The organism is Streptomyces sp. NPDC048584 (genome assembly GCF_043199595.1).
GTDB lineage: Bacteria > Actinomycetota > Actinomycetes > Streptomycetales > Streptomycetaceae > Streptomyces > Streptomyces edwardsiae.
In genome coordinates, this window is the sequence record NZ_JBICWF010000004.1 from 171258 (window position 1) to 286600 (window position 115343).

Sequence of the window (115343 nt, forward strand, 5' to 3'; positions counted from 1 at the left end):
CACCTGGCTCTCGGGCCGCGCCTCCATCGCCCAGGTGAAGACCGACATAGAGACGGTGTGCCGGCTGATGGACCTCACAGCCCCGCATCACCACTAGCGAAACTTTCGAAATCCTTCCGTTAACGCTGGCGGCACACCACCCCACCCGCAACACTCGACCCCCCGCCGCGTCACGTCCTGCGTGAACGATTGACCGCTCCCTCCCTGCGCCGTATCGTCACCGCAGAAATTCGGAGCCGAGTCCGAAACTTTCGTTCGACCGTACGGCAGCACTCCCGTCCACCCGTGGCAGCACGGGACCCCACCGGAGAAGGGATGTCATGCGCATGATCAGAAAGCGAACGAGAACGAGAGGCGGGGGCGGCAGCACCCCCGCACGCGGCCGGCTGCGCGCCGCCCTCGGCGCCACCACCACCGCCCTGCTCACCGTCACCGCGCTCGCGGCGCTCCCCCAGACCACCGCCCACGCCGCCGGCACCCTGGGCGCGGCGGCGGCCGAGCAGGGCCGCTACTTCGGTGCCGCCGTCGCCGCGAACCACCTCGGCGAGGCGCAGTACGCCGCCACCCTGGACCGCGAGTTCAACTCGGTGACGCCCGAGAACGAGATGAAGTGGGACGCCGTCGAGCCGAACCGCGGCTCCTTCAGCTTCAGCCGCGCCGACCAGATCGTGGACCACGCCCAGGGCCAGGGCATGAAGGTCCGCGGCCACACCCTGGTCTGGCACTCCCAACTGCCGGGCTGGGTCTCCGGGTTGGGCGCGAGCGACCTCCGGTCGGCGATGAACAACCACATCACCCAGGTCATGACCCACTACAAGGGAGACATCCACTCCTGGGACGTGGTCAACGAGGCGTTCCAGGACGGCGGCAGCGGCGCCCGGCGCAGTTCGCCCTTCCAGGACAGGCTCGGCGACGGCTTCATCGAGGAGGCCTTCCGCACGGCCCGCGCCACCGACCCGGCGGCCAAGCTCTGTTACAACGACTACAACACCGACGGCGTCAACGCGAAGAGCAATGCCGTCTACAACATGGTCAAGGACTTCACGTCCCGCGGTGTGCCCATCGACTGCGTCGGCTTCCAGTCCCACTTCAACCCCAACTCCCCCGTCCCGTCCGACTACCGGGCCAATCTGCAGCGCTTCGCCGACCTCGGCGTCGACGTGCAGATCACCGAGCTGGACATCGAGGGCTCGGGCCAGGCCCAGGCCACCAACTACGGCAATGTCGTACGGGCCTGTCTCGCGGTGTCCCGCTGCACCGGCATCACGGTGTGGGGCATCCCGGACAAGTACTCGTGGCGCTCCAGCGGCACCCCGCTGCTGTTCGACGACGACTACAACAAGAAGCCCGCGTACGACGCGGCCCTGAGCGCCCTCGGCGGCACCCCCGGCGAGGACCCGGAGGAGCCCGGCGAGCCCGGTGAACCGGGCGCCTGCACCGCCACCTACACCACGGCGGAGCAGTGGAGCGGCGGCTACAACGGCAAGGTGACGATCACGGCCGGCAGTACGGCGATCAGCGGCTGGAGCGTGAACCTCACCATCGCCTCCTCCCAGCAGGTCGTCTCCGTGTGGAACGGCTCACCCTCCACGAACGGCGGCGTCATGACCGTCCGCTCCACCTGGAACGGTTCCCTGGCGCCCGGAGCGTCCACCAGCTTCGGCTTCACCGTGAACGGAGGCACCACACCCGCACCGCAGGTCGGCGCCTGCACGGCCTCCTGACCCGCCACCCCCCACCCGGGCCCGCACCCCCGCCCAGGGGTGCGGGCCCGACTTGCACGGGCACCCCCCGGCCCCTTCCCTACGGGCGGGTAGAGTGTCGGCGTCGTCATCACCCGTACGGGGGGAAGCCGGTGCAATTCCGGCGCTGACCCGCAACCGTAAGCCGCCCACCAGGCGGTGAGCCGGACTGCCCCGCACGGTTTGTGACCGGCTCACGTGCCCGGCGGCCCGCCGGCGCACGGGCACCGTCGAGGTATACGGGGCCGAGCCGCCGGGGTGTCCCGCGCTGCCCGGCCTCTTTCAGGGAGAGGCACCCGCCGATCATGAATGTTCGCCGCAGCGCAGCGGTCCTGGCCGCCGTCGTCGCGATCGGCGCCGCCACTCCGGCCGCCGCCGACACGTCCCCGTCCCCGTCACAGGCGCTTCCGTCCGCCCTGTACGGCGACACCGACCCCCAGTACGACGGCGTCTGGCGCCAGTCGCTGGCCCTGCTCGCCCAGCACACGGTGGACGTCGAGCCGTCGAAGGCCGCCGTCGACTGGCTCACCGGCCAGCAGTGCGCCGACGGCTCCTTCGCCCCGTACCGCGCCGACACCGCCGAGGCGTGCGGCGCGAAGACGATGGCCGACACCAACCAGACCGCCGCCGCCGTCCAGGCCCTCGCCGCGCTCGGCGGGCACGACGACGTCACGAAGAAGGCGGTCGGCTGGCTGAAGTCCGTACAGAACAAGGACGGCGGCTGGGGCTACACGGCGGGCGGGGCCAGCGACACCAACTCCACCTCCGTCGTCGTCGGCGCGCTCGCGGCGGCCGGTGACCGGCCCGCCGAGGTGAAGAAGGACGGCAAGTCCCCCTACGACGCCCTGCTGACGCTGGCGCTGCCCTGCGAGGGCGACGGCGCGGGCGCCTTCGCCTTCCAGCCGGACAAGAAGGGCGGCCTCGTCGCCAACGCGGACGCGACGGCGGCGGGCGTGCTCGGCGCGCTGGGCGCGGGCCTGGCCGCCGGGCCCGGCAAGGGCGAGGCGTCGTCCTGCGAGAAGCCCGGCACCCCGGAGCAGGCCGCCGCCAACGGTGCCGCCTACCTCACGGACGCCCTCGCCGAGGACGGCCACCTGACCTCCGCCCTGGCCGGCGCGGAGGACCAGCCCGACTTCGGCAACACCGCCGACGCGGTGGTCGCGCTCGCCGCGCAGGGCTCCGGGGAGCAGGCGGCGAAGTCGCTGTCCTGGCTGGAGAAGAACGCCGCCGACTGGGCGGCGCAGAGCGGCCCCGCCGCCTACGCACAGCTGATCTTCGCGGCCCACGCGACCGGCGCCGACCCGCGCGACTTCGGCGGCACGGACCTGGTGAAGCGGCTCGGCGCGACGGGACCCGCCGCCGGGAAGGCCACGGAGGCGAAGGCGGACGAGCAGAAGGACGAGGAGTCCGACTCCGGTCTCGGTGTCTGGTGGTTCGTCGGTGTCTGCCTGGTCGCCGGTATCGGCATCGGCTTCCTGATCAGCGGCCGCAAGAAGCAGCGGCCGTGATCCGCCGGGCCGCCGTCCTGTTCCTGGCCGCGCTCCTGCCCCTGCTGGCAGGCGCCGGCCCGGCGGGCGCCACCGGCTACCGGTACTGGTCGTTCTGGGAGCAGGACGGTTCGGCCTGGACGTACGCCACCCAGGGCCCGTCCCTCGCCCGCCCGGCCGACGGCGATGTCCACGGCTTCCGCTTCTCCGTGAGCGAGGACTCGTCCGACGCGGCGAAGCCACGCGGCACCGCCGACTTCGCCACGATCTGCGCGAAGACCCCGCCGGCCGACGGCAGCAAACGCGTGGCCCTGGTCATCGACTTCGGTACCCCGCAGGACGCCCCCTCGGGCGAAACCCCACCGCCCTCCCGCACGGCCTGCGCGCAGGTCCCGGAGGACGCCACCACGGCCGACGCCCTGGCCGCGGTGGCCAAACCCCTCCGCTACGACACCAACGCCCTGCTCTGCGCGATAGCGGGCTACCCGAAGAAGGGCTGCGGAGACCAGGTCTCCACGGAGGAGTCCCCGGCTCCCGCGCAGAAGGAGACCGACTCGGGCCCCTCAGTAGGCCTGCTGGCCGGTATCGCCGCAGTGGCCCTGCTGGGAGCCGCCGCCCTCTGGCAGACCCGCCGCCGTGCCTCGTAAGAACGGGCAACCATGCCCGCCCGACCGCGGGCAATCGTGCCTCCCCCAGTGCCTGAAACGGCCTGGGAGGTACCCCCAGAGCGGCACGGGTGGGCGATGGGGGTCCCCCCGCTCGAGCGCAGCCGAGAGTGGGGGAGGCAACCCGCGAACGCCGGGCCGCGCGACACCCCCCGCCCAGCCCCGACAGCGCCGCACCTCCCAACTGCACCCCGGTGCCTGGTGGCTCTGGTCCCTTTCCCTCGGCACCGCGGCCACCCGCACCACCAACCCCCTCCTCCTCACCCTCCTCATCACCGTCTCCGCGTACGTGGTGGCGACCCGCCGCCCCCCGACCCCCTGGTCCCGCTCCTACGGAGCATTCCTCAAACTCGCCCTGGCGGTCATCCTGATCCGCCTGGCCTTCGCGATCGTCCTCGGCTCCCCCATCCCCGGCACGCACACCCTGCTGACCCTCCCCGAACTCCCCCTCCCCCACTGGGCCCAAGGCATCCGCCTGGGCGGGAAGGTCACCGCGGAGGCCCTCACCTTCGCCCTCTACGACGCCCTCCGCCTGGCCACCCTCCTCATCTGCGTAGGCGCGGCCAACGCCCTCGCCAACCCCTCCCGCCTCCTCAAATCCCTGCCCGGCGCCCTGTACGAACTGGGCGTGGCCGTAGTGGTCGCCCTCACCTTCGCCCCCCACCTCATCGCCGACGTCCGCCGCCTGCGCGCCGCCCGCCGTCTGAGAGGCCGCCCGGACAAGGGCGTACGTGGCCTGCTCCAGGTCGGACTCCCCGTCCTGGAGGGCGCGTTGGAACGCTCGGTGTCCCTCGCCGCCGCGATGGACGCGCGGGGATACGGCCGTACCGCCCGGGTACCTCCCGCCATCCGCCGTACGACCGCCGCCCTCACCCTCGGCGGGCTGCTGGGCGTGTGCGCCGGCACCTACGGACTGCTCACCGCCGAGGGCGGCACCTACGGCCTCCCGGTCCTCCTCACCGGAGTGGCCGCCGCCCTCGCCGGCCTCCGGCTGGGCGGCCGCCGCACCCTGCGCACCCGCTACCGCCCGGACCCCTGGGACCTGAGAGCCTGGCTGGTCACCGCCTCCGGAGCGGCCGTGGCCGCCCTCCTCACGCTCGCCGCCTCCCGCGATCCTGCCGCCCTGCACCCCGGTGTGGTCCCGCTGGTCGCCCCCACCCTCCCCCTGTGGCCGGCGGCGGCCGTGCTCATCGGGCTGCTCCCCGCCTTCATCACCCCCGCCCCCGAACCCGGGCGCACGGACACCCGCAAGGAGCCGACGACGTGATCCGCTTCGAGAACGTGTCGGTGACCTACGACGACGCACCCGAACCCGCCGTGCGGGGCGTCGACTTCGAGGTCCCCGAGGGTGAACTGGTGCTGCTCGTCGGCCCGTCCGGCGTGGGCAAGTCGACGGTGCTGGGCGCGGTGAGCGGACTGGTCCCGCACTTCACCGGCGGCACCCTGCGCGGCAGGGTCACCGTCGCCGGCCGTGACACCCGTACCCACAAGCCGCGCGAACTCGCCGATGTCGTGGGGACGGTGGGCCAGGATCCGCTCTCGCACTTCGTGACGGACACGGTGGAGGACGAACTCGCCTACGGCATGGAGTCGTTGGGCGTCCCCCCGGCCGTGATGCGCCGCAGGGTCGAGGAGACCCTCGACCTTCTCGGTCTCTCCGATCTCCGCGACCGCCCCATCGCCACCCTCTCCGGCGGTCAGCGACAGCGCGTCGCGATCGGCTCGGTCCTCACCCCGCACCCCCGGGTCCTGGTCCTGGACGAACCGACCTCCGCACTCGACCCGGCGGCCGCCGAGGAGGTCCTGGCGGTCCTCCAGCGCCTGGTCCACGACCTGGGCACCACCGTCCTCATGGCCGAGCACCGGCTGGAACGCGTCATCCAGTACGCCGACCAGGTCGCCCTCCTCCCCGGCCCCGGCGAGCCGCCGCTCCTCGGCACCCCGGCGGAGGTGATGGCGGTGTCCCCCGTCCACCCCCCGGTGGTGGGCCTGGGCCGCCTCGCCGACTGGTCCCCCCTGCCCCTGACGGTCCGGGACGCCCGCCGCAGGGCGGGCCCGCTGCGCGACCGCCTCGCCGACCGGCAGCCACCCGCCCGGGAACCCGCGCCACCGGCCCCCGCCCCCCGCCGCCTGTTCCCGCGCGGGAAGCCCGCCGCCTCCGCCCATGTCGCCGAGGTCCGCGCCCTCGCGGTCCGCCGGGACCGCGTCCAGGCCCTGCGCCATATCGACCTGACCGTCGGCCCCGGCGAGACGATCGCCCTCATGGGCCGCAACGGCGCCGGGAAGTCGACCCTGCTCAGCACCCTCGTCGGCCTGGTCGCCCCCACCTCCGGCTCGGTCCGTACCGGCGACGCGGTCCCGCACCGCACCCGCCCCCGGGACCTGGTGCGCCGTGTAGGCCTGGTCCCGCAGGAACCGCGCGACCTCCTGTACGCCGACACGGTCGCGGCGGAGTGCGCGGCCGCCGACGAGGACGCGGGCGCCGAGCCGGGCACCTGCCGTGCGCTGCTGTCGGAGCTGCTCCCCTCGGTGGCCGACGACATCCACCCCCGGGATCTGTCCGAGGGCCAGCGCCTGACCCTGGCCCTGGCGGTCGTCCTCACCGCGCGCCCGCCCCTGCTCCTCCTCGACGAGCCGACGCGCGGCCTGGACTACGCGGCGAAGGCCCGTCTGGTGACGATCCTGCGCGGCCTGGCCGCCGAGGGCCACGCGATCGTCATGGCCACGCACGACGTGGAACTGGCGGCGGAGCTCGCCCACCGGGTGGTCCTGATCGCGGAGGGCGAGGTGATCGCGGACGGACCGGCGGCCGAGGTCGTCGTGGCGTCCCCGTCCTTCGCCCCGCAGGTGGCGAAGATCCTCGCCCCGCAGCACTGGCTCACGGTCTCCCAGGTCCGGGAGGCGCTGCGATGACGACGCTCACCACCCGCACCGGCCGCCGGGTCCGTGCCATCCGTCTGGGCCCCCGCTCCTGGCTGGCCCTGACGCTGGTCAGCGCGGTGGGCGTGGCCGGTTTCGGCTGGCCTTTTCTCGCCCCGCCCGACTCCACCCTGAACGCGCACGCCCAGGACGCCCCCTGGCTCTTCGCGGGCCTGCTGGTCCTCCTGGTGGCGGTCGTCGCGGCGACGATCTCGGAGTCGGGTCTGGGCCCGAAGGCGGTGGCGATGCTCGGTGTCCTCGCCGCCACGGGCGCCGCCCTGCGTCCCATCGGCGCGGGGACGGCCGGCCTGGAGCCCATGTTCTTCCTCATGGTGCTCAGCGGCCGGGTGCTCGGACCGGGTTTCGGCTTCGTCCTCGGCTCGGTGACGATGTTCGCGTCCGCCCTGCTCACGGGGGGCGTCGGGCCGTGGCTGCCGTTCCAGATGCTGGCGATGGGCTGGTTCACCATGGGCGCGGGCTTCCTGCCGGGCGCCGACCGTCTGCGGGGCCGCCCCGAGGTCTGGATGCTCGCCCTGTACGGCTTCCTGGCGGCCTTCGCGTACGGCACGGTGATGAACATGGCGGGCTGGCCCTTCATGTCCGCGCTGGCCTCGAACATCTCCTTCTCCGCCGAGGCGTCGCTCCCCGCCAACCTGGCCCGCTTCGTCGCCTACTGCCTGGCGACGTCCCTGGGCTGGGACCTGGGCCGGGCCCTGGTCACGGTCGCCCTCACCCTCACCCTGGGCACCGCCCTCCTCAAGGCCCTCCGTCGCGCCACCCGCAGGGCCGCGTTCGAGGCGCCGGTCACGTTCGAGGACACCCCTGAGTAGTCCCGTACGCACCCCTCGCGACCGCCCCGGTGAGCCGGCCCACATGGCCCGCGTCACATACGACCCGGCACCGTAGCGACGCGCGGGGCCGGGCGGGGCTCCCCGGCCGGCGAATCGACTCCTCTCCGGCCTTCGGTAGTAAAGGGGACCTTTGCGGGACGAACCCGGATTTGTTTCTGTGGAGCAGTCGCCAGGCGCCGACGCCCCTCACGGGGTCGAGGCGCCGACGCATGCCCCCGCCGCACACCGCGGCATCCGGCACGGCGTAGCGCGACCGCCCTGCTGTCGACCGAAAGGCCGCCCGTGTCCGCCGTTTCCTTCCTCCGCACCGCCTCCGCCCCGAAGAAGGCCCTCGCCGGTGCCGCCCTGGCCGCCGCCGCCTGCGGCACCATGATCGCCGCCGCGCCCGCCCAGGCCGCGACCACGACCGGCGCCTCCTCGGCCCAGGCGACCGCGCAGAAGATGATCGGCAACTCGGCCGAGTACCAGTGCTTCTCGAAGATCGTGCAGCACGAGAGCGGCTGGAACCCCAGCGCCACCAACGCCTCCAGCGGCGCCTACGGCCTGGTCCAGGCCCTGCCCGGCTCCAAGATGGCCTCGGCCGGCTCCGACTGGAAGACCAACCCCGCCACCCAGATCAAGTGGGGCCTGGACTACATGAAGGACCGCTACGGCGGCGCCTGCGACGCCTGGTCGTTCTGGCAGGCCAACAACTGGTACTGACCGGCACCGGTTCCCCTGTACCGAAGGCGGCGACCCCACGATCCCCGGGGCCGCCGCCTTCGTCATTGACCGGACGAGCAGGCTTCATTCGCCTTCGACACCGCATCCTCCTCGGATATCGGCACGCCTCGACACCAGCGAATTTGCGCCAGAGCCGCCCGCTGACGCAGCCTCAACTCTTACTGACCCTCCGTTACGTCACCAAGTGAGCAGCATCATGGTTTCGCGTGGATGCGGAGGGGTTCAGTCCGGCTTTGCAGCCCCATTTCGGAGACGATACCCGGCCGACAGAGGCCCTGCTTCCTCCGACCCCGGCCCACTGGTCACTCAGTGCTTTCCCACGAGGTATATGAGGGGGCGGCGTCAAATCATGCAAACCAAGGTGAAACCGCCTGTCCAGGACTACGCATTGACGCCCCTGGATGTGTAACGCGCTTGACTCCGCCGGGTGAACAGCTTTAACTCTGCGCAACTTGTGAAACTTTTGAAACTCCGGGGTAGGGGCTGTGGATTTTGGGGCGGGGGGCACAGTCATGCCCAAACGTCGTCGCGGGAGTCGGGCGTGCCGTGGGGTGTCCGTGATAGGCGCAGTGGTTGCGGCACTGTTGAGTACGGCGTTGGTGCAGCCGTCCGCGGCTCAAGCCGCAGCGTCGACGGCGGACTCCGAAGAGCTGTCGGAGGGGCAGAAGGCCCTCGCGGAGGCTCAGGAGTCCGGTAGTCGGGTCGAGGTGACGGGGCAGCGATCCGAACGCACCACCGTCTTCGCCAATCCGGACGGCTACACCTTCACTTTGCAGGAGTCGTCGGTTCCCGTACGCGTCTCCAAGCCGGGGGGCGGTTGGGAGACGCCGGATGCGACGTTGGAGAAGCGCGCGGACGGTTCGATCTCTCCGAAGGCTGCAGCGCCGCAGATCGTGTTCTCCAGTGGCGGAGGGGAGGATCCGCTGGCGCGGATCGCCAGCCAGGGCCGTTCGATCGAGCTGAGCTGGCCGGGTGGCCTGCCCGAGCCCGAGCTGGACGGCGCGAGCGCTGTGTATGCAGACGTGCTCCCGGATGTGGACTTGAAGGTCACCGCGACGGTGGAGAGCTTTCAGCACGTCCTGGTTGTCAAGACCCCTGAGGCTGCAGCCGACGAGAAGCTGAAGAAGATCACCTTCGGTCTGAAGACGACAGGGCTTGCGGTCCAGGAAGGTGCATCAGGGAGCCTGGCCGCGGTTGACCCGAATGGCCAGACGGTGTTCAAGGCCCCGCCCGCGCGTATGTGGAACTCGGCCGGCAAGACGCTTGCCCAGCCGTCTGCGCCTCAGGTGGCACGCGCGGCGGCGGAAGAGACGACCCTGGCCGACTCTGCCTCGTCCGCCCCGTCGGACTTGGCTGAGTCGGCCTTGTCCGGGTCCGGTGTGGAGCCGGGGCAGGGCGATGAGGTGGCGACGATGGATGTGGAGGTCGGCAAGGAATCCCTGTCGATCCTCCCCGACCCCGAGCTTCTTGCCGAGAGGGATGCTTCGGTGTTTCCGTTGTTCATCGATCCTTCGGTGACGTGGGGTGAGTCGGAGCGGACGCTGCTGCGGTCGGACGGCTATGAGTCCTACGGCTGGGGCAATGGCGACGACGGCTGGGGCAAGGGTGCCGGCAAGTGCGGTACTTGGAGCGGCTACTACTGCGGTCCGGGGTATGTGCAGAAGCTGTACTTCGAGTTCTCGCCTGCGAGTCTGAAGGGCAAGCACGTCCTGGACGCGACGTTCAGAGTTACCGAGCCGTGGGCTTTCCAGTGCGATCCGCGCTGGGTGGACCTGGTCCGCACCAACAACATCTCCTCCTCCACCACTTGGTCCTCGCGTCCGAAGGAATTGGACTGGATGGGCGATCGGCATGTCTCGGCGGGCCGGGGCGACTTGTGCAGCCCAGGACTGCCGGATGCGGCGATCGAGTTCAACGACAACCCGGAGGAGACGAACGAGAACCTCACCCCGACCGTGAAGGACTTCGCGGCGGGCAAGTTCTCCCGGCTCACGCTGGAGATCCGGGCGCACGACGAGTCGGACACCTCAGCATGGAAGCGGTTCAAGAACGATGCCGTCCTCGAGGTCTCCTTCGTGGGTATCCCGGACAAGCCGAGCGGCATCGGGCTCGTGACCGGTTCGGGCACGGTGTGCTCGACCAACGAGTCGAACCCGACGATCGTCTCCGACCCTACGCCGGCGCTGACGGCGACGACGCAGACCAAGGCGGGCGGTGAGGAGGACGCGCAGCTGCGGATCGCCTTCGACGTCGACCGCAAGAACACCGATGGCACGTGGGCGGACACCAACGCAGGGACGGATGACTCGCGGCCCTCGACGGGGTATGCGGGGGACGGGAAGAAGCAGACCATCACCTGGTCCACCCTCACTGAGGGCCCCGTATACCGCTATCGGGCGTGGACGCAGTCGTTCTACAACGGTTACAAGAGTCACCTGTCGAGTCCGTCGAATGGCTCCACCACCGGTTTCTGCTACTTCAAGGTCGACCCGACCGCCCCGAAGGCACCGAAGATCACCGTCGGCAGTCCGTACAAGGAGTGCCTGCCCAACGACTGCCAGGCGCTGGGCGGCCCGGGGCAGAAGGCCACCTTCAGTTTCGCACCTGCCACGGGTGACACCGGTGTCGTGTCGTATCAGTACACGCTGTCAGGTATGACGACGTGGCCGACGGCCAACGGATCGTCGGCCAGCGTGTCAGTGGCGCAGGCGGGCACATACACGCTGTGGGTCCGGGCGAAGGACAACGTCGGCCGCTACGGAGCCTGGAACACGGTCGACTTCCTGGTCGCTGCCGGAGCGGGGCCGATCGCGCGCTACCACTTCAACGAGGCCGATGGCGTTGCGGTTGACGCAGCCACCGACGACGGCAAGGACGACGCGACCCTGAGCGCCGGTGCGAGCCGGCCCAACTACGGGCGACGCGGTCTGATTACCCATGACGCGCAGGGGCAGCTGTTGGCGACTCCGGTCGACGATAAGGGGCTGAAGCTGGATGGTACCGGCGGTTATGCGGCAACCAGTGGTCCCGCAGTGGAGACCCGGTCCTCGTACACCATCTCTGCGTGGGCGCGGGTCACGCCGGGCGCCACGGGCACCAAAACCGTGCTGAGCCAGGACGGCGGTAGCGGCAGCCCGTTCTACGTCTCCTACGGTGCAGACGGGATCAAGGACTGGAGCCTGAGGGTGCTGACCGCTAAGGACGGTGCCTACACCTGGAACAAGGCACGTGCCAAGCAGACCAGCCCCACTGGTGTTTGGACGCATCTGACGGCGAGCTTCGACGCCGACAACAACAAGGTCCGCCTCTACGTCAATGGGGTGTTCCAGTCCGAGGTGGATGCCGGTGTGCCCTGGTCGGCCACGGGCGGCCTGCAGATCGGCAGGGCGAAGTGGAGCGGTAACTACGTCGACTACTTCGATGGTGTGGTGGACGAGGTCACGGTCTGGCAACGCACACTCACGTCGGAGGAGATCGCCAAGGACGCCAAGCTGCTGGTCTCGGAACAGTTCGCCGGGGTGGAACTGATCGCGGACTGGAACCCCACCCGCGGTGTCGACGGCACCACGATCAAGGACACTGTCTCTTCCTACGGTAAGAGCCTCACTCTGGCCGGAGGCGCTGCAGTAATCGACGAGGAGATCGTCCTCGACGGTGTCGATGACGCCGCCACGGCCGCAGGTCCCGTGGTTGACGGCAGCAGCTCATTCACGGTGACCACTGGCGTGACCCTGGACGGAGCGAAGCTGCTGACCAAGGACATCGGCTACATCGGGCAGGTCGCGGGCCAGCGCACCGCGGACGGTTCCGCATGGGGTCTGTGGTTCGAACTCACTGGCAGGAAGACCGTGCTGGACGAGGAGACCATGGAGGAGATCACAGTGCCGGAGGGCAAGTGGCACTTCGGTCGTCTCGAGTCCGACGGTACGTTTTCCTCCGTCACCTCCGAAGAGACCGCGAGCGTGGACAGCGGCGCGCGGCTTACCGGCGTGCACGATTCGGTGGACGGCACGATCAGCCTCTACATCGGCTACAGCCAGAACGGTGACGCCAAGGCGTACACGGCGCAGATCGGCAGTGGTGATTTCGCAGTCGGTAAGGCATACGCGAGCGGTGGCTGGAAGCATTTCCTTCCCGCTCGGATCTCCGATGTGCGCCTGTGGGCTGGCGCGATGGCTAGTGCCGAGCAGGTCGAGGTCACGGTAGGTGACTGACCTGCAGTGAGTGGTTGGCAGCCCTCAGGGCTGCCAACCACCGCGCGGCCGCATTCTCCGGCTGCTTCCGCAACTTGATTGATCTTCCAATTCTCGTGAATCGGATGGGTACGAAACTCATGGCATTTGGCATAGGCACCTCAAAAAGAGGTGCGGGGGGTGCGCGGCGGTGGGGGCGACGCCTCGTCGTGCCCACGGTGGCGTTGGCGCTGCTGGCCCCAGTCGGTCAGCTGCCGGTCGCGGTGGCCGGCGAGCAGGGACTGGGGCGCCCTGATGTGCCCAAGCCCCGCGTGAGCAAGGTCGAAGAAGTCAAGGGCTTGGGGGCGAAGGAGGCACGTCAGAAGGTCTCCGAGGGCAAGAAGGCCGGCGAACAGCGAGCCCGCAAGGCCAAGGAAGAGCAGACAGCTGCCTGGCCCGAGCCCGACACGGCCACCACGACACTCTCCGCGAACAAAGCGGCCAAGGTGGACCTCGCGGGAACGCCTGTTGCCGCACAACCGGTGAAAAGCCGGAGCATGTCGGCGGCCGCAGGGTCCGTGGACTTCACGGTCCTCGACCAAAAGGCCGCCCGCAAGACCGGCATCACCGGTGTGCTCTTCACGGCCAGCGCCGACACCGCCGGTACGGCGGAAGTCAGCGTCGACTACAGCGACTTCGCGTCCATGATCGGTGGCGGCTGGTCGGAGCGCCTGCGTCTCGTGCAGCTCCCTGCCTGCGCGCTGACGACTCCGTCAAAGACGGAGTGCCGCAAGCAGACCCCGCTCTCCTCAGCCAACGACTCCGCACAGCAGACCGTCTCCGCACAGGTCCCGCTCGCCGAGACCACGTCCGGCGCCTCCACACAGCTTTCCTCGGCGAACGGACTCACCGGTGTCACCGTGTTCGCGGTGACCGCTATGGCTGCGGGAGCGGGGGCGTCACCCAAGGGCACCGGCGACTACTCCGCAACCGGACTCGCGCCGTCGTCGTCGTGGGAAGCCGGCGGCAGTTCGGGTTCGTTCACCTGGAACTACGGCCTCACCCTGCCGCCGGCCGCGGCCGGTCCCACACCGAGCCTGGGCCTGTCGTACGACTCGGGCAGCATCGACGGACGCACCGCCTCCACCAACAACCAGGGCACCTCGGTCGGTGAAGGGTTCGCCCTCACCGAGTCCTACATCGAGCGCACTTACGGCAGTTGTGATGACGACGGCCATGACAAGGTTTTTGACCGCTGCTGGAAGTACGACAACGCCCGCCTCGTCCTGAACGGCAATTCCAGCCGCATCATCAAGGACAACACCACCGGTGCCCATCGTCTGGAGAACGACGACGCCTCCACGGTGAAGCGCTCGACCGGCGCGGACAACGGGGATGACAACGGTGAGTACTGGACCGTCATCACCGGCGACGGCACGAAGTACGTGTTCGGCCTGAACAAGCTCGAGGGGGCAGCCGACCAGCGCACCAACTCCACCTGGACGGCACCGGTCTTCGGTGACGACTTCGGTGAGCCCGGCTACGGCAAGGGCAGTACTTTCGCCGACCGTTCGCTGACCCAGGCATGGCGGTGGAATCTCGACTACGTCGAGGACACCCGCGGCAACGCCTCGACCTACTGGTACACGAAGGAATCCAACCACTACCCGAAGAACAAGGCTGCTACCGCCAACGCCTCTTATGTCCGCGGTGGTTACCTGAACGAGATCAAGTACGGGCTGCGCAAGGAGGCACTGTTCACGGATGACGCCGATGCGAAGGTGACCTTCTCGTACGCCGAGCGCTGCACTGTCACGGACTGCGCGGAGCTGACCGAGGACACGGCCAAGCACTGGCCCGACGTCCCCTTCGACAGCATCTGCACCAGTGGCGACACCGACTGCATTGCCGCAGGCCCGACCTTCTTCACCCGTAAGCGCCTCACTGGCATCCACACCTTTTCGTGGAACACCACCACCAGCAAGCACGACCCGGTCGACTCGTGGGCGCTGACCCAGGAGTACCAGGACGCCGGTGACATCGGGGACACCACCGACCACGTCCTGGTCCTCAAATCGATCAAGCGGACGGGCAAGGCCGGCACCGCGATCGACGTCAACCCGGTGGTGTTCACCTACCAGCTGCGCCCCAACCGGGTCGACGGTACGGATGACATCCTGCCGCTCAAGCGCCATCGCATCGAGACGATCACCTCGGAGACGGGAGCGATCACAACAGTGACGCTGTCGGCGCCGGAGTGCAAGCGCAGCGAGGTCCTCGGAGCCGCGCAGGACTCCAACACCCGTTCCTGCTATCCACAGTTCTGGAACATCAACGGCGCCACGGAAGCGTCGGTGGACTGGTTCCACAAGTACCGTGTACTCGCGGTCGGAGTTGCCGATCCGGCCGGGCAGAACGAGACGGTCGAGAACGCCTACGACTACTCGGGCGCCGCATGGCACTACGCCGACGACCCGTTCACGCCGAAGGACGAGCGGACCTGGTCCGAGTGGCGTGGCTACCGCGATGTCACCGTGCACGCCGGTGCGCTGGGCACTACTCGTTCCAAGACGGTCTCCCGCTACCTGCAGGGCATGCACGGGGACAAGAAGAAGGACGGCACCACCAGGACCGTCAGTGTCGAGCCGCTGATGGACACCGACGTCGACTTCGCCGCCCTGACCGACAGCGACCAGTACTCGGGCCAGATGCTGCAGAAGGTCGCCTACGACGGCAGTCAGCCCATCTCGACCTCGTACACCAACTACACGTCCAAGACCACCGCCACGCAGACGGTGCCCGACGCGGCCGCTCACATCGCACGTTGGACACGTCCCAACAGCTCCTACGCGAGCACCTACCTGACCGCGTCGAAGTCCTGGCGCACCCACGTCATCACCAACCGCTACGACGACCTGGGCATGGTCAGAGAAGTCGACGACTACGGGCAGAAGGGCCTAGGAGGTGACGAGACCTGCACTCGCACCTGGTATGCCCGCAACCTGGATGCCGGCATCAACAGCCTGGTCTCGCGCACCCGGACCGTCGGCAAGGAATGCTCCATCGCCGATACCGCACTCGACCTGCCTGTTGACGACAAGCGCCGCGGCGATGTCCTTGCGGACACCGCAATTGGCTATGACGGTGCGAGCACGTGGTCGGAGACGATGAAGCCGACCAAGGGACTGGTCACCTGGACCGGACGTGCCAAGGGCTATGCCTCCGGCAGCCCGAGCTGGCAGACGATCACCAGCAGCACCACCACGGACTTCGACACTCTCGGCCGCCTCACCAAGGTGACCGACGCGGACGGCCAGCCGACCACCACCGCCTACACCCCGGCCGCCGCCGGGCCGCTCACCAAGACCATCACCACTAATCCACTGGGGCACAGAGCCACGAGCTTCCTCGACCCGCGCCGGGGTCAGGCGCTGCGCGTCTATGACGCGAACCTGAAGAAGACAGAACTGGCCTACGACGCACTCGGCCGGCTCACCTCCGTGTGGCTCCCCAACCGCTCGAGCGCCAGCCAGAGCCCCAGCTCCAAATTCGCCTACCACATGGACACCAAGGAACAATCCTGGGTGTCCTCCTCAACGCTGAAGGGGGACGGCGAGACCTACACCACCAGCTACGCCATCTTCGACGCGCTGCTGCGCCCCCTACAGACCCAGTCGGAGACACCGAAGGGTGGCCGCCTGCTGACAGACACCCGCTACGACACCCGCGGTCTCCCGCACGAGTCCCACGCGGACATCTTCGACACCACCAGTACCCCCAACGGCACCTACACCCGCGCCGAATACGGCGAGGCACCCAAGCAGACCATGACGGTCTTCGACGGGACCGGCCGGACCACCAAGACCACTCTGTACATCAAGGGCGTTGAGAAGTGGTCCACCATCATGAACTACACCGGTGACTCCACCGCCACCACCGCCGTCGACGGCGGCACTGCGACTCGCACCATCCGCGACATCCGTGGCCGCCCCGTGGAAAGCCGCGAATACGCCAGCGAGTCACCTGCCGACCCTCAGTACGGTGACGGACTCGGCACCCCCTATGTATCGACGAAGTTCACCTACACGCGAGACGGCAAGCAGACCCAGATCACCGGTCCGGACGATGCCAAATGGTCCTACACCTATGACCTGCTCGGCCGTCAGACCACGGCTGCCGATCCGGACAAGGGCACCACTACGACCGAGTACGACATTCTCGACCGTGCAATCAAGTCCACCGATTCGCGTGGCAAGTCGGTCTTGACCGCCTACGACGTGCTCGGCCGCACCATCGGCACCTGGGCCGGCTCCCGGGCCGACGACAACCAGCTCACCGCCACCACCTACGACACACTGCTGGATGGCCTGCCCGACACCACCACCCGCTACGTCGGTGGCAAGACAGGACAGGCTTACACCGACACCGTCACCAAGTACGACGACCTGTCCCGCCCGGTCATTACGGAACTCGAGCTCCCAGTCACAGACCCTTTGGTCGTAGCAGGAGTGCCAGCCACCATCGAGTTCGAGACCGCCTACAACCTTGACGGCACCGTCAAGTACGCCAAGGAACCAGCTCTGGGTGGTTTGCCCTCCGAGATCATCGACTACGGCTACAACGACCTCGGGCAGGTCATCTCAGTAGGCGGCGCCACCGGCTACCTCCTCGACACCGACTACTCGGCTCTCGGCCAGCCCACCCAGATGATTCTCGGCACCGCAAACGTCGAAGGTCACAAAAAGAGCTACCTCAACAATAGGTATGAGCAGGGCACCGACCGGCTGATCCGCAGCTTTGTCACGGACGACACCCATGGCTACATGCTGCAGGACCTCAACTACAGCTACGACCAAGCCGGAAACGTCACCTCCATCAGCGACCCCACCACCTTGGGCGGCGCCAGCAGCGCCGAGGCCCAGTGCTTTTCCTATGACGGGCATCGCCGACTGATCGAGGCTTGGACACCCGACTCCCAGAAGTGTTCCGATGCGCGCAGCGCGAGCAGCTTGTCGGGACCGGCCCCCTACTGGACCAGCTACGCGTACAACAAGGCTGGTCAGCGCACCACAGAGACCACACACAAGACCACAGGCGACGCCACAAGCACCTACTGCTACACCAAGGCCGGTCAGCCGCACACGTTGACCGGGATCACCACCAAGGGCGACTGCACGAGTCTCGAGAATTCCTACAGCTACGACACCACTGGTAACACCACGAAGCGGCCGGGCACTTCATCCGCCCAGGAGCTCACGTGGTCCGAGGAGGGCAAGCTCGCCAAGCTCACCGAGAGCGGCAAGACCACTGACTACCTCTATGACGGTGCTGGTGAGCTGCTGATCCGCAACACTGCTGGCGGCGAGCGGGTGCTGTACTCCGGAGCCACCGAGCTTCACCTGCGCGCTAACGGCAGTACCTGGGCCCAGCGTTACTACACCGCCGGCGGCCAGACCGTCGCCCTCCGTTCCAACGAAGTCGGCACGAACAAGCTCACCTACCTCTCCGGCGACCACCACGGCACCCAGAACCTGGCCGTCACCACAGACAGCACCCAGACCTACGGTAAGCGTTACATAAGCCCCTTCGGTGCCGAACGAGGCAAGCCGACGGGTAACGCTTGGCCCGACGACAAGGGATTCCTCGGCAAGACTAACGACAAGACCACCGGTCTTACCCATATCGGTGCTCGCCAATACGACCCAGTCATCGGGCAATTCATCAGCGTTGACCCAATACTGGATCTGACGCAGCTCAATTCCCTAAACGGGTATAGCTATGCCAGCAATTCTCCCGTCACGCTTTGGGACCCGACAGGACTGAACGGGGTGGGGGGAGGGAATCCTGGAACGCCAGGAAACTCAGGAAGCAAGAAGCCGTACGGCGGAATGCTGGGCGGGTATGAGGATGCGTCCAGCGGCCCATACGCCATGCCGCCGGTCTCCTCCGCGCACGTTTCTGGAGCGGGTGGAGGTTCGCTAAGTGGCAGAGGTGGTGGCAGTGCGACCTGGTTCGAAACTCTGACAGTTCCCGGTCCGGAACCTGATGGCTTCGAGGAGGCATTTTCCCTGGCCTATGCGCAGACCGTGGAACACCGCGATTACGCGCACCTCTGGCCAAGCCAGCAACTGGCACTAGCTGGAAGCCACGTTTGTGAAAATATCCTGGAGTGCACGAAGGAGCAGTATAGTTACTTCGTCTTCGACCTGTTCAATAGCCCGCCAGGATTCGTCGAGTCCCTCATCGCACCTTCTAGTGCTGGCATTTCAGATGTCAGCGCCGCTGCAGGTGTCTTTGGGATGAAGGTAGCGACCCGTTCCGGGAAGCCCACCTGGGCGAGTAAAGCCTCGCGGGGGCGGATGGGCTCCATAACCGGTACGACTACGACAAAGACCCATTGGGCCAGGGTCGAGGTAAGTAGTGACGGAGTGATGACTGTTGCCTACACCCTGAGGAGTGGAAGTCAGGCGACTGCCGAAAAGGCGCTTGGGCCGCGTGTCGGCTCCCAGGTTAGCCATACCGAGCACAGAGTGGCACGCATGTCCGGGGCTACCGGCGTTCAGATCAACAATGATCCCTACGCGAACTTGGCTCGCGTCCAGGCAGGCGACACGGTTACCATTACAGGGCTGAAGCGGCCATGCTCTACCTGTCAGCACGCTATGACCACGGCGTCTAGCGAGTTGAGTGTGACCTTCGTCTATAAATGGGGCAATAGGCAGTGGAGTACTAGCGGATGACTGAAATTAACCTTCCGTACTGGGTAATCCGGTACGTCGAGTCTGGGGAGAGTGTTCCCGGAGGCCCGTTCACCATCTTCATCGCCGAAGATGACAATGGAGATGGACGCCACCTCGATTTGCAGTGCATGCCGGATGAGCCGAGTGCGCAAAATGTGCGGCTTGAAATGGATAGCTACTGCATCGTGAGTGAGGGTGAGGGTGTCCACTACGGCGGACTCAAAGAGGTAACGCTGCAACCCGATAGGCTTGTCCTTCGATTCCTGGATGACGCCGTTGAGGAGCTGGAACTGCCGTCTGATGTCGTTGAATTGGGCATTGCTCCAGGAGTTGATGTCGATGAGATCCGCTCGGGGCTGAGGAGAGTTCTTTCCTATGGTAATCCTGGCAAGATTCCGCGAATGAACTTTTAGGGATTTCAGCTACACTGTCAAAGGGAGGGCCTACGGGCCCTCTCTTTCGGTGTGAATGCCTCGCCTGCTGACCATCGATATTGATGGGAAAATTTTGCAGTTCTCGCCGTCAAGCCGCTGACCTGCGGCGACGCGTCAGGCGAGACGGCAGCCCTCATGTTCCCAGCAATATGCCTGCGGCGGCATAGAATGAGGCCGCTCGGAATGGAATTCCTATCGCGCGGACACCGGAAGAGCTCGTTGCAATGGTGAGGGAGCTTGAATGAGAGGAGCATACTTGATCTCAACTTCGACCCGACTCTTTGACGAGGCTCGCGACATCCTGGTCGAAGTCGGCACTGAAGCCGCTGCGGACGTCGTCCAACTGGATGACGGACAGGGTTATCTCTTCACCTTGTATGAGGCTGATCCGTCAGTTGATGGGATTGGCGTGAAGGTCCCGTCGTTCCCCATGCGGGACTTCAGGTGCCCGACTTTGAGGCGCTGTTGCGTGCGGTGGAGTGCCGTGGGAGGAGAATGTTTGTGACAATCGTTCGGCACGTGGCTGCGCATCTGTCGCAAGCCGCCCGGGTTCCGGACGGGAACGGCGTTCTCTGGAACGCCTCCGACGTTGATCCGTCTGAGATCCTCCTGTAGGGCGTGGGGGCGAGGTGCGCGGGGTCGCCTGCGACAGTAACAGTGTGATGTGCGGCTTTCCGGAATTTCTTCGGAAGCCGCCATCGTGCCGAAGCCCTCGAACCCGACCCCTCCGGTCATCGACGAGTTCAAGGCCGACGTGATGCCGCCACCCCTGACAGCCTCCCACTCCTGCAGTGCCTGTACGCGCCCGGGCGCTGCTGGCTGACCATCGACCTCATCCTGGAACATCAGGGGGCCCGACATCATCAACATTGGCCTCGATTCGTCGGGGGTAGTCGTTGCTCGTTGAGGTGATTGGTTCGCCCGTTCGTCCCGCATGATCGCGGGTGGGGTCGTCGAGTGTCGTTGCGGCTGCACAGGGGGTCCACGTCTCCCGGGATGGTGCTGGTCTCCTCCGTTCTGGTCTTCGTCGGGTCGGGGCCCGCTGTCAGGTGATAGCCGGGGGCTGTTGATCCGGCCCCGGACCGTGGTGAACGCGCTGGCCCAGGGCCAGGTGAGGTGGTCTCGATGCGGAGCCATCGGCAGCGGGCATGGCGACTGAGGCGGGCGGGCAGGTGGTAAAGGCGGAAACGCATGATGTCCGGCTCGGCGTCGGCCAGGTCCGGTTCGTCGTGGAGGGCCAGGAGACGGAGCCAGGCGTCGAGGTCAGCTGCGAGGTTGGCGGCCAGCATCCAACTCGCGTTCACGGTCCATAATTTCGATGGCAGGTTGCGCAAGCCCATGGCCCCGAGCACGATCGCGACAGCGAGCTGGACCACGACGTGGGCCCGCTCGCGCCAGCCGTGCCCGGCTCCGGCGGGAAGCAATTCAGCTAGACCCCCGGTCAGCCCGACCCGGTCCGCGACCTTCCGCAGCAGCACCGCTCCGGCATACCCCACCAGCCCCTTCCCGTCGGCCGTTACGGACAGCCGCCGGTCCCACCCCGTAAGCTCGCTCACCAGATTGGTGCCCTGATTATCGCGACAGATACGGCTTCGATACTCACATCATCGCAGGTCAGCGGCACCTTCCTGCTATCGGGTCGTTCAGATCGCCCAATTTCGCTGAATACCCAGGGCCAACTGACACCGCAGCTGCGGTCGCATGAAGCCCGGTCCACGCTCAACCGAGGACGAACGGAATCCTCTCCGCGAGGCCGCCAGGCGGGGGTTCAGCGCGCCCGGGGAGTCATTGCGACCGTTCGCCGACCGTCCAGGTCAGGAAGGCGGTGAAGGTGGCGAGGCAAAGGGTGAGGATCGGGCCTGCCGGGTTCTTGGAGTCTCGGACGGCGGGGCGGGTGCCCTGTCTCGTAGTCCTCGCTATAAACAATGATGGGATCTCCCGCGAAGCGGAAGATGTCGAAGGAGCCCATCAATCCGGTATGTACGCCCGTCTCGAACGGCAGCACCTGGACGTTCACACGCGTTCCGCTCGTGGGACAACAACCTCAACAGTTACTGCCACATGACCTCCTTGCCGCCGACCTCCTGATGAAGTACGGCCTCGCTGAGGACCTGCCAGAAAACCGGGGGCTCTTCCTTGTCGAAGATGCGCTGCCGCGCGAGCCGTGCCGAAGTGCGATTGTCCAGCTCGTGGTCACCCATGGCGCTGAGCACCGCGCGGGCGTACGCCTCCGTCCGCAAGAGACCGTGCACGAGCTGCAGCTGGAGGACGCGGATCGCCTCGGCTCGCGACTCGAGCTCCGCCACTTGCTGGAACCAGGCGGGGAGTTGAGTTTGCATCACCAGCGTGACAAGTCGGGACAGCAGCCCTCCCGTCCCCAACGCCGCATCGATCCGCTCGCTGAACTCCTGCGTCGGCAGCTTCCTCGCCTTCTCGATCTGCCCGGCCAGCGAGCCCGTGTAGTTGACGATGTCGCCGCTGGGTCAGCCCGGCGGCTTCTCGATGGCGCCGCAGCTCGAAGCCGTAGTAGTCCAGCGGTGACGCGCCCGGGTCGAGGACGTTGATGTGGGTCACGTGGGGCCCCTCTCACGCAACTCGGCCCACGGCGGGATCAGTTGTATTCGTTCCGTAGCCGAGCGTAGTTAGTCGAGGTCACCCTTGCGGCGTGAACCAATACCTTCCCCCCGCTCTCCCCACTCTCCTCGCCCCGCGCAGCGACCGATACGCGATGCGGCTCACCGTCGGTGAGCACTCGGCAGGGCACGTCCGGCGCATCGTGCGGTCGTTGCTGCGCGAGTGGGAGATGACTGGTCTGTTCGACTCCGTGGAACTCGGCGTGACGGAGCTGCTCACCAACGTCGTACGCCACGTTCCGGACCGGCACTGCGCCCTGCTGTTGCTGCGACTACCGGGCGGAGTACGGGTGGAAGTGGCCGACGAGAGTGACGAACTCCCGCGCGTGCCGGTCGAGTCGGCGCTGGATGCGGAGAACGGACGAGGGCTCGCGCTGCTGGCTGCGGTGACCGACAAGTGGGGCGTCGATCCCGAGCCCTGCGGCGGAAAGACCGTGTGGTTCGAGTGTGCGGTGGAGGCTCGTGCATGAGGTGGCCGTCGGGCCACCTCATCGCAACACTCAGGGCACCCCGTAAGCCCCGGTCGCGCAGCGACGACGGCAACTGTCCGAGCCGCCACGGCGGATTCACCCGGCTCACCGTGTCCGCGCCCGGCGGGTACCAGCTCAGCTCGGAGTACGGCCCTTCACCGACGTCGACGGCTCACTGTCGATCTCGGCGGCGGCCACGGCCGTACGGGAGCGCGGGCCCTGCAGCAGATACGCCAGCCCGAAGCCGGCGCCGACGACGAGCGCCCCGCCCGCCGCGTCCAGGATCCAGTGGTTGCCGGTCGCGACGATCGCGGCGCACGTGAACAGGGGGTGGAGAAGCCCGAGGGCCTTCATCCACATCGTCGGCGCGATGACCGCGATCACCAGTCCGCACCACAGGGACCAGCCGAAGTGCAGCGACGGCATCGCCGCGTACTGGTTGGTGAGGTGGGTGAGGGTGCCGTAGTCGGGCCGGGTGAAGTCCTGGACGCCGTGGACCGTGTCGATGATGCCGAGTTCCGGCATGAGCCGGGGCGGGGCGAGCGGGTAGAGCCAGAAGCCGACCAGGGCGAGCAGGGTGGCGAAGCCGAGGGCGGAGCGGGCCCAGCGGTAGTCCACGGGGCGGTGCCAGTACAGCAGGCCGAGCACCGTGAGCGGAACGATGAAGTGGAACGACGTGTAGTAGAAGTCGAAGAACTCCCGCAGCCATCCGGTCTTCGCCACGGCCTGGTTGATCCCGTGCTCGATGTCCAGGCGGAGCAGGCGTTCGAGGTCGTGGATCCGGTGGCCGTGTTCCTCGGCCTGAGCGCGGCCCGCCGCGTTGCTGCCGCCGGTCACGGCGAGGCGGACCTCGGCGTACGCGGCGTAGGTGACGCGGAGCAGCAGCAGTTCGAGCAGGAGGTTCGGGCGGACGAGGACCCGGGGCAGGAACGGCAGCAGGGGGACGAACGGGAAGCGGGCCGGGGCCGGTGGGGCGTACGGGGTCGGCACGGGCGTACGGAAGCAGGGGGAGGTGCGGGAGAGGAACGGGACGGCGGTGGCGGCGGCCAGGGCGGCGAGGAGGACGACGTTGTCGCGCACCGGGTGGAGGAACGCCATGTTCGGCAGCGTCATCGTGGCCGGCAGCGTCATCACCAGGACGGCGGCTACGGGCCACACCAGCCGGTCGCGGGCGCGTCGTCCGGTCCGGCCGACGACGGTGAGCAGCACCCACAGCAGTTGGTGCTGCCAGGCGGTCGGACAGACCGCTATGGCGGCGCAGCCGGTGACGGCGACCGCGAGCAGCAGCTGGCCGTCGTGGGCGTAGCGGACCGCGCGGCGCAGGGCGGCGGCCGCCACGGCGGCGCCGAGCAGCAGGAAGAGGCCGATCTCCAGGGGGCCCTCGACGCCGAGGCGCAGCAGGGCGCCGTGCAGGGACTGGTTGGTGAGGTCGTCGGCGGGCCCGCCGAGGCCGGTGCCGGCCAGATGGCGGACCCAGTAGGTGTGGGAGTCGCGCGGCATCGCGGCCCAGGCGAGCGCGGTGGCCGCGGCGAAGGTGCCGCCGGTGACGGTGGCGGCCCGGCGGCGGCCGGTGCACCACAGCAGCGGGGCGAAGAGGAGAAGGGTGGGCTGGAGGGCGGCGGCGACCCCGATCACCACACCGCCGAGGCGCCGGCCGGGGGTGACGAAGCAGCCCAGCAGGACGAGCAGTACCGGGATGACGCTGGTCTGGCCGAGCCACAGGGTGTCGCGCACCGGCATGGACAGCATCAGCAGGCTGACGGCGACCGGGGCGGCCAGCAGGGCGGTACGGCGGCCGACCGGCCGGGGCAGCGCGCGGGCGGCGATCAGGCCTAGGACGACGACCAGGAGGAGCGTGCCGAAGGTCCAGCCCCAGCCCAGCGCTTGTTCAGCCGAACGAGTGAAGGGTCTGAGGACGAGTCCACTGAACGGGGTGCCGGTGTACTCGCTGGAGTCGTACAGGGAGCCTCTGACGTGAAGCACGCCCTCGGGGCCCACCCATGTCTCCAGATCGGTCAGCCGCTCCCCGCGCGGGGTGGTGAGAACGGCCGCGACCTGTCGTACGGCGATGACGGCGGCCAGCAGCCACAGGCCCAGGCGCGCCATGCGCAGCCGTGCCCGGGTGCCGCCCGCGGCCGTCGCCCCGAATGCCTCCGCCGGCTGCCCGCCGTGGTCCGCGTTCACCACGCCTCATCGGCCTCCCGACCCGATCATCACGGTGTGTCACCGTGTGGATTCCCTCCGTGCACCCTAGAGGGCGCGTGGCCCTCACGGATAAAGCGCGGGAAACCCCCGAATCGCCCGATACCCGTCTCGCCGTTGCCCGGATGACGGTCGACCGCTCGACGTGCGGTCGCGTGCGAGGGGCGCGGGAGGCGCGAGAAGGATCACAGTCGGTCACCTGTACGAGCACTCCGGGACGGGGCTGCGCGCCTGTACACCCCCCATTCGGGTGCACTCTGCAGCTATCTCCGCACCATCCGTTACCGGGGCAAAAGCGCCTATCGTCGCTTGCTTCGGCCCGCCCGACAGCGCCGCCGCGCGGACCCGCCCCTGTTCCCGTCGAAAGGTAGGCGAGCGAAGTCTTGACGACTGCCACAGTCGCCGCTCCCCCGTCCGCACAGCGGGCCCACGCCGCGCACACCCCCGCCGCCCCGACCGTCACCGACCCCGCGCTCGTCCGGCGCGCCGTGAAGGCGGCGGCCCTGGGCAACGCGATGGAGTGGTTCGACTTCGGTGTCTACAGCTACATCGCGGTCACCCTGGGCAAGGTCTTCTTCCCGTCGGGCAACCCCACCGCCCAGTTGCTGTCCACCTTCGGCGCCTTCGCGGCGGCCTTCCTGGTCCGCCCGCTCGGCGGCATGGTCTTCGGCCCGCTCGGCGACCGCGTGGGCCGGCAGAAGGTCCTGGCCCTCACCATGATCATGATGGCGGCGGGCACCTTCGCCATCGGCCTGATCCCCTCCTACGCCGCGATCGGCGTCGGCGCCCCGATCCTGCTGCTGGCGGCCCGGCTGGTGCAGGGCTTCTCCACCGGCGGCGAGTACGCCGGGGCGTCCACGTTCATCGCCGAGTACGCCCCCGACAGGCGGCGCGGCTTCCTCGGCAGCTGGCTGGAGTTCGGCACGCTCGCCGGGTACATCGGCGGCGCGGGCCTGGTCACCCTGATGACGGCGCTGCTCTCCACGGACGACCTGCTCTCCTGGGGCTGGCGGATCCCGTTCCTGATCGCCGGCCCGATGGGCATCATCGGCCTCTATCTGCGGATGCGTCTGGAGGAGACCCCGGCGTTCGCGGCCGAGGTCGCCAAGGCGGAGAGCGAGCGCCCGAAGGTGCCGCTGCGGGACATGGTGGCCGGCCAGTGGCGTGCGCTGCTGCTCTGCGTGGGCCTGGTGCTGGTCTTCAACGTCACCGACTACATGCTGCTGTCGTACATGCCCAGCTATCTCACCAGCGAGCTGGGCTACGACGCCACGCACGGCCTGGTCGTGGTACTGGGCGTGATGGTGCTGATGATGGTCGTCCAGCCGTTCGCGGGCGCGCTGACCGACCGGGTCGGCCGCCGTCCGGTGATCGCGGCCGGCTGCGCCGGGTTCCTGCTGCTGTCCGTGCCGGCGCTGCTGCTGATCCGTGACGGGAGCCTGCTCGCGGTCGCCGCCGGCCTGGGCGCGCTCGGTCTGCTGCTCGTCTGCTTCACCGCCGCGATGCCGTCGGCGCTGCCCGCGCTGTTCCCGACCCGGGTGCGCTACGGCTCGCTGTCGATCGGCTTCAACGTCTCGGTGTCCCTGTTCGGCGGCACCACCCCGCTGGTGGTCACGGCACTGATCGGCGCCACCGGGGACATGATGATGCCCGCCTACTACATGATGGCGGCGGCCGTGGTCGGCGGTTTCGCGGTGTGGCGCATGGCCGAGTCGGCGGGCCGCCCGCTGCCGGGGTCCGCGCCCTCGCTGGAGCCCGGGGAGGCCGGGACACACCGGGAGAACGCCTGACGGACGGCGGGGCCACGACGTATCTTCGTTAGCGACCCTACTTAGGCAAGCTAATCAGTCCGACGACGGAAGGTACTGGCGCATGAGCGAGCAGCGGCTCTGGCACGAGGTGGACGACTACTTCACCGACCGCCTCCTGCCCGACGCCCCCGACGACGCCCTGGCGGCCGCCCTGCGCGACAGCGACGCCGCCGGGCTCCCGAAGATCGCCGTCTCCCCGCTGCAGGGCAAGCTGCTCCAGCTCCTCGCCCAGCTGCAGGGGGCGAGGAACATCCTGGAGATCGGCACGCTCGGCGGCTACAGCACCATCTGGCTGGGCCGCGCCCTGCCGGCCGACGGGCGGCTGGTCTCCCTGGAGTACGACCCCCGGCACGCCGAGGTCGCCGTCCGCAACATCGCCCGCGCGGGCCTCGACAAGCAGGTCGAGGTGCGGGTGGGCCCGGCGCTGGAGTCGCTGCCCCGGCTGGCCGACGAGAACCCGCCGCCGTTCGACGTGGTCTTCATCGACGCCGACAAGGTGAACAACCCGCACTACATGGAGTGGGCGCTCAGGCTGACCAGTACGGGCAGCCTGATCGTCCTCGACAACGTGGTGCGCGGGGGCAGGGTGGCCGATCCGGACAACACCGACCCGGACGTACTGGGCACCCGCGCGGCCCTCGACCTGATCGGCGGCCACCCGAGACTCAGCGGTACGGCGCTCCAGACGGTCGGCGCCAAGGACTACGACGGTTTCGCGCTGGCCCGGGTGCTGGCCTGACCCCCGGTCCTACACCTCGTGGTAGAAGCCCACGTTGACGCTGCGCGGGGCGGAGCGGTCCTGGATGACGACCTCACCGCTGCCGCCCCGGGGCAGGGCGACGGTGCCGCCGTAGGTGACCGGGTGCTCGTACCCGCCGACGGTCAACCGTACGTCGGAGGACGGTTCGGGCAGGGAGCCGCGCAGCCAGGTCAGCTGCCAGGTCCCGTCCGGCGCACAGCCGAACTCCAGGTGGACCCGCGAGACGAACAGCCAGTCGTCCGGCGTGGAGAGCCGGCACATCGACTTGTCGCGGCCCACCCGCAGCACGGCGCCCGGCTCGCTGGGCGCGTCGGCCATGAGCATGCCGGCCGTGGCGCCCGCTTCCTCCGCGGACACCGCGGCCATGGTGAGTTCGAGCACGTGGGCTCCTCCTGAAACGTCCTGGTGGACCGGTGTGGCCCGGCCCGACTGCCGCCGAATGATAAAACGCCCGGCTCGGCGGCGTCCGGCACAATGGCCTCATGGCCGAGCGAAAGCCACCCGGCGCCGGCTTCCAGGTGGGGGCAGACCGCCGCCCGGCCCCCCGCCGGGCAAGAAGCCGTACGACGTCGAGGACGTCGTACGGCAGTGGCGGGAGCGCCGGGCGGCGGCGGGCGGCTCAGACGTGCAGCAGCCGCTCCGCCAGCTCGCGGTAGTCCCGCAGGGCGAGCCGCAGCCGCTCGGTGTCGGCCGCCTCGGCGCCGTCGGTCCGCCAGGACCCCCGCAGGGTGCGGCGCCGCTCGGTCACCGCGTCGGTGAAACGGGCGGCGAGCTCCTCCAGTACGTGATCGGCCTCCTGTACGGAGTCGTTCGGCGCGTCGACGAACCCGGCGACGGCATGCCGCAGCCGCGCCTCGAACGTGCCGGTGTCGTCGTGCGGGAGAAGGGGGACGTCGGGGGTCCGGTCGCCGGTGTGCCCCGCGCCGGTGTGCGCGCCGGTACCGGTGTGCCCCGCGCCGGCCTCGGCACCGGGGTGCGGGCCGGCCTCGGCGCCGGTGTGCGCGCCGGTACCGGTGTGCGGGCCGGCCTCAGTGCCGGTGTGCGGGCCGGCCTCAGTGCCGGTGTGCGGGCCGGTGCCGGTGCCGGTGCCGGTGTTCGCGCCCGCTCCGGTGGGCGTGCCGGTGCCGTCGGCCGCGGTGCGGCTCTCGGACCCGGTGCCCGTCTCCGGGGCGGGCGCCGGGATGTCGTACCCCTCGCGCGGCGGCGGGACGGGGCGTCGGGTCACGTCGGTCATCGCTCAGCTCTCCTTCGTCTGGCGCCGGTGGAACAACGACGGTGTGCGGTGGCCGCTTCCGGTGGCCGTAGCGGCGCGGTGCTGTCCGGCCTCGTGCCGGGACGGCGGCCCTACCAGGTCCTCGAACAGCGCGCGGGCCTCGACGAAGGCCTCGCGCAGCTTCTCGGTGTCCGTGCCGCCGTCCGCGCCGGCCCGCGCCGCCTGGTGCACCCGCCGGTAGCCGTCGACGCGGTGGGCGTGGTGCACGGACAGGGCGGCGAGCTGGTCCTCGTACTGTCCGTCGGCGGGGAAGCCGCGCGCGGCGGCGAGTCCGGCGATCAGCCGGTCCGCCTCGGCGACCGCGTCGCGCGGCGCGTCGACGAACCGCTCCTGCGCGGCCGTCCAGCGCGCCTCGTAGCCCTCCCGCTCTGCGGGCTCCAACGACCGTACGCGCAGGCCGCCGTGGCGCTCCACACGCTCGGCGAGCTCCCGCTCGGCGGCCTTGGTGTCTCCGTCGTGCCGGGCGACGGCACGCTCGTACTCGGGTCCGAAGCGGCGCTTGAGCCCGCCGCCGTGCCGCGGCCCACGGGCGCGCAGAACCAGCAGGGCGACTACCGCGACCGCGACAATCACGATCAACGCAATGATCAGGCCAGTGGACATGAATGCCTTCCGGGTCTCGGCCCAACCGGCACTCCTCGCGAGCCGGTTCGCCTATCGGGTTGCCCGAAGGTTCACGCACAAACAGTTCCGGGCCGTCGGCGTCCGGCGGGCTTATTCGCTTGCGCCGCGGCCGCGGGGTCCGCCGAGAATGCGGGCATGTCTGCCTGGACCATCGCCCCGGAGCCGTACGACTCGCCCGTCGCCGCCGCGCTGTGGCGGGCGTACTACACGGAGGTCAGCGACCGCTGGTATCTGCTGCACGAGGGGCGGCGCACCGATCCGGCGGAGCTGGAGCGCGAGATCGCCGCCGCGCCGGGCGCCGACCTCGCGCCGCCGACGGGCGGGTTGCTGGTGGCCCGTCACGCGGGTGAGCCGGCCGGCAGCGCGGGCTTCCGGCTGCCGGGCGGCGGGACCGCCGAGCTGACCCGGGTGTTCCTGTACCCGGGGATGCGGGGCAGGGGCGGGGCGGCGCCGCTGGTGCGGGCCGCCGAGGACGCGGCGCGGGCCGCGGGCGCCGGGCGGATGATCCTGGACACGCGCGGGGACCTCGTCGAGGCGCGGGCGCTGTACGCCCGGCTCGGCTACACGGAGACCGCGCCGCACAACGCCGACCCGTACGCCGAGCACTGGTTCGCCAAGGAGCTGACCTGAGGGCGCGTCAGCCCGTCGGGGTCACGGACCGCTCGTCGCGCGGGCGTTCACCGCGCGATCCGCACAGCTCGTCGTTGAGTTCGTGCACCAGCTGCACCAGGTCGGTCGGCCGGTCCGGCCCCCACCAGTCGCCGAGCAGTTCGGCCAGCGAGTCCTCGCGGGCCCGCGCCAGCCGCTCCGTCACCTCGCGCCCCTCGTCCGTGAGCACCATGTCGGGGCCCCGGCGCACGGCGAGATGCCGGATCTCGGCCTGCCGGGCGGCCTCCAGGACGACGTTCAGCGGGATGGGGGTGCGTTCGGCGAGGAGGGCGGGTTCCACCGAGCCGTGCCTCCTGATCCGCAGCAGCAGCCAGCTGGTGGCGGGCAGCAGGTCGTAGCCGGCGTGGTCGGTGATCTTCCGGTAGATCTCGCGGCGCCCCTCGCGGGTGCCGAGCACGGACAGCGCGCGGCACACCTCGTCGTACGACGACCGTTCCACGGGGTTGCTGGCGAGCGTCTCGGTGACGTCGGGGGCGGTGACGGAGGCGCGCAGCCGGTCCTCCTTGAGCAGCCACGCCAGCGCGAACCCGAGGAGCGCGACGGGGACGGCGTACAGGAAGACGTCGGTGATGGCGGTGGCGTACGCGTCGAGCGCCGGCGGGCGCAGGGCGGGCGGCAGGGCGCCGATGCCGCGCGGGTCGGCCTTCAGCGAGTCGGCGGAGACACCGGGCGGCAGCCGGGCCCCCCGGAAGGCGTCGGCGAGTTCGCTGCCGAGGCGGGAGGCGAAGATCGTGCCGAAGATGGCGACGCCGAACGAGGCGCCGATGGAGCGGAAGAAGGTCGCGCCGGAGGTGGCGACGCCGAGATCCTCGTACGGGACGGCGTTCTGCACGATCAGCACCAGGACCTGCATCACCAGGCCGAGGCCGAACCCGAAGACGAAGAAGTAGACGCTCATCACGGCGGTGGAGCTGTGCGTGTCGAGCTGGTGGAGCAGCAGCAGTCCGAGGGTGGTGACGGCGGTGCCCGCGATCGGGAACACCTTCCAGCGGCCGGTGCGGCTGACGATCTGCCCGGAACCGGTGGAGGACAGCAGCATGCCCGCCACCATCGGCAGCATGTGCACACCGGACATGGTCGGCGAGACGCCCTGGACGACCTGGAGGAAGGTCGGCAGATAGGTCATCGCGCCGAACATGGCGAACCCGATGATGAAGCTGATCACGGCGGAGAGCGTGAACGTGCGCACCCGGAACAGTTTCAGCGGCAGCACCGGTTCGGCGGCCCGCCGTTCCACCGACACGAACGCCACGGCGAGCAGCGCGCCCAGCACCGCGAGCCCGATGATCTGCGGTGACGCCCACGCCCAGGTGGTGCCGCCGAGGGAGGCGACCAGGACCAGACAGGTGGCGACGGAGGCGATGAGGAAGGTGCCGAGGTAGTCGATGACGTGCTTGGTCCGCCGGCGCGGGATGTGCAGCACCGCGGCGATCACGGCGAGGGCGACGATCCCGACGGGCAGATTGACGTAGAACACCCAGCGCCAGCTCAGATGCTCGGTGAACAGCCCGCCGAGCAGCGGCCCGAGCACACTCGTCGCGCCGAACACCGCCCCGAACAGGCCCTGGTAGCGGCCGCGGTCGCGCGGCGGGACGAGGTCGCCGACGATCGCCATCGACAGCACGATCAGTCCGCCGCCGCCGAGACCCTGGAGCGCGCGGAACGCGATCAGCTGGGGCATGTCCTGCGCGGCGCCGCACAGCGCGGAGCCGATCAGGAAGATCACGATGGCGGTCTGGAAGAGCCTCTTGCGCCCGTACTGGTCCCCGAGCTTGCCCCACAGCGGGGTCGCGGCGGTCGAGGCCAGCAGATACGCGGTGACCACCCAGGACAGATGCTCCAGACCGCCGAGTTCGCTGACGATGGTGGGCAGCGCGGTGGCGACGATGGTCTGGTCGAGGGCGGCGAGCAGCAGGCCGAGCAGCAGGGCGCCGATCGAGACCATCACGTTCCCGGAGACATGCTCCCGGCCCGGTGGTCCGGCGCCGGGCGCGGGCCCCGCGTTGCTCCCGTTCGGCGCCGTACGGTGCGCGTCCCCGGCCATGCAGACCTCCACAGGATCCTGGTTCACCCCCCATCGTGATCGGTGTGACCTGTTATGGCCTGTTGAGTTCCTGCCCGGTCCTTGCGGAATCCCATATTCCGGGGGCGTGTGACCGCGTGTGTGAAGAAGATCTGCATAATCTCTGGAGTTCGCGAGGGGAGGGACGCAACACGTGGAACAGCCGAACGGGCACCCGTGCCCGGAGTGCGGTGCGCCCAGGAACGGGGACAACACACCGTCGTGCGCCTGCACACTGCGCGCGTCCGACGCCCTGCGCGACGCGCGCACGGCGGAGGCCGCGGCGGCGGAGGACTTCGATCCGCTGCGCATACGGCCGTATGTCGAACTGGAGGGCGAACCGGGGGGCGAGCCGCCGGCGTCCGACGAGACCATGGCCCTGCGCGCCGTCCCGCCGGAGGCGGCGGACGCCACAACGGTGATCCCGACACCGCTGGTACCGGGGGCGGGCCCGCCGAACACCACCGATCTGAGCCTGTTCGACGGCACGCGGCCGCTGCGGACCGTACCCGCCGCGGCCGCCGCTGCCACGCCTCCGCCGCCTCGCCGACGGCGGCGCGGGGTGCTGTTCGTGGCCGCCGGTGCCGTCGTCGCCGTGGTGGGGGCGGCGGGGTGGGCCGGCGGGATGTTCTCGTACGAGACGCCGTCGCGGGACGGGGCGGCGCCGAAGGATGTGCGGGAGAGCGTTCCGGACGCGTCCGCGACGCCGTCCGTGTCCGCCGCGGCCTCTTCCTCGGCTCCGCCGGTGACTTCTTCCGCGCCTTCGTCGACGCCGTCGGCGAGTGCGAGCGCGCCGGCTTCGCCGTCCGCGTCCGCTTCCACGGCGACTTCGAGCCCCTCGTCGGCCGTGACGCCCTCCTCGTCACCCTCGGCCTCGGCTCCGGCCGAGGCGGCTCCTTCGGAGGGGGAGGCCGACGAGGGCACCGGGCCGGTGCTGCGGAGGGGCGACCGGGGGGCGGAGGTGGTCGAACTGCAGCTCCGGCTGAAGGAGAAGTGGCTGTACCACGACGAGGCCCATGGCAATTTCAACCGTCAGGTGGAAGAGGCGCTGCGCAACTTCCAGCAGTGGTGGGGCCTCCAGTCCGAGCTGGGCATCTATGGCCCGGAAACCCGGGCCCGCCTCGAGTCGGAGACGCGGGAGCCGTAGGCGGGGGTCGGTTTTCCGCCCCCCGCCGCCCCTTCCCGTCCCCGACCCCCGGGGGCGCTGCCCCCGGACCCCCGCTCCTCAAACGCCGGAGGGGCTGGATTTTGCCGGACGGAGTGAAAAGTCAGCCCCTCCGGCGTTTGAGGAGCGGGGTCTGGGGCGGAGCCCCAGTGTCGGGACGGGAAGGGGCGGCGGGGGCGGGACAAACTGCCCTACTCCCCCACGTGCAGCCGAACCGACCCGTCCCCCACGACCTCCACCCGCACCTGGGTCAGGTCCCGGACGACCACGTCCGGGCGGTGGAACGCGGCCCGGGGCCCGACCCCCACCACCCGCATCCCCGCGGCGCGCCCCGCCGCGATCCCCGCCCCCGAGTCCTCGAAGACGACACAGTCCCCCGGCTCGACCCCCAGCTCCGCCGCCCCCTTCAAGAACCCCTCGGGATCCGGCTTGCTCGCCCCCACCGACTCCGCAGTCACCCGCACAGCCGGCTGCGCCAGCCCCGCCGCCCCCATCCGCGCGGCGGACAACGCGACATCCGCCGACGTCACCAGCGCGTGCCGCACCCCCGCCAGGGACGCGAGAAACTCCCGCGCCCCCGCGATCTCGACGACACCCTCGGTGTCGGCCGTCTCCTCCGCCAGCATCCGGGCGTTGTCCGCGTGGTTCTGCTCCATCGGCCGTCCGGGCAGCAGTACCGCCATCGACGCGTACCCCTGCCGCCCGTGCACGACCTTCATCACCTCGTCCCCGTCGAGCCCGTGCCGGTCGGCCCAGCGCCGCCAGACGCGCTCGACGGAGGCGTCGGAGTTGACGAGGGTGCCGTCCATGTCCAGCAGGAGGGCGCGGGCGGTGAGTACGACGGTGGCCGTCATCGGCAGCTCCAAGGTACGGAGGAGGAGTGGCCCCGCCCGCCGGTCAGGGAAAACGGGCGGGAACCACTTTGTTCACCCACGGTACAAAACAACCCGGGCTCCCGCCACCGCCCCCGGTCACCCGGAGACCGCCTCCCACAGACTCCACACACCGAGCCCCAGCATCAGCAACGCGGCGATCTGCGTGATCAGCTTCAGCGGCACCCGCTTCATCAGCGCCTTCCCGCCGACGATGCCGAGCCCGGCCACCGCCCACAGCGCGAGCACCGCGCCCAGGCCGACGGAGAGCGGGTCGTCGTAGCGGGCGGCGAGGTTGGCGGTCATGATCTGCGTCAGATCGCCGAACTCCGCGACGAGGATCAGCATGAACCCGGCCCCGGCGACCTTCCAGAAGGACTGGTTCTCCGGCTTGCGGACCTCCTCCTCGTCCTCGTCCTTCTTCATCAGCAGCACCGCCGCGCCGCCCAGGAAGAGCACACCGGTGATCGCGTGCACGATCTGCTGCGGGAGCAGCGTCAGCACGCTGCCCGCCGCCACGGCGAGCGCCACATGCAGCGCGAAGGCGGCGGCGACACCCGCGAAGACGTAGGAGGCGCGGTAGCGGGTGCCGAGGACGAGGCCGGCGAGCGCCGTCTTGTCCGGCAGTTCGGCGAGGAAGACGACGCCGAAGACGACGGCCGTCACGGTCAGGCTGATCAACGGTTCCTCAATCGGTCGGGACTGCCCCACCGAGAGTGCTGTGCGTTGTCACAAGACACCTCGGCACGGCAGCACACGCGGCACCCGTGCCGTAGGGCACGGGCGTGCACTGCTTGCCGAAGGTCTCGCTGGCCGGCCCCGTGTCACGGGGCCCGCCTCCGGGCGCCGGCTCAGACGAGCTGAGCAGTATGTCGACGGTCCGGCGAAGAGCTACTCCCCTTCTGCGCCGTCCATCGTACGCGAAGCGGCCGCGGAGCCCCGCACGCGGAAATTTCACACCCGAACCATAGACGTGTCATGCACGCGTCATTAACTTCTTACCGGATCCACTCCTCCCGGCCACCCGGCGTCGCGAGCATTCCCCTGCTCGCACGCCAACGGCCCCACCCCACAAGGGAGTTCGCATGTCGAAGTTCTACGCGCGTCGACGGCTCAGCATAGTCGCGGCGTTCACCGGACTCATAGCCTCCGTCGGCCTGTTCAACGGGCCGAACGCCTCCGCCGCCCTCCCCACCCCGGTCAGCGCCGCCACCGCCCGCGGCTACCTCGCCACGCTGGACGTGCGCACCGAGAACCGCACCGGCTACGACCGCGACCTCTTCCCGCACTGGATCACCCAGTCCGGCGCCTGCAACACCCGCGAGACCGTCCTCAAGCGCGACGGCTCGGGCGTCGTCACCGACTCCTCCTGCGCCGCCACCAGCGGCAGCTGGTACTCCCCGTACGACGGCGCCACCTGGTCCGCCGCCTCCGACGTCGACATCGACCACCTGGTGCCGCTCGCCGAGGCCTGGGACTCCGGCGCCAGCGCCTGGACCACCTCCCGCCGCCAGTCCTTCGCCAACGACCTGACCCGCCCGCAGCTCCTCGCCGTCACGGACAACGTCAACCAGTCCAAGGGCGACCAGGACCCCGCCACCTGGATGCCGTCCCGCACGGCCTACCGCTGCACCTATGTCCGCGCCTGGGTCCAGGTGAAGTACTACTACGACCTCTCGGTCGACTCGGCCGAGAAGTCCGCCCTGACGAACCACCTCGCGAGCTGCTGAGTCCGGGCGATCCGCCCGCTGATTCCCGTCCACCGGGCGCGCACCTCTCCCCGGCGGCCTCCGTCGCTGCGTACCGTACGGGGCGACGGAGGAAGGGGTCACCCATGGCCGGACTGCGGCTCGGACCGCTGCTGAGGTACGTCGACGGCTCGTCCGCCACCGTGTGGGTGGAGACGGACCGTCCGGGCACCGTCGAGGTGCGCTGCGCGGACGGACCCGGCGGGACCGCCGGAACGTTCCAGATCGCGGGCCACCACTACGCGCTGGTCCACGTCACCGGTCTCGCCCCGGGCACGTCCACCCCGTACGAGGTCTTCCTGGACGACGCCCGGGTGTGGCCGTCGGCCGAGGAGCCCTACGCGTCGCTCCCGGCGTCCGTGATCCCCACGCCGGCCCCGGACGCCCGTACCCGTGTCGCGTTCGGCTCCTGCCGCTGGGCCGCCCCGCCCACCGGAGAGCCGGACCCCGTCGGCCCCGACGCGCTGGACGCGCTGGCGCGGCGCATCGCCGCCGACCCGGACGGCGCACGCCCCGACGTGCTGCTGCTCCTCGGCGACCAGGTGTACGCCGACGAGACCTCCGACGCCACCCGCTCCTGGCTCGCCGCCCGCCGCGACCTCGACGACCCGCCGGGCGCCCAGGTGGCGGACTACGAGGAGTACACCCACCTCTACTACGAGTCCTGGCTCGACCCGCAGGTGCGCTGGCTGCTGTCCACCGTCCCCACGTGCATGATCTTCGACGACCATGACGTGATCGACGACTGGAACACCTCCGCCTCCTGGGTCGAGGACATGCGGGCCACGCCGTGGTGGCGGGAGCGGGTGCTCAGCGGGCTGATGTCGTACTGGGTGTACCAGCATCTGGGCAATCTCTCCCCCGCCGAGGCCGGGGCCGACCCGCTGTACGCGTCCGTCCGGAAAGCCGCCGACGGCACCGACGCGCTGCGCGCCTTCGCCGCCGCGGCCGAGGCGGACGCGGCGGCCGTGCGCTGGAGCTACCGGCGCGACTTCGGCCGGGTGCGGCTGCTGATGGTGGACAGCCGCGCCGCCCGTGTCCTGGAGGAGGGCCGGCGCTCCATGCTCGACCGGGCCGAGGCCGACTGGCTGCGCGAGCAGGCCCTGGACGGGCGCGACTCCTACGACCATCTGCTCATCGGTACGTCCCTGCCCTGGTTGCTGCCCCATCTGGTGCACGACGTGGAGGCGTGGAGTTCCGCGCTGTGCCGGGGCGACAAGGGCGCCCGCTGGGCACGGTTCGGGGAGAGACTGCGGCGGGCGGCGGATCTGGAGCACTGGGCGGCGTTCCCGGAGTCGTTCGGCGAGCTGGCGGAGCTGATCGCCGAGGTGGGGGCGGGGCCGGGGGCACCGGCGACGGTGTGCGTGCTCTCCGGGGACGTCCACCACGCCTATGTCGCCGAGCCGAGCTGGCCGGACGGCACCGGTCCGGACTCCCGGGTGGTGCAGCTGACCTGCTCGCCCGTCCACAACTCCATCCCGCTGTCGATAAGGCTCGGCTTCCGGCTCGGCTGGGGCGGCGGGGCCCGGCTCCTGGGCCGGGTCTTCGCCCGGCACGGGCGTCTCGGGCGGCCGCCGGTCGGCTGGCGCCGGACGGGCGGGCCCTGGTTCGGCAACCAGCTCATGACCCTGACGGCGGACGGGCGTTCGGCGGTACTGCGGCTGGAGCACGCGCGCGCGGACGAGGCCGGGGCCCGGCTCACCCGCGTGACGGAGACCCGGCTGAGCCGCTGAGCTGCGCGGAACCTGTGAGTCACCTGTGAACCGTGGTGCGAATTCGGTCACACCGATGGTCACACCCGCGGGTCGGAACGCCGTACTGACCGGCGGGAGCGGGCGGCGGAGCAGCCGAATCGGGGCAAACACAGGGGCCGAATGTTGAACTTGCAAGTATCAGTAGGGGGCACCTAGCGTGGATGGCCGACTCGGTTCCGTCCCCCGGCCGGTCCCATCCGGGGTCCGGCTCGACCGAAGGAGACCCCCCACCATGACCGGACGCCTCAACAGCGCCCAGCCATATGCCCTTGGCATGTTCCGCATCGTCGTCGGACTGCTCTTCGCCTGCCATGGCGCCGTGTCCCTGTTCGGCCTGCTCGGCGGCGCGGACGGCAGCGGCGGCACCGTCGAGACCGGCGCCTGGCCCGGTTGGTACGCGGCCCTGATCGAGCTCGTCGGCGGCACCCTGGTCCTGCTCGGGCTCGGTACCCGCGCGGCCGCGTTCATCTCGTCCGGCTCGATGGCGTACGCGTACTTCAAGGTCCACCAGCCCGAGGCCCTGTGGCCGATAGAGAACAACGGGGAGGGCGCGGCCATGTACTGCTGGGCCATGCTCCTCCTGGTGTTCACCGGCTCCGGAGCCTTCGGCCTGGACCGTCTGATCACCCGCCGCTCCTCCGCGAACGGCGGACGGCGGACCGAACGGACCCCCGTGACGGCCTGACCTCCTCCCCATCGGGCCGTACGGTGCCCTCCTTCGTACGACGGAGGAGGGCATCCGCCGGTCACCGGGGAAAGGGAGGGGGAACGCGGGACCACGGACGTACGAACCCCCCGTGACCTTTCTGTCACTCACCGGGCGTAGGCTGGCTGGCTGTCATCGGGGGAGTCACGGGGAGTTCGGGTGGAGAGTCTGGGGTCGCTGGTCGGCAGCCCGTGGATCTATGCGGTGGTGGCCCTCTCGGTCCTGCTGGACGTGTTCCTCCCGGTCCTGCCCAGCGGCATCCTGGTGATCACGGCGGCCACGGCCGCGGCGGCCGGTACGGCGACCGACGTCCCCGACATCCTGGTGCTCACGCTGTGCGCCGCGACGGCCTCCGTGCTGGGCGACCTGATGGCCTACCGGCTCGCCTGGCTCGGCGGGCCCCGGCTGGACAGGGCGATCGCCCGCTCCCGGCGGCTGCGGAGCGCGCAGGAACGTCTCGGTGCGGCACTCGCGCGGGGTGGCGGTGCGCTGGTCGTCCTGGCCCGCTTCGCGCCCGCCGGGCGCTCGGTCGTCTCCCTCGGCGCGGGCGCCGCCCGGCACCGCGCCCGCGACTTCCTCCCCTGGTCCGCCCTGGCAGGCCTCACCTGGGCCGCCTACAGCACGGCCCTCGGCTACTTCGGCGCGCACTGGCTGGGCGCCACGTGGCTGGCGACGGCGGTCTCGGTCGGCGCGCTGTTCGCCGCGGGGGCGGGCGCCACCTACTTGATGCGCCGCCACCCCCACCCCGCGGCCGCCCCGCCTGCCGCGTAGCCACCCCCCGACCACGTCCGCCCCCACCCCACTCGGTGCAGCGGCCGCCGCCCCCACCCCACTCGGTGCAGCGGCCGCCAGCCCCACCACACTCCCCGCAGCTGCGGGCAGTCGTGCCGCTGGGGCGGCACGGGTGGGCGCAGCGGCACCCCCTCCAGCGGGGCGAGCGCACACCCACCCCCGCTTGACCCGGTACCGGGGTGGCAGCCGGGCGGGGGCGTCACGCAGCCCGGCGTCAGCGGGGTGCCGCCGCGCCCACCCGTGCCGCCCTGCGGCACGACTGCCCGCGGCTAGCGGAGTCGCGAGAGCGCGGCGGCGCCGAGTCGCGGAGTCGCGCGGGCGCGGCAGCGCGGCGGCGCGTGGGCACGGCGGCGCGTGGGCGCGGCAGCGCGTGGGCGCGGCAGCGCGTGGGCGCGGCAGCGCGTGGGCGCGGCAGCGCGTGGGCGCGGCAGCGCGTGGGCGCGGCAGCGCGGCAGCGCGGCAGCGCGGCAGCGCGGCAGCGCGGCAGCGCGGCAGCGCGGCAGCGCGGCGGCGCGTGGTGTTAGCGCGCGGTGGTGCCGCGGACCACCAAGCCGTCCAGGAGTTCCGCAGTCGCGGACGCCACCGCTTCCACCGCTCGTTCGAACACCTCGCGGTTGTGTGCGGCCGGGGCCCGGAAGCCGGACACCTTCCGTACGTACTGCAGGGCCGCGGCCCTGATCTCCTCTTCCGTCGCCTCTTCCGGCTGCACGGGCGGACGCAGGGTCTTGATACTCCGGCACATGCCCCCAGTCTGACGCGCCCACTCACCAACTCGCCACCCAAAATCGAACAGGCGTATCATTGCGACCGTGGCCGAGACCTACGACTTCCCAGGTGACCTCCTCGCCGGTCAGGAGGAACTGCATCAGGTCAGGGCCGAGTTGTCGGCCCTGCTGAAGCGGCTCCCCTGGTCGGTCGAACCCCTCGACGGCTTCAGCGACGACAACGGCTGGCGCAGGGTCGAGCGCCCCGCCTCCCCCGGCTGGACCGCCGACGAACAGGCGGAGGTGGAGAAGCTGAGACAGCGGGAACACGAGCTCGCGGTGTTCGTCAGCACCCACCGCTACTGGGCAGAGCTCACCGGCACCGACCGCATGGACGCCCGCGCCGGCCTGAAGCACACGCGCACACAGAACCCGGCGTAAAACGGAAAGGGCCCCGGAGATCAGATCTCCGGAGCCCTCGCTCCCGGTGGGCGCGGACGGTTTCGAACCGCCGACATCCTGCTTGTAAGGCAGGCGCTCTACCCCTGAGCTACGCACCCGGGTCGAACCGACAGCCTACATGCCCCACAACCGGCCCCGGCACACCGCCCATCGGGGGATATCCCCACCCCCGATCCGGTAGCGGCCCGGATCCCCCGCGAGCCCCCGCCTCCGTACGGTCGAAGCACGCTCGAACGCCAGCCGCCGAGCGCCACCGTCCGTCCCAGGGGGAGACCGTCATGACCCGCACCATCACCCGTCCCGCGCGGACGCGCGCCCTCGCCCTCGCCGGCGCCACCGTGGCGCTCGTCGCGGGACTGTGCGCCTGCGGCGCGTCCGCCGCCGACGACACCGATCCCGACCACCGTTCCTTCGACCTGACCGGCGACACCCTCACCATCGACTCCGACGACTCCGCCCTGGAGATCGTCGCCGCCGACGACCACGCCTCCGGAAAGATCGAGGTCACCCGCTGGTTCAAGGGCACCGTCGCCATCGGCTCGGACCCGAAGGTCACCTGGTCGATGGACGGCGACCGGCTGGTGCTGCGGGAGAAGTGCTCGGGCATCGTCGCCGACTGCGCCACCAAGCACCGCATCGAGGTACCGCGCGGCGTCCTGGTGAAGGTCGAGGAGAAGGACGGCAGCGTACGGGCGCGGGGCTTCCGCGACGCGCTGAGCATCCGTACGACGGACGGCTCGGTCCACGTCACCGACTCCACCGGCCCGCTGGAGCTGCGCACCGGTGACGGGTCGGTGCGCGCCGAGGTGTCCTCCCGTACGGTGCGCACGCACAGCGGTGACGGCTCGGTCCACCTCGAACTCGGCGCCGTACCCGACCTGGTGGACTCCCGCAGCGGCGACGGTTCCCTGACGATCGACCTGCCCCGGGCCTCGTACCGGGTGGACACCGGAACCGGCGACGGCGCCGAGGACGTGTCCGTGCCGCGCGACGACGCCAGCTCCCATGTGGTGACCGCCCGCACCGGTGACGGCAAACTCACGGTCCGTACGGCGAACTGACCGCCCCGTGTCTTCGTCCTCTACCGGTGGGAGAATGGCATCGGGCCGGGGCGAACGACAGTACGGGAGAGGGATGTGACGGCGATACCAGCACAGCCGTACTCGCCGTCGGAGCCGCGCGTGCCACGCATGCGGCGCGCCCGCCGCACCCCCGGAGCGGCAGCGCTGCGGGACACGCTCGCCCTCGTGACGCTGCCGCTGGTCGCGGCGCTGGCGCTGCCCGCCGCGTTCGCCGGCGGCGGTACCCGGCGCTGGTTCGGCGGGCGGGCCGAGAACCAGCGGGCGGAGGCGCAGGCCGCCAAGGACGCGGCGGCGGCCGCCTTCTACGAACTCGACACCGCCCAGCGCGATCTGCGGATCTCCATCGAGACGATCACCGCCGTCGACTCCTCCCCCGCCGCCCGCCGCGCCGTGGCGGACTTCGAGGCGCTCGGCCGCCGTATCGACGAGGCCAGCCACCAGTACATCAGCGCCGTCGACGCCCATGACCTGGACCGCGACGACCTGGAGGCCTCGGCCGCCTCCCAGGCCCGGACGCGGCTGACCGCCGCCAAGGACGAGCTGGGCAAGGTCAAGGGGGAACTGGACCGGTTCACGGACGGGCTCGGCCCCCTCCTCGGCAAGGCCGAGACCCAGCTGGCGCGGCTCGCGCCCTCCGTCGAGCGGGCCCGGCAGGCGCTGCTGGCCGCCTCGAACGCACTCGACTCCGTGCGCGGCTCGGGGCTGAGGGCCGACGACCTCGCCGCCCGGCTCGCCGCGCTCTCCCCGGAGCTGACCAAGCTGAACCAGGGCGCGGGACAGCACGGCGTCCCGCAGACCCTGGAGCGGGCCGAACGGGTCACCCGGGAGGCCGAGGCCGTACGCGTCGAGGCCGAGCGGCTGCCGGAGCGGGCCGCCGAGATCGACCACCGGCTGGTCTCCCTGCGCACCCGCGCACAGGCTCTCACCACCCGGTCCGGGCAGGTCGAGCCGGTGCTCAGCGAGCTGCGCCGGCGCTTCACCGCCGCCTGCTGGCAGGACCTGCAGCACGTCCCCGACCTGGCCGCGGAGAACGTGGAGCAGGCGGAGGCGAAGCTCGCGGAGGCGCGGGCGGCCCGCGAGGAGCAGCGCTGGCCGGACGCGACCGCGCTGCTGTCGACCGCGCGGGCCCTGCTGAACACGACCGACGAGGCGGTGTCGGCCGCCGGTGACCGGCTGCGGCAGCTGAACGCCGTACAGAAGGACCCCGAGCAGGAGATCGACCGCACCCGTTTCGCCATCCGGGACGCCCAGCGGCTGGCCATGGCCGGCCGCAACACCCCCGACCCGCGTCACGCCCGCCCGCTGGACGAGGCCGTGGCCCGGCTGGAGCGGGCGGTCACCGCTCTCGAGGGCCGCCATCCCGACTACTGGCACTTCCTCACGGAGACGGAGGAGGTACGGGCGACGGTGGGCCGTGTGGTGACACAGATCCGGGAGGAGCGCGGCGGGGGCGCCGGTTAACCTGTGCGCATGCCTCGCTATGAGTACCGCTGCCGTACCTGCGGCGACACCTTCGAACTGAGCCGGCCGATGGCGGAGTCCTCCGCGCCCGCGGACTGTCCGGCGGGCCACGACGACACCGTGAAGCTGCTGTCCACGGTCGCGGTGGCCGGTACGGCGTCCGCTCCCGCACCGGCGCCCCGCGCGGGCGGTGGCGGTGGTGGCGGCTGCTGCGGCGGGGGCTGCTGCGGCTGACGGCCCGTCCTCAGGCTCCCTTCAGCTTTGGCTCCCTAGCGTGACGGCATGACAGCCATCGCAGCCCACATGATCACGGCGGCCGGGGACGGCGGAAGTGCCGGACCGGGGTGGGTCAACGACCTCATGGACGCCATGGGCGCCCCCGGGGCCGGCCTCGCCATCGCGCTGGAGAACCTCTTCCCGCCCCTGCCCAGCGAGGTCATCCTGCCGCTCGCCGGGTTCGCCGCGAGCAGCGGGCGGATGAGCCTGCTCGCCGTGCTGCTGTGGACCACCGCCGGCTCGGTGATCGGCGCGCTCGCCCTGTACGGGGTGGGCGCGCTGCTCGGCCGGGACCGGACGGTGGCGATCGCGGGACGGCTGCCGCTGGTGAAGGTCGCCGACATCGAGAAGACGGAGGCGTGGTTCCTGCGGCACGGGCCGAAGGCGGTGTTCTTCGGCCGGATGATCCCGATCTTCCGCAGCCTCATCTCGGTGCCGGCCGGTGTGGAACGGATGCGGCTGCCGCTGTTCCTCGGGCTGACCACGCTGGGGAGCGCGATCTGGAACACGGCGTTCGTGCTGGCCGGGTATGCGCTCGGGGACAACTGGGCGCGGGTGACTGATGTCGTGTCGGCGTACTCGAAGGTGGTGCTCGGGGGAGCGGCTGTCGCGCTGGTCGTCTTCGTGGTGCTGCGGGTGGTGCGGGGCGGGCGGCGGCGGGATGGTGCGGAGGATGTGCCCGCCGAGGCCGCTTCGGGGTACGACTCCGGTGACACCATGGTTTTGCGTCGGCCCCGCTGACTACTCCCGATGGCGGGAGAGGTTTTTCGCCCCCGCCGCCCGTTCCCGTCCCGGCCCTGGGGCTCCGCCCCAGACCCCGCTCCTCAAACGCCGGAGGGGCTGAAACCAGCCCCTCCGGCGTTTGAGGAGCGGGGGTGGGAACAGCCTCTCAGCCTGGCGCCCTCACCGTTCGCAGCAGTTCGCGCAGAATGCGTTCCCCCGCCAGGACGCCCCGCTCCGGGAGCGCCCGGATCGCCGGCGCCGTCCAGTCCGCCTCGGCCAGTTCGCCGTGCCCCGGGCGCCAGCCCTGGTCCGCCGCGAGCAGCAGGTCGGCGTCGAGGAGGGAGTCGCCGGCGGCGAGCGTGAGAGCGGCGCCGCTGCGGCGGGCCACCTCGTGCATGGCGGCGCTCTTGGTGAGCGGTTTGGGCACGGCGTAGATCTTGCGGCCCTGGAGGGAGACCGTCCAGCCGCGGTTCTCCGCCCACTCCCCGAGTTCCTTCACCCACTCCTCGGGCAGCAGTTCGCGCTCGACGACGAGATAGGCGAAGAGGTCCTCGGCGATCCGGTGCTTGCGCACCCACACCGGGTCGGCGGTCCGCAGCAGATGCTCCTGCACCTCGGCCAGCGGGGCGCACTCCTCGGCCAGCCGGGCCTGCACCCGGGCGTGCCAGTCCTCGTCGGACACGCCGTCGACGAGGAGGTGTCCGCCGTTCGCGCAGATGGCGTAAGCCGGGGGCGGGCCGGGGAGGTTGATGCGCTGGTACTGCTTGCGGGTGCGGGTCGTCGTCGGCACGAACAGCGCCTCGTCACCGAGATCGGTGAGGAGCTGCGCGGCCGTCTCCGTCATGTACGACAGGGGCTTGCTCTCATGGACCTCGACGCACAGCAGCCGGGGTGCCCGCGCGTCCGGCATGGTCAGCGCGAGGGCGGCGGCGGAGTAGATGAGCGTACGGTCGAGATCGCTCGCGACGACGACGGGCATCAGCGGGTCACCGCCCTGCCGTCGACACCGGTCGCGCCGCGCGTGTAGCGGGGGTGGATCAACCCCACGCAGGTGTAGGGGAGTTCGTCGACCTCCTCGACGGGGACACCTCGCTGCTCCGCGAGCAGGCGGACGTGGTCGAGGTCGCGGCCGGCCCCCGAACGGGCCAGCACCTTCCAGGGGACCCGGCGCAGCAGCACCCGGGTGGTCTCGCCGACGCCGGGCTTGACGAGGTTCACGTCGTGGATGCCGTACTCCTCGCTGATGCGCTCGACGGCCGCCCAGCCCTCCCAGGTGGGGGTGCGGTCGGCGGCGAGCAGTTCCTTGGCCTGGGCGCAGGCGGCGTCGGCGACATGGGGGAAGCGGGCGGAGACGGCGTCCAGGAAGGCCACGGAGAGGTCCGCGCCGGCGAGTTCGCGGTAGAACTTCGCGCCGTGGAAGTCGTCCGGGCCGACCAGGTCCGCGCGGAGCACCGTACGGGAGACCAGGCCGGAGACCGTGGAGTTGAGGCAGGCGGAGGGGATCAGATAGTCGTCGCGGGTGCCGTAGGTGCGGACGCAGGAGCCGGGGTCGGCGAGGACCGCGATCTCCGGGTCGAAGCCGGTGACGCCCTCGGTCTTCTCGAACTCCTCGATCGCCTGGGCGAGTTCGCGGGTGATGGCGCCCTTGCCGGTCCAGCCGTCGACGAACACCACGTCGCGGGGGTCGTGGTGGGCGGCCAGCCAGCGCAGCGCGTTGGCGTCGATCCCGCGGCCGCGCACGATGGAGACGGCGTAGTGCGGGAGTTCGAGCTGGTGGCGGTGCTGGGCCCAGCGGCGCATCAGGATGCCGACGGGGGTGCCGGCGCGGGCCAGCGACACCAGGACCGGGCGGGACCGTTCGGCGAGGACGGTCTCCGTGACCACACCGACCGCGTGGGCGAGGCGGTCCGCCGACTCGTCGAGGGCGGTGTGGAACAGCCGCCGGTACTGCTCGCTGGGCTGGTACTCCACCGGCAGCGACTCCGCGTAGTGCGCGCCGCCGCTCTGGATGGCCTCCTCGCGCTCCTCGGTCGGCGCCTCCAGGGTCACGTCCGAGAGGTCCTGGAGCAGCCAGCCGACCTCCTCGGGCGCGTACGAGGAGAAGGCGGGGCCTCTGAGGGGCTCGGGCAGCATGGTGGCGGGCCTTTCGGCTGGTACGTACGACGGTACGACCGCGAGGAGAACGTGCGGGGTGTGCGCGGCGAGGCGGGCGAGCAGGCCGTCGGGGGCGTGCAGCGCGGGGGTGTCGGCGGCGGAGTCGACGACGGCGACGACGGCGTCGAAGCCGGCGCCGGCGACGTTGTAGGCGTAGCGGTCGCCGGGGCCGTCGGCGGGGTCGTCGTGGGCGGGGAAGGTCAGGCGGGTGCGTATCGCGTAACCGGGGTCGTCGACGGCGAGGACGGGGGAGCGGGTGGTGGTGGAGAAGCGTATGTCCACGCCGGTGGCTGCCGCCGTCCGCTCCAGCTCGGCCGCCAGGCGGAGGGGGGTGTACATCAGCTCCTCGAAGCCGAGGACGAGTACGCGGTGCGGGGTGTCTGTCATCGCCTCTGCGAGACGGGCGGCCATGCCGGGGAGCGCGCGCTCCAGCCGGGCGCGGTGCGCGGGGGTGAACCCGTGCCGGCCCCCGTCGGGGAGGCGGTCGGGCCAGCGCAGGTCCACTCGCGTGAACGAGCGGTCCGCCCGCGGGCCGTCGTGGGCCGTTCGCGCAGTTCCCCGCGCCCCTGGGGCGACCGTCGTACCGTCCGCTCCGGAGGAGACCGAACCCCCCTCCAGCCCGGTGGACGGCCGCGGGCCACCCGTGGCTGGGCGCGCAGTTCCCCGCGCCCCTGGGGCGACCGTCGTACCGTCCGCTTCGAAGGGGGCGGGAGCAGCAGCGCCCTGAAGGGGCGCGGGGAACTGCGCGAACGGCCCCGACGCGCCGTCGTGCTCCGCTACCAGCGCCTGGCCGCGTTCCAGCACGCCGGCAGGCAAACGGACCGTGCCCGACGCCGTCGTGACCAGGTCGATCCTCGCTCCGATCGAGCGGGAGAACGACTCCAGCCGCCCCGCGTCCGCACCCGACCGCATGTCGACCAGCGCGACCACCACATACCGCTCCCGCGGATACCGCGCATGAAGATCTCGTACGGTGTTGAGCACCGTGTTACCCGTCGAGAACTCGTCGTCGACCAGCACCAGCGGCCCGCCCCCCGCCAGCAGCGCGCGATCCTCCGGCAGCAGCAGATGCGACGTCGCGTGCGAGTGCGACTCCTCGAACCCCCCGGCCGTGGCCGTCCCCGCCACCGGGCGCCGCGTCGAGTGCAGATACGGCGCGACCGCCAGCCCGTCGGCCACCGAGTGGCCGAGCCCGGTGGCCGTCTCGGCGTAGCCGAGGACCACCGCGGACGACGCCGAGGGACCCAGCAGCTCCCGCACCCTGCGGCCGAGCGCAACGCCATGGCCGTACACGACGGACGGCGACTGCGGGACATGCTTGCCGAGCACGTTGGACACCAGCAGATGGGCCCGTTTGGGGTTGCGGCGCAGCGCCAGCCCCAGCAGCTCGGGCAGGCTCTCGTCGCCGGCCAGCTCGACGCCGAGCCGCTCCGTGACCCAGCTGCCCGACCAGACGCCGCGCTTCCCCTCGTTCACAGACCTCTCCCTCTTCGTCACTCCGCCAGACCCGCCGCGAGCAGTTCCACGAAGCCGATGTCCGCGTTCGCCACCCCGAAGACCTCGGCGCGCAGCAGGGTCCGCTCGGCCCAGGCGCGATGAGGCTTCACCTCGTTCATCTTGTTCGTGTACGCCGACCGGAGTACACCCCCGCCGCCGCGTTCCGGCCGCAGGATGTCCTGGGCGTCGCTGAACTCCTCGTGGCTGACGACGGACAGCGCGTGCACGGGCAGGACGTGGGAGGGGTGGATGCAGGTCTTGCCGAGCAGACCGTTGGCCCGGTCGAGGGAGATCTCGCGCAGCAGGCCGTCCATGGCGTGTTCGATCAGCTTCTCGCGCAGTGCGACGGCCTTCACCTCGTGGAAGGGGCTCTGCCGCAGAAGTGGCTTGAACATGCGCTCCTGGACCCGGAAGTACTCCCACACCGGCCCGGTCACGGTGAACCCCGTGCCGTCGGCGCGGGCCAGCATGTTCACCACGTCGGAGATCACGGAGGCGACGACCTGGATGTCGTACGCCGTCATGTCGGGGCCCCTGCGCAGCCCGTAGGAGGAGCAGAAGTCGGTCACGCCGAGGCGCAGCGCGAGCACGCGGTCGCGGTACTTGTCGACGGCGCGGAAGATCCCCTCGAGGGTCTGGACGCGGGACTCGCGGTAGAGCAGCTCGGGCGACTCCAGGACGGGCATGGCGAAGAGCCGGTGGCCGCTGTCGGCCTCGGCGGTGGTGAGCGCCTCCAGGAACGGCAGCCCGCGTTCCGAGGTGAACTTCGGCAGTACGAATCCGGACAGCAGCCGGACGGCGGGGCCGATACGGCGCACCAGGTCCGGGATCTGCTCGGGGGTGCGGACCCGGATGAACAGCAGCGGCAGGTCGGCGCCGGGCCGCCCGGCCAGGTCGGCGAACTGCTGTACGAGGTTCTCCTCACCGGCGGCCACGTCGGCGTCGCCGATGGAGTCCTCCAGGCACAGCACCATGGAGACCACTCCGCAGCCGCCCTGCTTGAGGACGTCGTCGGCGAGCCGGGGCCGGGTGGCGGGGCTGTAGAGCGTGGCGCCGAGGGCGGCGGACAGCGTCCGGGCCGGCGAGTCCGGCGTGAACTCGCCGGGCTCCCGGAAGAAGAGACGTTTCCGCACCGCAGGGGCGATGTGCCCGAAGTGACGCATATGACTCCCCCGTGGTGTCTCTGGAATCTCTGGAAAATGTCGGAAGGTGGCCGGTAATAGTACGTAGGGCTCCATGTCGGCGGTTCCGGCGGGGCATGAACTTCAGGTAACCCCGCTGTGACGACCCGAACCCCCCGCATTGTCGTGACCAGGACGGAGAAGGCAAAATGACCGCATGACGCACGCGATGCTCAAGGGGTCGAACGTCCCTCTGGAGACCACCACGGTACGTGCCGTGCTGCGCTGGTCGCCCGGGCAGGGGGTGCCGGACGTCGACGCCTCCGCGCTACTCCTCGGCCTCGACGGTCGTGTGCGCTCCGACGAGGACTTCGTGTTCTACAACCAGCCACGGCACCCGGGCGGCCAGGTGTGGCGGCTCGGCAAGAAGCGCGCCGACGGGGGCCTGACCGACACGATCCAGACGGATCTCGCCGGTGTCGAGTCCGGCGTCGGCCGGATTCTGCTCGTCGCGTCGGCGGACGGCGTCACCTTCGACCGCGTACGCGACCTGCGCATTCTGCTGTACGACGCGCAGACCGCCGACGGGGAGGCGCTGGCGTACTTCGACATCAAGCCGGAGACGGGCCAGGAGACCGCGCTGATCTGCGGTGAGCTGTACCGGCGCGGGGACGGCTGGAAGTTCCGGGCGCTCGGCGAGGGCTATTCGAACGGTCTGAAGGGCCTGGCCACCGACTTCGGCATCTCGGTGGACGAGTCGGAGGTGGCCCACCAGCCCGACCCCTCCGAGGTCACCACCCAGCAGCCGCCCCCGACGGCGCACGTACCGGCCTCCGACCGGACGGAGGCGCTGCCCCGGCCGCATGCCCCGGCCGTCCCGCCGGTGCCCGAGGTCTCCCGGCCGCTGCCGCCCGAGCGGCCGGCGGGGGTGCCCGCGCAGCCCGCGTACGGCTATCCGCAGCAGCCCGCGGCCACCCCGCCGGCCTACGGCTATCCCCAGCCCGCCGCCGGCCAGCCCGCCTACGGCTATCCGCCGGCGGCCGCCACGGCACCGTCCGGGTACGGCTTCCCCCCGCCGGCCGCTGCCGCCTCCGCCGACCCGGACTTCCGGCTTCCGCCGCAGGGGCCGCAGTTCATCGGACGCTGACCACCCACGAGGGCCCTCGGGTCCAAGGCCTTCTCAGCGGTCGGCCTTGGACTTGAAGCCCCTCCCCCACTGCAGTCCCCACCCGTACAGCCGGTCCAGCTCCCCCTGGAATCCGTAGACGAACTTCACCTCACGGCGGACGATGATCTCGTTCTTGACGTTCTCGATCATCACCACCGCGCAGGAGCGGGCCTGGGGGTGGCGTTCGTCGAGGCCGATCTCGATCCGCGGGCCGTTGCTGGGGTAGAGCGTCACCATGGCGTGGGTGCGGTCGAACGCCGGGGTCTGGTCGTAGATGTAGGCGAAGACCAGCAGGCGCTTGATGTTCTCGCGCTGGTCCAGGTTGACGTACATGGTCTCGCCCGAGCCCGACCCGAACCGGTCGTCACCGCTGAGCTTCACGTACGGCGCCGCGTTGACGTCGCCGAGGAGGCCGCCGAGCGGCTGGACCACACCCTTGGTGCCGTCCTGCAGCTCGTACAGACAGCCGAGGTCGAGGTCGACGTTGACCATGGACTGGCTGTGGCCGACCACCTCCGGCGGCTTGAGCGCCTTGAAGGGGTGCCGCAGCAGGCTTTCGCGCTGGGAGCCGCCGAAGTCGGAGGTGCGCATCCGCCAGCTGAGATTGATCCGCAGATGCCCGGTGGCCGCACCCTGCTTGGTCAGGGACACCTGACCGTGCCGTTTGGTCAGCTCGATGGCGTTGCTGGCCGCGCTGCCCGAGTCGAAGGCGCTGTCGCGGCCGCGCCACAGTCCGTCCAGTAATCCCATTCCCGCCCCAAGTCCAGTCGTCGCACCCCGCTCGGGGCCGCCGGGACTCCCGGACGGCCGACGGGGCGGCCCCGAGGAGTGGTCCTCGATGGCCGCCCCGTCGAGAGCGTTCCTCACCCGGAGGGCTGTCACACCCCGGAGGAGACCTCAGTCCTGTCGCCTGAGTTTCCCTCGGCCGCCGCGAGTGCCTTGTTGCGGCGGACGGAGGACCAGAAGGACCAGCCGATCAGGATCACACCCACGGAGCCGGTGATGAGCTCCGGGATCTCGTACTGGATGGTGACGAGCAGGATCAGGGAGAGGGCGCCGATCGCGTAGTGCGCGCCGTGCTCCAGGTAGACGTACTCGTCCAGGGTGCCCTGGCGGACCAGGTAGACCGTGAGGGACCGGACATACATGGCGCCGATGCCCAGGCCGAGCGCCATCAGGACGATGTCGTTGGTGATGGCGAACGCGCCGATCACGCCGTCGAAGGAGAAGGACGCGTCCAGGACCTCGAGGTAGAGGAACATGAAGAACGCGGCCTTCCCGGCCAGGGCGACCGCCGAGCGTGGCTTGCCCTCCCGCGCGGCCTTCTCCTCCTCCTCGTGTTCGTGTTCCTCCTCCTCTTCGAGCTTGTCCTCGAAGTAGCCGGAGAGACCACCGACGATCATGTACGTGATCAGACCCGCGATACCGGCGAGCAGGACCGTCTCGGCCTTGTCGGCATGGCCGCCGCCGTGCTGGTGGGCGTTGGTGGCGAAGGTCATGGCCGAGATCAGCAGGATGATCAGCGCGATGCAGACCGACAGCATGTCGACCTTGCCGAGCTTGGCCAGCGGCCGCTCCAGCCAGGACAGCCACTTGATGTCCCGGTCCTCGAAGATGAAGTCCAGGAAGATCATCAACAGGAACATGCCACCGAACGCGGCGATCGCCGGGTGGGCGTCGGTGACGAGTTCCTGGTAACGGTCCTTGTCACTGAGTGCGAGATCGACCGCCTCGATCGGCCCGAGCTGGGCACTGACCGCGACGATCACGACGGGGAAGACCAGTCGCATACCGAAGACGGCGATCAGAATGCCGATGGTGAGGAAGATCTTCTGCCAGAAGGCATTCATCTTCTTCAGGATTCCGGCGTTGACCACCGCGTTGTCGAAGGACAGCGAGATCTCGAGCACGGAGAGGATCGCCACGATGCCGAAGGCGGTCCACCCCCCGAAGAGGACCGCTGCGACCAGACCGAGCGCGGTAACCGCGAACGACCAGCCGAAGGTTTTCAGAACCACTGGCTACCCCAGGTGTATTAACGGGTCTCCCCCGCTGCCGTGATCGGCTTTACGAAACGTTGACTCCGAAGTCTAGAGCGATGCCGCGCAGCCCCGACGCGTACCCCTGCCCCACCGCACGGAACTTCCACTCACCCTGGTAGCGGTAGAGCTCACCGAAGATCATCGCCGTTTCGGTGGAGGCGTCCTCGCTGAGGTCGTAACGGGCGAGTTCCTGACCGTCCGCCTGATTCACCACACGGATGAAGGCATTGCTGACCTGGCCGAAAGCCTGACCGCGCTCATCGGCCATATGGATGGAGACCGGGAAAACGATCTTGTCGCACCGCTCCGGCACCTTCGAGAGGTCGACCAGCAGGGACTCGTCGTCGCCGTCGCCCTCGCCGGTGAGATTGTCACCGGTGTGCTCCACGGAGCCGTCGGGGCTCGTGAGCTGGTTGTAGAAGATGAACCACTCGTCCCCCATGACCCGGCCGCCGCCGCACATCAGCGCGCTGGCGTCGAGGTCGAAGTCGGCTCCGGTGGTGGAGCGCGCGTCCCAGCCGAGCCCGATCATCACCTGTGTGAGGTTCGGTGCGGCCTTGGACAGGGAGACATTGCCCCCTTTGGCAAGCGTGACGCCCATCTTGGTCCCTCCCCGGATCTTGTCTCTTTCGTGGTCCTACACGTCCGGCGCCGCACATAAACCGTGCGGCGCCGGGCGGTGTGGCCGTACGGGACGGCCCTGCTCGGGCGTGACCGCCCTTCACGGACGACCTAGGCCCTGTCTGACAATTCCCGTCTGCCGCGCGACGCCATGCACGCTCCCCCGCTGCCTCAAGGGCGCGGGAGGTGCCCCCACTCGCCGCACCGGCCCCAGACCCGAGTACATCCAGTACGAGGCTCTGGGGCCGGCACACCGAGAGCACGCACCTGACGCCGCGCGGCCGCCCTTCGGGCGACGACGCGAATTGTCAGACAGGCCCTAGACGTTCACTCCGAAGTCCTGCGCGATGCCGCGCAGGCCCGAGGCGTAGCCCTGGCCGATGGCGCGGAACTTCCACTCCGCGCCGTGCCGGTACAACTCACCGAAGACCATCGCGGTCTCGGTGGAGGCGTCCTCACTGAGGTCGTACCGGGCGATCTCGGCCTCGCCGGCCTGGTTGACGACGCGGATGAACGCGTTGCGCACCTGGCCGAACGACTGCTGGCGGTTCTCGGCGTCGTAGATGGAGACCGGGAAGACGATCTTCTCGATGTCGGCGGGGACGCCGGCCAGGTTGATCTTGATCTGCTCGTCGTCGCCCTCGCCCTCACCGGTGAGGTTGTCGCCGGTGTGCTCGACCGAGCCGTCCGGGCTCTTCAGGTTGTTGAAGAAGATGAAGTGCGCGTCGCTGGAGACCTTGCCGCTGTTGTTCAGCAGCAGCGCGCTGGCGTCGAGGTCGAAGTCCGTACCGGTCGTGGTGCGGATGTCCCACCCCAGACCGACGATGACCGCGGTCAGGCCCGGCGCCTCCTTGGTCAGCGATACGTTGCCGCCCTTGCTGAGGCTGACTCCCACGAGTCCTCCATTGGTGTCCTGGGGCGTGGATGCCCCTGAGTGCGGTGGATGTCGGATCAACGAGTCGATCCTAGTGACGGGTTCCCGGCTGCCGCATGCCCCGCGACCGAGGAATCACCCCGGTGCCGGGCCGGACCGCCGGCGTCTCACGCCGCGGCGTGACTACAGCGTGTCGAGCGCCTTGACGTACTCGTTCAGGTCACGGGCGTCCGGCAGACCGTTCACCACGGTCCAGCGCACGACGCCCTCCTTGTCGATGATGAACGTCCCGCGCACGGCACAGCCCTTGTCCTCGTCGAGGACGCCGTACGCGCGCGAGACGTTGCCGTGCGGCCAGAAGTCGCTGAGCAGCGGATACTCCAGGCCCTCCTGCTCGGCGAAGACACGCAGGGTGTGGATGGAGTCGTTGGAGACGGCGAGCACCTGGGTGTCGCGGTCGGCGAACCGCGGCAGCTGGTCGCGGACCTCGCACAGCTCGCCGGTGCACACACCGGTGAAGGCGAACGGGTAGAACAGCAGCACCACGTTCTTGTGCCCACGGAAGTCGGACAGCGCCACGGTCGCGCCGTGGTTGTCCTTGAGCTCGAAGTCGGGGGCCTTGTCTCCGGCCTGGATCGCCATCGTCGTGTTCATCCCTTCGAGGTGGTTCGCTGCGACCACCCTACGCAGGGAGTACGGCATACCGGCGGACGGGCCGACGCATGACGCGACCGGCCCGCCCGCCGACGGTTCACCGCTTGGACTTGGCCGCCTTGGGCGTCGCCAGCCGGCTGCCGCTCCAGTCCTTTCCGACGCTGACGCTCTTCGCCGCCGTGAGGCCCGCCGTGGTGGCGGCCTCCGAGATGTCGCTCGGCTCCACATAGCCCGAACGGCCGGTCTTCGGCGTGAGGAGCAGAATCGCGCCGCCTTCCTCGATGTACGTGGTGGCATCCACCAGCGCATCCGTCAGGTCGCCGTCGTCGTCGCGGAACCACAGCACAACGGCGTCAGCCACGTCGTCGTAGTCCTCGTCGACGAGGTCGCTCTCGATGACGCCCTCAATGGCCTCGCGGAGCTCCTGGTCGACGTCGTCGTCGTAGCCGATCTCCTGGACCACCTGCCCGGGCTGGAACCCCAGCCTGGCGGCAGGGTTCGTCCGCTCCTCCGCGTGGTCCGCGGTCGCGCTCACGGGTTGCCTCCTGATCATGTCTTGGGAATATCTCAGCCACGCGCGTGCGCGAAGCTTGGCCGTAGTCCACACGGGCGGGACGAATCGCGCAAGTACCCGGCCGTGCAGACCGACGAAACGGTGACGATCCTGGCCGGGTCACCGCAACTCCAGGCACACCATCATGGCCTGTAGTGACGCACACCACACCTTTGTGCCCCGTTTGGCCCTTTGGGAACCGTCTGTGTGTGCGAAGACTCGAATGGACGAGCCCCATAGACACCGTACTGGCACCGGCCGCGGATTACCTCCCGGTAGAGATGACGGCGACCGCCCCGAGGTGGACCATGGGATCGGCGCAATCCGGGCCGTACCGGCAGAACAGCGGCCCGACTCACGGCCCTCTGACAGGTAAGGAACAGCGTGGCTTCCGCATCCGATCGCAACCCGATCATCATTGGCGGCCTTCCGAGTCAGGTTCCTGACTTCGATCCCGAGGAAACGCAGGAGTGGCTCGACTCCCTCGACGCCGCGGTCGACGAGCGCGGCCGGGAGCGGGCCCGCTATCTGATGCTGCGGCTCATCGAGCGTGCCCGCGAGAAGCGCGTGGCCGTGCCCGAGATGCGCAGCACGGACTACGTCAACACGATCCCGACCCGCGCGGAGCCGTTCTTCCCGGGCAACGAGGAGATCGAGCGCAGGATCCTCAACGCGACCCGCTGGAACGCCGCGGTGATGGTCTCCCGCGCCCAGCGGCCCGGTATCGGTGTCGGCGGCCACATCGCGACCTTCGCCTCCTCCGCGTCGCTGTACGACGTCGGCTTCAACCACTTCTTCCGCGGCAAGGACGAGGGCGACGGCGGCGACCAGGTCTTCTTCCAGGGCCACGCCTCGCCCGGCATCTACGCCCGCGCGTATCTGCTGGACCGGCTGAGCGAGCGGCACCTGGACGGCTTCCGCCAGGAGAAGTCGAAGGCGCCGTACACCCTGTCGTCGTATCCGCACCCGCGGCTGATGCCGGACTTCTGGGAGTTCCCGACCGTGTCGATGGGCCTCGGGCCGATCGGCGCGATCTACCAGGCGCGGATGAACCGCTACATGCACGCGCGCGGCATCGCGGACACCACGCGCTCACGCGTGTGGGCGTTCCTCGGCGACGGCGAGATGGACGAGCCCGAGTCGCTGGGCCAGCTGTCCATCGCCGCGCGCGAGGGCCTGGACAACCTGACCTTCGTCGTCAACTGCAACCTCCAGCGGCTGGACGGCCCGGTACGCGGCAACGGCAAGATCATCCAGGAGCTGGAGTCGATCTTCCGGGGCGCCGGCTGGAACGTGATCAAGCTCATCTGGGACCGCACCTGGGACCCGCTGCTCGCCCAGGACCGGGACGGCGTGCTGGTCAACCGCATGAACACCACGCCGGACGGGCAGTTCCAGACGTACGCCACCGAGTCGGGCGAATACATCCGCGACCACTTCTTCGGTGACGACCACCGGCTGCGCGCCATGGTCGAGGGCATGACCGACGACCAGATCCTGCATCTGGGGCGCGGCGGCCACGACCACCGCAAGATCTACGCGGCGTACCAGGCGGCGGTCGAGCACAAGGGCCAGCCCACGGTGATCCTCGCGAAGACGGTCAAGGGCTGGACGCTGGGCCCCAACTTCGAGGGCCGCAACGCCACCCACCAGATGAAGAAGCTGACGGTCGACGACCTCAAGCACTTCCGGGACCGGCTGCATCTGCCGATCGCCGACCAGGACCTCGAATCCGGTCTGCCGCCCTACTACCACCCGGGGCCGGACACGGAGGAGATGCAGTACATGCACGACCGCCGCAAGTCGCTGGGCGGGTACGTGCCGACCCGGGTGGTGCGGTCGAAGCCGCTGCGGCTGCCCGATGACAAGACGTACGCGACCGTGAAGAAGGGCTCGGGCCAGCAGTCCATCGCGACGACCATGGCCTTCGTACGGCTCCTCAAGGACCTCATGCGGGACAAGGAGATCGGCAGGAGGTTCGTATTGATCGCGCCGGACGAGTACCGCACGTTCGGCATGGACTCGTTCTTCCCGAGTGCGAAGATCTACAACCCGCTCGGCCAGCAGTACGAGTCGGTGGACCGGGAGCTGCTGCTCGCCTACAAGGAGGCGCCGAACGGGCAGATGCTGCACGACGGCATCTCCGAGGCCGGCTGCACGGCCTCGCTGATCGCCGCGGGCTCGGCATACGCCACGCACGGCGAGCCGCTCATCCCGGTGTACGTCTTCTACTCGATGTTCGGTTTCCAGCGCACCGGTGACCAGTTCTGGCAGATGGCCGACCAGATGGCGCGCGGTTTCGTCCTGGGCGCGACGGCGGGGCGTACGACGCTGACCGGTGAGGGTCTCCAGCACGCGGACGGCCACTCGCAGCTGCTGGCGTCGACGAACCCCGGGTGTGTCGCGTACGACCCGGCGTTCGGGTTCGAGATCGCGCACATCGTGCGGGACGGGCTGCGCCGGATGTACGGCTCCTCCGAGGAGTTCCCGCACGGCGAGGACGTCTTCTACTACCTGACGGTGTACAACGAGCCGATCCGGCACCCGGCCGAGCCCGAGAACGTGGACGCGGAGGGCATCGTCAAGGGCCTCTACCGCTTCGGCGAGGGCACGGCGGGCTCCCTGCCGGCGCAGATCCTGGCGTCCGGGGTGGCGCTGCCGTGGGCGATCGAGGCGCAGAGGATCCTCGCGGAGGAGTGGGACGTCAGGGCGGACGTCTGGTCGGCGACCTCCTGGAACGAGCTGCGGCGCGAGGCCGTGGAGTGCGAGCGGCACAACCTGCTGCATCCGGAGGAGGAGCAGCGGGTGCCGTATGTCACGCGGAAGCTCGCGGCGGCGCGGGGGCCGGTGGTGGCGGTGTCCGACTGGATGCGGGCGGTGCCGGACCAGATCTCGCGGTGGGTGCCGGGGACGTATCAGTCGCTGGGCGCGGACGGGTTCGGGTTCGCGGACACACGCGGGGCCGCTCGGCGGTTCTTCCACATCGACGCGCAGTCGGTGGTGGTGGCGGTGCTGACGGAGCTGGCGCGGGAGGGGCATGTGGACCGGTCGGTGCTGAAGCAGGCGATCGACCGGTATCAGTTGCTGGATGCGGCGGCGGCGGATCCGGGGGTGGCGGGGGGCGACGCGTAGCGCTGCGCCGGGCTTGGCGGGGGGTGCGTGGGCGCGGGGCTCGCGGGTCCCGGGTCGCGCGGCGCGCGCTTGAGAGGGCCGCGCCGTGCGCGGTCGCGCGGCGCGCAGGGCTCGGAGGGGGCGGGCGTGGGGGGCGCGTGGCGCGGCAGTGCCGCTGCGCCCACCCGTACCGCCCTGGGGGTGCCTCCCCAGGTCCAGCTGGGTAGGTGGATGGGTTCCGGGGGGTGACACCCGCCGCGGGGCGCGGCTGGGGGTGTGGAGAGGCCCCCGGCGTTGTGCGGTGCCGGGGGCCTGTCCGTGTCGGGCCGCGTCAGAGCATGCCGTAGCCCGCTGTTGCTCCGGCCAGCCAGAGGAGGGCCAGGAGCGTGTCGATGGCGCCCAGGACCAGGGCGACCAGGGCCGGTACCGGGCGGGATCCCGCCCAGCTGCGGCCCATGGCGAGCCAGCCGCAGACGATCGCCACCGGGCCGAGGATGATCCCCAGCACGAAGAAACCGGCGACCGCGCAGATGACTCCGATAATTCCGAGGGTCGCGCGATCCGGCCCGGACCGTGACCACGTCCGGCCACGTGTGCGGGGGTGCCTGCGCGTACCGTGTCCGAAGCTCGCCATCCTCAACTCCCTGTAAGGGTTGGTTGACTTGGCGGGTACCCCCGTATCGGCGGGGAATTCACGCCGTACGGCGGTGGCGGCCGCACACGGCGCGGGAGCGACGAAACGTGATACCGGTCACTTGATTCACGCGAGACCCTCTCGTTCTCCTAGTGTGTCCTCCCAGTGACTTCCTTCGACACCTCCCCGCAATTGAACGTCTGGCGCGCGTTGCTCGCGCTCGCCGTCGTCTTCGTGATGCTGGCGACGACCGGGTGGACGGCGCTGCGCCACCAGCGCCACCCCGCTCCGCTGCAGGCATCGCTCACCGCCTGGGAGCACGGCCGGATAGCCGGCCACCGGCTGCCGGACCCGCAGTCGTCGCCGACCCGGCTCGCCCGGTTCTTCGCCACGCTCACCGACGGACAGCGCACGAGCCTCGCCCGCCGCTATCCGCTCGCGGTCGGCAACATGAACGGCGCCCCGGTCCGGCTGCGCTACCGCGCCAACCGCATCGCGCTGGAACAGGCACACGAGATCGAAGTCGCCCGCCGGCACGACCGCCGTCTCACGCCCTCGGGCCAGCGGCAGGCGGGCCACCGGATGACCCGCCTCGCGGCGCTGATGGAGCCGGGCCGGCACATCCTCGCCTTCAACCCCGCGGGCCCCGGCCGGGTCGCCGAGGTCTTCGGCGATCTGGGCAGGGCCGAGCGGATCTCGGTCGTCGTCCCCGGCGTCGACACCGACCTGCTCACCTTCCAGCGCACCCAACGCACGTACTCGGCCCCCGTCGGCATGGCGAAGTCCCTGTACGCCGCCGAGCGGGACGCGGCACCCTCGACCCGTACGGCCGTGATCGCCTGGGCCGACTACACCGCGCCCAGCGGGCTCGGCATGGACGCGGCCACGGCGATGCGCGCCGAGGACGGCGCCGAGCGGCTGGACGCGCTGGTGCGGGGACTGCCCGGCGTCGCGCCGGTGTCGCTGTTCTGCCACAGCTACGGCTCCGTGGTGTGCGGGATCGCCGCGCACTCGCTGCCGGAGCGGGTGGCCGACATCGCGGTGGCCGGCAGCCCCGGCATGCGGGCCGAGAACGCCGCCCAACTGCGCACCACCGCCCGGGTGTGGGCGATGCGGGACGCCGACGACTGGATCCAGGACGTGCCGTACCTGGAACTCGGCGGACTGGGCCACGGGGCCGACCCGGTGGCGGCGGGATTCGGTGCGCGGGTGCTGTCGGCGCGGGAGGCGAAGGGGCACGCCGGGTACTTCGAACCGGGCACGGACAGCCTGCGGAACTTCGCCGAGATCGGTGTTGGCGCATACCGCGCGGTGTCCTGCGCGGGAGAGGACGACGTCTGCCGGGCGGGTTTGTCCGGTACGACCACTACCGGACGCGCGTAGAGGCGGAGATACTGCGGTATGCGTGGAGAAGGGACGGAGAAGCTCGTGCCGCATACGATGAGCCGCATGGGTGACGTACTGGCCGGATTTCATGCCGCCTGGGAGTTCGGGTCCGACTCCGTGCGCATCCGTTACGAACGTGGGATTCGAACACCCAAGCTGTTCCAGGCCCTCGGGGAGCGGCGGATACCCCTGGACGCGATCGAGGGGGTGACCCTCACACCGGGGAAGCGCGGCACGGTGGCGCTGCGCATCGAGCTGCGGCCCGGTGCGGATCCGCTGATGGAGGCGGCCGCCGGGCAGTTGAAGGAGAGCACCGACCCCTACCGGCTGGTGCTGCCCGCCGAGCGGGAGACGCTCGCCGAGTACTACGCCGACGAACTGCGCGGTCTGCTCACCGAGTCCGGGCCCGCCGAACGCCATCTGGTGACGGCTCCCGAGGTGCCGCTGCGGTTCAAGGCGTACGACGGGAAGGCGAGTTTCGACGGTACGGCGGTGTCGTTCCGGTGGTTCTGGACGGGCGCGTCGTCGGCGAAGTGGAAGGCCGGCGACCAGCGGTTCCCGGTGGACGAGTTGAGCGGCGTGGAGTGGCGGTCGCCCGAGGTGTTCGAGGGACATCTGCGGCTGCTGCGGCGGGACGCGGGGGGCGTGGCGGGGCAGCCCGACCAGGATCCGGCGGCGGTGGTGTTCGGGCTGGGGTACGGGCCCGTGCACGAGTCGCTGCCGTTCGCGGCGGCGGTGCTGGCGGCGGTGCGGAGCTGTGCGCCGGTGGTGGTGCCGACGGCGCGGGCGCGGCGGGATCCGGCGGATATCGCGGAGCGGATCCGCCACCTCGGGGAGTTGCATCAGGCGGGCCTGGTGACCGACGAGGAGTTCTCCTCGAAGAAGGCGCAGTTGCTCTCGGAGCTCTAGCGTCCGCCGACGGCGGTGGTGAGGTCGGCCTCGGGCCGTACGTGGCTGATCGCGCAGTTCCCCGCGCCCCTTCAGGGCGCGCCGCCCTCCCGCCGATCCCCCCAGCCGCCCAGCCGCCCAGCCGCCCAGCCGCGGGCAATCGTGCCGCAAGGCGGCACGGGTGGGCGCGGCGACACCCCGTCGGCGGCGTGCCGCGCGACCTCCCCCCGCCCCGCCACAGCTACCGCGCGCCCGGAGGAATCAGCCCGTCCTCTCCGAGGCCAGGGCGCGCCCCGCGTCCGCGTAGAAGCCGAGCTTCCGGTCGAGCACGGCGAGCGTGCCCTGGAGTTCGGCGATGCGGGACAGTACGTCCTCACGGGTCTGCCGGAGCAGTTCGAAACGCTCGGTGTACGTGTCATCGCCCGCCCGGACGAGTTCCGCGTACCGCACCATGTCCGCGACCGGCATCCCGGTCAGTCGGAGCTTGCCCACGAGGTCGAGCCAGTCGAGGTCGCGGTTGCTGTAGCGCCGCTGCCCGGTGTGGGACCGGTCGATGTGCGGCATCAGTCCGATGCGCTCGTACCAGCGCAGGGTGTGCGCCGACAGCCCGGTGAGGGCGACGACCTCGCTGATCGTGTACTTGTCCGCGCCGTCCGGCCGTCGATTTCCCTGCCGGGGCCCGGCGCAGCTCTCCGCGCCGCCCTCCGCGATGCTCTCCGTCTCCGTCACCGTCATGCCCCCACGCTAAAACCCTTGAGTGCGCTCCAAGCAAGCGACCCGGGTGAGAAATGGGCAGGACGGGGAGGCGGGTGGCTCATCGGCGTACGGTCATGACCCCTGTACGCCGTGCGACGCCGAAGGACGCGGCGCTGGGCTTCGCGCCCAAGCCGGACCCCTTGCGGGAACCGACCCTCCGAGCGCTTAGGCTCGACGGCATGTCGCTCAAGAGCCTCGCGTTGATCGAGAACTGGCCGGTTCCCACCGCCTCGGCGGGTGCCGTACGGGCGGACGGCACCGTCGTCGGCACCCACGGTCCCGCCGGCCGCCGCTTCCCGCTGGCCTCGGTCACCAAGCCGCTCGCCGCGTACGCGGTGCTGGTGGCGTACGAGGAGGGCGCGATCGAGCTGGACGAACCGGCGGGCCCGGACGGCTCGACCGTACGGCACCTCCTCGCGCACACCTCGGGGCTCGCCTTCGACGAGCACAGGGTGACCTCGGCACCCGGTGAGCGCCGCCTGTACTCGAACGCGGGCTTCGAGCAGCTCGGCGACCATGTCGCCAAGGCGACGGAGATCCCGTTCGGCGAGTATCTGCGGCAGGCGGTGCTGGAGCCTTTGGGGATGGCGGCGACCTCGCTGGAGGGCTCCCCGGCGAAGGACGCGGTCTCCACGGTGGACGACCTGCTGCTCTTCGCCGCCGAGGTGCAGGCGCCCCGGCTGCTGGACCCGCGTACGGTAGCGGCCGCGATGACCGTGCAGTACCCGGGCACGAAGGGTGTCCTGCCGGGCTACGGCCACCAGAATCCCAACGACTGGGGCCTCGGCTTCGAGATCCGGGACTCCAAGTCTCCGCACTGGACGGGTACGTCGTCCTCGCCCCGTGCCTTCGGCCATTTCGGCCAGTCGGGGACGTTCCTGTGGATCGACCCGGACGCGGGCGCGGCCTGTGTGGCGCTGGCCGGCCGTGCCTTCGGACCGTGGGCGACCGAGGCGTGGCCGCCGTTCACCGACGCGGTGCTGGCGGAGTTGCGCGGCTGACCCGGGCCCGGGAGCGGCGCCGTGGGGTGAGGAAGGCGGAAGGGAACGGCAGGAGGACGGGACCGTTGCTCAGGTCCCGTCCTCCTTCGGTGCGATGCGGTCCGGCCGGTGCGCGGGTCAGACCGGGACGGTGGTCTTCTCCGGCGTCTCGGGGGCCGGCCGCGGGTTCAGCCTCTCGCCCTCGATGTCGAGGTCGGGCAGTGCCCTGTCGACGGACCTGGGCAGCCACCACGCGGCACGGCCGAGCAGCGACATGACGGCCGGGACCAGCGTCATGCGGACGACGAAGGCGTCGATGACCACGCCGACGGCGAGGGCGAACCCGATGGACTTGATGATCGGGTCGTCCAGGAGGACGAAGCCTCCGAACACCGACGTCATGATGAGCGCGGCGGCCGTGACGACCCGGGCGTTGTGGCCCATGCCGCTGACCACGGCCGCCTGGGGGTCGGCGCCGTGGACGAAGTCCTCCCGCATACGGGAGACGAGGAAGACCTCGTAGTCCATCGCGAGGCCGAACAGGATGCCGATGAGCAGGATCGGCAGGAAGCTCACCAGCGGACCGGGGGTGTCGACGCCCACGAGGCCCGCGAGGTGGCCCTGCTGGAAGATGGCGACGGTGATGCCGAAGGTCGCGCCCACGGTGAGCAGGAAGCCCACGGCCGCCTTCAGCGGTACCAGGAACGACCGGAAGACCAGCATGAGCAGCAGGATGGACAGGCCCACCACCAGCAGCAGATACACCGGCAGGGCGTCGGCGAGCTTCTCCGAGACGTCGATGCCGAGGGCGGTCGCGCCGGTGAGGGCGATGTCGGCACCCTCGACGCCCGCCACCCGGTCGCGGATGTCCTGGACGGCGTCCTCGGTGGCGACGGCCGTCGGGCCGGCCTCGGGAATGATGGCCAGCAGGGCGGTGGTGCCCTGCTCGTTCAACTGCGGCGGAGCCACGGCCAGAACGCCATCGGTGTCCTTGATGAGGGCGGTGGCCTGCTCCGCGGCCGTCCCGGTCGACTGCGCGTCCTTGCCGTTGACCACGGCGATGAGCCGGCCGTTGAAGCCCTCGCCGAAGCCCTCGGACGTGAGGTCGTACGCCTCGCGGGCGGGGGAACCCTCGGCGGCGGTCCCCGCGTCCGGCAGGGCGATACGCATGTCCTGAGCCGGCAGGGCGAGCGCGCCCAGCCCGAGGATTCCGGCGATCAGGAGCGGGACGCGCAGCCGGGTCACGAGCCGGCCCCAGGTGAAGCCGAGGCCTTCGGGGGCGGCGGTCTTGTCAGTGGTGTTCGCGTCGGGGGTGTTCGCGTCGGTGCCGCTCTTCTCCGCGGTGCTCTTCTCGAAGGTGAGTCCGCTCGCCCGGCGCTGCTTGCGCGGCAGGATCCTCCGGCCGGCGAAGGAGAGGAAGGCCGGCAGCAGGGTGAGGGCGACCAGGACGGCGACGGCCACGGTGCCCGCCGCGGCCAGGCCCATGATGCTCAGGAAGGGGATGCCCACGACGGAGAGGCCCGCCAGGGCGATGACGACGGTGGCCCCGGCGAAGACGACGGCGGAGCCGGCCGTGCCGGTCGCGCGGCCGGCGGCCTCCTCGGGCGCGAGGCCCTCGCCGAGGTACTGGCGATAGCGGGAGGTGATGAAGAGCGAGTAGTCGATGCCGACGGCCAGGCCGAGCATGAGCGCCAGGATGGGGGCGGTGGAGGTCAGTTCGATGACACTGGTCAGGGAGAAGAGGCCGGCCATACCGACCGCGACGCCGATCAGTGCGTTCAGCAGGGTCATGCCGGCGGCCACCAGCGAGCCGAAGGTGACGACCAGGACCACCGCGGCGACCAGTACTCCGAGGGCCTCCGTGGAGCCGACCTCCACCTCACCGCCCATGACCTCGCCGCCGTGCTCGACCCGCAGGCCCTCGGCGTCCGCGCCGACGGTTTCGTAGGCCGACTTCTGCTCGTCGGTGACCTCGTCGACGCCCTTGTCGAACTGCACCTGGACCAGGGCGTAGCGGCCGTCCTGGGAGACGGCGCCGGTCCGGAACGGATCCACGGCGGCGGTGACGCCGTCGATCCCCGAGGCTTCCCTGACCACGGGCGCCACGGCCGCGGGGTCCAGTTTCGTGCCCTCGGGCGCGACGACGACGATGGTGCCGGTGGCTCCGTCGGCTTGCGGGAACTGCCGGCCGAGATCGTCCAGCGCCCGCTGGGACTCGGTGCCCGGTATGGAGAACTTGTCGCTCGTCGGGCCCATCAGGGTGGCGGCTCCGATACCCAGCAGGGTCAGCAGGAGCAGCCAGACCGCGGCTATTCGGCCTCTTCTGCGGAAGGAGAACCGCCCGAGCCGGTACAGCAAGGTCGCCATGGAAGAAGGATCTTTCCGTAGGGGATCAGGGGATCAACGGGAATCAGGGGATACGCGATTCACCTGCGGTTGTGGTCGAGCGTCCGCAGCGCGCTGCGGATCATCTCGGCGCGCAGCACCTCGTCCGGCACCACTTCGCTGTCGGCGGCGCTGGTGATGAAGACGGCCCCGAGGACCATCCACGCCGCCACCCGGGCCGGGGCCCGCTGCGAGCGGCCGGCCAGCGCGTCCAGCAGGCCGTCGGCCAACTCCATGACCCTGAGGTCCTGGTGGCAGGACATCTCGGTGATGTCCTCGAAGAGCAGCCGGATCTCGAGGCGGTACCGCAGCGTCAGGTCGACGTATCCGACGACGGTCTCCTCCACCAGCCGGCCGCCGTCGAGACCGGCCACGCGGCCGAGCAGTGCAGCGAGGGCGTCCTGGGTCGGGGTCAGCAGCTCGGTGAGGATCTTCTCCTTGCCGGCGAAGTGGTAGAGGAGCGATGCCTTCGAGCAGCCCACGTCCGAGGCGATGTCCTGCAACGAGGTGCCTCGGAACCCGTGCACGGCGAACAGCCGCAGTGCCGACTTCAGTATCCGGCCGCGCATGGCGGAGGCGGAGCGTGCCATTCCCCCACCGTAACTGTCCGATCGGTCAGAACTGACCGATCGGACAGCGAACGGCTATGACGTGCATCACTCGAGTTCCGTGCGCCTTCCCTGGCGGGGCCGCGGCGTGCTCACCGCATCTCCCAGATCAGCAGTTCTGCCGTCGGGGTCCTGGCGAGGGCTTCCAGGTCCTTCGTGGCGGTGAGGCGGGCCGCGTCGCCCGGGCCCAGCGGTTCGCCGTTCAGTTCCGCCTCGCCGTGGACCACGTGGGCGTAGAGGTGCGCGCCGTCCGGGATCGCCGTCCGCTCCCCCGCGGTCAGGCGGCGTACGTGGAGCATCGCGCCTGCCGCCGGGAGGGCGTACGGGGTGGAGTCGGCTATGCCCCGGATCACGTCGTAGGAGGGGTCGCCGCCGGGGTCCAGGGGGGCCAGCCACATCTGGAGGAAGGTGAGAGGGCCGTCGCCCGCGTTGCGTTCCACGTGGCGGACGCCCGAGGCGGCGGAAAGGTGCTGGACGTCGCCGGGGCGGACGACCGTCTCCCGGCCCGTGGAGTCCTGGTGGGTCAGCTCGCCCTCGATCACCCAGGTCACGATCTCCGTGTGGCTGTGCGGGTGCTCGTCGAAGCCGGCGCCGGGGGCGAGGTGCTCCTCGTTGCAGGCGATCACCGCGCCGAAGCGGAGGTTGTCGGGGTCGTAGTGCGGGCCGAAGGAGAACGCGTGCCGGGTCTCGATTCCGGCCGCCGGGTCGCCGCCCTGATAGCGCTCGTGAGCGCGCCGTACGTCCATCACGTGGACCACCGTAGCCCCGGCGACACGCGCGGCCGTACCGATAAGGCAGTCTTGTCCCCGTGCCCGAACCCGAAACCAGTACCAACGAAGCCGCGGCGCGCCCCGCGCATCCGCACGCCGCGACGTTGAAGCGGCTGGAGAAGTCGTCCGGCAGTCTCGCCGCGCAGGCGATCGCGCGGATGGACGGCACGCTGTCCTGGTACCGGGCGATGCCCCCGGAGAACCGGTCGTGGATCGGGCTGGTCGCCCAGGCGGGCATCGCCGCCTTCACCGAGTGGTTCCGGCGCCCGGACGCCCCGCAGGCCATCTCCACCGATGTCTTCGGCACCGCGCCGCGCGAGCTGACCCGGGCCATCACGCTGCGGCAGACCGTGGAGATGGTGCGGACCACCATCGAGGTGATGGAGTCCGCCATCGACGAGGTGGCGGCTCCCGGCGACGAGAACGTACTGCGCGAGGCACTGCTGGTGTACGCGCGGGAGATCGCCTTCGCCACCGCCCAGGTGTACGCCCAGGCCGCCGAGGCACGGGGTGCCTGGGACGCGCGGCTGGAGTCACTGGTGGTGAACGCGGTGCTCAGCGGGGAGGCCGACGAGGGGGCCGTGTCGCGGGCCGCCGCGCTGGGCTGGAACTCGCCCGACCATGTGTGCGTGGTGCTGGGCACCGCGCCCGACGGGGACTCCGAACTGACCGTGGAGGCCATCCGGCGGGCCGCCCGGCACGCCAAACTGCAGGTGCTGACCGGGGTGCTCGGCGACCGGCTCGTGGTGATCGCGGGCGGCAACGACAACCCGCTGGGCGTGGCCAAGTCGCTGATCGGGCCGTATGCGGCGGGGCCGGTCGTGGCCGGTCCCGTGGTGCCCGACCTGCTGGCCGCGACCCGGTCCGCGCAGGCCGCCGCGGCGGGACTCAAGGCGTGTTCGGCCTGGCAGGACGCCCCGCGCCCGGTACTGGCGGACGATCTGCTGCCGGAGCGCGCGATGGCCGGAGACCCGGCCGCGCGGGAGCAGTTGGTGGAGGAGATCTACAGACCGCTGGAAGAGGCCGGGGCCGCGCTGCTCGAAACGCTCAGTGTGTATCTGGAACAGGCGAGCAGTCTCGAGGGCGCGGCGCGGATGCTGTTCGTTCACCCCAACACGGTTCGTTACCGGCTCCGACGTGTGACTGACGTCACCGGATGGTCACCCTCCGATGTACGCTCTGCGTTCACGCTGAGGATCGCGCTGATCCTGGGGCGTCTGGCCGACGGTGATCTTCAGCTCTAGCCTTTTGTCGGGGCTCTACAAAACCCCCTGCTGTTCTTCGTCCTTGTCCTCACGGGCGGCCGTGGCCGTCCCCAAGAGAGAGTGTGAGAGTGCTCGTACTCGTCGCTCCCGGCCAGGGCGCCCAGACGCCCGGCTTCCTGACTGAATGGCTCGACCTCCCCGGCGCCGCCGACCGCGTCGCCGCGTGGTCCGACGCCATCGGACTCGACCTCGCCCACTACGGCACCAAGGCCGACGCGGACGCGATCCGCGACACCGCCGTCGCCCAGCCGCTGCTGGTCGCGGCCGGGCTGCTGTCCGCCACGGCACTGGGTGACATCGTCCCCGGCGCGGTCGCGGGTCACAGCGTCGGTGAGATCACCGCCGCCGCCTTCGCGGGCGTACTGGACGACACCGCCGCGCTCTCGCTGGTCCGCAAGCGGGGTCTGGCCATGGCCGACGCCGCCGCGATCACGGAGACGGGCATGGCGGCGCTGCTCGGCGGCGACCCGGAGACGACCGTGGCGCACCTGGAGAAGCTGGGCCTGACGCCGGCGAACATCAACGGCGCGGGCCAGATCGTCGCGGCCGGCACCAAGGAGCAGATCGCCGCGCTGGAGGCGGACAAGCCCGAGGGTGTGCGCCGCGTGGTCGTGCTGCAGGTGGCCGGCGCCTTCCACACCCACCACATGGGTCCCGCCGTCGACACGCTGGCGAAGGCCGCCGAGGCGCTCACGCCCGGCGACCCGAAGGTCACGTACGTGTCCAACAAGGACGGCAGGGCCGTCGCGACCGGCGCCGAGGTGCTCGAGCGCCTGGTCGGCCAGGTCGCCAACCCGGTCCGCTGGGACCTGTGCATGGAGACCTTCAAGGAGCTCGGCGTCACCGCCCTCCTGGAGGTCTGCCCCGGCGGCACCCTGACCGGCCTCGCCAAGCGCGCCCTGCCGGGCGTGCGGACGCTGGCCCTGAAGACCCCCGCCGACCTCGACGCCGCCCGCGAGCTCATCGCCGAGCACGCCGCCTGATCGCCTCAAAGGAGCCCACCCGCATGGCGAAGATCAAGCCCAGCAAGGGCGCCCCGTACGCGCGCATCCTCGGCGTGGGCGGTTACCGTCCCACCCGGGTCGTGCCGAACGAGGTGATCCTCGAGACGATCGACTCGTCCGACGAGTGGATCCGCTCGCGCTCCGGCATCGAGACCCGGCACTGGGCGTCCCCCGAGGAGACCGTCGCCGCGATGTCGGTCGAGGCGTCCGGCAAGGCGATCGCGGACGCCGGGATCGACGCCGGGCAGATCGGCGCCGTGGTCGTGTCGACCGTCTCCCACTTCCAGCAGACCCCGGCCGTCGCCACCCTGATCGCCGACCAGCTGGGCACGGACAAGGCCGCCGCCTTCGACATCTCGGCCGGCTGTGCGGGCTTCGGGTACGGCCTGACGCTCGCCAAGGGCATGGTGGTGGAGGGTTCCGCCGAGTACGTGCTCGTCATCGGCGTGGAGCGGCTGAGCGACCTGACCGACCTGGAGGACCGGGCCACGGCCTTCCTGTTCGGTGACGGCGCGGGCGCGGTCGTCGTCGGCCCCTCCCAGGAGCCCGCGATCGGCCCGACCGTGTGGGGCTCGGAGGGCGACAAGTCCGAGACCATCAAGCAGACCGTGCCGTGGACGGACTACCGCGACGGGACCGTCGAGAAGTTCCCCGCGATCACGCAGGAGGGCCAGGCGGTGTTCCGCTGGGCCGTGTTCGAGATGGCGAAGATCGCCAAGGAGGCGCTGGACGCCGCCGGGCTGACGCCGGACGAACTGGACGTCTTCATCCCGCACCAGGCCAATGTGCGGATCATCGACTCGATGGTGAAGACCCTGAAACTGCCGGAGCACGTCACGGTCGCCCGTGACATCCGCACCACCGGCAACACCTCGGCCGCCTCGATCCCGCTCGCGATGGAGCGGCTCCTGGCGACCGGCGAGGCGAAGAGCGGCGACACCGCGCTCGTCATCGGCTTCGGGGCGGGTCTGGTCTACGCCGCTACGGTCGTTACCCTCCCCTAGGCACTCCGTGCCGGATCAAGCGGTCCGGTACGCGAGGAACCACCGTCACATCCTCAGGAATCACAACGAAGGAGCGCCATCATGGCCGCCACTCAGGAAGAGATCGTCGCCGGTCTCGCGGAGATCGTGAACGAGATCGCCGGCATCCCGGTTGAGGACGTCCAGCTGGACAAGTCCTTCACCGACGACCTGGACGTCGACTCGCTGTCCATGGTCGAGGTCGTCGTCGCCGCCGAAGAGCGCTTCGACGTCAAGATCCCGGACGACGACGTCAAGAACCTCAAGACCGTCGGCGACGCGACCGACTACATCCTCAAGCACCAGGCCTGAGCCCTGCCGGGCCTTCCGTCCGCTGCCCGTCGGTGACGGAAGGCCCGGGGGCCGGGGCAGCCGGCCCCGCCACCCGGCGGTGGCGCCGTACGAATCCTCGTAATCCGTTGGAGAAAGAATTCCGATGAGCCCGACCAATCGCACCGTGGTCGTCACCGGTATCGGCGCAACCACACCGCTGGGTGGCGACGCAGCCTCGACCTGGGAGGGACTGATCGCCGGCCGTTCCGGCGTCAGGCCCCTCACGGAGGACTGGGCCGCCGAGCAGGCGGTCCGCATCGCGGCCCGTGCGGCCGTGGAGCCCACCGAGGTCATCCCCAGGCCGCAGGCCCGCCGTCTGGACCGCTCGGCGCAGTTCGCGCTGATCGCGGCCAAGGAGGCGTGGGCCGACGCCGGTTTCGAAGCCAGGGCCGGCGAGGACCCGAAGGTCGACCCCGACCGGCTGGGCGCCGTCATCGCCTCCGGCATCGGCGGCGTGACGACCCTGCTGGACCAGCACGACGTGCTGAAGGAGAAGGGCGTACGCCGCGTCTCCCCGCACACCGTGCCCATGCTGATGCCGAACGGCCCCTCCGCGAACGTGGGACTCGCCGTGGGCGCCCGCGCGGGCGTGCACACGCCCGTGTCCGCGTGCGCGTCGGGTGCGGAGGCCATCGGCTACGCCATCGAGATGATCCGCACCGGGCGTGCGGACGTCGTCGTCGCGGGCGGTACGGAGGCGGCGATCCACCCGCTGCCGATCGCCGCGTTCGGCAACATGATGGCGATGTCGAAGAACAACGACGACCCCGAGGGCGCGTCGCGTCCCTACGACGTCGCCCGGGACGGCTTCGTCATGGGCGAGGGCGCGGGTGTCGTGGTCCTGGAGTCCGCCGAGCACGCGGCCGCGCGGGGTGCGCGGGTGTACGCGGAGGCGGTCGGTCAGGGCATCTCGGCCGATGCGCACGACATCGTGCAGCCGGAGCCGGAGGGGCGGGGGATCACGCACGCGCTGCAGAACCTGCTGGAGCGGACGGATCTCGACCCTGCGGAGATCGTGCACGTGAACGCGCATGCGACGTCTACGCCTGCGGGGGACATCGCGGAGCTGAAGGCTCTGCGGAAGGTGTTCGGGGACGAGGCGGATCACTTCGCGGTGTCCGCGACGAAGTCGATGACCGGGCATCTGCTGGGTGGGGCGGGGGGTGTCGAGTCCGTGGCCACCGTGCTGGCGCTGTATCACCGGATCGCTCCGCCCACGATCAATGTGGAGAATCTTGATCCCGAGGCCGAGGCCGCGGCGGATGTCGTCCGGGGGGAGGCGCGGAAGTTGCCCGTGGCCGGGCGGATCGCCGCGTTGAACGACTCGTTCGGGTTTGGTGGGCACAACGTGGTGCTGGCGTTCCGGTCTGTGTGACCGGGGCTCCACTGAAGGGTCTTCACCCCCTTGGCGGGGGTGGGGGCCCTTTTTTCTTCGCCCCCGCCGCCCCTTCCCGTCCCGTCCCTGGGGGCTGCGCCCCCAGACCCCCTTTGCGCCCGCGCGGCGGAGCCGCACATCGGCACAGCCCCGCGCCCCTCAGACCCGCGCCGCCTTGAGGCCTGCGCCGCCTTTGGGGCGGACGCTGGTCAGACCACCTGGTGGAGCCAGCGGACCGGGGCTCCTTCTCCTGCGTAGCGGAAGGGTTCCAGTTCGTCGTCCCAGGGTTTGCCCAGGAGTTTGGCGATCTCCGACTCCAGGTCGGTCTGGTGCGTCTGGGAGCGGGTCAGGGCCGCGCGCAGGCGGTCCTCGGGGATGAGGATGTCGCCGTGGATGCCGGTGACCGCGTGGAAGATGCCCAGGTCGGGGGTGCAGCTGTAGCGCTCGCCCTCGGCGGAGGGGCAGGGCTCCGAGGTGACCTCGAAGCGGAGCATCTGCCAGCCGCGCAGCGCGGAGGCGAGCTTGGAGGCGGTGCCCGCCTGGCCCTGCCAGGAGAACTCCGAGCGCCAGGTGCCGGGGGCGGCCGGCTGGCGGATCCAGTCCAGGCTGACGCGCGTGCCGAGCACCCCGGCGACGGCCCACTCGACGTGCGGGCACAGCGCGCGCGGCGCGGAGTGCACGTACAGAACTCCACGAGTCGTCACCGGAACCTCCGGACGGAACGGGCGCGGTCCGGGCGGACCGCGTTGATGGCGAGGCTACCGTGCGACGGTGCAAGGAGTGTGACGTACCGTCGGTCCCAGTGCCGGGAAACGCCCACCATTCACCCGGCAGGACGTGCGGGGAGGCGGCGGATGGAGCAGCGGACGGGACAGGTGACGCGCAGGCGCGGGCGGCGTTCGCGGGCTCTGCTCGCCGTCGTGGCGGCCGCGGTGCTGGGCATGGCCGGGTGCGACGCCGGCGGCGGGGACTCCCCGGCGGCGAAGAGGCCGCGGCCGTCGCCCACGCCCGTGTGGGACACCAGCCCCGAGTCGGTCGCGGCCGTGGGTGACTCCATCACCCGGGGGTTCGACGCGTGCGCGGTGCTGACGGACTGTCCCGAGGTGTCGTGGGCGACGGGGAGCAGTGCGGAGGTCGAGAGTCTCGCCGTACGGCTGCTGGGGCGGGCGCGGGCGGCCGAGCGGAGCTGGAACTACGCGGTGACCGGGGCCCGGATGGCGGATCTGCCGGGTCAGATGGAGCGGGCCGTGCGGCGCGGTCCGGAGCTGGTGGCGGTGATGGCGGGGGCGAACGACGCCTGCCGGGAGACCACGTCCGCGATGACCCCGGTGGCGGAGTTCCGTGCCGACTTCGAGGAGGCCATGCGCACCCTGCGTTCGGCACTGCCCAGGACTCAGGTGTATGTGGCGAGCGTGCCGGATCTGAAGCGGCTCTGGTCGCAGGGCCGGACCAGCGCGCTGGGCAAGCAGGTGTGGAAGCTGGGCATCTGCCCGTCGATGCTGGGCGACGCGGACGCCCTGGACGCGGCGGCGACGCTGCGGCGCGAGACGGTGCGCGGCCGGGTGGAGGACTACAACGAGGTGCTGGAGGAGGTCTGCGCGAAGGACCGCCGCTGCCGCTTCGACGGCGGGGCGGTGCACGCGTACCGGTTCGGGACCGATGAACTGAGCCACTGGGACTGGTTCCACCCCAGCGTCGACGGGCAGGCGGAGCTGGCCGAGATCGCGTACCGCACGGTCACGGCGAAGCGGCCGTGACTTATTGTTTCGCACATGAACGAACTCTTCGGCACACTTTCCGACGGCACGCCGGTGCACCGTTGGACCTTGGAGCGGGCGGGCGTACGGGTACGGATCCTGTCCTACGGCGGGATCGTGCAGGACGTCGAGGTGCCGGACCGGGACGGCAGGGCCGGGAACGTGGTGCTGGGGTTCTCCGACCTGGACGGCTATCTCCGGCATCCGGAGCCCTTCCTGGGCGCCCTGATCGGCCGTTACGCCAACCGGATCGCGGGCGCGCGCTTCTCCCTGGAGGGGCGCGAGCACACACTGGCCGCTAACAACGGGCCGAACTCGCTGCACGGCGGTGCGCGGGGCTTCGACAAGCGGGTGTGGGACGTGAGCCCGGTGGCGCACGGTCTGCGGCTGTCGCTGGTCGCCGAGGACGGTGAGGAGGGGTTCCCGGGCCGGCTCGAGGTCGCGGTGACGTACTCGCTGGACGAGCGGGGTGCGCTGGGGATCGCGTACGAGGCGGTGGCGGACGCGCCGACGCATGTGAACCTGACGAACCACTCGTACTGGAACCTGGCCGGTTCGGGCAGCGCGTCCGGGCACGAACTGCGGCTCGCGGCCTCCCGTTACACGCCGTCGGGCGCGGACCTGATCCCGAGCGGTGAGCTCGCCGACGTCACCGGCACCCGCTTCGACTTCCGCGAGGCGCGCAAGGCGGGCAGCGGGTACGACGACAACTACGCCCTCGACAAGGGGGTGACGGCGGCGCCCGAGGAGATCGGCGAGCTGTACGACCCGGCGTCGGGCCGGGTACTGACGGTCGCGACCACCGAGCCCGGGATCCAGCTCTACACCGCCGACCACATCGGGGAGCCGTTCACGCCCGGCGACGGCATCGCGCTGGAGACCCAGCACTTCCCGGACTCCCCGAACCGCCCGGAGTTCCCGAGCACGGTCCTGCGGCCGGGCGAGGTGTTCCGGTCCGAGACGGTGTACGGCTTCGGGGCCCGGTAGCCGCGCACATAAGCCCCGGTCCGGGGTCAGGGTCCCGGACCGGGGCTGCTCATGTGGATACTTCCCGGATCAGACGTTAATCGTCGCGGTGATCCTGCGGTCCTCGATCGAGCGCCCGACCCCGATCTCGTACGAACCCTTCACATATGACCACGATGCGGCGGCCTCGTCCCAGATCTCGAACGCGCGTCGCGGGAGTTCGACGGTGACCTCGGCCCGCTCCCCCGGTCCGGCCTCCACCGAGGCGAACCCGGCCAGCCACCGGGCCGGGCGGGCGGGGTCGGGCTCGCTCGGCGCGAGATAGACCTGGACGACCTCGCGGCCGGGCCGGTCGCCGGTGTTGCGGACGCGGACCGTCACGGTGACGCCGTCGGCGGTCGCCCCGGCTTCGGCGGACTCGTAGGTCCAGTCGGTGTAGCCGAGGCCGTGGCCGAAGGGGTACGACGGGGTGCGGCCGGCCCGCCGCCAGGCGCGGTGCCCGATGAAGACGTCCTCGTCGTAGGCGAGGGCGCCGTCGGTGGGGACGACCCGGGTGACCGGGGCGTCCGCCAGGGAGCCCCAGGTGGTGGGCAGCCGGCCGCCCGGCTCGTGGGCGCCGGTGAGGACGTCGGCGAGGGCCGCGCCGCCCTCCTGGCCGGGGAACCAGCTCAGCAGTACGGCGGCGACGTCCTCACGCCAGGGCAGTTCCACCGGGGAGCCGGAGTTGACGATCACGACCGTGTCGGGGTTGACCGCGGCGACGGCGCGCACCAGGTCGTCCTGACGTCCGGGCAGCCGCAGGTCCTCGCGGTCGAAGCCCTCGGACTCGACGCGTTCGGTGGTGGCGACCACGACCACCGCCGTGTCCGCGCCGCGTGCCGTCTCGACGGCTTCGGCGATCAGCTCGTCGGGGTCCCGCGGGGGCTCCTGGTGGACGAGGGTGAAGGTGATGACCGGCATGGGCCGGTCGGGGGTGCGGTGGACGATCCGGGTGAGGGACACCCCGACGGGGACACCGGCGGTGAGATCGGCCTCGGCGCGCGGGACCGGGCCGCCGAAGAAGGCTCCGAAGGGGTCGTTCTCGCGCGGGGGCTGGACGCCGTCGTAGTGGGTGGTGCCGTCGACGGTGAGGGTGAAGGCGCCGACGCCCCGGGTGCCGAAGGTGTGCCGGCCGGTCGCGCGCGGGGTGAAGGTGCCGGTGAGTTCGATGGTGTGGAGGGTGTCGTGGGTGACGCCCTCGGGGAGGTCGGCGCCCATCCACTGGATATGGCCGTCGGGGGCGTTACGGGTGCCGATGACGGTGCCGTCGGCGTCCCGGCAGACCGCGCGCAGGTCGAAGTCCCGCCCTGCGGTGGCGAGTTCGGTGTTGGGGTCGGCGCCGACGGCGTAGCTGAGGGTGCCGTCGGGGAGGGCGGCGGTGAGTCCGTCCAGCGGGGAGACGATCCGCTCGGGGAAGACAGTGGCGGCGCCGCCGCCGAGGACCCGGGCGTCGCGGGCGGCGGCTCCGATCAGCGCCACCGTGCCGGGTTTCAGCGGGAGCGCGCCGCCCTCGTTGCGGACCAGGACGAAGGAGCGGCGGGCGAGCTCACGGGCCAGTGCCTCGCCGTCCACGGCGGCGGGCGGTTCGGGTACGGCCGGTTCGGCGCCCTCCAGGAGGCCCACCCGGGCGGCGAGCAGCAGGACCCGGCGGACGGCCTCGTCGACCGCCGTCTCCTCGGCCTCGCCGTCCCGTACGGCCCGGGCGAGGGCGGGGCCGTAGACGGTGCGGGGGCCGGGCATGGCGATGTCCAGGCCGCCGAGGAGGGCGCCGGCGGTGGAGCGGGCGGCGTTCCAGTCGGAGACGTTGATCCCGTCGAACCCCCATTCACCACGCAGGACTTCCTGGACGAGCCGGCGGTGCTCGGTCATCGTCGTGCCGTTGACCGAGTTGTACGCCGTCATCACGCCCCAGGGGCGGGCGGTGGCGACGATCGCCTCGAAGGGGGCCAGATACAGCTCGCGCAGGGCGCGTTCGCCCACCCGGTTGTCCACGGTGAAGCGGTCGGTCTCGGCGTCGTTGGCGACGAAGTGCTTGACGGTGGTGCCGACGCCGCCGGACTGGACGCCGGTCACATAGCCCGCGCCGATGCGTCCGGTGAGGTACGGGTCCTCGCTGTAGGCCTCGAAGTGCCGTCCGCCGAGCGGGGAGCGGTGCAGGTTGACCGTGGGGGCGAGCAGCACGTGGACGCCCTTGCGGCGGGCCTCCTGGGCCAGCAGCACGCCCGCGCGGTGGGCGAGTCCGGGGTCCCAGGTGGCGGCGAGCGCGGTCGGCGAGGGCAGGGCGATGGACGGGTCGTCGGCGGTCCAGCGCACCCCGCGCACCCCGATCGGGCCGTCGGACATCACCAGGGAGGCGAGGCCGATCTCCGGGAGGGCGGGCAGGCTCCACATGTCCTGACCGGCCAGGAGCCGGGTCTTGGCGTCCAGTCCCAGCCGGCCGAGCGCCGCCTCCACGACCGCCGCCCGCCGTTCCTCCGCCGTCCGCACCACGCCGGTACCTCCGCCTCGAAGTCGGGGACGGTCCGGGCGGGCCGTCCGGCCTCCTTCACCCTGCCCAGCGAAGGTGACGGTTAGCCCACCCGTCCCCCGCGCCCCATGGCGGGGACCGCGTGGGTCACGCGATACTGCGGCCTCCGGCATCCCGTACCCCACGACGACGGAAGGCCCCACCCCCTTGAGATCCGTATACGCACGCATCGGCGTTCTCGGTCTGGCCCTGCTGACCGGGCTGACCGCCGCCCCCGTGACCGCGACCGCCGCCACCGGCGCGGCCCCCACCGTCGAGGAACGCCGCCTGGACGGGGCCGCCCCGCAGGAGATACTCCGCCGTTCCGGATTCGACGGCGTGGCACCGGAGTTCGCCCGCGCCCTCGACCACGCGCACTCCTACGCCCAGGCCCGCCGGGCCGTCGTACGGGAAGGGGGTGAGCTGTGGCGCAGGGCCGTCGACCGGGCACAGGGGCGTGGTCCGGCGGGCGGTGACCTCAGCCGGGACGACGACCGCCCGCTGTACTGGGCGCGGCTCGGGATGACCCGTGAACTGCGTTCCTGGGAACCCGGGTTCGGGATCGACGACGGGCAGCGGGCACGGCTGCTGGGCGAGTTGGAGCGGTCCTCGCGCGGACAGACCGCGATCCGGTATCCGCACGGCACGGGGGTGAAGCGGATCCTGGTGACGGGTTTCGATCCGTTCACCCTGGACCGGGACATCCGTATCTCCAACCCCTCGGGGGCCGTCGCGCTCGCCCTGGACGGCACGGTGATCGAGACGGCGGACGGTCCGGCGCGGATCGAGACGGCCATGTTCCCGGTGCGCTGGCGGGACTTCACGGAGGGGACCGTGGAGCGGGCGCTGCGGCCGCATCTGCCGAGGGTCGACCTGTTCACCACCGTGAGCCAGGGCCGGGTGGGCCGTTTCGACGTGGAGCGGACCAACGGGGCCTGGCGGGGCGGGTTCGGGGACAACGAGAACATCGGCCGCACGGAGACGGTCCCGGTGAGCGACCCGGCCTCGCAGCCGCAGTGGACGGCCACGACACTGCCGTACGCGGCGATCGTCGCCTCGGAGACGGGGCGCTTCCCGGTGTACGACAACACCAGCGTGACGGAGATCCCGGCGGGAGGTACCGAGGCCGTCGTGCGGCCGCAGGGTCCGACGCCCGGTTCGACGGCGCGGGCCGGGGGCGGCGGGGACTATCTGTCCAACGAGATCGCCTACCGGGCGACGCTGCTGCGGGACCGGCTCGGGCTGCGCGGCAGTCTGCCGGGCGGCCATGTGCACACGCCCGTGCTGCAGTTCGGCGCCGGGAACACCACCGAGGTGACCGACCCCGAGTTCGTACGGAACCGGCTGGACATCATCGCGCAGACGCGGGCGATCGTGACCGTGGCGGTCAGTGCGACGGAGCGAACGCGAGGCTGACGCCGAGGCCGGCCAGGACGGATCCGATCACCCTGTTGAGGACCTTCTGGCCGCGCAGCATCAGGGTGCGCATCCGGTCGTGGGAGAAGAACACGGCGACGACGCCGAACCACAGCAGGTGGGCCAGCGACATGAACAGGCCGTAGCCCACCTGCTGGAGGAGCGGGGTGCCGGGGCTGACGACCTGGGCGAAGGTCGAGACGACGAAGAGGGTCGTCTTCGGGTTGAGCACGTTGGTGAGGAAGCCGGTGCGCAGCGCGGCGGACGGGGTCAGGTCCGTCTTGTTCCCCAGGTCGACGGTGACCTCGCCACGCGTACGGAAGGTGCGGACGCCGATGTACACGAGGTAGGCGGCGCCGACGAGTTTGATGACGGTGAACAGGAAGGTGGAGGAGGCGATCAGCAGGCCGACGCCGAGCATGGTGTAGGTGACGTGCACCAGGACCCCGGCGGCGACACCGAGCGCGGCGAGTACGCCGGTGCGGCGGCCGTAGAGGTAGCTGTTGCGGACCACCATGGCGAAGTCGGCGCCCGGCGCGATCACCGCGAGGACGGTGATGACGGCGACGGCGAGGACCTCGGTCATGCGGGCGTGTCCTCGTCCTCCGCGTCCTCCGCGTCCCCGGAGTCCTCGGCGGTGTCCCCGGCGGTCTCCTCTCCGAGCAGGTCGCGTGCCATCAGCGTGGCTCCGGCGACCGCGCCCGGCATCAGGAACACGGCGACGAACGGGACCAGGAAGGCCACCGCCAGGGGTGTGCCGAAGCCCCATACGAGGGTCTTGCGGGAGCGCAACAGGCCCAGCCGCTCCCGTACTTCGACCCGGCGGCGCTGGAGCGCCACGGCGGTGAGCTCCTCGGTGAGGAAGAAGCCGGTGACAAAGAACCCGATCACCGGTACGACGGTCTGCCCGGCCACCGGGACGAATCCCAGAGCGAACAGCGACACACCCCACACCAGGGCCCGCAGGAGGATACGGAGGCTGTCGCGGGCCGAGATCCACAGCTCCCGCAGCAGGGGAAGGCCGGACTCGGGGGCGGTGCCGTCGGGCGAGACGTCCCGGTCGACCTTCTCGGAGAGGTTCTCGTAGAACGGCTGGCCGATGAGCAGGGTCACCGCGGTGAAGGTGAGGACGGACAGCAGCAGTCCGAGGGCGAACAGGACGGCGGTGAGGAAGCCGCGGAACAGCCCGGCCCAGGGGCTGGACCAGTCGTCGGCGAACGGCGTCGCCCAGGTGACGAAGTCCTCGCCCCACAGCGCCAGCGCGACGAGCGCCGCCGCGTACAGCACCAGGGTGATCAGGCCCGGGAGCAGCCCGAACCCGTACTGCTTGCCGTGCCGGGCCACCCACCGCTGGCCGGCGAGGAGATACCGGAAACCCGCCCCAAGATCGCGCATGGTAAAAAACCCTATCGGGGAGCCGCCGGGAAGCGTCACCCCGGCACCGGTCAAGGGCTGTCCGGCGGATCAGGCCGGACCCCGCGTCTCCGGCATGATCCGCCGGACAGGCTGTCAGGGGAGACGGGGCACATGGACACGATGAGGTTCGAACTCACGCGTGCGGAGTTCGAGCGCCGGCGGCTGCTGAGACGGGCCACGTACGTCTGGAGCGGGACACTGCCCGGTATCGGGGAGGTCCGGCTGACCTGCCCCAGGGAGTCCTGGCACTCCGGGGAGAAGCAGGCCGCCCGGGTGACGGGCGAAGGGGTTCCCACGCTGGCCTTCCGGGGCGTCCGGTTCCGCGGGCTGCCGCGCATGGCGCACATGCAGCTCAGCGCCGGCGTGGACAACTGCCGGCCGAGGCGCCGTCATCTGGCCGTCCGGCGGTCGGACCGGGCCCTGCGGATCGAGCTCAGGGGCCGCTCGTACCGGTACCGGGTGCTGGACGACAAGCGCCGGCACGAGCTGACGCGCAAGGGCGTCGTCGTCACCATGACCCGCTCCGAGTGGCGGCGGCCGCGGACGATCTCGGGTGTCGCGGAGGGTGACGCCGACGGTCTGGACGTCGGGCTCGCGATCCTGCTGGAGAGCGTCTACACCCGCAATCTCTCCTTCGGCGGTGCGGTGTACTCCTGGCCGGGGCGATTCCTGAGCCGGCTGGACCCGACGGATCTGGCGGACCTGCTGGACTTCTGACGGCATCCGCCCGCCGGGCGTCGAACAGGGGCCGCACCCCACGTCCAGGGGTGCGGCCCCGTCGTACGCAACGACCGAGGGCGCGGTCGTGTCACGGGCGGGTCAGAGCTTGACGATCATCTTCCCGGTGTTGTCGCCGCGCAGGACGCCGAGGAACGCCTCGAGGTTGTTCCCGATGCCCTCGACGACCGTCTCGCGGTACTTCAGCTCGCCCGAGCGGACCCACGGGCCGACCTCCTGGACGAACTGCGGCTGCAGGTCGTAGTGGTCGCCGACGAGGAAGCCCTCGATCCGGCCGCGGGTCTGGATCAGCCGGGCGAGGTTGCGGGGGCCGGGGGCGGGCTCGGTGTTGTTGTAGACCGAGATCATGCCGCAGACGGCGATACGGCCGTCCCGGTTGAGCCGGCCGATGGCCGCCTCCAGGTGGTCGCCGCCGACGTTGTCGAAGTACACGTCGATCCCGTCGGGGGCGGCGGCGCGCAGCTGCTCGTTCACGGGAGCCGTCTTGTAGTTGAACGCGGCGTCGAAGCCGTACTCCTCGACGAGCAGCTTCACCTTCTCGTCGGAACCGGCGGAGCCGATCACCCGGGAAGCGCCCTTGAGCTTGGCGATCTGGCCGACCTGGCTGCCGACCGCGCCCGCCGCGCCGGACACGAAGACGGAGTCGCCCTCCTTGAAGGAGGCGGTGCGCAGCAGTCCGGCGTAGGCGGTGAGGCCGGTCATGCCGAGCACGCCCAGGTACGCGGAGAGGGGGGCCGCGTCCGGGTCCACCTTGACGGCGTTCTTCGCGTCCATGACGGCGTACTCGCGCCAGCCGAAGAAGTGCAGGACGTGGTCGCCGGGGGTGATCCCGTCGGCGTTCGAGGCGACGACCTCGCCGACGGCTCCGCCCTGCATGGCCTTGCCCAGCTCGTACGGGGCGGCGTACGACTTCGCGGCACTCATACGGCCGCGCATGTACGGGTCCACGGAGAGGTACAGGTTCCGTACGAGTACCTGGCCCTCGGCCGGGGCGCGGACATCGGTCTCGACGAGGGCGAAGTCCTCGGGCTTCGGCCAGCCGACGGGGCGGGTGAGCAGGTGCCACTCGCGGGCGGTGGCGGGGGGTGTGGGGGCGGTCATGGCGGGGCACCCTTCCGAAATAGTTCATTACCTGAAACAACCATGCGACTGAATATTTCAGGATGTCAAGCAACCGGGTACCCTTGAGGGCATGGCCACACCCGAAACCGCCACGCGCCGACCGGACGCCCTCACGCTGGAGGTCGTCGAGCTGATCGGCTCGGTGGTGGCCCGCTATCACGAGGAGTACGAGGAGGCGGCCGCCGGTCATGCCCTGACGGGTGCCCAGGCGAAGCTGCTCAGTCTGCTGTCCCTGGAACCGCTGCCGATGCGGAAGCTGGCGCAGCGGCTGAAGTGCGAGCCGTCGAATGTCACGGGGATCGTGGACCGGCTGGAGTCGCGGGGGCTGGTGGAACGGCGGCCGGACCCCGGGGACCGCCGCGTGAAGCTGGCGGCGGCGACGCCGGAGGGGCGGCGGGTGGCGCGGAGCCTGCGCGAGTCCTTGAGCTTCGCCCGGGAGCCCCTGGCGGGGCTGTCCGTACCGGAACGGGTGGCGCTGCGCGACGCACTACGAACAATGCTGACGTAACCCACTCCGCGACCCCCACCCTCCTGGGCACGGGCACGGGGATCATCCCCCGCCCCCGCAGGGCGCGGGCACAGGGCCCCATCCGCCGCTCCCGCAGGGCACGGGCACAGGGCCCTATCCCCCGCTCCCGCAGGGCGCGGGCACGGGCGCCATCCCCCGCCCCCGCAGGCCACGGGCACGGGCGCCATCCCCCGCCCCCGCGGGCAGTCGTGCCGCTGGGGCGGCACGGGTGGGCGCGACGGCACCCCGCAAACGCCGGGCTGCGTGACCCACCCCCGGCGGACACCTCCGACCTCCGCGCCGGCGCTGGTGTGGTCCGGGGGGATGGCGCTGCTCGGCGCCGACGAGGTGCCGTCGCGCCCACCCGTGCCGCCCTGCGGCACGATTGCCCGCGGCTGGCGGAGGTGACTCACACGCTGACGCGCTCGCGCGTGAACGCGGAGGGCGGAGGTGACCCACACGCTTACGCGTGAGCGCGGCCGGCCGGGGGCCTCACACGCTGGCGCGTGAGCGCGGCCGGTCGGGGGCCTCAGACGCTGGCGCGTGAGCGCGGCCGGTCGGGGGCCTCAGACGCTGGCGCGTGAGCGCGGCCGGTCGGGGGCCTCAGACGCTCGCGCGTGAGCGCGGCCGGTGGGGGTGACCTACGCGCTCGCGCGTGAGCGCGGGGGTCTGGGGTGTCAGGTGCACCACCAGAGGAAGCGGTCGCAGGTTTCTGTGGGGTCCGGTTCCGGTTCCGGTTCCGGGCTCTTGGTTGTCGGGTCCGGGTCCGGTGACGGGTCCGAGGGCGGGTCCTCCGCCGGCGCCGGCGCCGCTGTCGGCGGGGGCGCCGGGGCGGAGGACGCGTCCGTGTCCGCCGACTCCGACGCCGACTCCGATGCCCCCTCCGACGGAGACCCCGAAGCCGACGGCGAGCCGGAAGGGCTCGCCCCGGGCGACTTGCCCGGCGCCACCGCCCCCTTCACCCCACCGCTCGGTGACGCCGACGGCTTCACCTCCGTCGCTCCGCCGTCCGCGGTCTCCTCCCCCGCCGCCGCCGGCTTCGGCGGCGCCCCGGACACGTCCATCCCGAGTTCCGTGAGACTCAGCCCACCCGCCGCGAGGACGAACCCCGCCGCGATCAGCAACGTACGGTTGCGCCGCCGCCGGTGCGCCGCCGCCTTGCGGTCACGACGGCTCTGCCCCGCGGAAGGGTCGTCCTCGTCCGCATCGGGCTCGGGCTCCGCCTCCGCCCCCCGGCGCCTGTCGGCCCGACGTCCGCGCGGCTCGTCCTCCCGGGGCTCGTCCCGCGACTCCTCGGCGTACTCCCCGGAGGTCTCCTGGACCGCACGCGGGTCACCCTCGCCCCCCGCGGGCGCGGCAGCGCGGAGTGTCTCTACGGGCGTGCCACAGCCGGGGCAGGCAAGGGCGCCATTGAGGTGCCGTCGGCACGGCTGGCAAAAGTCCATGACGCGGGAAGGTTAGGTTCCGTTCGGGTCCGCTTCATAGCCCTTGTTGTGAAAGTTTGGTGCGGACCAATGCTCAATGGTTTCGAAACTGTCGAAACCGTTATGCGCGAGACCCATTGACACCCCCACCGCCCCGTCCTTACTGTCACGCCAGCATTTCGAACGTGTGACGAAATATCGAACGTGTCGAACTGCGGAGACCGAGGACAGGGTCCACCACCACAGCGAGGGGCGAACTGCCGTGCGCATCACCGGAATCAGCACACACGTGGTCGGGACGCCGTGGCGCAACCTGACGTACGTCCAGGTGCACACCGACGAGGGGATCACCGGAGTCGGCGAGACCCGGATGCTGGGCCACACCGACGCCCTCCTGGGATACCTGAAGGAGGCCGAGGTCAACCACATTCTCGGCGCCGACCCGTTCGCCGTCGAGGACCTGGTCCGCCGGATGAAGTACGGCGACTACGGCCGCGCCGGCGAGATCGTGATGTCCGGTATCGCCGTCGTGGAGATGGCGTGCTGGGACATCAAGGGCAAGGCCCTCGGCGTCCCCGTCTGGCAGTTGCTGGGCGGCAAGGTCACCGACAAGGTGAAGGCGTACGCCAACGGCTGGTACACCACCGAGCGCACCCCCGAGGCCTACCACAAGGCCGCACAGGCGGTGATGGAGCGCGGCTACCGGGCCCTGAAGATCGACCCGTTCGGGACCGGGCACTTCGAACTCGACCACCGGCAGAGCCTGTACGCCGTCTCCCTGATCGAGGCCGTACGGGACGCCATCGGCCCCGACGCGGAGCTGATGCTGGAGATGCACGGCCGCTTCTCCCCCGCCACCGCCATCCGTATGGCGAGGGAACTCGCGCCGTTCAACCCGGCCTGGCTGGAGGAGCCGGTGCCGCCGGAGAACCTCAAGGCGCTGGAGAAGGTGGCCGCGAAGGTCGACATGCCGGTCGCCACCGGTGAACGCATCCACGACCGGATCGAGTTCCGCGAGCTGTTCGAGAGCCAGGCCGTGGACATCCTGCAGCCGGACGTCGGCCACATCGGCGGCATCTGGGAGACCCGCAAGCTCGCCGCGACCGCCGAGACGCACTACATGCTCGTCGCCCCGCACAACGTCGGCGGCCCGGTGCTCACCGCCGCGTCCCTCCAAGTCGGTTTCACCTCGCCGAACTTCAAGATCCTGGAACACTTCAACGACTTCGCGGACGCGGACATCAAGAAGGTCGTCAAGGGCGCCCCGCAGGTGAACCCCGAGGACGGCTGCTTCCACCTCTCCGACGCCCCCGGCCTCGGCGTGGAGCTGGACGTCGACGCGGCGGCCGAGTTCCCGCAGCAACAGGCCCGGTTCGACCTGTGGGCCGAGGGCTGGGAGCAGCGCAAGCCCAAGGGCACGCAGTGACCGCCGGCCGCCGGGGAGGGGCGCGATGAGCACCCAGGTCGTCATCCAGGCTCCGGGCGAGCACCGTCTGGAGCCGCACGAGCCGCGTGAGCCCGGTCCCGGCGAGGCCCTGGTCCGGGTGCACGCCGCCGGGATCTGCGGCAGTGACCGCGAGGTGTACCAGGGCAACCGGCCGGAGGGGTACGTGCGTTACCCGCTCGTCCCGGGCCACGAGTGGTCCGGGACCGTGGAGCGGGTGGGCGCGGGCGTGCCCCAGGCGCTGGCCGGCCGCAAGGTCGTCGGCGAGGGCTTCCGCAACTGCCAGGTCTGCGACCGCTGTCACGCCGGTGAGACGACGCTGTGCTCGGCGGGGTACGAGGAGACCGGCTTCACCCGGCCGGGCGCCATGGCCGCCACGCTGACGCTCCCGGCCCGGCTGCTGCACGTCCTGCCGGACGACGCCGATCTGGGCGCGGCGGCGCTGCTGGAGCCGGCCGCCTGTATCGCCGCCGCCGCGCTGAAGGCGAACGCGGTGCCCGGTGAACGGGTCGCGGTGGTCGGCACCGGCACGCTGGGGATGTTCGCCGTGCAGTTCCTGCGCGCGGGCTCCCCGGCCGAGCTGCTGGTGGTGGGCACCCGGGGCGACCGGGAGGCACTGTCCCGGCGGTACGGGGCCACCGATTTCCGTACCAGGGACCAGCCGCTCCCGGACGACTTCGACGTGGTGATCGAGACCGCCGGGTCCGCGGACGCGGCCCGTACGGCGGCCGCGCTGCTGCGGCGCGGCGGACGGCTGGTTCTCACCGGTATCCCCGCGCCGGGTGCCGAGGGACTCGACCCGACGGATCTGGTCGTACGGCAGCTGGAGGTGCACACCGTCTTCGGTGCGCCGCCGGACGCCTGGGCGCACACCGTGCGGGTGTTCGCCGCCGGGCTGCTCGATCCGCTGCCGCTGGTGAGCCATGAACTGCCGCTCGCCGAGTTCCCTCAGGCCATCGAGTTGGTGGGGTCCGGCGATCCGAAGGTGGGCAAGGTTCTGCTGCGTCCCTAGTTCGTACGCCGGCACGGGGGCGACCCGACGGCCCCCGTACCGGCGTACACCCCCCGCCTTCCCCGCCCGGCTCGTACCCCGAGCCGCGAACTTCGCCCGGCTCGTACCCCGAGTGGCGAACTTCGTCCGATATATCGAACCAAAGGACACCCTGTGACCGACGCTTCCGCCACGGCTCCCCGCAGGCCCGGTGAACCCGCCCTCACCGCGCTCGGCTTGAGCGCACCCGCCCTCGACCCCGCCGACGCCTCGCCGCACACCTTCCCCGGCGGCGGCCGCTGGCGCACCGAGGTCCCCTCGTGCGAGGGCCCCGAGGCACTGGCCGTGGTCCTCAAGGAGGCCTCGCGCCTCGATGTGCCGATCCACCGGATCAGCCAGGGCAGCGGCGTCTGGATGCTGACCGACGCCGAGATCACCGAGATGGTGGACGCCACCGCCGAACGGGACATCGAGCTCTGCCTGTTCACCGGCCCGCGCGGTACCTGGGACATCGGCGGCTCCACCCGCACCGACTCGGGCGGCGCGGGACTGCGCGCCCGGGGCCACGACGCGGTGGCCGGCTGTGTCGAAGACGCCGTCCGGGCCACGGAGCTGGGCGTCACGTGCCTGCTCGTCGCCGACGAGGGCGTGCTGTGGACGCTGCACCGGGCGCGTGCGGCCGGGCTGCTGCCCGCCGACACCACACTGAAGCTGTCGGCGCTCGTCGGCCCGGTGAACCCGGCCTCGTTCGCCGTCTACGAGCGGCTCGGCGCCGACTCCATCAACGTGCCCAGTGATCTGACGCTCGATCACCTCAGCGAGATACGGCGGGTTTCGGCCACCCCGATGGACATGTACATCGAGGCGCCGGACGACCTCGGCGGCTATGTCCGGATGTACGAGGTCGCCGAGCTCATCCGGCGCGGCGCCCCGCTGTATCTGAAGTTCGGCCTGGCCAAGGCGCCCGGCATCTACCCGTACGGCCACCACATGCGGGAGCTGACCCTGGCGACCGCCAAGGAGCGGGTGCGGCGCGGCCGGCTGGCGCTGGACCTGCTGGCCCGGCACGGCGCGGACGGCGACATGGCGCCGATCGGGTCCCGACTCCCGGGCGCCCAGAGCCGGTTCGAGATTTCGTCATAACGTTCCGGAAAACCGGCTTCACAGAAGTAGACACAGCCGCGCACAATCGCACACACCCTGTTCTCGGTCACCCGTTCCACCCCCGGAAGCGCCTCGCCCGTCCGGACCGACCCCGCACCCACATCAAGGATGATGATCATGCGTAATCGCAGAGCCGCACTCACCGCCGTGGCCACCGCCGCCTCCCTCGCCCTGACCCTGTCCGCCTGCGGCCAGAGCGGCGAGGGCGGCAGCGAGGAGGACAAGGGCGGCAGCGACGGCGCCACCATCGGCATCGCGATGCCGACCAAGTCCTCCGAGCGCTGGATCGCCGACGGCGCCAACGTCGAGAAGGAGCTGAAGGCCAAGGGCTTCAAGACCAAGCTGGTCTTCGGCGAGGACGACCCGGACCAGCAGGTCTCGCAGATCGAGAACATGATCACGCAGGGTGTGGACGCCCTGATCGTGGCGGCGATCGACAACAAGTCGCTGGGCAACGTCCTGCAGCAGGCCAAGGACGCCGACATCCCGGTCGTCTCCTACGACCGGCTGATCCTCGGTACCGAGAACGTCGACTACTACGCCTCGTTCGACAACGAGAAGGTCGGCGAGCTGCAGGGCGGCTACATCGCCGAGAAGCTGGGGCTGAAGGCCGGCAAGAAGGGCCCCTTCAACATCGAGCTGTTCGCCGGCTCCAACGACGACAACAACACCCGGTACTTCTTCCAGGGCGCGATGAACGTCCTGAAGCCGTACATGGACAAGGGTCAGCTGGTCGTCCGCTCCAAGCAGACCGACCTCAACCAGGTCACCACGCTGCGCTGGGACGGCGGCACCGCGCAGAAGCGCATGGACGACCTGCTCACCTCCAGCTACCGCAGCGCCCGGGTCGACGCGGTGCTCTCGCCCTACGACGGCATCTCCATCGGCATCCTGTCCGCCCTGAAGTCGGACGGCTACGGCTCCGGCAGCAAGGCGATGCCCGTCGTCACCGGCCAGGACGCCGAGGTCGCCTCGCTGAAGTCCATCATCTCGGACCAGCAGACCCAGACCGTCTTCAAGGACCTGCGCGAGCTCGCCAAGGTCGCCGCGAACATGGTCGACGCGGTCCTGAACGACAAGAAGCCCGAGCTCAACGACACCAAGTCGTACGACAACGGCTCCAAGGTCGTCCCCGCCTACCTGCTGCAGCCGGTCAGCGTCGACAAGTCCAACTACAAGCAGGTCCTGGTCGACGGCGGCTACTACACCGAGGACCAGCTCAAGTAACCGGGCCCCTTCAAGGATTGGAAGGCACGACCATGGCGGGACCCGTCCTGGAAATGCGCTCGATCGTCAAGACCTTTCCCGGCGTCAAGGCGCTGTCGGACGTCACCCTGACCGTCCGGGAGGGCGAGGTCCACGCCATCTGCGGTGAGAACGGCGCCGGCAAGTCGACCCTCATGAAGGTCCTCTCCGGCGTCCACCCGCACGGCAGCTACGAGGGGGACATCCTCTTCGAGGGAGAGCCCTGCGAGTTCAAGGACATCCGGGCCAGCGAGCAGCGCGGCATCGTCATCATCCACCAGGAGCTGGCGCTGTCGCCGTTCCTCTCCCTCGCGGAGAACATCTTCCTCGGCAATGAGCACGCCACGCGCGGGTTCATCAACTGGAACGTCACCCTCAAGCACGCCACCGAGCTGCTGCGCCGGGTCGGGCTCTCCGACCACCCGGACACCCGCGTCGCCGACATCGGCGTGGGCAAGCAGCAGCTGGTGGAGATCGCCAAGGCGCTCTCGAAGAAGGTGAAGCTGCTCATCCTGGATGAGCCGACCGCGGCCCTGAACGACGAGGACAGCGACAAACTCCTCGATCTCATCCTGGAGTTGAAGGAACAGGGCATCACCTCGATCATCATCTCCCACAAGCTGAACGAGATCCGCAAGGTCGCCGACTCGGTGACGATCCTGCGGGACGGGCGGACCATCGAGACCCTCGACGTGAAGGCCGAGGAGACCAGCGAGGACCGGATCATCTCCGGCATGGTCGGCCGCGACCTGGAGCACCGCTTCCCGGAGCGCACCCCGCACCAGCCGGAGGAGGGCGCCTCCCCGGCCCTGGAGGTCCGCAACTGGACCGTGCACCACCCGATCGACCAGCAGCGCAAGGTCGTCGACGACGTGTCCCTCGAGGTGCGGCGCGGGGAGATCGTCGGCATCGCCGGCCTGATGGGCGCGGGCCGTACCGAACTCGCGATGAGCGTCTTCGGCCGCACCTACGGCCGGCACGCCGCCGGCACCGTCCTCAAGGACGGCACGGAGATCCGTACGAGGACCGTCCCCGAGGCGGTCGGACACGGCATCGCGTACGTCACCGAGGACCGCAAGCACTTCGGGCTGAACCTCATCGACACCATCAACCGCAACATCTCGCTCAGCGCCCTCAACAAGGTCGCCAGGCACGGTGTGGTGGACGAGCACGAGGAGCGGCAGGTCTCCGAGCGCTTCCGGAAGTCGATGAACATCAAGGCCCCGACGGTGTTCGAGCCGGTGGGCAAGCTGTCCGGCGGCAACCAGCAGAAGGTCGTCCTCAGCAAGTGGATCTTCGCGGGTCCGGATGTGCTGATCCTCGACGAGCCGACGCGCGGCATCGACGTCGGCGCCAAGTACGAGATCTACACGGTCATCGACAAGCTGGCCGCCGAGGGCAAGGCGGTCGTCTTCATCTCCTCCGAGCTGCCCGAACTGCTCGGCATGTGCGACCGCATCTACACGATGGCCGCGGGGCGGCTGACCGGTGAGTTCTCGCGGGCCGAGGCCTCCCAGGAATCGCTGATGCGTCAGATGACGAAGGACAAAGAGGTATCCCGATGAGCAGCACCGAAGTCACCGACAAGACGCCGGCGGCCGCGCCGCCGGGCAGGAACGGGGCGGGCAGCGGTGACGGCCTGCTCCAGCTGATGCTGGACGGTCTGCGCCGCAACATGCGCCAGTACGGCATGCTGATCGCCCTGGGTCTCATCGTGGCGCTCTTCGCGGTGTGGACCGACGGCGACCTGCTGCTGCCGCGCAACGTGTCCAACCTGGTGCTGCAGAACAGCTACATCCTGATCCTCGCGATCGGCATGATGCTGGTCATCATCGCGGGCCACATCGACCTGTCGGTCGGGTCACTGACGGCGTTCGTCGGCTCGATGGCCGCCGTCTTCATGGTCAGGAACGATCTGCCCTGGCCGGTCGCGGTGATCCTCTGTCTGGCCGTGGGCGCCCTGGCCGGCGCGATACAGGGCTGGTTCATCGCCTACGGCGGCATACCGTCGTTCATCGTGACCCTCGCGGGCATGCTGACCTTCCGCGGTCTCACCGAGATCTTCCTGGAGGGCCAGACCCTCGGCCCGTTCCCCAAGGGCCTGCAGACGGTCGCCAACGGCTTCATGCCCGAGGTGGGCCCGGAGACCAACTACCACAACCTCACCCTGCTCCTCGGCATCGGACTGATCGCGCTCGTGGTCCTCCAGGAGGTCCGCGACCGCCGCCGCCAGAAGGAGTTCGACCTCGAGGTCCTCCCCGCCAAGCTGTTCCTGCTGAAGCTCGTCGCGCTGGGTGCCGCCATCCTCGTCGTGACGATGCTGCTGGCCAGCTACAAGGGTGCCCCGATCGTGCTGCTGATCCTCGGCGCGCTGCTCGTCGGCTTCGGCTATGTGATGCGCAACGCCGTCATCGGCCGCCACATCTACGCCATCGGCGGCAACCTGCCCGCGGCCAAGCTGTCGGGTGTGCGGGACAAGAAGGTCACCTTCCTGGTCTTCCTGAACATGGGCATGCTCGCGGCCCTGGCGGGTCTGGTGTTCGCCGCCCGCTTCAACGCGGCCTCTCCCAAGGCCGGCCTCAACTTCGAGCTGGAGGCCATCGCCGCCTCGTTCATCGGCGGCGCGTCGATGAGCGGCGGCGTCGGCACGGTCCTCGGCGCGATCATCGGCGGTCTGGTCCTGGGCGTGCTGAACAACGGTATGAACCTCGTCGGCATCGGCACCGACTGGCAGCAGGTCATCAAGGGCCTGGTCCTGCTGGCCGCGGTCGGCTTCGACGTGTGGAACAAGCGCAAGTCCGGTTCGTAAGTCAGCTCGGGCCCCGCCGGAAGGCGGGGCCCTTTCCTTTTCGGGAGCCGTACATGGAACTGAACAGACGCACGGTCATCGCGGGAGCCGCCGCGGCCGGGGTCGCCGCCACCGCCCTCGGCGGAACGGCGCACGCCGCGCCGGGCCGGGGCAGGCCGGCCCGGACGCTCTTCGGCAGGCTCGCGGACGGCACCAAGGTGCACAGCTGGGCGCTGGAGAACGGCGGCACCCGGATGGAGGTCCTCTCCTACGGCGGCATCGTCCGGTCGCTGGAGATCCCCGACCGCCGCGGCCGGTACACCAACGTCTCCCTCGGCTTCGGCACCCTCGAGGAGTACGTCGCCTCCAGCCCGTACTTCGGCGCGCTCATCGGCCGTTACGGCAACCGCGTCGACAAGGGCCGCTTCACCCTCGACGGCACCGCGTACCAGCTCTCCGTCAACGACGGCGAGAACTCCCTGCACGGCGGCGCCCAGGGCTTCGACAAGCGGGTCTGGGACGTCGAGCCGTTCACCCGGGGCTCCGACGTCGGCCTCCACCTGTACTACACGAGCGCCGACGGCGAGATGGGCTACCCGGGAACCCTTCGTACGAAGGTCACGTACACGCTCACCCGCGACGGCGACTGGCGCGTCGACTACGAGGCCACCACCGACAGGGCCACCGTCGTCAACCTCACCAGCCACGTCTACTGGAACCTCGCGGGCGAGGGCAGCGGCTCCGTCTACGACCACGAGCTGACCGTCGGCGCCTCCCGCTACACCCCGGTCGACGCGGGGCTGATCCCCACGGGCGAACTGGCGCGGGTCGCCGCCACCCCCTTCGACTTCCGCCGCGCCAAGCCGGTCGGCCGGGACATCCGCACCGCCCACCAGCAGGTGCTGTACGGGCAGGGCTTCGACCACAACTGGGTGCTCGACAAGGGCATCACCGCCCGCCCGGAGCACGTCGCCACGCTGCGCGACCCGTCCTCCGGCCGCACCCTGCGGATCGCGACGAACGAGCCGGGACTGCAGTTCTACTCCGGCAACTTCCTCGACGGCACCCTCGTCGGCACGAGCGGCCGGGTCTACCGGCAGGGTGACGGACTGTGCCTGGAGACCCAGCACTTCCCGGACTCCCCGAACCAGCCGGCGTTCCCCTCGACGGTGCTGCGGCCGGGACGGACGTACCGGACGACGACGGTGCACTCGTTCGGCGCCTGAGGCGTCTCAGGCGCCCCAGTTCCCGTGAACCGCCTCCGTCACATTTTCCTCACATGCGCTGAACGGTCGCGGTCCGCGGTGCGTACTCCTGGGTGGCCCGTGCTCCCCCGCGCGGGCCACCCAGGCTTTGACGGGTGCGTCCGTCCCCAACGGGCCCGTCACACACGGAGGTTCCATGGCCGACAGCGTCACCTCGTTGTTCCGCGGCACCGCGGCGCACAGCCCGTCGATGGCGGCGCTGACACGGGAGAGCGACGGGGCCGGCCCGGTGGACTTCTGCATCCCCTGCAATCCGTACTTCCCGACCCCCGCCATGTTCGAGGACATGGCGACGCGGCTGCGCGAGATCATCACGTACTACCCGAGCAGCGCCGACACCATCACGGCCGAACTGTGCAGCCTGCTCCAACTCCCCCCGCAGTGCGTGGCGATGGGCAACGGGTCCACCGAACTCATCACCTGGATCGACCACCTCCTCGTCCGTGAGTCCCTCGCCGTCCCCGTCCCCACCTTCGGCCGCTGGACCGACCAGCCCATGGAGACCGGCAAGCGGGTCGACATGTTCCCGCTCCAGGAGTCCAGCGGCTTCGCCCTCGACCTCGCGCAGTACGCCGAGTTCATCCGCGCCCGCGGCACCAAGGTCGCCGTCATCTGCAACCCCAACAACCCCGACGGCGGCTTCCTGCACAAGCACGCGATCGTGCAGTTCATGGACGCCATGGCCGATCTGGACCTGGTGGTGATCGACGAGTCCTTCCTGGAGTTCGCCGACGCGGAGAACGAACCGAGCGTGGTCCACGAGGCGATGCTGCGCCCCAACGTGATCGTGCTGCGCAGCCTGGGCAAGAACTTCGGCCTGCACGGCATCCGCTTCGGCTATCTGGTCGCCAACCCGGCCCTCGCCGGCCGGGTCCGCTCCATGCTGCCCAAGTGGAACCTCAACTCCTTCGCCGAGCACGTGGTGTTCATGCTGAAGGAGCACGGCCCCGAGTATGTGCAGAGCCTCCACCAGGTGCGCCGCGACCGGATGGACATGTCCGGCCAGCTCTCCTCACTGCCCGGACTCACCGTGTACCCGTCCCAGGGCAACTTCCTCTTCGTGCGCCTCCCGGTGGGCGCCGAGGGGACCGTGGTCCGTGACCGGATGCTCACCGAGCACCGGATCCTGGTCCGCGAGTGCGGCAACAAGATCGGCTCGTCCAGCCGCTTCCTGCGTCTCGTGGTACGCCCCCAAGTGGACGTGCGCCGCCTGGTGTCCGGCCTGGAACAGGTGCTCTACGGGGCGCCCAGGAGGGGATCCGCCGGACCCGAGCACGCTCCGGGAACCAGCTACAGCTCGGGTACGGCGGCGGTGGACCGCCTGATGAGCGAGACCAACGGGGCGGGCATGCGGGGGCTCGCCGCACAGACCGCCGGTGTCGGTGCTCCGGAGCTCGCCGCCGCTGCGGGCACCGGCACCGGCATCCCGCTCCCCGCCGCCGCGGCCGCCCCCGCGGTGGCCCCCGGCCTCGGGGTGCCGGTGCCGGCGGCCGCCTCGGTGGTGACGAGCGCGGGCACGCAGGGTGCGCAGGGGATCCCGGGGCTCTCGGGTCTGTCGGGGATTCCGGGGCAGCCGGGGATGCCGCAGCAGGTCGCTCAGCCCGTGCCCCAGCCCGTACCGCAGGCCGTACCGCAGGCCGTGCCGCAGCAGGTCCCCCAGCCCGCGCCGCAGCCTGTACCGCAGCCGGTACCGGCGCCGGTCCCCCAGCCGGCGCCGGTACCGGCCCCCGCCCAGCCGCTCGCCCCCGCGGCGCAGGCGCCGATGCCCGTCTCGCCGTACCCCACGCCGGCACCGGTGGCCGCCCGGATGCCGCCGGCCACCGGCCCCACGCCGCCCGGCGTGCCCGCCCAGGGTGGCCTCACGGCCGCCCAGGTCAGGGGCACCGACGGGCTCTCCATGGCGCCGGCGGCGGGCTGGCAGGGCGCGCAGAGCTGGCCGAACCCGGCCGGGATGGACCAGCTGGGCTGACCGGCCTCACCCGGCGGGGGTCGCCGGGACGGTCGGGCAGGGCGAGGTGGCCGGGGTCGCCTCGGGGCCGGGTGTCGCCGGCTCCTCGTCGCAGTCGTCCGACGCGGTGGGCGAAGGGCTCGGGTCCGGTGTGGGCGACGCGGTCTCACCCGGCGGCTCCGTGGAGGGGTCCTCGCTCGTCGGGGGATCCGTCGGCGTGGTGGTGGTCGGATCCGGGGACGGCTCCGGCGAGGTCGGATCCGGGGTGGGCGAGGGCGAGGGGCCGGAGGACGGTCCGGGACTGCCCGGCGTACTCGGGTCCGGGCCGATGACGATGCCGCCGCCCCCGTCGCCCTTGCCGCCGCTCCCGCCGTCGACGGGTTCGGTCGCCGGGGTGTCGCCGCCCGCGCCGGGGCTCCTCGGGATGACGCCCTTGCCGTCGGGGACGGTGTGGACGCCGCGGCCGTAGAACTCCAGCCAGTGCCGGACCAGCCGCAGATACGCCTCCGAGTGGTTGTAGCTGAGGATCGCCCGGTCCAGGTCGGCCGCCCGGCCCAGGTCCCGGTCGCCGGCGCACAGATAGTGGCCGGCCGCGAGGGCCGCGTCGAAGATGTTGTTCGGGTCGGCGCGGCCGTCCCCGTTGCCGTCCGCGCCCCAGCGGGCCCAGGTGGACGGCAGGAACTGCATCGGCCCCACCGCGCGGTCGTAGACCGTGTCCCCGTCGTGGACGCCCCCGTCGGTGTCACGGATCAGGGCGAACCCCCGGCCGTCGAGCGGCGGGCCGGTGATCCGGCCCAGCGTCGTGCCGTTCCGGTCGACGGCGCCGCCGCGCGCCTGCCCCGACTCGACCTTGCCGATCGCCGCGAGCAGCTCCCACGGCAGCCGGCAGCCGGGGTCGGTGGCACCGACGGAGGTCTCGGCGGCACGGTAGGCGCGCAGCACGGTCGCCGGGATGCCCGACTGGGACCGCAGGTCCCGCACCAGCGCGGGGGGCGCCGACGCGGCCTGGGCCGCCTCCGCCGTGTCCAGGGGCGGGAGTTCGGTGTGGTACGAGCCGTCGTCCGGAGCGGCGGGCCCGGCGTACGGGCCGTCCCCCACCGGTACGAGGACATCGTCGGCGAACGGGTCGGCGTGGCGGTCCCCGGTGAGGCCGGGCGCCTGGGAGGCGGTGAGGGCCGCCATGGCCGCCACGGCGACGGCGGTCGTCCGCAGTCCCCTGCGGGTCCGCCCTGCATACGGGCGTCGGGCGCGGCGTACGGGCATGGCTGTCGCTCCTGTCGGATCCGTCGGTGTCGGGGCGGGTCGTACGGTCGTCCGGGCCTCAGCGGCCGAAGGTGTCGATGCCGGAGACGAGCCAGCGCCCGTCGCGGCGCACGACGTCGACGGCGAGCATGGCCCCCGCGTACACGCCCTCGTCCTGCGCGTCCTTCGCGCCCTTGGCCTTCTTCGTGCTCCCGGCGGTGCTCACGCTGCTCTGGTCGGCGTAGACGAGGACCCGGGCGCGGTCGCCGTCGATCCGCTCGACCGCGCTGTCGGTGACCGTCGTGGTGATCACGGCCTTCTGTGCGTCGGCCCGCTCGCGGACGTCGGCGAGCAAAGTCCTGTGCTGCTCGACGGCCTGGCCGGTGAGGAGGCCGTCCGCGGCCTTCTCGAGGGCGCCGGGGTCGGTGTGGTCGTAGGAGAAGAGCGCGTCGACGGCCTCGGCGGTCTGTCCCTTGATCTCTCCGGTGCGGGCCGGATCGGAGAGGGCGGTGTTCCGCCGCGCCGGTTCGTCCCGCAGCGCCCCGGCCTTCGCGTGCGCCCAGCCGGCGAAGCCGCCGAGGAGCAGGGTCAGCGCACAGAGCACGAGGAGGCCCGCCGGGCGGCGCGCCCGTACGCGGGCGCCCTTCTCGTCGCCGCCCGCGTCCGGATCCGTCGCGCGCCCGGACGGCACCGCGGTGCCGGACGCACGGCCCCGGCCCCCTGCACCCCGCGCCGGCCCGGCGGACGCGGTCGGACGGGGCTCGTGGGCCTCGCCCGGCGCGCCCTGCGGCGGCCCGGCCGGCCGGGTCTCGCGGGCCTGGCGGCGGCGCTGGCGGTTGATGTGGTGGCGGGTCGTCGACATGGTGCGGTGTCCTCCTCGGTGCGGCCGGCTGCTGCGGTACGGGACCGGGTCAGCCGTCCGATGTGCCGCCCACGGGCGCCTGGCCGAGGGCGCTGAGCTTCCACCGGCCGTCGGTCCGGGTGAGTTCGCCGAGCATGCGGCTGTCCTTGTCGGTCTTCGCCCCGTCGTCCGCCTTCACGGTGACGCGCAGGGCGACCAGCACCCGGGCGCGGCCCGCCCGGTCGTCGAGTTCGGTGACCGCGCCGGACAGCACCCGGGCCGTGGTGACCGTCTTCGCCGCCTTCACCTGATCGGCGAACTCGGTGCGGCCGGTGGTGAGTTGTTCGTGCAGTTCGCCGGTGGTGGACGACTCCCAGAGGTCGAGGCCCCGGTTCACATCGCGGTGGTCGAGCGTGTTGAGGTTCTGCACGGCCTGCTCCCCGGCGGCGAGGGCCGCGTCCCGCTGCCCGGCGTAGGCCGCCCGGTCGTCGTGGGCCGCGTCGTACCAGTCCTGGCCCGCCCGGACGGCGAAGCCGCCCGCGACGAGGGTGAGGGCGAGGGCCAGGGCCGGCAGCGGCCGGGTACCGGCGAGGGCGCGGACCGCGCGTTTCATGGGGTGCTCCAGTCTGCCGCGCATGGTCAGCGGGCCTTGATGTCGACGATCCGCCACCGGTCGCCCTCGAGCCGTGCCGTGACGCTGAGTTGGGCCGCCGCGGTGGTGACCTCGCCCTTGCTGCCGCCCTTGTGGGAGGTCTGGTCGAGGAAGACCAGCACGTGGGCCTCGTCGCCGTCGAGTTCGATCACTCCGGTGCGGACGGCGCGGGTGCTGAGGGTGACGCGCTGTTCGGTGAGGTCGTCGCGCACCCGGGCGAAGAGGGTTTCGTACTGGCGGGCGGCGCGGCCGTCGAGGACGGTGCGTGCGGACCGTTCGGCGGCCGCGGTGCCGTCCGGTGTGTAGGAGAAGATCCGGGCGAGGGCGCTGCCGACGTCGCCGGCGACTCGGGTGGTGGCTCCGGTGTCGGTGAGCGCCTGGTTCTGTGCGGGCGCGGACGACCTCAACTGGTGGGCGCCGTACAGGAATCCGCCGCCGCCGAGGACGAGCGCCGCGATCAGGACGCCGAGACCTGCTCGCCGTAACCGCCCGGCCGGCACCTCCGCGGCCGACTCCTGCCCGGTCTCCGTCTCGACGGGTTCGGTCTCCAACGGCACGTCCCCGCCCGGCAGTCGTGTCGGCGTCATCGGTCCTCGCCCTCCTTCTCGGCCTCGACCGGTACCGCGTTCAACGCCCTGACCTTCCACTCGCCGTCGCCCGTGCGGGCCAGGACCGCCTCCAGGCGTTTGCGGTCGGTGGTCGGCCGCTCGGTGCCGGCGGGTGTGATCTCGACGCGGACGGTGGCGATGAGCTTGGCCGTGCCGGACCGGGTGTCGAGCGCGGTGACGGCGGCCTCGGTGACCGTGCCGCGCGCCGAGGTGCCGGCCTTGGCGTCGGTGCCGCCCAGTTCCTCGCGCAGCGGCCCGGTGGCGGCGGCGCGCCAGGCGCGAATGCCCTGCTCCGCGCGCTGCCGGGTGGAGGCGTCGAGCGTGGTGAGGGCCGCGATGCCCGCGCGCCCGTCGGCGAGCGCGGCGTCCCGCTCCCTGCCGTAGGCGAGCGAGTCGTCGGTACGGGCCTGCGCGTACGTCCACGCTCCCGTACCGCAGAAACCGACCGCCAGCGCCAGCGCCGCTCCGGTGAGGATCCGGGCCCTTCTCATCGCGTACCGCCGATGGGGAGGAGGCCGGACAGGTCGTCCGGTGCCTCGCCGCTCTGTCCGGGCAGGGCGAGGGCGCCGGGAAGGCCGGCAGCCCCGCCGCTGCCCGAGGGCAGGGAGCCGGGTCTGGCCGGTTCGGGTACCGCGCCGCCCTTCGGGGCGTTCCCCGAGCCGCGGACGTTCGCCCCGGTGGAGGCGGGCGCGGTGCAGGCCGCGCCGGTGTTGAGGGCGGGGGCGGTGCCGAGGTCGAGGCCGTTGCGGTAGCGGGTGGCGCCGTATCCGTCGGTGCAGGGCAGGGGGGCGAAGAAGGTGACGGCCATGCCGAGGTTCAGCTTCCCTCCGTCGACGGCGGTGGCTCCGGCGGAGACGGCCGCCGGGTACTTCACCAGGAGTTCCTCGATGCCGCGCTGCCGGGTGACGGCGACCTCGGAGGTGGTGAGGAGGTTGGCGAGGACGACGCCGAGGCTCGGGTCGAGGTCCCGGAGCAGTCCGCTGACCTGGGTGGCGGCCTCGGGGGTGACGGCGAGGAGGCGGCGCAGGTCGGCGTCGGAGCCCTTGAGGGCGCGGGCCAGTTCCTCCGCCCCGGTGGCGAAGTCGCGGATGGCCTTGGCCTCCTGGGCCTGGGTGCGCAGGACGGTCTCGCCGTCGTTGATGAGCAGCGTGGTGGAGGGCAGGGCGCGGTCGGCGGCCTCGACGAAGTCGCCGCCGCTGTCGATCAGTGCCTGGAGGTCGTCGCCGTGCCCGTCGAACGCTGTGCCGAACTCGTCGACGACCGTGCGCAGATCCTCCAGCGGCATGGAGCTCACGAGCTCGTCGACGCTGCTGAGGACGTCGGTGACGGGGGCCGGCACCTGGGTGTCGGCCTGTTCGATGCGGGTGCCGTCGGTGAGGTAGGGGGAGCCGTCGCTCTCGGGCCGCAGATCGATGTACTGCTCGCCCACGGCGGACAGCCCGGCGACCACGGCCTTGGTGTCGGCGGGGATACGCGGCGCGGACTTCTTGATACGGAGTTCGGCGACGACCCCCTCGTCGGTCAGCCCGATCGGACCGACCCGGCCCACGGAGACGCCCCGGTACGTCACGTCGGAGTGGGTGAAGAGCCCGCCGGTGCGCGGAAGGTGGACGTCCACCGTGTAGTAGTCGGCGACGCCCACGTACCGCCCGAGATCGGCGTACCGGATGCCGAGGAACGACAGGGTGAGGACGGCGATGAGGAGGAAGGCGACGTTCTTCAGCCGTACGGCGAGGGTGATCACCCGCGTTCACCCCCGGACCCGGACACGGACCCGGAGACGGAGACGGAGGGCAGTGGCAGCGGCGAGGGGGGCCGCTTCTTCGCGCCCCTGCCCGTCTCGCCCGGCGGTGTGGCGGTCGCGGTCGGAGCAGGTGTCTCCTCGTCCACGACCGGCGGGATCACCCGCGTCCCCGGTACGGCGGCGATGTTCAGATACGCGTTGAGGTAGTCGCCCTTCACCCCGTTCAGCACCTCGTCGGTGAACGGGTACGTCATCAGCACCTGGAGCGAGTCGGGCAGGTCCGTGCCCGCGTCGGCGAGCGCCTTCAGCGTCGGCGCGAGGGCCTTGAGGTCGGCGATCATGTCGTCCTTGCTCGCGTTGATCGTGGTGACGGCGACGCCGGAGAGCGTGTCGAGGGAGCGCAGCATGGTCAGCAGGGAGCCGCGCTGCTTCTCCAGCGTCTTCAGTCCGGGCGAGAGGCCGGTGAGGACGGTGCCGACGTCGTCCTTGCGGGTGGCGAGGGTGGAGGAGAGCCGGTTGACGGCGTCGAGGGCGTCGGTGATGTCCCCGCGGTGCTCGTCGAGGTCGGTCACCAGGACGTCGATCCGCTTGAGCACGGAGCGGATGCGGGGTTCGCGGCCGCCGAGGGCCGCGTTGAGCTCCCGGGTGATGGTCCTGAGCTGGCCGACTCCGCCGCCGTTGAGGAGCAGGGACAGCGCGCCGAACACCTCCTCGACCTCGGTGGTGCGGCTGGTGCGGTCCAGCGGGATGACGCTGCCGTCGGTCAGCCTCCCCGCTCCGGTCTCCTCGGCGGGGGCGGCGAGCTGGACGTACTTCTCGCCCAGCAGGCTGGACTGTTCGAGCCTTGCGGTGGCGTCGGCGGGCAGCCGTACATCGCCGTTGATCTCCATGGTGACGCGGGCGGACCAGTCGTCGCGGCCGAGTTCGACACGGGTGATCCGGCCGACGTCGACGTCGCCGACCTTCACGGCGGCGTGCGGGACCAGGCTGAGCACGTCCTGGAGTTCGGCGGTGACGGTGTAGGGGTGGTCGCCGAGGTCGGCGCCGCCGGGCAGTGGCAGGTCCTCGATGCCGTCGAAGCGCGGCGGTCCCACGGCGACCGCGCCGAGGGCGAGGGTGAAGCCGAGGCCGAGGGCGATCAGTCCGCCCACGGTGAGGCCGGCCACCCGGCCGGTGAACGCGACGCGCTTCATCGGCCGTCCCCCTTCGTCCCGTCACCGGCACCGGTCACGGGCAGCGGCAGCAGCGGGCCGCCCATGCTGATCTCGTTGAGGTTGGCGCGGCCGTCGATGGTGCGGGTGTCGGGGTCGTAGGCACTCACGATGTTGCCCGCGGCCAGCGGGGCCACGTCCAGCGCCTCGGCCAGCGAGGCGCGTTGCTCGACCAGGGTGCGGGTGATGGGGACGAGCCGGTCGACGTTGTCCTTCAGTTCGCCCCGGTTGTCCTCGATGAAGGTCTTGACCCGGCCGAGGGCCTTGCCGAGTTCCTCCAGCGCGCCGGTGAGATCGTCCTTGTTGTCGGCGAAGAAGCCGACGACCTCGTCCAGGCGTTCCTGCGCGGTGCGTACGTCGGTGTCCTTGTCCTTGAGCATGGTGGTGAAGGTCTGCAGGCTGCCGAGGGTCTTGAACAGGTCGCCGCTGCTGCCGTCGAGGGTCTTGGCCGCCTTGCCGAACTCCTCGACGCTGTCGCCGATGGCGTCGCCGTTGCCGTCGAGGTTGTCGGCGCCGGTCCTCAGCAGGTCGGACAGGGCGCCGTCGGAGTTGGCGCCGTCGGGGCCGAGGGCGTCGCTGAGGTCGGTGAGGGAGTCGTAGATCTGGTCGATCTCGACGGGGAGGTGGTTGCGGGAGGCGGGCAGTACGGCGCCGTCGGCGAGGGCGGGGCCCTCGCTGTAGGCGGGGGTGAGCTGCACATAGCGGTCGGCGACGACGCTGGGCGCGACGACGACGGCCCGCGCGCCCTCGGGGACCTTCACCCCCTCGTCGAGGCGCAGGCCGACGCGGACGGTGGTGCCCCGCGGGTGCACCGACTCCACCTCGCCGACGCGTACGCCGAGGATGCGCAGATCGGAGCCGGCGTAGACGCCGGTGGCGCGGTCGAAGTAGGCGGTGAGGCGGGTGCCGTCGGCCTCGAGCGCGCGGGCGGCGGCCAGGCCGCCGGTGACGAGCACCAGGAGGGCGAGGACCCCGGTGAGGATCTTTCGGCGTCGGGCCATCACTCACCGCTCCCCTGGGCCGCCGCCGGCTGTTTCGGCGGCAGGCATCCGGTCTCGGGCCGGGAGGCCGCGGGCAGGTAGTCGCGGGGTACGACACCGCACAGATAGCTGTCGAACCAGCGCCCGTTGCCGACGGTGTTGCCGACCAGGCGGTAGTACGGGCCGACCAGTGCGAGGGTCCTGCCGAGCTGGGTGTTGTTCTTCTCCAGGACGGTGGTGACGCGGCCGAGGGCCTTGAGGGTGGGGCCGAGCTGCTTCTCGTTGTCCTCGACGAGGCCGCCGAGTTCGCTGCCGAGGTCGCGGCTGCCCTTGAGCAGGGCGCGGATGGCGCTGCGGCGGTCGCGGAGTTCGCCGAGCAGGGGGCCGCTGTCCTCGATGAGGGTCTCGAAGCCGGACTTGTTGTTCTCCAGCGTCTTGGTGAACGTGGCGCTGCCCTTGAGGAGTTCGGCGAGTTTCGCGTCGCGTTCGGAGATGGTTCTCGACAGGTCGGACAGTCCGGTGGCGGCCTTACGGACGTGCGGCGGGGAGTTCTCGAAGGTGTCGGAGATGGTCTCGAAGCTCTCCGCGAGCCGCCGGGTGTCGATGTCGTCGACGGTGCCGCTGAGATCCTGGAACGCCTGCGTGACGTCGTACGGGGAGGTGGTGCGGGTGAGCGGGATGCGGCTGCCGGGGTCCTGGCGGCCGGAGCCGAGCGGGTCCAGGGCCAGGTACTTGTCGCCGAGGACGGTCTTGATGGCGATGGCGGCGGTGGTGCGGTCGCCGAGCCAGGCGTCCTCGACCTCGAAGGTGACCTTCACCTTGGCGCCGTCGAGCGCGACGCCGGTGACCTTGCCGACCTTGACGCCCGCGATGCGTACCTCGTCGCCCTCGCCCAGTCCCGCGGCCTCGGAGAAGTCGGCGCTGTAGGTGGTGCCGCCGCCGAACGGCAGCCGGTCCACGTGGTAGGCGAGCAGGCCGATCAGGGTGATCAGGACCAGCCCCACGACGCCGACGGCGACGGGGTTGCGTTCCTTCACGGGCTTGATGTGCGGGCGTCTCATCCGCGGCACCTCGCTTCGGTGACCGCGATCCCGGTCGGCGGCTCGGAGCCGTCGGAGGTGGTCACTCCGCTCACGCGCGCCTCGCACAGGTAGAGGTTGAACCACGATCCGTACGACGACAGACGGGCCAGCGCGGTCATCTTCGCGGGGGTCTTCTCGAGGAAGTCCTCGATCTGCGGCGTGTGTTCGCCGAGGTTCGTCGAGAGCCGGCCCAGTTCGCGGATGTCCTGCTTCAGGGGCTCGCGTCCGTCGTCGAGGAGATCGGCGGTGACCGTGGTGAGTTCGCTCATGGCGGTGACGGCCTTACCGAGGGGTTCGCGGTCCTCGTTGAAGCCGCTGACGAGTTCCTGGAGGGTGACGACGAGGTCGTCGAAGCCGTCCTCGCGGTCGTTGAGGGTGTCCAGGACGGTGCCGAGGTTCTCCACGACCTCGCCGATCACCTTGTCCTTGGCGGCGACCGTCGTACCGAGGGAGCCGATGTGGCGCATCAGGCTGTCCACGGTGGCACCCTCGCCCTGGAGCACCTGCACGATCGAACCGGCGAGTTCGTTGACGTCCTTCGGCGACAGCCCCTCGAACAGCGGCTTGAAGCCGTTGAACAGCAGGGTCAGGTCGAGGGCGGGCGTGGTGCGGTCCAGCGGGACGGTGCCGCCCGCCTCCAGGGTGCCGGTGAGGTCGCCGCTGCCGCGGTCGAGGGAGACGTACCGCTGGCCGACCATGTTGAGGTACTTCACGGCCGCCGTGGTCGAGCGGGGCAGGGTGCGGTCGTCGCGGACCGTGAACGTGACCTGGGCGGTGCGCCGTCGCACCACCCGTACGTCGGTGACCTCGCCGACCTCCACCCCGGAGATCCGTACGCTGTCGCCGTCGACGAGTCCGGTGACGTCGGTGAACAGTGCCTTGTAGGTGGTGGTGCCGGTACCGGAGTCGACTCCGGTGCCGGCGACGCTCAGGCCCAGGACGGTGGTGGCGAGGACGGTGACCACCACGAAGGCGAGGGACTTGAGCAGCGGTCCGGTCAGCGGGCGGCGCCGGGTGTGCGCGTGGTCGCCGGCGGTCATCCGAGGGTCACCTCCGTACCGCGGTAGACGGGGCCGACCAGGAGGCTGCTCCAGTCGGGCAGGTCGCCGGGGCTCTTCCCGGCGGCGGGGGCGAGGAGTTCGTTGACGAGGTCGTTCTCGGACGGGGAGTTGGCGGGTCCGAGGTCCTGCCCGGCCGCCGGGGTGGCGGCCGGCGCGGCGGGCCGGGGCAGTGAGCCGACGTAGGGCACCGACGGGCAGCGGGGGCCGCCTCCGGAGCCGTAGACCGGGGTGTCGCCGCCGGGCCGGTAGGCGCCGCGCGAGGGGACGGTGGTGAGGTCGACGTGGATGCCGGGCCGGCCGGTGCCCTTGCCGAGGGCCTTGTCCATCGCGGGTACGAACTCGGCGAGGGTGCGCAGGGTGCAGGGGAAGGCGGCGGAGTACTCGGCGAGGAGTTCCAGCGTGGGCCGGCTCGTGGCGCCGAGCCGGATGATGTTGTCCTCGTTCTTCCGCAGGAACGCCGTCATGTCCTCGGCCGTCCGGGTGGTGGCGCCGAGGGTGCCGGCGAGCCGGGCCTCCTGCTCGGCGAGGGTGCCGCTGGTGGTGGTGAAGTCGGTGAGCGCCGTGATGATGTCGGGCGCGGCGTCCGCGTAGACATGGCTGACCTTCACGAGTTCCTTGAGGTCACGGTTGAGGGCGGGCAGCTGGGGGTTGAACTCCCCCAGGTGCTGGTCGAGGCGGGCCAGCGTCTCGCCGAGTTCGTCCCCGCGGCCCTCCAGGGCCTGGGAGACGGCCGACAGGGTGGCGGAGAGCTTCTGCGGCTGGACGGCGGTGAGCATCGGCAGGACGTCGTCGAGGACCTGCTGCAGTTCGATGGCGTTCTCGGAGCGGTCCTGGGGGACGACGGCCCCGGCGGCCAGGGTCTCGGCCGACGGGTCCGGTGGCGGTACGAGGGCCACGAACCGCTCGCCGAACAGCGTGGTCGGCAGCATCTGCGCGCGGACGTCGGACGGTACGTCGTCCAGCGCGCCGGGCTTCATGGCGAGGGTGAGGCGGGCCCCGTCGCCGGTGGCGTCGATGGCGCGGACCTCGCCGACGACGACTCCGCGCAGCTTCACCTCGGCGCCGGGGTGCATCTGGTTGCCGACGCTGCCGGTCTCGACGACCACCGGGTCGGAGTCGGTGAACTCCTTGTCGTAGACGGCGACGGCCAGCCAGATCAGCAGGACCGGAACCAGGACGAACACCACCCCGGCCAGCCGGTGGCGCAGTGTCTCTCCTCGGGGGCCGCTCATCTCACCCCGCCACCTTCACGGTCGTGGTCGCGCCCCACAGGGCGAGCGACAGGAAGAAGTCGGTGACGCTGATCAGCACGATCGCGTTGCGCACGGAGCGGCCGACGGCGACTCCGACGCCGGCGGGGCCGCCCGAGGCGCGGAAGCCGTAGTAGCAGTGGGCGAGGATCACCATCACGCTGAAGATCAGTACCTTCAGCACGGAGAGCAGGACGTCCGTCGGGGAGAGGAAGAGGTTGAAGTAGTGGTCGTACGTCCCCCGGGACTGCCCGTTGAACAGGACGGTCACATAGCGGGAGGCGACGTAGGAGGAGAGCAGCCCGATGGCGTAGAGCGGGATGATGGCGACGACCCCGGCGATGATGCGGGTGGTGACGAGGTAGGGCATGGAGCGGATGCCCATGCCCTCCAGCGCGTCGACCTCCTCGTTGATGCGCATGGCGCCGAGTTGGGCGGTGAAGCCGGCGCCGACGGTCGCGGAGAGGGCGAGTCCGGCGACGAGGGGGGCGATCTCGCGGGTGTTGAAGTAGGCGGAGACGAATCCGGTGAACGCGGCGGTGCCGATCTGGTCGAGGGCCGCGTAGCCCTGGAGTCCGACGACGGTCCCGGTGAAGAGCGTCATCGCGATCATCACGCCGATGGTGCCGCCGATGACGCCGAGCCCGCCGGAGCCGAAGGCGACCTCGGCGAGCAGGCGCTGCACCTCCTTGAGATAGCGGCGCAGGGTCCGCGGGATCCACAGCAGGGCCCGGACGTAGAAAAGGAGTTGGTCACCGGAGCGGTCGAGCCAGACGAGCGGGGAGGCCATCGGACCTCAGCCTCCCTTCGGCGGGACGATCTGGAGGTAGACGGCCGTCATCACCATGTTGACGAAGAAGAGCAGCAGGAACGTGATGACGACGGACTGGTTCACGGCGTCGCCGACGCCCTTGGGGCCGCCGCGCGGGTTGAGCCCCCGGTAGGCGGCGACGATCCCCGCGATGAACCCGAAGACCAGCGCCTTGAGTTCGCTGATGTACAGGTCGGGCAGCTGGGCGAGGGCGGAGAAGCTGGAGAGGTAGGCGCCGGGGGTGCCGCCCTGCATGATGACGTTGAAGAAGTAGCCGCCGAGGATGCCGACGACGGACACCAGCCCGTTGAGCAGCACCGCGACCCCCATGGCGGCCAGCACCCGGGGCACGACCAGGCGTTGCACGGGCGATACGCCCATGACCTCCATGGCGTCGAGTTCCTCGCGGATCTTGCGGGAGCCGAGGTCGGCGCAGATGGCCGAGCCGCCCGCGCCCGCGATCAGCAGGGCGACGATGAGCGGGCTGGCCTGCTGGACGACGGCGAGGACGCTGGCGCCCCCGGTGAACGACTGGGCGCCCAGCTGCTCGGTGAGGGAACCGACCTGGAGGGCGATCACGGCGCCGAAGGGGATCGACACGAGTGCGGCGGGCAGGATGGTCACGCTCGCCACGAACCAGAACTGCTCCACGAACTCCCGGAACTGGAAGGGTCTTCGGAAGACGGCACGGGTGACCTCGGCGGCGAGCGCGAAGAGCCGGCCGGTCTGCCGCAGGGCACCGGTGATCACGCGCCGCTCCCGGCGGGGGGCATCGTGAGGGTGGCCGCCCGCGCGTTCTTCGCGTAGGTGTCCCGGATGGCGGACCGCGCGGCCGGCGGCAACGAGTCGATCATTCCCATGACACGCTGACGCCGGCGGGTGACGGCCTGACGCGGCGGCAGGCCCGGCGACGGCTCCAGCTGCGGCACGATCACCCGCGGTGCGGCGGGGACGAGGGCGCCCGCCTCGGCGGCGAGGGTGGCCGCGTCCTTCTCCTCGGACATCCCGATGGGTCCCTCGCGCCGGCCGCCCAGGAACTGGGCCACGACCGGCTCGTCGCTGGTGAGCAGCACCTCGCGCGGGCCGAAGGTGACGAGTCGGCGCAGGAAGAGCATCCCCATGTTGTCGGGCACGGTGGCGGCGATGTCGAGGTTGTGGGTGACGATCAGCATCGTCGCGTCGAGCTGTGCGTTCAGGTCGATCAGCAGCTGGGAGATGTAGGCGGTACGGACCGGGTCGAGCCCGGAGTCCGGTTCGTCGCACAGGATGATCTGCGGGTCGAGGACGAGCGCGCGGGCCAGTCCGGCCCGCTTGCGCATACCGCCGCTGATCTCTCCCGGAAGCTTTCCCTCCGCGCCCAGCAGCCCGACGACCTCGATCCGCTCCATGACGATACGGCGGATCTCGGACTCCTTCTTGCGGGTGTGTTCCCGCAGCGGGAAGGCGATGTTGTCGAATAGCGACATCGACCCGAAGAGGGCGCCGTCCTGGAACATGAGACCGAACAATTTACGGGTCTCGTAGATATCCTTTTCGGGACTGTTCACCATGTCCACCCCGTTGATGAGGACACGGCCCTTCTCGGGTTTGAGCAGCCCTATGAGCGACTTCAGGAAAACGGTCTTCCCGGTACCGGACGGGCCCAGCATCACGCTGACCTCGCCGGCCGGAAGAGTGAGTGACACGTCCCGCCAGATGCTCTGCTTACCGAAAGACTTGGTCAGACCCTCGACCACTACTTCGATTCCCATATCACCTCCAGCGGACGTCGGTCGGCCAGGTGCCGCGGGCGCACGTTAAGTCGGTGCGGAGCGCACTGACAACGGGTGCGGCGGCGATCTCCGCCGGCCCCGCCGAACTTGTCACCGCGCACACAACCCACCGGCCCCGTACTTGTCTCCGGGGAGACAGGGCAGGGTCCCGCGGCTCCGGGGGGTGTGGACCCGTGAGACCCCGCCGACGGACGGCCGGACCCGATGGAGGGTGGGGCCGGAAAGCGCCCGTCATGGCTCCGGCCGACGGGGGCCACCGACCTGGAACCGAGCACCACACCGGCACGTTACGGCCGGGTAACCTCGGCGGGCAACACCGGAATCAAGGTTTTCCGGGATACCGACTCCAGCCATCCGGAACCTGTCACCGCGGACACAAAAAACCCTCCCGATGTTGTCACCGAGTGAGCGGACGACCCCCACCGCGGGCGACTTCCGGAGAAAGTGGCCGACTTCGCCGTACAGTTTCGGCCTTGGCAGCTCGTGACTAACGGGAACCGCGAATCACTCACGGCGGGAACAGCTTGTTCCCCTTTTCAAAGAATCATGGGCCGCCGCATTGTTCGGCTAAGTTTCCGGCGAGTAACGTCACGGCTCACCGCAGGCCAACCCTCAAGGAGCCCTAGTCATGAAGAAGAGCATGAGAAGGTCAGCGATCGTGGTGTGTGCGGCCGCGTCCGCGCTGGGTCTCGCCGCCGGCCCGTCCACCGCGGTGCCCTCCACCGTGTGGACCGTCACCCCCTCGCCGTCCTCGTTCGACGCCGTGAACGTGGGCAACATCGTGCTGACCGCCACCATCCCGATGACCTGCACGACCTCCACCGCGGACGGCGTGATGAACAGCGCCACCGGCAACCCCGGGGACGTCGCCGACATCGACACCATGAACTTCGGTGCCTCCGGCTCGCCGTGCACCAGTGTGCTGGGCAACGTCACCACCACCTCGGTCACCCCGTGGGACGTCATCGCCGTGGACTACAACGCGTCGACCGGTGTCACCAAGGGCCACGTCGGCAACGTCACGGCCAATGTGACGGCCGGCGCCTGCAAGTTCACCGTGTCCGGCAAGGCCTCGGCCACCTACACCAACTCCAGTGGCGTCCTCGCGGTCAACAGCACCGCGGGCGAGCTGACGGTCAGCAACCCCGTCAACTGCGGGGCGATCGTCACCGTCAACACCAAGCCCACCTTCAAGGGCAACTACGCCGTCACGGAGTCGGGCACCGGCGCCATCCCGACGATCGTCGGCTCCAACCCGTAGGGCCCGCCCCGTTCCGCCCGGCCGGTGACCCCGGCCGGGCGTTCGCGGGCTCCGTACCGCGTCCTCAGACATCAGCATCCCGTCCGAGCGGAGTCGCATGAAGGTCCACCGCACCGCCGCCCCCCGGCCGCCCCGGGTCCGTACGACGTCGATCGCCGCCTTCGTCGTCCTGGCCGCCCTGATCCCGACGACGGCCTCCGCCACGGGCCCTCAGGAGATCGAGGCCGAACTCCCCTACGTCTGCGCCCTCCCCTCGGGTCAGCAGCCGGCGACGGTACGGATCTCGGCGGACTTCCCCCAACGGGCGGACAAGGGGGAGGCGTTCACGCCGGACGGCGTCACCGTCACGCTGGAACTGCCGGAGGCGGCGGTCGCGGATCTCGTCGCGCGCGACGCGGCGGAGGTACGGCCCGCGACCCGGCTCGCGGTCGGTGTCGCCCAGAACGAGGCGACGGCCACGGCGACCTGGCGCGGCAGCGCCGAACCGGCCGCCCTTCCCGCGTCCGGGCCGCTGACCCTGACCACGACGGGCGACGTCCCCTCGGTGGCCGGGCAGAGCGACGGCGACCTGACCTTCACCGCCGGCGCCCTCGCCCTCGACCTGGCGCTCGGCGCGGCGGACCCGGCCGCCACCGGCCCCGGCTCACTGACCGTCGACTGCGTCCTCGCCGAAGACGCGCCAAAGGAGGGCCTGCTGGCCACCGTACCGGTCGGCGCGCAGACCCCCGGGGCGAGCGCCTCGCCCTCGCCGTCCGGGCCGGCAGGGACCCCGAGCGCACCGGCGGACGAGGCACCGGAGCGCCAGGGCGACCGCTCGCCGAAGCTGGTGGAGCCCGCCCCCGGCACCGCCCCCGACCGCGACGACGTACCGCCGTGCCGCTACGACGAGCAGCACCCGCCCACGGACGTGTCGCTCAACGCCTATGTCACCGGCTACGCCAACGTGAAGAAGCTGAAGGGCGCCGCGTATCTGCCGCCGTCCTGCGTCCTGATCGAGCAGGGGCTGCCCGAGATGGGTCCCCCCGACCCCGAGTATCTGATCTTCGACACCCTGTCGTGGGCGAACTTCCACTATCAGGAGCGGAAGCAGACACCGCCGTTCAAGGCGACCTTCCTGTCCTTCGACTTCGCCCCGGTGACGGCCACCATGGTGCTGGAGCAGACGGACGTCATACGGATCGACTCCCGTATGAAGATGAGCATGATCGACTTCACCACGGTCACGGACACCTATGTCCGGGCCCCGGTGGTCCTGCACGTGCTGGACCTCGAGGTCAACGGGACACCCCTGGACGTCGGTCCCGAGTGCCGGACCGAGACGTCCCTCGTGTCCGAGGACCCGGACCCCCAGACCTTCCCGGGCGACCACCTCGTCCTGTACGGCCGGGGCGAGCAGATCCTCGGCGAGCCGGCCACCGGCTATCTGCTCCTCAGCGGCGGTGTGCTGTCCGGCAAGGCGACCATCCCGGCCTTCACCGGCTGCGGCAACGGCGTCGAGGACCTGGACCGCCTGCTCACCGCCTCCGTCTCCGGTCCCGACAACTACATCAAGCAGGTCCAGGGCCAGACGTGCGCGATCGCCGCCCCCGTCTTCCCGAGCCCCACCAACGAAGGCCAGTGCACCGAGGACCTCCAGCCCTACGAGATCCCGGCCGCCGAACGCTGATCCCTCTCCCCCTTCACGGAAGGCCACCACCATGCGCCCGAACCGTACCCGCACCCGGCTCGCCACCGTCTCCGCGCTGACCGCGCTCGGCGCCTTCGCCTCCCTGGGCACGGCGACCGCCGCCGGCCCGGCGCTGAACGGCGAGTGGGCCCCCTTCACCCGCTGTCCCGTGGACGCCCCGGCGATGCTGGCCGCCGATGGCTTCGAGCGGACCCCGCAGTGTGTGGTCTCCACCTCGGCGAGCGGCTCCATCAAGCTGGGCGACACCGTCGTGACGACCGGGAAGACCAATCTGCAGATCGGTGTCGTGCAGAACGCGGACGGCACCAGCACGGTGGTCGCCCCGGCCTCCGGCGCGCTGGTCGCCGAGCCCGCCACCGTGCCCGGCGGACTGCTCGGCCTGATGTGCCCGAGCGACATCCTCGTCATCACGGGCCTGTGCGAGTCGCTGGAGAACTCCAGCCTCAACAAGATCACCGCGACCATGGAGTCCGTCGGCGCGCCCTACGCCTTCGACCAGACCGCGGGCGTCCTCACGGACACGCCCATCGTCGCCCTGCCGGTCCGCATCCACCTGGAGAACCCGCTCCTCGGCAGCAAGTGCTACATCGGCACGGCCGCCAAGCCGATCGTGCTGCGCCCCGAGAACCGTGACTTCCCGGCGTTCGGCATGAGCTTCTTCGACGGCGACGGCACCGTCGACCCGGCCGGCGAGATGAGCAGGATCGACCTCACCGGCGCCCCCCAGAACGACAGCACCTTCGCGGTCCCGGCCGCCAGTGGCTGCGGCCTGAACATCGGCCTGATCAACGCCGCCGTCAACGCGAAGACCGGACTGCCCTCCGCCGCCGGGAACAACAGTGTGACCCTGGAGAACACCCAAACCAGCCTCACCGGCCTCAACGCCCCCGGAACCGCCGCCCCCGACGCCGGCAAGGTCCTCTCGGAGAACTGGCACTCCGCGAACCGCTGACCACCCCGGCACCGGCACCGTGCAGCCGCCCCGGCAGCCGGCTCTCACAACCATGACGCGATTCCTCCACAAGTGATGTACAACACAACAAAGTTGATTTACCGTCAGGTTGCCAAGCCGGTGAACCCCGGCGGACCGGTCCGGGTTCCGCCCCGACAAGGGCGGGGCCCGGCCGGCCCGCCCCACCGGACATGTCGGAGAGCAAGGGATCACTCATGCCCTCAAGCGCGCGTCCCCCGGTGCTCGGTGAACCGCTCGACCCGCTTCCCAGGCAGTTCGCGGCCTTCATGCGCCCGCAGCTTCCCGGGCTGCTGAACGAGATACGGACCGAGGTCACCCGCACCTACCCGGTGTACGGCAGGCTGCTCAACGGCCCCGACGGGGACGCGATCCGGCAGGGCGTCGAGCAGGCGCTGACCGCCTTCGTGGACCGGGTGGCCGACCCCGCCAGCAGCTCGGAGCTGCGGGACGAACTGCTGCGCAGATTCGGCCGGGTGGAGGCCTACGAGGGCCGGGACCTGGAGGTCCTCCAGGGCGCCTACCGGCTCGGCGCCCGTATCGCCCTGCGCCGGGCCAGGACGGTGGGCCGCCAGCACAGCCTCTCCCCCGCCCTGATCCTCGCCTTCGCCGACGCCCTCTTCGCCTATGTCGAGGAACTCGAGTCGGTCACCCGCGAGGGATACGCGGAGGTACGGGAGCGCGCCGCCTCCGAGGAGTCCGCGTTACGCAGACAGTTACTGCACTCCCTGCTCTCCTCCTCGCCGCCGCCCCGCACGACCGTCTCCGAGCTCTGCAAGACCGCCGCCTGGGAGCTGCCCCGCTCCTGCTTCCTGGTCGCCCTGCGGCCTCCGGCGTCCGAGCACATCCTGGCGGGACTCGACCGGGACGTCCTCGCCGACCTGGACATTCCGCAGCCGCATCTGCTCGTCCCCGGGGACCTCACCCCGCAGCGCCTCGACATGCTCCGTACGGCCCTGACCGGCACGCGTGCCGCGATCGGTCTGACCGTGCCGCTCAACCAGGCGGCCGACTCCGTCCGCTGGGCCCGCCGGGTGCTTCAGCTCGCCGACGACGACGTCATCGCCGACGCCCCGCTGATCCGCTGCGAGGACCATCTGACGACGCTGTGGCTGCTCTCCGACAACGCCCTCGTCGACCGGGTCGCGGCACGTGAACTGGCCGCGCTCGACGAACTCCCGGCCCGCCGGCGCGACCGGCTCGTCGAGACCCTGCGGGTGCACGTCTCCACCCGGGCGCCGGCCGAACAGGTCGGCGAGATCCTGGGCGTGCACGCGCAGACCGTCCGCTACCGGCTGCGGATGCTGGACACCTATCTGGGCGACCGGCTCGCCGACCCCGAGCACCGGTTCGCCATCGAGGTGGCGCTGCGCTCCCTCCACCTGCGGGGCCACGACAGCCCCGAGTGACCCCGGTCGTGCAGTTCCGGCGCCCAGATGGTGCGGCACCGGGAGGCCGCGTCGCCCTTCCGCACCTGCACGCCGGGGGCGGTGGCGAGGCCGCCGAGGGCGGGGGACTGGCGGACGGTGATGACGTCGGTCCAGGACGTGCTGATCAGGTAGTGGTCGCCGTCGTGGTGGACGAGCCACGGGTCGGCGCCCTTCCGGGCCTTGACGGGGTTGGCGAAGGAGGCCGCCCGCGCGGACGACTGCCCGAGCGAGAGGGCGAGCAGCAGCGGGGCCGGCGGGGTCAGTAGGCGACGGGCCATCCGCTGCTCCAGTCCAGGAGGTTGATGCCGAGCTTGGGGGTGCCGTTGTCGTTGCCGTCGTAGTAGTGGTAGACGATCAGGTCCCCGTCGACGTCGTTCATGATCGACTGGCCGCCGGGGCCGATGACGCTGCCGTGCGACTCGAGGACGGGCGTGCCGCCGTTGTTCGTCATCGCGACGCCGTTCCTGTCGCGGTAGGGACCGGTGACGCCGGTGGCGCGGCCGACCTTGACCTTGTAGGTGGAGCCGGTGCCGGCGCAGCAGGTGTCGTACGAGGCGAAGAGGTAGTAGTAACCGTTCCGCTTGACGACGAACGGCGCCTCGACGGCCTTCGTCCCGGTGGGGCGGGAGGCGAGCGAGTAGCGGGTGGTGTGGGAGGAGAGCTGCTTCCCGGTGGACGGGTTGATCTGGATCATCTTGATGCCGGTCCACCAACTGCCGAAGGACAGCCACCATGTGCCGTCGTCGTCGACGAACAGGTTGGGGTCGATGGCGTTGTAGTCGCTGGAGGAGCTCGAGGTGTAGACGGTGCCGTAGTCGGTCCAGCTGCCGGGCCGGCCGGTGGTCGAGCCGGCGAGGCCGATGGCGGAGGTGTTGGAGCCGAACTTCGAGACGGAGTAGTACATCAGGTACGTGCCGCCGTGGTACGAGATGTCCGGCGCCCAGGCCTCCGGCACGGAGGAGTAGGTCCGCCACCAGCCCGGGCGGGACGAGAACGCGTCGGCGCCGGCGGCGAAGGCGACGCGGTCGGTGGAGGTCTTGCCGGAGATGCCGCCGCCGGTCGCGTAGAGCAGGTACTGCCCGGAGGGGGTCCGGATCATCGACGGGTCGTGGGTGACGACGGACCCGGTGACCCGGCCCGGGTCGGGGTACGCCGAGGCGGTGGTCGGCATCAGGGCGAGCAGCGCGGCCGTGGGGAGCGCGAGCAGCGCGGTGCGCTTTCGGAGGATGCGGCTCATACGGGGTTCTCCTTGCGGTGGGGGTGACGGTGCCGTTCGGAATCCCGAACGGCGATCGCAAGTTCGAACGGACCGTAGAATCGAACCACTTGCGCGTCAATGACCCGTGCGGACCCGGCACCCGCCGCCCGGCCGGAGAACCCACGGGGCGGACGGACCCGCCGGCCCGCCCGCCCCCTGGGCCCTGCCGGGTGTCACTCCTGCGGGCACTCCTGCCAGGCGAGGTGGTACACCGTGCTGATGTCGCCGTCCGTGGAGTCCATCGTCATGAAGCTGACGTCGTCCGGGGACGTGGAGCCGGCGCTCACCCGCAGCTCCGTGTTGATGTTGAAGTTGCGCTGGACTCCACAGGGCGCGTAGACCAGCTGGGCCCAGTCGGTCTCGTCCGTGGCCTGCCAGTTGTCGTCGTACGGGCCCGTGAACGGATGGCTGCGGTACTCGGTGTTCGGGGAGCCCTGGAAGTAGTACGACGCCCTCTGGGTGCCCTTCGCGCCGGACTGGAGCGAGGCGAAGCCCCGGTAGTCGGCGCTGGCGATGGCGTAGGTGAAGCCCGCGGGGACGTGCACGAGCAGGCTGAGCTGGCAGTTCTTGCGGAAGTCCGTGGGACCGGAGTTCCCGCCGGCCTGGGCGAGGTAGTCGCTGTACGTCACGGTGAACGCGGTGTTGTCCGCGGAGACGGCGACCGCGGCGGTGCCCTGGGGGCAACCGGAACCGTTCACCGTGGCGACCTTGATGACGATCTTGTCCGGCGGCGGGTCCTCGAAACCGGTCGCCGGGTTGTGCGCGGGTAACGCGGCGGTGAGGAGCGTGGCCGCCGCCGCACTCAGGAGCAGTGCACCAGCCATGGTTCTCCGTCCTTCGGTGGGGGGTTGGTTGAAGTGTCATGCACATGCCAATAGTGCGGGCGTGTGCGCTCCCGACCCTGTGAAGGAGGCATGGAGGTACGGTGAAGGCCGGGAGCGTTCCGCATCGTAGGGAGCGACGCGACCGGCGCACAGGGTGAACTCCGGCCATTCACTTCCGCCATGCACCGCCGGGACACAAGGGGACGTACCGGGACCGCCGTGTGAACGGAAGGGTTCCGGTTCATGGACAATGGCCCACCGGCACCACGGCAGGAGGCGCTCCCTTGGAGCTCAGCAGGCGTACCTTCACCACCCTGGCCGGCACGGCGGCGCTCGGTCTCGCGCTGGCCGGCAGCGGCGGGGCGGCGACCGGCCCGCGCGGACCGCGCAGCGTGCCGACCGGCCCGCCGCCCCCTCCGCCACGGGCGGACGGAAGGCGGCACCGGATCGGCTTCGACGGGTACTCGCTGCTGGTCGACGGCCGCCGGCTGGTGCTGTGGTCCGCCGGCATGGACCCCTTCCGGCTGCCCAGCCCGTCCCTGTGGCGGGACGTCCTGCAGAAGCTGCGGGCCCACGGGCACAACGCGGTGAGCGTGTCGGTGCCGTGGAACCACCACTCCCCCGCCCCCGGCCGGTACGACTTCACCGGAGTACGGGATCTGCGGCTGTTCCTCGACACGGCCGCCGAGGAGCGGCTGTACGTCATCCTGCGCCCCGGTCCCCACCTGGGCCCCGATGT

Annotated in this window: 98 protein-coding genes, 1 tRNA gene, 1 pseudogene and 1 riboswitch (2 of these 101 cut by a window edge); of the genes and pseudogenes, 53 read left to right on the forward strand and 47 right to left on the reverse strand. The window is 70.7% G+C overall.

The features are described from left to right. From ACGFR9_RS11170 to ACGFR9_RS11220, 11 genes are all read left to right on the forward strand, one after another. A protein-coding gene (locus ACGFR9_RS11170; RefSeq protein WP_393205639.1) for a TetR family transcriptional regulator crosses the window boundary here: on the forward strand, window positions 1–97 show its 3' portion. The gene continues 527 nt to the left of window position 1, outside the view; only the last 97 of its 624 coding nucleotides appear in the window; its start codon lies beyond the left edge, outside the window; it ends in the stop codon at window positions 95–97. A gap of 229 nt (window positions 98–326) precedes the next feature. Further along, window positions 327–1724 (forward strand): endo-1,4-beta-xylanase, encoded by a 1398-nt coding sequence (locus ACGFR9_RS11175; RefSeq protein ID WP_393205642.1) that lies wholly within the window; start codon window positions 327–329, stop codon window positions 1722–1724. Between the two features lie 76 nt (window positions 1725–1800). Then, a riboswitch (cobalamin riboswitch) is annotated at window positions 1801–1938 on the forward strand. 109 nt (window positions 1939–2047) lie between these two features. Further along, window positions 2048–3250 carry a prenyltransferase/squalene oxidase repeat-containing protein gene (locus ACGFR9_RS11180; protein ID WP_393205645.1) on the forward strand — a complete coding sequence of 401 codons (1203 nt, stop codon included), beginning with the start codon at window positions 2048–2050 and terminating at the stop codon, window positions 3248–3250. Further along, complete coding sequence (locus ACGFR9_RS11185) at window positions 3247–3876, forward strand: SCO2322 family protein (RefSeq protein WP_393205648.1); 630 nt, start codon at window positions 3247–3249, stop codon at window positions 3874–3876. Before ACGFR9_RS11180 ends, ACGFR9_RS11185 begins: the two co-directional genes overlap by 4 nt. Window positions 3877–4078: 202 nt before the next feature. Then, the gene (locus ACGFR9_RS11190) at window positions 4079–5161 is read left to right on the forward strand and encodes a CbiQ family ECF transporter T component (protein WP_393206309.1); all 1083 of its coding nucleotides are present in this window, start codon (window positions 4079–4081) and stop codon (window positions 5159–5161) included. Further along, on the forward strand, window positions 5158–6807 hold the full coding sequence (locus ACGFR9_RS11195; protein ID WP_393205651.1) for an ABC transporter ATP-binding protein: 1650 nt from the start codon (window positions 5158–5160) through the stop codon (window positions 6805–6807). The genes ACGFR9_RS11190 and ACGFR9_RS11195 overlap by 4 nt, the downstream gene beginning before the upstream one ends. Continuing rightward, the gene (locus ACGFR9_RS11200) at window positions 6804–7643 is read left to right on the forward strand and encodes an ECF transporter S component (RefSeq protein WP_393205653.1); all 840 of its coding nucleotides are present in this window, start codon (window positions 6804–6806) and stop codon (window positions 7641–7643) included. The genes ACGFR9_RS11195 and ACGFR9_RS11200 overlap by 4 nt, the downstream gene beginning before the upstream one ends. 303 nt (window positions 7644–7946) lie before the next feature. After that, the gene (locus ACGFR9_RS11205) at window positions 7947–8366 is read left to right on the forward strand and encodes a lytic transglycosylase domain-containing protein (protein WP_393205656.1); all 420 of its coding nucleotides are present in this window, start codon (window positions 7947–7949) and stop codon (window positions 8364–8366) included. A gap of 533 nt (window positions 8367–8899) precedes the next feature. After that, window positions 8900–12601 carry a LamG-like jellyroll fold domain-containing protein gene (locus ACGFR9_RS11210; protein ID WP_393205660.1) on the forward strand — a complete coding sequence of 1234 codons (3702 nt, stop codon included), beginning with the start codon at window positions 8900–8902 and terminating at the stop codon, window positions 12599–12601. 188 nt (window positions 12602–12789) lie between these two features. Continuing rightward, entirely contained in the window at window positions 12790–19299 is a 6510-nt protein-coding gene (locus ACGFR9_RS11215) for an RHS repeat-associated core domain-containing protein (RefSeq protein ID WP_393206312.1), read from the forward strand. Continuing rightward, window positions 19296–19712 carry a hypothetical protein gene (locus tag ACGFR9_RS11220; protein ID WP_393205663.1) on the forward strand — a complete coding sequence of 139 codons (417 nt, stop codon included), beginning with the start codon at window positions 19296–19298 and terminating at the stop codon, window positions 19710–19712. The genes ACGFR9_RS11215 and ACGFR9_RS11220 overlap by 4 nt, the downstream gene beginning before the upstream one ends. 1806 nt (window positions 19713–21518) lie before the next feature. Here ACGFR9_RS11220 and ACGFR9_RS11225 read toward each other — a convergent pair. Both ACGFR9_RS11225 and ACGFR9_RS11230 read right to left on the reverse strand, forming a co-directional pair. Next, window positions 21519–21659 (reverse strand): DUF397 domain-containing protein, encoded by a 141-nt coding sequence (locus ACGFR9_RS11225; RefSeq protein ID WP_393206315.1) that lies wholly within the window; start codon window positions 21657–21659, stop codon window positions 21519–21521. Next, a pseudogene (locus ACGFR9_RS11230) lies at window positions 21613–22307 on the reverse strand (helix-turn-helix domain-containing protein); the annotation flags it as partial. The gene ACGFR9_RS11225 and the pseudogene ACGFR9_RS11230, both read right to left, overlap by 47 nt. 91 nt (window positions 22308–22398) lie before the next feature. Here ACGFR9_RS11230 and ACGFR9_RS11235 point away from each other — a divergent pair. Beyond that, a complete protein-coding gene (locus ACGFR9_RS11235) occupies window positions 22399–22836 on the forward strand; it encodes an ATP-binding protein (protein WP_393205666.1) in 438 nt (145 codons plus the stop codon). Between the two features lie 135 nt (window positions 22837–22971). Here the strand turns inward: ACGFR9_RS11235 and ACGFR9_RS11240 are convergent, their stop codons facing one another. Beyond that, a complete protein-coding gene (locus ACGFR9_RS11240; RefSeq protein ID WP_393205669.1) occupies window positions 22972–25023 on the reverse strand; it encodes a bifunctional glycosyltransferase 87/phosphatase PAP2 family protein in 2052 nt (683 codons plus the stop codon). A gap of 398 nt (window positions 25024–25421) precedes the next feature. On the opposite strand from ACGFR9_RS11240, the gene proP reads away from it, so the two are divergent. Continuing rightward, window positions 25422–26828 carry a glycine betaine/L-proline transporter ProP gene (gene proP / locus ACGFR9_RS11245; protein WP_393205672.1) on the forward strand — a complete coding sequence of 469 codons (1407 nt, stop codon included), beginning with the start codon at window positions 25422–25424 and terminating at the stop codon, window positions 26826–26828. Between the two features lie 82 nt (window positions 26829–26910). Next, complete coding sequence (locus ACGFR9_RS11250; RefSeq protein ID WP_393205675.1) at window positions 26911–27588, forward strand: O-methyltransferase; 678 nt, start codon at window positions 26911–26913, stop codon at window positions 27586–27588. Between the two features lie 9 nt (window positions 27589–27597). On the opposite strand, the gene ACGFR9_RS11255 is transcribed toward ACGFR9_RS11250, so the two are convergent. The 3 genes from ACGFR9_RS11255 to ACGFR9_RS11265 all read right to left on the reverse strand — a co-directional run bounded on the left by ACGFR9_RS11255 (window position 27598) and on the right by ACGFR9_RS11265 (window position 29485). After that, entirely contained in the window at window positions 27598–27990 is a 393-nt protein-coding gene (locus ACGFR9_RS11255) for a hypothetical protein (protein ID WP_030222672.1), read from the reverse strand. Between the two features lie 238 nt (window positions 27991–28228). Beyond that, window positions 28229–28843, reverse strand: a complete 615-nt coding sequence (locus tag ACGFR9_RS11260) for a hypothetical protein (RefSeq protein ID WP_393205678.1) — start codon at window positions 28841–28843, stop codon at window positions 28229–28231. Window positions 28844–28846: 3 nt separating this feature from the next. Continuing rightward, window positions 28847–29485 carry a hypothetical protein gene (locus ACGFR9_RS11265; RefSeq protein ID WP_393205681.1) on the reverse strand — a complete coding sequence of 213 codons (639 nt, stop codon included), beginning with the start codon at window positions 29483–29485 and terminating at the stop codon, window positions 28847–28849. Between the two features lie 156 nt (window positions 29486–29641). Between ACGFR9_RS11265 and ACGFR9_RS11270 the strand changes: the two genes are divergently transcribed. Beyond that, a complete protein-coding gene (locus ACGFR9_RS11270; protein WP_393205684.1) occupies window positions 29642–30136 on the forward strand; it encodes a GNAT family N-acetyltransferase in 495 nt (164 codons plus the stop codon). A gap of 7 nt (window positions 30137–30143) precedes the next feature. Here the strand turns inward: ACGFR9_RS11270 and ACGFR9_RS11275 are convergent, their stop codons facing one another. Continuing rightward, a complete protein-coding gene (locus ACGFR9_RS11275; RefSeq protein ID WP_393205687.1) occupies window positions 30144–32219 on the reverse strand; it encodes a DHA2 family efflux MFS transporter permease subunit in 2076 nt (691 codons plus the stop codon). Between the two features lie 172 nt (window positions 32220–32391). Here ACGFR9_RS11275 and ACGFR9_RS11280 point away from each other — a divergent pair, with 172 nt between their 5' ends. Beyond that, complete coding sequence (locus tag ACGFR9_RS11280; protein ID WP_393205690.1) at window positions 32392–33384, forward strand: peptidoglycan-binding protein; 993 nt, start codon at window positions 32392–32394, stop codon at window positions 33382–33384. A 209-nt stretch (window positions 33385–33593) separates the two neighbouring features. On the opposite strand, the gene ACGFR9_RS11285 is transcribed toward ACGFR9_RS11280, so the two are convergent. Beyond that, window positions 33594–34256, reverse strand: coding sequence for an HAD-IA family hydrolase (locus ACGFR9_RS11285; RefSeq protein WP_393205693.1), 663 nt, complete (start codon window positions 34254–34256; stop codon window positions 33594–33596). Between the two features lie 117 nt (window positions 34257–34373). Next, window positions 34374–34955: a TMEM165/GDT1 family protein gene (locus ACGFR9_RS11290; RefSeq protein WP_393205696.1), complete on the reverse strand. Its 582-nt coding sequence runs from the start codon at window positions 34953–34955 to the stop codon at window positions 34374–34376. Window positions 34956–35359: 404 nt separating this feature from the next. Here ACGFR9_RS11290 and ACGFR9_RS11295 point away from each other — a divergent pair, with 404 nt between their 5' ends. The 4 genes from ACGFR9_RS11295 to ACGFR9_RS11310 all read left to right on the forward strand — a co-directional run bounded on the left by ACGFR9_RS11295 (window position 35360) and on the right by ACGFR9_RS11310 (window position 39253). Beyond that, complete coding sequence (locus tag ACGFR9_RS11295) at window positions 35360–36004, forward strand: HNH endonuclease family protein (protein ID WP_393205699.1); 645 nt, start codon at window positions 35360–35362, stop codon at window positions 36002–36004. Window positions 36005–36108: 104 nt separating this feature from the next. Then, window positions 36109–37755, forward strand: a complete 1647-nt coding sequence (locus ACGFR9_RS11300) for an alkaline phosphatase D family protein (protein WP_393205702.1) — start codon at window positions 36109–36111, stop codon at window positions 37753–37755. 253 nt (window positions 37756–38008) lie between these two features. After that, complete coding sequence (locus ACGFR9_RS11305; RefSeq protein WP_393205705.1) at window positions 38009–38461, forward strand: DoxX family protein; 453 nt, start codon at window positions 38009–38011, stop codon at window positions 38459–38461. 180 nt (window positions 38462–38641) lie between these two features. Continuing rightward, the gene (locus ACGFR9_RS11310; protein WP_393205708.1) at window positions 38642–39253 is read left to right on the forward strand and encodes a DedA family protein; all 612 of its coding nucleotides are present in this window, start codon (window positions 38642–38644) and stop codon (window positions 39251–39253) included. Window positions 39254–39794: 541 nt separating this feature from the next. On the opposite strand, the gene ACGFR9_RS11315 is transcribed toward ACGFR9_RS11310, so the two are convergent. Next, the gene (locus tag ACGFR9_RS11315) at window positions 39795–40016 is read right to left on the reverse strand and encodes a DUF2277 domain-containing protein (RefSeq protein WP_393205711.1); all 222 of its coding nucleotides are present in this window, start codon (window positions 40014–40016) and stop codon (window positions 39795–39797) included. Between the two features lie 67 nt (window positions 40017–40083). Here ACGFR9_RS11315 and ACGFR9_RS11320 point away from each other — a divergent pair, with 67 nt between their 5' ends. After that, window positions 40084–40419: a hypothetical protein gene (locus tag ACGFR9_RS11320; RefSeq protein ID WP_393205714.1), complete on the forward strand. Its 336-nt coding sequence runs from the start codon at window positions 40084–40086 to the stop codon at window positions 40417–40419. Window positions 40420–40466: 47 nt separating this feature from the next. Here ACGFR9_RS11320 and ACGFR9_RS11325 read toward each other — a convergent pair. Continuing rightward, a tRNA-Val gene (locus ACGFR9_RS11325) sits at window positions 40467–40538 on the reverse strand. 180 nt (window positions 40539–40718) lie between these two features. Here ACGFR9_RS11325 and ACGFR9_RS11330 point away from each other — a divergent pair. The 4 genes from ACGFR9_RS11330 (at window position 40719) to ACGFR9_RS11345 (ending at window position 44000) form a co-directional block, all read left to right on the forward strand. Next, window positions 40719–41501 carry a hypothetical protein gene (locus ACGFR9_RS11330; RefSeq protein ID WP_393205717.1) on the forward strand — a complete coding sequence of 261 codons (783 nt, stop codon included), beginning with the start codon at window positions 40719–40721 and terminating at the stop codon, window positions 41499–41501. A 75-nt stretch (window positions 41502–41576) separates the two neighbouring features. After that, window positions 41577–42983, forward strand: coding sequence for a hypothetical protein (locus tag ACGFR9_RS11335; protein ID WP_393205720.1), 1407 nt, complete (start codon window positions 41577–41579; stop codon window positions 42981–42983). Window positions 42984–42992: 9 nt separating this feature from the next. Then, window positions 42993–43217: a zinc ribbon domain-containing protein gene (locus tag ACGFR9_RS11340; RefSeq protein WP_030222711.1), complete on the forward strand. Its 225-nt coding sequence runs from the start codon at window positions 42993–42995 to the stop codon at window positions 43215–43217. A 48-nt stretch (window positions 43218–43265) separates the two neighbouring features. Then, window positions 43266–44000 carry a DedA family protein gene (locus ACGFR9_RS11345; protein ID WP_393205723.1) on the forward strand — a complete coding sequence of 245 codons (735 nt, stop codon included), beginning with the start codon at window positions 43266–43268 and terminating at the stop codon, window positions 43998–44000. A 148-nt stretch (window positions 44001–44148) separates the two neighbouring features. On the opposite strand, the gene ACGFR9_RS11350 is transcribed toward ACGFR9_RS11345, so the two are convergent. From ACGFR9_RS11350 to ACGFR9_RS11360, 3 genes are read right to left on the reverse strand one after another with little or no spacing between them, the layout of a single operon-like run. Further along, on the reverse strand, window positions 44149–44961 hold the full coding sequence (locus ACGFR9_RS11350) for an HAD family hydrolase (protein WP_393205726.1): 813 nt from the start codon (window positions 44959–44961) through the stop codon (window positions 44149–44151). After that, complete coding sequence (locus tag ACGFR9_RS11355) at window positions 44961–47612, reverse strand: phosphoribosyltransferase domain-containing protein (protein WP_393205729.1); 2652 nt, start codon at window positions 47610–47612, stop codon at window positions 44961–44963. Before ACGFR9_RS11355 ends, ACGFR9_RS11350 begins: the two co-directional genes overlap by 1 nt. A 17-nt stretch (window positions 47613–47629) precedes the next feature. Next, on the reverse strand, window positions 47630–48796 hold the full coding sequence (locus ACGFR9_RS11360; RefSeq protein WP_393205732.1) for an HpcH/HpaI aldolase/citrate lyase family protein: 1167 nt from the start codon (window positions 48794–48796) through the stop codon (window positions 47630–47632). Between the two features lie 175 nt (window positions 48797–48971). Between ACGFR9_RS11360 and ACGFR9_RS11365 the strand changes: the two genes are divergently transcribed. Next, the gene (locus ACGFR9_RS11365) at window positions 48972–49901 is read left to right on the forward strand and encodes a TerD family protein (RefSeq protein WP_393205735.1); all 930 of its coding nucleotides are present in this window, start codon (window positions 48972–48974) and stop codon (window positions 49899–49901) included. Between the two features lie 33 nt (window positions 49902–49934). On the opposite strand, the gene ACGFR9_RS11370 is transcribed toward ACGFR9_RS11365, so the two are convergent. From ACGFR9_RS11370 to ACGFR9_RS11395, 6 genes are all read right to left on the reverse strand, one after another. Next, a complete protein-coding gene (locus ACGFR9_RS11370; protein ID WP_393205738.1) occupies window positions 49935–50672 on the reverse strand; it encodes a Tellurium resistance in 738 nt (245 codons plus the stop codon). 128 nt (window positions 50673–50800) lie between these two features. Next, complete coding sequence (locus tag ACGFR9_RS11375) at window positions 50801–51940, reverse strand: DUF475 domain-containing protein (RefSeq protein ID WP_311641462.1); 1140 nt, start codon at window positions 51938–51940, stop codon at window positions 50801–50803. A 49-nt stretch (window positions 51941–51989) separates the two neighbouring features. Further along, the gene (locus ACGFR9_RS11380) at window positions 51990–52565 is read right to left on the reverse strand and encodes a TerD family protein (RefSeq protein ID WP_030218409.1); all 576 of its coding nucleotides are present in this window, start codon (window positions 52563–52565) and stop codon (window positions 51990–51992) included. Between the two features lie 339 nt (window positions 52566–52904). After that, window positions 52905–53480, reverse strand: coding sequence for a calcium homeostasis/redox stress adaptation protein (locus ACGFR9_RS11385; RefSeq protein WP_030218406.1), 576 nt, complete (start codon window positions 53478–53480; stop codon window positions 52905–52907). Window positions 53481–53642: 162 nt separating this feature from the next. Continuing rightward, window positions 53643–54101: a peroxiredoxin gene (locus ACGFR9_RS11390; protein WP_030218403.1), complete on the reverse strand. Its 459-nt coding sequence runs from the start codon at window positions 54099–54101 to the stop codon at window positions 53643–53645. A 109-nt stretch (window positions 54102–54210) separates the two neighbouring features. Next, entirely contained in the window at window positions 54211–54648 is a 438-nt protein-coding gene (locus ACGFR9_RS11395; RefSeq protein WP_030218400.1) for a DUF3052 domain-containing protein, read from the reverse strand. A 402-nt stretch (window positions 54649–55050) separates the two neighbouring features. On the opposite strand from ACGFR9_RS11395, the gene aceE reads away from it, so the two are divergent. After that, window positions 55051–57798: a pyruvate dehydrogenase (acetyl-transferring), homodimeric type gene (aceE, locus tag ACGFR9_RS11400; RefSeq protein WP_393205744.1), complete on the forward strand. Its 2748-nt coding sequence runs from the start codon at window positions 55051–55053 to the stop codon at window positions 57796–57798. 310 nt (window positions 57799–58108) lie between these two features. On the opposite strand, the gene ACGFR9_RS11405 is transcribed toward aceE, so the two are convergent. Next, window positions 58109–58411, reverse strand: a complete 303-nt coding sequence (locus ACGFR9_RS11405) for a small hydrophobic protein (RefSeq protein WP_311641457.1) — start codon at window positions 58409–58411, stop codon at window positions 58109–58111. Window positions 58412–58576: 165 nt separating this feature from the next. On the opposite strand from ACGFR9_RS11405, the gene ACGFR9_RS11410 reads away from it, so the two are divergent. Then, window positions 58577–59794 carry an alpha/beta hydrolase gene (locus ACGFR9_RS11410; RefSeq protein ID WP_393205748.1) on the forward strand — a complete coding sequence of 406 codons (1218 nt, stop codon included), beginning with the start codon at window positions 58577–58579 and terminating at the stop codon, window positions 59792–59794. Between the two features lie 66 nt (window positions 59795–59860). After that, a complete protein-coding gene (locus ACGFR9_RS11415; protein ID WP_393205751.1) occupies window positions 59861–60706 on the forward strand; it encodes a DUF4429 domain-containing protein in 846 nt (281 codons plus the stop codon). A 240-nt stretch (window positions 60707–60946) separates the two neighbouring features. Here the strand turns inward: ACGFR9_RS11415 and ACGFR9_RS11420 are convergent, their stop codons facing one another. Beyond that, the gene (locus ACGFR9_RS11420) at window positions 60947–61420 is read right to left on the reverse strand and encodes a MerR family transcriptional regulator (RefSeq protein ID WP_393205754.1); all 474 of its coding nucleotides are present in this window, start codon (window positions 61418–61420) and stop codon (window positions 60947–60949) included. A gap of 200 nt (window positions 61421–61620) precedes the next feature. Between ACGFR9_RS11420 and ACGFR9_RS11425 the strand changes: the two genes are divergently transcribed. After that, window positions 61621–62442: a serine hydrolase domain-containing protein gene (locus ACGFR9_RS11425; protein WP_393205757.1), complete on the forward strand. Its 822-nt coding sequence runs from the start codon at window positions 61621–61623 to the stop codon at window positions 62440–62442. Window positions 62443–62559: 117 nt separating this feature from the next. Here the strand turns inward: ACGFR9_RS11425 and ACGFR9_RS11430 are convergent, their stop codons facing one another. From ACGFR9_RS11430 to ACGFR9_RS11440, 3 genes are all read right to left on the reverse strand, one after another. Beyond that, the gene (locus ACGFR9_RS11430) at window positions 62560–64788 is read right to left on the reverse strand and encodes an MMPL family transporter (RefSeq protein ID WP_393205760.1); all 2229 of its coding nucleotides are present in this window, start codon (window positions 64786–64788) and stop codon (window positions 62560–62562) included. A 59-nt stretch (window positions 64789–64847) separates the two neighbouring features. After that, window positions 64848–65396, reverse strand: coding sequence for a TetR/AcrR family transcriptional regulator (locus tag ACGFR9_RS11435; RefSeq protein ID WP_393205763.1), 549 nt, complete (start codon window positions 65394–65396; stop codon window positions 64848–64850). Between the two features lie 110 nt (window positions 65397–65506). Then, entirely contained in the window at window positions 65507–66160 is a 654-nt protein-coding gene (locus ACGFR9_RS11440) for a pirin family protein (protein WP_393206319.1), read from the reverse strand. Between the two features lie 62 nt (window positions 66161–66222). Between ACGFR9_RS11440 and fasR the strand changes: the two genes are divergently transcribed. The 5 genes from fasR (at window position 66223) to fabF (ending at window position 71183) form a co-directional block, all read left to right on the forward strand. Further along, on the forward strand, window positions 66223–67428 hold the full coding sequence (fasR, locus tag ACGFR9_RS11445) for a fatty acid biosynthesis transcriptional regulator FasR (RefSeq protein ID WP_393205765.1): 1206 nt from the start codon (window positions 66223–66225) through the stop codon (window positions 67426–67428). 89 nt (window positions 67429–67517) lie between these two features. Then, the gene (locus ACGFR9_RS11450) at window positions 67518–68432 is read left to right on the forward strand and encodes an ACP S-malonyltransferase (RefSeq protein ID WP_393205768.1); all 915 of its coding nucleotides are present in this window, start codon (window positions 67518–67520) and stop codon (window positions 68430–68432) included. Between the two features lie 23 nt (window positions 68433–68455). Continuing rightward, the gene (locus ACGFR9_RS11455) at window positions 68456–69457 is read left to right on the forward strand and encodes a ketoacyl-ACP synthase III (RefSeq protein ID WP_393205771.1); all 1002 of its coding nucleotides are present in this window, start codon (window positions 68456–68458) and stop codon (window positions 69455–69457) included. An 81-nt stretch (window positions 69458–69538) separates the two neighbouring features. Then, window positions 69539–69787 (forward strand): acyl carrier protein, encoded by a 249-nt coding sequence (locus ACGFR9_RS11460; protein ID WP_004931691.1) that lies wholly within the window; start codon window positions 69539–69541, stop codon window positions 69785–69787. Between the two features lie 124 nt (window positions 69788–69911). After that, a complete protein-coding gene (gene fabF / locus ACGFR9_RS11465) occupies window positions 69912–71183 on the forward strand; it encodes a beta-ketoacyl-ACP synthase II (RefSeq protein ID WP_393205774.1) in 1272 nt (423 codons plus the stop codon). Between the two features lie 209 nt (window positions 71184–71392). On the opposite strand, the gene ACGFR9_RS11470 is transcribed toward fabF, so the two are convergent. After that, window positions 71393–71887 (reverse strand): DUF3145 domain-containing protein, encoded by a 495-nt coding sequence (locus ACGFR9_RS11470; protein ID WP_030218302.1) that lies wholly within the window; start codon window positions 71885–71887, stop codon window positions 71393–71395. A gap of 150 nt (window positions 71888–72037) precedes the next feature. On the opposite strand from ACGFR9_RS11470, the gene ACGFR9_RS11475 reads away from it, so the two are divergent. Both ACGFR9_RS11475 and ACGFR9_RS11480 read left to right on the forward strand, forming a co-directional pair. Beyond that, on the forward strand, window positions 72038–72940 hold the full coding sequence (locus tag ACGFR9_RS11475; protein WP_393205778.1) for an SGNH/GDSL hydrolase family protein: 903 nt from the start codon (window positions 72038–72040) through the stop codon (window positions 72938–72940). A 15-nt stretch (window positions 72941–72955) separates the two neighbouring features. Next, a complete protein-coding gene (locus ACGFR9_RS11480; RefSeq protein ID WP_393205781.1) occupies window positions 72956–73927 on the forward strand; it encodes an aldose epimerase family protein in 972 nt (323 codons plus the stop codon). A gap of 69 nt (window positions 73928–73996) precedes the next feature. Here ACGFR9_RS11480 and ACGFR9_RS11485 read toward each other — a convergent pair whose 3' ends face one another. Beyond that, window positions 73997–76435 (reverse strand): beta-glucosidase, encoded by a 2439-nt coding sequence (locus tag ACGFR9_RS11485; RefSeq protein ID WP_393205784.1) that lies wholly within the window; start codon window positions 76433–76435, stop codon window positions 73997–73999. A 184-nt stretch (window positions 76436–76619) separates the two neighbouring features. On the opposite strand from ACGFR9_RS11485, the gene ACGFR9_RS11490 reads away from it, so the two are divergent. Further along, complete coding sequence (locus ACGFR9_RS11490) at window positions 76620–77867, forward strand: pyroglutamyl peptidase (protein WP_393205787.1); 1248 nt, start codon at window positions 76620–76622, stop codon at window positions 77865–77867. Here ACGFR9_RS11490 and ACGFR9_RS11495 read toward each other — a convergent pair. Further along, window positions 77839–78453: a LysE family translocator gene (locus ACGFR9_RS11495; protein WP_393205790.1), complete on the reverse strand. Its 615-nt coding sequence runs from the start codon at window positions 78451–78453 to the stop codon at window positions 77839–77841. The two genes, ACGFR9_RS11490 and ACGFR9_RS11495, sit on opposite strands and share 29 nt — an antisense overlap. Continuing rightward, window positions 78450–79262 carry an EI24 domain-containing protein gene (locus ACGFR9_RS11500; RefSeq protein ID WP_393205793.1) on the reverse strand — a complete coding sequence of 271 codons (813 nt, stop codon included), beginning with the start codon at window positions 79260–79262 and terminating at the stop codon, window positions 78450–78452. Before ACGFR9_RS11500 ends, ACGFR9_RS11495 begins: the two co-directional genes overlap by 4 nt. A 132-nt stretch (window positions 79263–79394) precedes the next feature. Here ACGFR9_RS11500 and ACGFR9_RS11505 point away from each other — a divergent pair, with 132 nt between their 5' ends. Next, window positions 79395–80000 (forward strand): hypothetical protein, encoded by a 606-nt coding sequence (locus tag ACGFR9_RS11505; RefSeq protein ID WP_393205796.1) that lies wholly within the window; start codon window positions 79395–79397, stop codon window positions 79998–80000. Between the two features lie 102 nt (window positions 80001–80102). Here the strand turns inward: ACGFR9_RS11505 and ACGFR9_RS11510 are convergent, their stop codons facing one another. Beyond that, window positions 80103–81122 carry an NADP-dependent oxidoreductase gene (locus tag ACGFR9_RS11510; protein ID WP_393205799.1) on the reverse strand — a complete coding sequence of 340 codons (1020 nt, stop codon included), beginning with the start codon at window positions 81120–81122 and terminating at the stop codon, window positions 80103–80105. A gap of 91 nt (window positions 81123–81213) precedes the next feature. Between ACGFR9_RS11510 and ACGFR9_RS11515 the strand changes: the two genes are divergently transcribed. The 9 genes from ACGFR9_RS11515 (at window position 81214) to ACGFR9_RS11555 (ending at window position 93941) form a co-directional block, all read left to right on the forward strand. Then, window positions 81214–81651, forward strand: a complete 438-nt coding sequence (locus ACGFR9_RS11515) for a MarR family winged helix-turn-helix transcriptional regulator (RefSeq protein WP_393205802.1) — start codon at window positions 81214–81216, stop codon at window positions 81649–81651. A gap of 1686 nt (window positions 81652–83337) precedes the next feature. Next, window positions 83338–84501 (forward strand): mandelate racemase/muconate lactonizing enzyme family protein, encoded by a 1164-nt coding sequence (locus ACGFR9_RS11520; RefSeq protein WP_311641396.1) that lies wholly within the window; start codon window positions 83338–83340, stop codon window positions 84499–84501. 25 nt (window positions 84502–84526) lie between these two features. Continuing rightward, entirely contained in the window at window positions 84527–85531 is a 1005-nt protein-coding gene (locus tag ACGFR9_RS11525; protein WP_393205805.1) for a zinc-binding dehydrogenase, read from the forward strand. 153 nt (window positions 85532–85684) lie between these two features. Continuing rightward, window positions 85685–86653 carry a hypothetical protein gene (locus ACGFR9_RS11530; protein WP_393205808.1) on the forward strand — a complete coding sequence of 323 codons (969 nt, stop codon included), beginning with the start codon at window positions 85685–85687 and terminating at the stop codon, window positions 86651–86653. Between the two features lie 138 nt (window positions 86654–86791). Further along, window positions 86792–87901: a multiple monosaccharide ABC transporter substrate-binding protein gene (gene chvE, locus ACGFR9_RS11535; protein ID WP_393205811.1), complete on the forward strand. Its 1110-nt coding sequence runs from the start codon at window positions 86792–86794 to the stop codon at window positions 87899–87901. 32 nt (window positions 87902–87933) lie between these two features. Further along, the gene (gene mmsA, locus ACGFR9_RS11540) at window positions 87934–89484 is read left to right on the forward strand and encodes a multiple monosaccharide ABC transporter ATP-binding protein (protein ID WP_393205814.1); all 1551 of its coding nucleotides are present in this window, start codon (window positions 87934–87936) and stop codon (window positions 89482–89484) included. Beyond that, the gene (mmsB, locus tag ACGFR9_RS11545; RefSeq protein WP_393205817.1) at window positions 89481–90728 is read left to right on the forward strand and encodes a multiple monosaccharide ABC transporter permease; all 1248 of its coding nucleotides are present in this window, start codon (window positions 89481–89483) and stop codon (window positions 90726–90728) included. Before mmsA ends, mmsB begins: the two co-directional genes overlap by 4 nt. Before the next feature lie 53 nt (window positions 90729–90781). Beyond that, entirely contained in the window at window positions 90782–91933 is a 1152-nt protein-coding gene (locus ACGFR9_RS11550) for an aldose epimerase family protein (protein WP_393205820.1), read from the forward strand. A 175-nt stretch (window positions 91934–92108) separates the two neighbouring features. Continuing rightward, entirely contained in the window at window positions 92109–93941 is a 1833-nt protein-coding gene (locus ACGFR9_RS11555) for a pyridoxal phosphate-dependent aminotransferase (protein WP_393205823.1), read from the forward strand. Window positions 93942–93947: 6 nt separating this feature from the next. On the opposite strand, the gene ACGFR9_RS11560 is transcribed toward ACGFR9_RS11555, so the two are convergent. Genes ACGFR9_RS11560 through ACGFR9_RS11625 form a run of 14 tightly spaced genes read right to left on the reverse strand, consistent with a single transcriptional unit; the run spans window position 93948 to window position 107153 of the window. After that, window positions 93948–95183 (reverse strand): lytic transglycosylase domain-containing protein, encoded by a 1236-nt coding sequence (locus tag ACGFR9_RS11560; protein WP_393205826.1) that lies wholly within the window; start codon window positions 95181–95183, stop codon window positions 93948–93950. A gap of 58 nt (window positions 95184–95241) precedes the next feature. Further along, the gene (locus ACGFR9_RS11565; protein WP_030218249.1) at window positions 95242–96024 is read right to left on the reverse strand and encodes a hypothetical protein; all 783 of its coding nucleotides are present in this window, start codon (window positions 96022–96024) and stop codon (window positions 95242–95244) included. Window positions 96025–96073: 49 nt separating this feature from the next. Further along, the gene (locus tag ACGFR9_RS11570; RefSeq protein WP_393205829.1) at window positions 96074–96616 is read right to left on the reverse strand and encodes a nuclear transport factor 2 family protein; all 543 of its coding nucleotides are present in this window, start codon (window positions 96614–96616) and stop codon (window positions 96074–96076) included. A 26-nt stretch (window positions 96617–96642) separates the two neighbouring features. Further along, window positions 96643–97242, reverse strand: coding sequence for a hypothetical protein (locus tag ACGFR9_RS11575; protein WP_393205832.1), 600 nt, complete (start codon window positions 97240–97242; stop codon window positions 96643–96645). Further along, window positions 97239–97754, reverse strand: a complete 516-nt coding sequence (locus ACGFR9_RS11580) for a hypothetical protein (protein WP_311641377.1) — start codon at window positions 97752–97754, stop codon at window positions 97239–97241. Before ACGFR9_RS11580 ends, ACGFR9_RS11575 begins: the two co-directional genes overlap by 4 nt. Beyond that, window positions 97751–99007, reverse strand: coding sequence for an MCE family protein (locus tag ACGFR9_RS11585; protein ID WP_030218238.1), 1257 nt, complete (start codon window positions 99005–99007; stop codon window positions 97751–97753). The genes ACGFR9_RS11580 and ACGFR9_RS11585 overlap by 4 nt, the downstream gene beginning before the upstream one ends. Next, the gene (locus ACGFR9_RS11590; protein WP_030218237.1) at window positions 99004–100200 is read right to left on the reverse strand and encodes an MCE family protein; all 1197 of its coding nucleotides are present in this window, start codon (window positions 100198–100200) and stop codon (window positions 99004–99006) included. The genes ACGFR9_RS11585 and ACGFR9_RS11590 overlap by 4 nt, the downstream gene beginning before the upstream one ends. Next, a complete protein-coding gene (locus tag ACGFR9_RS11595) occupies window positions 100197–101219 on the reverse strand; it encodes an MCE family protein (RefSeq protein ID WP_030218236.1) in 1023 nt (340 codons plus the stop codon). The genes ACGFR9_RS11590 and ACGFR9_RS11595 overlap by 4 nt, the downstream gene beginning before the upstream one ends. Then, window positions 101219–102259, reverse strand: a complete 1041-nt coding sequence (locus ACGFR9_RS11600; RefSeq protein WP_393205837.1) for an MCE family protein — start codon at window positions 102257–102259, stop codon at window positions 101219–101221. The genes ACGFR9_RS11595 and ACGFR9_RS11600 overlap by 1 nt, the downstream gene beginning before the upstream one ends. Further along, on the reverse strand, window positions 102256–103320 hold the full coding sequence (locus tag ACGFR9_RS11605) for an MCE family protein (protein ID WP_030218230.1): 1065 nt from the start codon (window positions 103318–103320) through the stop codon (window positions 102256–102258). Before ACGFR9_RS11605 ends, ACGFR9_RS11600 begins: the two co-directional genes overlap by 4 nt. Further along, window positions 103317–104573 (reverse strand): MCE family protein, encoded by a 1257-nt coding sequence (locus ACGFR9_RS11610; RefSeq protein WP_030218227.1) that lies wholly within the window; start codon window positions 104571–104573, stop codon window positions 103317–103319. The genes ACGFR9_RS11605 and ACGFR9_RS11610 overlap by 4 nt, the downstream gene beginning before the upstream one ends. 1 nt (window position 104574) lies before the next feature. Next, a complete protein-coding gene (locus tag ACGFR9_RS11615) occupies window positions 104575–105381 on the reverse strand; it encodes an ABC transporter permease (protein WP_030218224.1) in 807 nt (268 codons plus the stop codon). A 6-nt stretch (window positions 105382–105387) separates the two neighbouring features. Continuing rightward, a complete protein-coding gene (locus ACGFR9_RS11620) occupies window positions 105388–106152 on the reverse strand; it encodes an ABC transporter permease (protein WP_030218221.1) in 765 nt (254 codons plus the stop codon). Continuing rightward, window positions 106149–107153, reverse strand: a complete 1005-nt coding sequence (locus ACGFR9_RS11625) for an ABC transporter ATP-binding protein (RefSeq protein WP_030218212.1) — start codon at window positions 107151–107153, stop codon at window positions 106149–106151. The genes ACGFR9_RS11620 and ACGFR9_RS11625 overlap by 4 nt, the downstream gene beginning before the upstream one ends. Window positions 107154–107802: 649 nt before the next feature. Between ACGFR9_RS11625 and ACGFR9_RS11630 the strand changes: the two genes are divergently transcribed. From ACGFR9_RS11630 to ACGFR9_RS11645, 4 genes are all read left to right on the forward strand, one after another. Continuing rightward, a complete protein-coding gene (locus ACGFR9_RS11630) occupies window positions 107803–108435 on the forward strand; it encodes a hypothetical protein (protein WP_030218210.1) in 633 nt (210 codons plus the stop codon). Between the two features lie 97 nt (window positions 108436–108532). Further along, on the forward strand, window positions 108533–110101 hold the full coding sequence (locus tag ACGFR9_RS11635; RefSeq protein WP_393205844.1) for a DUF6801 domain-containing protein: 1569 nt from the start codon (window positions 108533–108535) through the stop codon (window positions 110099–110101). Window positions 110102–110132: 31 nt separating this feature from the next. Then, window positions 110133–111074, forward strand: coding sequence for a hypothetical protein (locus ACGFR9_RS11640; protein WP_311710086.1), 942 nt, complete (start codon window positions 110133–110135; stop codon window positions 111072–111074). Between the two features lie 215 nt (window positions 111075–111289). Beyond that, complete coding sequence (locus ACGFR9_RS11645) at window positions 111290–112501, forward strand: helix-turn-helix domain-containing protein (RefSeq protein ID WP_030218202.1); 1212 nt, start codon at window positions 111290–111292, stop codon at window positions 112499–112501. On the opposite strand, the gene ACGFR9_RS11650 is transcribed toward ACGFR9_RS11645, so the two are convergent. The 3 genes from ACGFR9_RS11650 to ACGFR9_RS11660 form a co-directional block, all read right to left on the reverse strand. Next, window positions 112405–112800 carry a family 43 glycosylhydrolase gene (locus ACGFR9_RS11650; protein ID WP_393205848.1) on the reverse strand — a complete coding sequence of 132 codons (396 nt, stop codon included), beginning with the start codon at window positions 112798–112800 and terminating at the stop codon, window positions 112405–112407. The genes ACGFR9_RS11645 and ACGFR9_RS11650 overlap by 97 nt on opposite strands. Beyond that, on the reverse strand, window positions 112782–113759 hold the full coding sequence (locus ACGFR9_RS11655) for an arabinan endo-1,5-alpha-L-arabinosidase (protein ID WP_393205851.1): 978 nt from the start codon (window positions 113757–113759) through the stop codon (window positions 112782–112784). Before ACGFR9_RS11655 ends, ACGFR9_RS11650 begins: the two co-directional genes overlap by 19 nt. A gap of 194 nt (window positions 113760–113953) precedes the next feature. Beyond that, entirely contained in the window at window positions 113954–114604 is a 651-nt protein-coding gene (locus ACGFR9_RS11660; protein ID WP_393205854.1) for a DUF4360 domain-containing protein, read from the reverse strand. A 284-nt stretch (window positions 114605–114888) separates the two neighbouring features. Between ACGFR9_RS11660 and ACGFR9_RS11665 the strand changes: the two genes are divergently transcribed. Continuing rightward, window positions 114889–115343, forward strand: partial view of a beta-galactosidase gene (locus ACGFR9_RS11665; protein ID WP_393205857.1) — the 5' end (the start) only. The gene runs 2290 nt beyond the window's last position; 455 of the gene's 2745 nt are visible here — the first part of the coding sequence; the start codon lies at window positions 114889–114891; its stop codon lies beyond the right edge, outside the window.

What these genes read in the sequence shown, in the direction of transcription:
- ACGFR9_RS11175 (WP_393205642.1), top strand. Translation starts at nt 327, where the DNA reads ATGATCAGAAAGCGAACGAGAACGAGAGGCGGGGGCGGCAGCACCCCC.
- ACGFR9_RS11180 (WP_393205645.1), top strand. Translation starts at nt 2,048, where the DNA reads ATGAATGTTCGCCGCAGCGCAGCGGTCCTGGCCGCCGTCGTCGCGATC.
- ACGFR9_RS11200 (WP_393205653.1), top strand. Translation starts at nt 6,804, where the DNA reads ATGACGACGCTCACCACCCGCACCGGCCGCCGGGTCCGTGCCATCCGT.
- ACGFR9_RS11210 (WP_393205660.1), top strand. Translation starts at nt 8,900, where the DNA reads ATGCCCAAACGTCGTCGCGGGAGTCGGGCGTGCCGTGGGGTGTCCGTG.
- ACGFR9_RS11220 (WP_393205663.1), top strand. Translation starts at nt 19,296, where the DNA reads ATGACTGAAATTAACCTTCCGTACTGGGTAATCCGGTACGTCGAGTCT.
- ACGFR9_RS11250 (WP_393205675.1), top strand. Translation starts at nt 26,911, where the DNA reads ATGAGCGAGCAGCGGCTCTGGCACGAGGTGGACGACTACTTCACCGAC.
- ACGFR9_RS11260 (WP_393205678.1), bottom strand. Translation starts at nt 28,843, where the DNA reads ATGACCGACGTGACCCGACGCCCCGTCCCGCCGCCGCGCGAGGGGTAC.
- ACGFR9_RS11265 (WP_393205681.1), bottom strand. Translation starts at nt 29,485, where the DNA reads ATGTCCACTGGCCTGATCATTGCGTTGATCGTGATTGTCGCGGTCGCG.
- ACGFR9_RS11270 (WP_393205684.1), top strand. Translation starts at nt 29,642, where the DNA reads ATGTCTGCCTGGACCATCGCCCCGGAGCCGTACGACTCGCCCGTCGCC.
- ACGFR9_RS11275 (WP_393205687.1), bottom strand. Translation starts at nt 32,219, where the DNA reads ATGGCCGGGGACGCGCACCGTACGGCGCCGAACGGGAGCAACGCGGGG.
- ACGFR9_RS11285 (WP_393205693.1), bottom strand. Translation starts at nt 34,256, where the DNA reads ATGACGGCCACCGTCGTACTCACCGCCCGCGCCCTCCTGCTGGACATG.
- ACGFR9_RS11295 (WP_393205699.1), top strand. Translation starts at nt 35,360, where the DNA reads ATGTCGAAGTTCTACGCGCGTCGACGGCTCAGCATAGTCGCGGCGTTC.
- ACGFR9_RS11300 (WP_393205702.1), top strand. Translation starts at nt 36,109, where the DNA reads ATGGCCGGACTGCGGCTCGGACCGCTGCTGAGGTACGTCGACGGCTCG.
- ACGFR9_RS11305 (WP_393205705.1), top strand. Translation starts at nt 38,009, where the DNA reads ATGACCGGACGCCTCAACAGCGCCCAGCCATATGCCCTTGGCATGTTC.
- ACGFR9_RS11315 (WP_393205711.1), bottom strand. Translation starts at nt 40,016, where the DNA reads ATGTGCCGGAGTATCAAGACCCTGCGTCCGCCCGTGCAGCCGGAAGAG.
- ACGFR9_RS11330 (WP_393205717.1), top strand. Translation starts at nt 40,719, where the DNA reads ATGACCCGCACCATCACCCGTCCCGCGCGGACGCGCGCCCTCGCCCTC.
- ACGFR9_RS11340 (WP_030222711.1), top strand. Translation starts at nt 42,993, where the DNA reads ATGCCTCGCTATGAGTACCGCTGCCGTACCTGCGGCGACACCTTCGAA.
- ACGFR9_RS11345 (WP_393205723.1), top strand. Translation starts at nt 43,266, where the DNA reads ATGACAGCCATCGCAGCCCACATGATCACGGCGGCCGGGGACGGCGGA.
- ACGFR9_RS11350 (WP_393205726.1), bottom strand. Translation starts at nt 44,961, where the DNA reads ATGCCCGTCGTCGTCGCGAGCGATCTCGACCGTACGCTCATCTACTCC.
- ACGFR9_RS11360 (WP_393205732.1), bottom strand. Translation starts at nt 48,796, where the DNA reads ATGCGTCACTTCGGGCACATCGCCCCTGCGGTGCGGAAACGTCTCTTC.
- ACGFR9_RS11365 (WP_393205735.1), top strand. Translation starts at nt 48,972, where the DNA reads ATGACGCACGCGATGCTCAAGGGGTCGAACGTCCCTCTGGAGACCACC.
- ACGFR9_RS11370 (WP_393205738.1), bottom strand. Translation starts at nt 50,672, where the DNA reads ATGGGATTACTGGACGGACTGTGGCGCGGCCGCGACAGCGCCTTCGAC.
- ACGFR9_RS11380 (WP_030218409.1), bottom strand. Translation starts at nt 52,565, where the DNA reads ATGGGCGTCACGCTTGCCAAAGGGGGCAATGTCTCCCTGTCCAAGGCC.
- ACGFR9_RS11390 (WP_030218403.1), bottom strand. Translation starts at nt 54,101, where the DNA reads ATGGCGATCCAGGCCGGAGACAAGGCCCCCGACTTCGAGCTCAAGGAC.
- ACGFR9_RS11405 (WP_311641457.1), bottom strand. Translation starts at nt 58,411, where the DNA reads ATGGCGAGCTTCGGACACGGTACGCGCAGGCACCCCCGCACACGTGGC.
- ACGFR9_RS11415 (WP_393205751.1), top strand. Translation starts at nt 59,861, where the DNA reads ATGGGTGACGTACTGGCCGGATTTCATGCCGCCTGGGAGTTCGGGTCC.
- ACGFR9_RS11420 (WP_393205754.1), bottom strand. Translation starts at nt 61,420, where the DNA reads ATGACGGTGACGGAGACGGAGAGCATCGCGGAGGGCGGCGCGGAGAGC.
- ACGFR9_RS11425 (WP_393205757.1), top strand. Translation starts at nt 61,621, where the DNA reads ATGTCGCTCAAGAGCCTCGCGTTGATCGAGAACTGGCCGGTTCCCACC.
- ACGFR9_RS11430 (WP_393205760.1), bottom strand. Translation starts at nt 64,788, where the DNA reads ATGGCGACCTTGCTGTACCGGCTCGGGCGGTTCTCCTTCCGCAGAAGA.
- ACGFR9_RS11435 (WP_393205763.1), bottom strand. Translation starts at nt 65,396, where the DNA reads ATGGCACGCTCCGCCTCCGCCATGCGCGGCCGGATACTGAAGTCGGCA.
- ACGFR9_RS11440 (WP_393206319.1), bottom strand. Translation starts at nt 66,160, where the DNA reads ATGGACGTACGGCGCGCTCACGAGCGCTATCAGGGCGGCGACCCGGCG.
- ACGFR9_RS11455 (WP_393205771.1), top strand. Translation starts at nt 68,456, where the DNA reads ATGGCGAAGATCAAGCCCAGCAAGGGCGCCCCGTACGCGCGCATCCTC.
- ACGFR9_RS11460 (WP_004931691.1), top strand. Translation starts at nt 69,539, where the DNA reads ATGGCCGCCACTCAGGAAGAGATCGTCGCCGGTCTCGCGGAGATCGTG.
- fabF (WP_393205774.1), top strand. Translation starts at nt 69,912, where the DNA reads ATGAGCCCGACCAATCGCACCGTGGTCGTCACCGGTATCGGCGCAACC.
- ACGFR9_RS11475 (WP_393205778.1), top strand. Translation starts at nt 72,038, where the DNA reads ATGGAGCAGCGGACGGGACAGGTGACGCGCAGGCGCGGGCGGCGTTCG.
- ACGFR9_RS11480 (WP_393205781.1), top strand. Translation starts at nt 72,956, where the DNA reads ATGAACGAACTCTTCGGCACACTTTCCGACGGCACGCCGGTGCACCGT.
- ACGFR9_RS11495 (WP_393205790.1), bottom strand. Translation starts at nt 78,453, where the DNA reads ATGACCGAGGTCCTCGCCGTCGCCGTCATCACCGTCCTCGCGGTGATC.
- ACGFR9_RS11500 (WP_393205793.1), bottom strand. Translation starts at nt 79,262, where the DNA reads ATGCGCGATCTTGGGGCGGGTTTCCGGTATCTCCTCGCCGGCCAGCGG.
- ACGFR9_RS11505 (WP_393205796.1), top strand. Translation starts at nt 79,395, where the DNA reads ATGGACACGATGAGGTTCGAACTCACGCGTGCGGAGTTCGAGCGCCGG.
- ACGFR9_RS11510 (WP_393205799.1), bottom strand. Translation starts at nt 81,122, where the DNA reads ATGACCGCCCCCACACCCCCCGCCACCGCCCGCGAGTGGCACCTGCTC.
- ACGFR9_RS11515 (WP_393205802.1), top strand. Translation starts at nt 81,214, where the DNA reads ATGGCCACACCCGAAACCGCCACGCGCCGACCGGACGCCCTCACGCTG.
- ACGFR9_RS11525 (WP_393205805.1), top strand. Translation starts at nt 84,527, where the DNA reads ATGAGCACCCAGGTCGTCATCCAGGCTCCGGGCGAGCACCGTCTGGAG.
- chvE (WP_393205811.1), top strand. Translation starts at nt 86,792, where the DNA reads ATGCGTAATCGCAGAGCCGCACTCACCGCCGTGGCCACCGCCGCCTCC.
- mmsA (WP_393205814.1), top strand. Translation starts at nt 87,934, where the DNA reads ATGGCGGGACCCGTCCTGGAAATGCGCTCGATCGTCAAGACCTTTCCC.
- mmsB (WP_393205817.1), top strand. Translation starts at nt 89,481, where the DNA reads ATGAGCAGCACCGAAGTCACCGACAAGACGCCGGCGGCCGCGCCGCCG.
- ACGFR9_RS11550 (WP_393205820.1), top strand. Translation starts at nt 90,782, where the DNA reads ATGGAACTGAACAGACGCACGGTCATCGCGGGAGCCGCCGCGGCCGGG.
- ACGFR9_RS11555 (WP_393205823.1), top strand. Translation starts at nt 92,109, where the DNA reads ATGGCCGACAGCGTCACCTCGTTGTTCCGCGGCACCGCGGCGCACAGC.
- ACGFR9_RS11560 (WP_393205826.1), bottom strand. Translation starts at nt 95,183, where the DNA reads ATGCCCGTACGCCGCGCCCGACGCCCGTATGCAGGGCGGACCCGCAGG.
- ACGFR9_RS11565 (WP_030218249.1), bottom strand. Translation starts at nt 96,024, where the DNA reads ATGTCGACGACCCGCCACCACATCAACCGCCAGCGCCGCCGCCAGGCC.
- ACGFR9_RS11570 (WP_393205829.1), bottom strand. Translation starts at nt 96,616, where the DNA reads ATGAAACGCGCGGTCCGCGCCCTCGCCGGTACCCGGCCGCTGCCGGCC.
- ACGFR9_RS11575 (WP_393205832.1), bottom strand. Translation starts at nt 97,242, where the DNA reads ATGACGCCGACACGACTGCCGGGCGGGGACGTGCCGTTGGAGACCGAA.
- ACGFR9_RS11580 (WP_311641377.1), bottom strand. Translation starts at nt 97,754, where the DNA reads ATGAGAAGGGCCCGGATCCTCACCGGAGCGGCGCTGGCGCTGGCGGTC.
- ACGFR9_RS11590 (WP_030218237.1), bottom strand. Translation starts at nt 100,200, where the DNA reads ATGAAGCGCGTCGCGTTCACCGGCCGGGTGGCCGGCCTCACCGTGGGC.
- ACGFR9_RS11595 (WP_030218236.1), bottom strand. Translation starts at nt 101,219, where the DNA reads ATGGCCCGACGCCGAAAGATCCTCACCGGGGTCCTCGCCCTCCTGGTG.
- ACGFR9_RS11600 (WP_393205837.1), bottom strand. Translation starts at nt 102,259, where the DNA reads ATGAGACGCCCGCACATCAAGCCCGTGAAGGAACGCAACCCCGTCGCC.
- ACGFR9_RS11605 (WP_030218230.1), bottom strand. Translation starts at nt 103,320, where the DNA reads ATGACCGCCGGCGACCACGCGCACACCCGGCGCCGCCCGCTGACCGGA.
- ACGFR9_RS11610 (WP_030218227.1), bottom strand. Translation starts at nt 104,573, where the DNA reads ATGAGCGGCCCCCGAGGAGAGACACTGCGCCACCGGCTGGCCGGGGTG.
- ACGFR9_RS11615 (WP_030218224.1), bottom strand. Translation starts at nt 105,381, where the DNA reads ATGGCCTCCCCGCTCGTCTGGCTCGACCGCTCCGGTGACCAACTCCTT.
- ACGFR9_RS11625 (WP_030218212.1), bottom strand. Translation starts at nt 107,153, where the DNA reads ATGGGAATCGAAGTAGTGGTCGAGGGTCTGACCAAGTCTTTCGGTAAG.
- ACGFR9_RS11630 (WP_030218210.1), top strand. Translation starts at nt 107,803, where the DNA reads ATGAAGAAGAGCATGAGAAGGTCAGCGATCGTGGTGTGTGCGGCCGCG.
- ACGFR9_RS11635 (WP_393205844.1), top strand. Translation starts at nt 108,533, where the DNA reads ATGAAGGTCCACCGCACCGCCGCCCCCCGGCCGCCCCGGGTCCGTACG.
- ACGFR9_RS11640 (WP_311710086.1), top strand. Translation starts at nt 110,133, where the DNA reads ATGCGCCCGAACCGTACCCGCACCCGGCTCGCCACCGTCTCCGCGCTG.
- ACGFR9_RS11645 (WP_030218202.1), top strand. Translation starts at nt 111,290, where the DNA reads ATGCCCTCAAGCGCGCGTCCCCCGGTGCTCGGTGAACCGCTCGACCCG.
- ACGFR9_RS11650 (WP_393205848.1), bottom strand. Translation starts at nt 112,800, where the DNA reads ATGGCCCGTCGCCTACTGACCCCGCCGGCCCCGCTGCTGCTCGCCCTC.
- ACGFR9_RS11655 (WP_393205851.1), bottom strand. Translation starts at nt 113,759, where the DNA reads ATGAGCCGCATCCTCCGAAAGCGCACCGCGCTGCTCGCGCTCCCCACG.
- ACGFR9_RS11660 (WP_393205854.1), bottom strand. Translation starts at nt 114,604, where the DNA reads ATGGCTGGTGCACTGCTCCTGAGTGCGGCGGCGGCCACGCTCCTCACC.